109 protein-coding genes, 3 tRNA genes and 1 pseudogene (2 of these 113 running past the window's edge) are annotated in these 112,178 nt (G+C 72.1%); 39 read left to right on the plus strand and 74 right to left on the minus strand.

Annotation, left to right across the window (positions count from 1 at the left end; all coding sequences use genetic code 11):
• From IFY26_RS05900 to IFY26_RS05910, 3 genes are all read right to left on the minus strand, one after another.
• Positions 1-966, minus strand: partial view of a vitamin B12-dependent ribonucleotide reductase gene (locus IFY26_RS05900; protein WP_232548075.1) — the start only. It extends 1,893 nt beyond the left edge of the window; the window shows 966 of its 2,859 coding nt (coding positions 1-966); it begins with the start codon at positions 964-966; its stop codon lies beyond the left edge, outside the window.
• A gap of 56 nt (positions 967-1,022) precedes the next feature.
• Positions 1,023-1,523: a transcriptional regulator NrdR gene (gene nrdR / locus IFY26_RS05905; RefSeq protein ID WP_232548076.1), complete on the minus strand. Its 501-nt coding sequence runs from the start codon at positions 1,521-1,523 to the stop codon at positions 1,023-1,025.
• Between the two features lie 193 nt (positions 1,524-1,716).
• Positions 1,717-1,929, minus strand: coding sequence for a hypothetical protein (locus IFY26_RS05910; RefSeq protein ID WP_232548077.1), 213 nt, complete (start codon positions 1,927-1,929; stop codon positions 1,717-1,719).
• Between the two features lie 492 nt (positions 1,930-2,421).
• Here IFY26_RS05910 and lexA point away from each other — a divergent pair, with 492 nt between their 5' ends.
• Positions 2,422-3,234 (plus strand): transcriptional repressor LexA, encoded by an 813-nt coding sequence (gene lexA / locus IFY26_RS05915; RefSeq protein WP_232548078.1) that lies wholly within the window; start codon positions 2,422-2,424, stop codon positions 3,232-3,234.
• A gap of 42 nt (positions 3,235-3,276) precedes the next feature.
• Here lexA and IFY26_RS05920 read toward each other — a convergent pair whose 3' ends face one another.
• The 5 genes from IFY26_RS05920 to miaA form a co-directional block, all read right to left on the minus strand.
• On the minus strand, positions 3,277-5,373 hold the full coding sequence (locus IFY26_RS05920; RefSeq protein WP_232548079.1) for an ATP-dependent DNA helicase: 2,097 nt from the start codon (positions 5,371-5,373) through the stop codon (positions 3,277-3,279).
• Between the two features lie 78 nt (positions 5,374-5,451).
• Entirely contained in the window at positions 5,452-6,480 is a 1,029-nt protein-coding gene (locus IFY26_RS05925) for a lactonase family protein (RefSeq protein ID WP_232548080.1), read from the minus strand.
• 63 nt (positions 6,481-6,543) lie between these two features.
• Complete coding sequence (gene hflX, locus IFY26_RS05930; protein ID WP_232548081.1) at positions 6,544-7,959, minus strand: GTPase HflX; 1,416 nt, start codon at positions 7,957-7,959, stop codon at positions 6,544-6,546.
• Entirely contained in the window at positions 7,956-8,804 is an 849-nt protein-coding gene (gene dapF / locus IFY26_RS05935; RefSeq protein WP_232548286.1) for a diaminopimelate epimerase, read from the minus strand. The genes hflX and dapF overlap by 4 nt, the downstream gene beginning before the upstream one ends.
• Positions 8,805-8,829: 25 nt before the next feature.
• The gene (gene miaA, locus IFY26_RS05940; RefSeq protein ID WP_232548082.1) at positions 8,830-9,843 is read right to left on the minus strand and encodes a tRNA (adenosine(37)-N6)-dimethylallyltransferase MiaA; all 1,014 of its coding nucleotides are present in this window, start codon (positions 9,841-9,843) and stop codon (positions 8,830-8,832) included.
• Positions 9,844-9,971: 128 nt separating this feature from the next.
• Here miaA and IFY26_RS05945 point away from each other — a divergent pair, with 128 nt between their 5' ends.
• On the plus strand, positions 9,972-10,184 hold the full coding sequence (locus tag IFY26_RS05945) for an antitoxin (protein WP_232548083.1): 213 nt from the start codon (positions 9,972-9,974) through the stop codon (positions 10,182-10,184).
• Between the two features lie 148 nt (positions 10,185-10,332).
• Here the strand turns inward: IFY26_RS05945 and miaB are convergent, their stop codons facing one another.
• Positions 10,333-11,826 carry a tRNA (N6-isopentenyl adenosine(37)-C2)-methylthiotransferase MiaB gene (gene miaB / locus IFY26_RS05950; protein WP_232548084.1) on the minus strand — a complete coding sequence of 498 codons (1,494 nt, stop codon included), beginning with the start codon at positions 11,824-11,826 and terminating at the stop codon, positions 10,333-10,335.
• Positions 11,827-11,920: 94 nt separating this feature from the next.
• On the opposite strand from miaB, the gene IFY26_RS05955 reads away from it, so the two are divergent.
• Positions 11,921-12,166: a hypothetical protein gene (locus tag IFY26_RS05955; RefSeq protein ID WP_232548085.1), complete on the plus strand. Its 246-nt coding sequence runs from the start codon at positions 11,921-11,923 to the stop codon at positions 12,164-12,166.
• 80 nt (positions 12,167-12,246) lie between these two features.
• Here the strand turns inward: IFY26_RS05955 and IFY26_RS05960 are convergent, their stop codons facing one another.
• The 12 genes from IFY26_RS05960 to IFY26_RS06015 all read right to left on the minus strand — a co-directional run bounded on the left by IFY26_RS05960 (position 12,247) and on the right by IFY26_RS06015 (position 23,342).
• The gene (locus tag IFY26_RS05960; protein WP_232548086.1) at positions 12,247-12,708 is read right to left on the minus strand and encodes a regulatory protein RecX; all 462 of its coding nucleotides are present in this window, start codon (positions 12,706-12,708) and stop codon (positions 12,247-12,249) included.
• A gap of 104 nt (positions 12,709-12,812) precedes the next feature.
• Positions 12,813-13,886 (minus strand): recombinase RecA, encoded by a 1,074-nt coding sequence (gene recA / locus IFY26_RS05965; protein WP_232548087.1) that lies wholly within the window; start codon positions 13,884-13,886, stop codon positions 12,813-12,815.
• 195 nt (positions 13,887-14,081) lie between these two features.
• Positions 14,082-14,276, minus strand: coding sequence for a DUF3046 domain-containing protein (locus IFY26_RS05970; RefSeq protein ID WP_232548088.1), 195 nt, complete (start codon positions 14,274-14,276; stop codon positions 14,082-14,084).
• Positions 14,277-14,298: 22 nt separating this feature from the next.
• Entirely contained in the window at positions 14,299-14,568 is a 270-nt protein-coding gene (locus IFY26_RS05975) for a helix-turn-helix domain-containing protein (protein ID WP_269779202.1), read from the minus strand.
• 88 nt (positions 14,569-14,656) lie between these two features.
• The gene (locus tag IFY26_RS05980) at positions 14,657-15,148 is read right to left on the minus strand and encodes a CinA family protein (RefSeq protein WP_232548090.1); all 492 of its coding nucleotides are present in this window, start codon (positions 15,146-15,148) and stop codon (positions 14,657-14,659) included.
• Positions 15,145-15,747, minus strand: a complete 603-nt coding sequence (pgsA, locus tag IFY26_RS05985) for a CDP-diacylglycerol--glycerol-3-phosphate 3-phosphatidyltransferase (protein WP_232548091.1) — start codon at positions 15,745-15,747, stop codon at positions 15,145-15,147. Before pgsA ends, IFY26_RS05980 begins: the two co-directional genes overlap by 4 nt.
• Entirely contained in the window at positions 15,744-17,177 is a 1,434-nt protein-coding gene (gene rimO / locus IFY26_RS05990; RefSeq protein WP_232548092.1) for a 30S ribosomal protein S12 methylthiotransferase RimO, read from the minus strand. The genes pgsA and rimO overlap by 4 nt, the downstream gene beginning before the upstream one ends.
• A 113-nt stretch (positions 17,178-17,290) precedes the next feature.
• Positions 17,291-17,572: a hypothetical protein gene (locus tag IFY26_RS05995; protein ID WP_232548093.1), complete on the minus strand. Its 282-nt coding sequence runs from the start codon at positions 17,570-17,572 to the stop codon at positions 17,291-17,293.
• Between the two features lie 220 nt (positions 17,573-17,792).
• A complete protein-coding gene (locus IFY26_RS06000; RefSeq protein WP_232548094.1) occupies positions 17,793-18,686 on the minus strand; it encodes an aldo/keto reductase in 894 nt (297 codons plus the stop codon).
• Positions 18,687-18,713: 27 nt separating this feature from the next.
• On the minus strand, positions 18,714-21,161 hold the full coding sequence (locus tag IFY26_RS06005) for an FtsK/SpoIIIE family DNA translocase (RefSeq protein ID WP_232548095.1): 2,448 nt from the start codon (positions 21,159-21,161) through the stop codon (positions 18,714-18,716).
• A gap of 10 nt (positions 21,162-21,171) precedes the next feature.
• Positions 21,172-22,224, minus strand: coding sequence for a thiamine-phosphate kinase (locus IFY26_RS06010; RefSeq protein WP_232548096.1), 1,053 nt, complete (start codon positions 22,222-22,224; stop codon positions 21,172-21,174).
• Entirely contained in the window at positions 22,224-23,342 is a 1,119-nt protein-coding gene (locus IFY26_RS06015; protein WP_232548097.1) for a D-alanine--D-alanine ligase family protein, read from the minus strand. The genes IFY26_RS06010 and IFY26_RS06015 overlap by 1 nt, the downstream gene beginning before the upstream one ends.
• 68 nt (positions 23,343-23,410) lie before the next feature.
• Between IFY26_RS06015 and IFY26_RS06020 the strand changes: the two genes are divergently transcribed.
• From IFY26_RS06020 to IFY26_RS06030, 3 genes are all read left to right on the plus strand, one after another.
• Complete coding sequence (locus tag IFY26_RS06020; protein ID WP_232548098.1) at positions 23,411-23,599, plus strand: hypothetical protein; 189 nt, start codon at positions 23,411-23,413, stop codon at positions 23,597-23,599.
• A gap of 61 nt (positions 23,600-23,660) precedes the next feature.
• Positions 23,661-23,915, plus strand: coding sequence for a type II toxin-antitoxin system VapB family antitoxin (locus IFY26_RS06025; RefSeq protein WP_232548099.1), 255 nt, complete (start codon positions 23,661-23,663; stop codon positions 23,913-23,915).
• A complete protein-coding gene (locus tag IFY26_RS06030) occupies positions 23,912-24,292 on the plus strand; it encodes a type II toxin-antitoxin system VapC family toxin (RefSeq protein WP_232548100.1) in 381 nt (126 codons plus the stop codon). The genes IFY26_RS06025 and IFY26_RS06030 overlap by 4 nt, the downstream gene beginning before the upstream one ends.
• Before the next feature lie 107 nt (positions 24,293-24,399).
• Here the strand turns inward: IFY26_RS06030 and leuD are convergent, their stop codons facing one another.
• Positions 24,400-25,005 carry a 3-isopropylmalate dehydratase small subunit gene (leuD, locus tag IFY26_RS06035; RefSeq protein WP_232548101.1) on the minus strand — a complete coding sequence of 202 codons (606 nt, stop codon included), beginning with the start codon at positions 25,003-25,005 and terminating at the stop codon, positions 24,400-24,402.
• Position 25,006: 1 nt separating this feature from the next.
• Positions 25,007-26,413, minus strand: a complete 1,407-nt coding sequence (gene leuC / locus IFY26_RS06040) for a 3-isopropylmalate dehydratase large subunit (RefSeq protein ID WP_232548102.1) — start codon at positions 26,411-26,413, stop codon at positions 25,007-25,009.
• 77 nt (positions 26,414-26,490) lie between these two features.
• Here leuC and IFY26_RS06045 point away from each other — a divergent pair, with 77 nt between their 5' ends.
• Positions 26,491-27,216: an IclR family transcriptional regulator gene (locus tag IFY26_RS06045; protein WP_232548103.1), complete on the plus strand. Its 726-nt coding sequence runs from the start codon at positions 26,491-26,493 to the stop codon at positions 27,214-27,216.
• 60 nt (positions 27,217-27,276) lie between these two features.
• Here IFY26_RS06045 and IFY26_RS06050 read toward each other — a convergent pair.
• From IFY26_RS06050 to IFY26_RS06070, 5 genes are all read right to left on the minus strand, one after another.
• A tRNA-Glu gene (locus tag IFY26_RS06050) sits at positions 27,277-27,352 on the minus strand.
• Between the two features lie 66 nt (positions 27,353-27,418).
• Positions 27,419-27,490, minus strand: a tRNA-Gln gene (locus IFY26_RS06055).
• A 112-nt stretch (positions 27,491-27,602) separates the two neighbouring features.
• Positions 27,603-28,649 carry a CPBP family intramembrane glutamic endopeptidase gene (locus IFY26_RS06060; RefSeq protein WP_232548104.1) on the minus strand — a complete coding sequence of 349 codons (1,047 nt, stop codon included), beginning with the start codon at positions 28,647-28,649 and terminating at the stop codon, positions 27,603-27,605.
• Entirely contained in the window at positions 28,646-29,482 is an 837-nt protein-coding gene (locus tag IFY26_RS06065) for a fumarylacetoacetate hydrolase family protein (protein ID WP_232548105.1), read from the minus strand. Before IFY26_RS06065 ends, IFY26_RS06060 begins: the two co-directional genes overlap by 4 nt.
• A 4-nt stretch (positions 29,483-29,486) precedes the next feature.
• Complete coding sequence (locus tag IFY26_RS06070) at positions 29,487-30,098, minus strand: hypothetical protein (RefSeq protein ID WP_232548106.1); 612 nt, start codon at positions 30,096-30,098, stop codon at positions 29,487-29,489.
• Positions 30,099-30,280: 182 nt separating this feature from the next.
• Between IFY26_RS06070 and IFY26_RS06075 the strand changes: the two genes are divergently transcribed.
• From IFY26_RS06075 to IFY26_RS06085, 3 genes are read left to right on the plus strand one after another with little or no spacing between them, the layout of a single operon-like run.
• The gene (locus IFY26_RS06075) at positions 30,281-31,036 is read left to right on the plus strand and encodes a LamB/YcsF family protein (protein ID WP_232548107.1); all 756 of its coding nucleotides are present in this window, start codon (positions 30,281-30,283) and stop codon (positions 31,034-31,036) included.
• A complete protein-coding gene (locus IFY26_RS06080) occupies positions 31,033-32,583 on the plus strand; it encodes a 5-oxoprolinase subunit B/C family protein (protein WP_232548108.1) in 1,551 nt (516 codons plus the stop codon). Before IFY26_RS06075 ends, IFY26_RS06080 begins: the two co-directional genes overlap by 4 nt.
• A 28-nt stretch (positions 32,584-32,611) precedes the next feature.
• Positions 32,612-33,895 (plus strand): thymidine phosphorylase, encoded by a 1,284-nt coding sequence (locus tag IFY26_RS06085; RefSeq protein ID WP_232548109.1) that lies wholly within the window; start codon positions 32,612-32,614, stop codon positions 33,893-33,895.
• A gap of 42 nt (positions 33,896-33,937) precedes the next feature.
• Here IFY26_RS06085 and IFY26_RS06090 read toward each other — a convergent pair whose 3' ends face one another.
• Both IFY26_RS06090 and cimA read right to left on the minus strand, forming a co-directional pair.
• On the minus strand, positions 33,938-34,606 hold the full coding sequence (locus tag IFY26_RS06090) for a DUF1707 SHOCT-like domain-containing protein (RefSeq protein ID WP_232548110.1): 669 nt from the start codon (positions 34,604-34,606) through the stop codon (positions 33,938-33,940).
• A 71-nt stretch (positions 34,607-34,677) separates the two neighbouring features.
• A complete protein-coding gene (cimA, locus tag IFY26_RS06095) occupies positions 34,678-36,285 on the minus strand; it encodes a citramalate synthase (protein WP_232548111.1) in 1,608 nt (535 codons plus the stop codon).
• A gap of 153 nt (positions 36,286-36,438) precedes the next feature.
• Between cimA and tpx the strand changes: the two genes are divergently transcribed.
• Complete coding sequence (gene tpx, locus IFY26_RS06100) at positions 36,439-36,936, plus strand: thiol peroxidase (RefSeq protein WP_232548112.1); 498 nt, start codon at positions 36,439-36,441, stop codon at positions 36,934-36,936.
• Between the two features lie 101 nt (positions 36,937-37,037).
• Positions 37,038-38,168, plus strand: a complete 1,131-nt coding sequence (locus IFY26_RS06105) for a hypothetical protein (protein ID WP_232548113.1) — start codon at positions 37,038-37,040, stop codon at positions 38,166-38,168.
• Here IFY26_RS06105 and IFY26_RS06110 read toward each other — a convergent pair.
• Genes IFY26_RS06110 through IFY26_RS06120 form a run of 3 tightly spaced genes read right to left on the minus strand, consistent with a single transcriptional unit; the run spans position 38,079 to position 40,839 of the window.
• Entirely contained in the window at positions 38,079-39,149 is a 1,071-nt protein-coding gene (locus IFY26_RS06110) for an N-acetylmuramoyl-L-alanine amidase (RefSeq protein WP_232548114.1), read from the minus strand. The two genes, IFY26_RS06105 and IFY26_RS06110, sit on opposite strands and share 90 nt — an antisense overlap.
• Positions 39,150-39,152: 3 nt before the next feature.
• Entirely contained in the window at positions 39,153-39,737 is a 585-nt protein-coding gene (locus IFY26_RS06115; protein WP_232548115.1) for a hypothetical protein, read from the minus strand.
• Positions 39,738-39,750: 13 nt separating this feature from the next.
• Positions 39,751-40,839 (minus strand): branched-chain amino acid aminotransferase, encoded by a 1,089-nt coding sequence (locus tag IFY26_RS06120; protein ID WP_232548116.1) that lies wholly within the window; start codon positions 40,837-40,839, stop codon positions 39,751-39,753.
• Between the two features lie 83 nt (positions 40,840-40,922).
• Between IFY26_RS06120 and IFY26_RS06125 the strand changes: the two genes are divergently transcribed.
• The gene (locus tag IFY26_RS06125; RefSeq protein WP_232548117.1) at positions 40,923-41,996 is read left to right on the plus strand and encodes a 3-isopropylmalate dehydrogenase; all 1,074 of its coding nucleotides are present in this window, start codon (positions 40,923-40,925) and stop codon (positions 41,994-41,996) included.
• A 6-nt stretch (positions 41,997-42,002) separates the two neighbouring features.
• On the opposite strand, the gene IFY26_RS06130 is transcribed toward IFY26_RS06125, so the two are convergent.
• A complete protein-coding gene (locus tag IFY26_RS06130; protein ID WP_232548118.1) occupies positions 42,003-44,423 on the minus strand; it encodes an HAD-IC family P-type ATPase in 2,421 nt (806 codons plus the stop codon).
• 247 nt (positions 44,424-44,670) lie between these two features.
• On the opposite strand from IFY26_RS06130, the gene IFY26_RS17735 reads away from it, so the two are divergent.
• Complete coding sequence (locus tag IFY26_RS17735; RefSeq protein WP_269779161.1) at positions 44,671-45,291, plus strand: LysM peptidoglycan-binding domain-containing protein; 621 nt, start codon at positions 44,671-44,673, stop codon at positions 45,289-45,291.
• A gap of 127 nt (positions 45,292-45,418) precedes the next feature.
• Here IFY26_RS17735 and ilvC read toward each other — a convergent pair whose 3' ends face one another.
• From ilvC to IFY26_RS06205, 13 genes are all read right to left on the minus strand, one after another.
• Positions 45,419-46,447 carry a ketol-acid reductoisomerase gene (ilvC, locus tag IFY26_RS06145; RefSeq protein ID WP_232548119.1) on the minus strand — a complete coding sequence of 343 codons (1,029 nt, stop codon included), beginning with the start codon at positions 46,445-46,447 and terminating at the stop codon, positions 45,419-45,421.
• Positions 46,448-46,484: 37 nt separating this feature from the next.
• Positions 46,485-47,066, minus strand: coding sequence for an acetolactate synthase small subunit (gene ilvN / locus IFY26_RS06150; RefSeq protein ID WP_232548120.1), 582 nt, complete (start codon positions 47,064-47,066; stop codon positions 46,485-46,487).
• Positions 47,063-48,808, minus strand: coding sequence for an acetolactate synthase large subunit (locus IFY26_RS06155; RefSeq protein ID WP_232548121.1), 1,746 nt, complete (start codon positions 48,806-48,808; stop codon positions 47,063-47,065). The genes ilvN and IFY26_RS06155 overlap by 4 nt, the downstream gene beginning before the upstream one ends.
• A 237-nt stretch (positions 48,809-49,045) precedes the next feature.
• Positions 49,046-49,444 (minus strand): HIT family protein, encoded by a 399-nt coding sequence (locus tag IFY26_RS06160; RefSeq protein WP_232548122.1) that lies wholly within the window; start codon positions 49,442-49,444, stop codon positions 49,046-49,048.
• Positions 49,445-49,483: 39 nt separating this feature from the next.
• Positions 49,484-50,257 carry an imidazole glycerol phosphate synthase subunit HisF gene (gene hisF / locus IFY26_RS06165; RefSeq protein ID WP_232548123.1) on the minus strand — a complete coding sequence of 258 codons (774 nt, stop codon included), beginning with the start codon at positions 50,255-50,257 and terminating at the stop codon, positions 49,484-49,486.
• 15 nt (positions 50,258-50,272) lie between these two features.
• Positions 50,273-52,594 (minus strand): beta propeller repeat protein, encoded by a 2,322-nt coding sequence (locus tag IFY26_RS06170; RefSeq protein ID WP_232548124.1) that lies wholly within the window; start codon positions 52,592-52,594, stop codon positions 50,273-50,275.
• Between the two features lie 87 nt (positions 52,595-52,681).
• The gene (locus IFY26_RS06175) at positions 52,682-55,480 is read right to left on the minus strand and encodes a DEAD/DEAH box helicase (protein ID WP_232548125.1); all 2,799 of its coding nucleotides are present in this window, start codon (positions 55,478-55,480) and stop codon (positions 52,682-52,684) included.
• Positions 55,477-56,382: a diacylglycerol/lipid kinase family protein gene (locus IFY26_RS06180; RefSeq protein ID WP_232548126.1), complete on the minus strand. Its 906-nt coding sequence runs from the start codon at positions 56,380-56,382 to the stop codon at positions 55,477-55,479. The genes IFY26_RS06175 and IFY26_RS06180 overlap by 4 nt, the downstream gene beginning before the upstream one ends.
• Positions 56,379-57,140, minus strand: coding sequence for a twin-arginine translocase subunit TatC (gene tatC / locus IFY26_RS06185; RefSeq protein ID WP_232548127.1), 762 nt, complete (start codon positions 57,138-57,140; stop codon positions 56,379-56,381). Before tatC ends, IFY26_RS06180 begins: the two co-directional genes overlap by 4 nt.
• 64 nt (positions 57,141-57,204) lie before the next feature.
• Entirely contained in the window at positions 57,205-57,492 is a 288-nt protein-coding gene (locus IFY26_RS06190) for a twin-arginine translocase TatA/TatE family subunit (RefSeq protein ID WP_232548128.1), read from the minus strand.
• A gap of 33 nt (positions 57,493-57,525) precedes the next feature.
• Complete coding sequence (locus IFY26_RS06195; protein ID WP_232548129.1) at positions 57,526-57,681, minus strand: hypothetical protein; 156 nt, start codon at positions 57,679-57,681, stop codon at positions 57,526-57,528.
• 63 nt (positions 57,682-57,744) lie between these two features.
• Positions 57,745-58,692, minus strand: coding sequence for a helix-turn-helix transcriptional regulator (locus IFY26_RS06200; RefSeq protein ID WP_232548130.1), 948 nt, complete (start codon positions 58,690-58,692; stop codon positions 57,745-57,747).
• A complete protein-coding gene (locus tag IFY26_RS06205; RefSeq protein WP_232548131.1) occupies positions 58,683-59,618 on the minus strand; it encodes a helix-turn-helix transcriptional regulator in 936 nt (311 codons plus the stop codon). The genes IFY26_RS06200 and IFY26_RS06205 overlap by 10 nt, the downstream gene beginning before the upstream one ends.
• Positions 59,619-59,842: 224 nt before the next feature.
• On the opposite strand from IFY26_RS06205, the gene gluQRS reads away from it, so the two are divergent.
• A complete protein-coding gene (gluQRS, locus tag IFY26_RS06210; RefSeq protein ID WP_232548132.1) occupies positions 59,843-60,730 on the plus strand; it encodes a tRNA glutamyl-Q(34) synthetase GluQRS in 888 nt (295 codons plus the stop codon).
• Between the two features lie 306 nt (positions 60,731-61,036).
• Here gluQRS and IFY26_RS06215 read toward each other — a convergent pair whose 3' ends face one another.
• The 8 genes from IFY26_RS06215 to IFY26_RS06250 are packed head-to-tail and all read right to left on the minus strand — an operon-like array spanning position 61,037 to position 68,539.
• Positions 61,037-62,428: a cryptochrome/photolyase family protein gene (locus IFY26_RS06215; RefSeq protein ID WP_232548133.1), complete on the minus strand. Its 1,392-nt coding sequence runs from the start codon at positions 62,426-62,428 to the stop codon at positions 61,037-61,039.
• A 9-nt stretch (positions 62,429-62,437) separates the two neighbouring features.
• Entirely contained in the window at positions 62,438-63,466 is a 1,029-nt protein-coding gene (locus IFY26_RS06220) for an FKBP-type peptidyl-prolyl cis-trans isomerase (RefSeq protein ID WP_232548134.1), read from the minus strand.
• A 60-nt stretch (positions 63,467-63,526) separates the two neighbouring features.
• Positions 63,527-64,942 (minus strand): proteasome accessory factor PafA2 family protein, encoded by a 1,416-nt coding sequence (locus IFY26_RS06225; protein ID WP_232548135.1) that lies wholly within the window; start codon positions 64,940-64,942, stop codon positions 63,527-63,529.
• Between the two features lie 7 nt (positions 64,943-64,949).
• Positions 64,950-65,696, minus strand: a complete 747-nt coding sequence (locus IFY26_RS06230; RefSeq protein WP_232548136.1) for a pseudouridine synthase — start codon at positions 65,694-65,696, stop codon at positions 64,950-64,952.
• Positions 65,696-66,496, minus strand: coding sequence for an SMC-Scp complex subunit ScpB (scpB, locus tag IFY26_RS06235; RefSeq protein ID WP_332836153.1), 801 nt, complete (start codon positions 66,494-66,496; stop codon positions 65,696-65,698). The genes IFY26_RS06230 and scpB overlap by 1 nt, the downstream gene beginning before the upstream one ends.
• Positions 66,496-67,350: a segregation and condensation protein A gene (locus IFY26_RS06240; RefSeq protein ID WP_232548137.1), complete on the minus strand. Its 855-nt coding sequence runs from the start codon at positions 67,348-67,350 to the stop codon at positions 66,496-66,498. The genes scpB and IFY26_RS06240 overlap by 1 nt, the downstream gene beginning before the upstream one ends.
• Positions 67,347-67,664 carry a hypothetical protein gene (locus tag IFY26_RS06245; RefSeq protein WP_232548138.1) on the minus strand — a complete coding sequence of 106 codons (318 nt, stop codon included), beginning with the start codon at positions 67,662-67,664 and terminating at the stop codon, positions 67,347-67,349. The genes IFY26_RS06240 and IFY26_RS06245 overlap by 4 nt, the downstream gene beginning before the upstream one ends.
• Positions 67,649-68,539, minus strand: coding sequence for a ParA family protein (locus IFY26_RS06250; protein WP_332836154.1), 891 nt, complete (start codon positions 68,537-68,539; stop codon positions 67,649-67,651). The genes IFY26_RS06245 and IFY26_RS06250 overlap by 16 nt, the downstream gene beginning before the upstream one ends.
• A 174-nt stretch (positions 68,540-68,713) precedes the next feature.
• On the opposite strand from IFY26_RS06250, the gene IFY26_RS06255 reads away from it, so the two are divergent.
• On the plus strand, positions 68,714-69,217 hold the full coding sequence (locus tag IFY26_RS06255; RefSeq protein WP_232548139.1) for a MarR family winged helix-turn-helix transcriptional regulator: 504 nt from the start codon (positions 68,714-68,716) through the stop codon (positions 69,215-69,217).
• A gap of 4 nt (positions 69,218-69,221) precedes the next feature.
• On the opposite strand, the gene IFY26_RS06260 is transcribed toward IFY26_RS06255, so the two are convergent.
• The 3 genes from IFY26_RS06260 to IFY26_RS06270 are packed head-to-tail and all read right to left on the minus strand — an operon-like array spanning position 69,222 to position 72,584.
• Entirely contained in the window at positions 69,222-70,208 is a 987-nt protein-coding gene (locus IFY26_RS06260) for a site-specific tyrosine recombinase XerD (RefSeq protein WP_416046557.1), read from the minus strand.
• Between the two features lie 10 nt (positions 70,209-70,218).
• Positions 70,219-70,923, minus strand: coding sequence for an NUDIX domain-containing protein (locus IFY26_RS06265; protein ID WP_232548140.1), 705 nt, complete (start codon positions 70,921-70,923; stop codon positions 70,219-70,221).
• Positions 70,923-72,584 (minus strand): CTP synthase, encoded by a 1,662-nt coding sequence (locus tag IFY26_RS06270; RefSeq protein ID WP_232548141.1) that lies wholly within the window; start codon positions 72,582-72,584, stop codon positions 70,923-70,925. Before IFY26_RS06270 ends, IFY26_RS06265 begins: the two co-directional genes overlap by 1 nt.
• A 102-nt stretch (positions 72,585-72,686) precedes the next feature.
• On the opposite strand from IFY26_RS06270, the gene IFY26_RS06275 reads away from it, so the two are divergent.
• The gene (locus IFY26_RS06275; protein ID WP_232548142.1) at positions 72,687-74,018 is read left to right on the plus strand and encodes a DUF2254 domain-containing protein; all 1,332 of its coding nucleotides are present in this window, start codon (positions 72,687-72,689) and stop codon (positions 74,016-74,018) included.
• Positions 74,019-74,039: 21 nt separating this feature from the next.
• Here IFY26_RS06275 and IFY26_RS06280 read toward each other — a convergent pair whose 3' ends face one another.
• From IFY26_RS06280 to IFY26_RS06310, 7 genes are all read right to left on the minus strand, one after another.
• Complete coding sequence (locus tag IFY26_RS06280; RefSeq protein WP_232548143.1) at positions 74,040-74,420, minus strand: ankyrin repeat domain-containing protein; 381 nt, start codon at positions 74,418-74,420, stop codon at positions 74,040-74,042.
• A complete protein-coding gene (locus IFY26_RS06285; protein WP_232548144.1) occupies positions 74,417-75,118 on the minus strand; it encodes a YggS family pyridoxal phosphate-dependent enzyme in 702 nt (233 codons plus the stop codon). The genes IFY26_RS06280 and IFY26_RS06285 overlap by 4 nt, the downstream gene beginning before the upstream one ends.
• A 49-nt stretch (positions 75,119-75,167) precedes the next feature.
• Positions 75,168-75,902: a DUF5134 domain-containing protein gene (locus IFY26_RS06290; protein ID WP_232548145.1), complete on the minus strand. Its 735-nt coding sequence runs from the start codon at positions 75,900-75,902 to the stop codon at positions 75,168-75,170.
• A 140-nt stretch (positions 75,903-76,042) separates the two neighbouring features.
• On the minus strand, positions 76,043-77,011 hold the full coding sequence (locus IFY26_RS06295; RefSeq protein WP_232548146.1) for a VWA domain-containing protein: 969 nt from the start codon (positions 77,009-77,011) through the stop codon (positions 76,043-76,045).
• Positions 77,008-77,961, minus strand: a complete 954-nt coding sequence (locus IFY26_RS06300; RefSeq protein WP_232548147.1) for a VWA domain-containing protein — start codon at positions 77,959-77,961, stop codon at positions 77,008-77,010. Before IFY26_RS06300 ends, IFY26_RS06295 begins: the two co-directional genes overlap by 4 nt.
• Positions 77,961-78,953: a DUF58 domain-containing protein gene (locus IFY26_RS06305; RefSeq protein ID WP_232548290.1), complete on the minus strand. Its 993-nt coding sequence runs from the start codon at positions 78,951-78,953 to the stop codon at positions 77,961-77,963. Before IFY26_RS06305 ends, IFY26_RS06300 begins: the two co-directional genes overlap by 1 nt.
• A 65-nt stretch (positions 78,954-79,018) precedes the next feature.
• On the minus strand, positions 79,019-80,062 hold the full coding sequence (locus tag IFY26_RS06310) for an AAA family ATPase (protein WP_232548148.1): 1,044 nt from the start codon (positions 80,060-80,062) through the stop codon (positions 79,019-79,021).
• 350 nt (positions 80,063-80,412) lie between these two features.
• On the opposite strand from IFY26_RS06310, the gene IFY26_RS06315 reads away from it, so the two are divergent.
• The 5 genes from IFY26_RS06315 (at position 80,413) to IFY26_RS06335 (ending at position 87,002) form a co-directional block, all read left to right on the plus strand.
• Entirely contained in the window at positions 80,413-81,105 is a 693-nt protein-coding gene (locus IFY26_RS06315) for a hypothetical protein (RefSeq protein WP_416046558.1), read from the plus strand.
• Entirely contained in the window at positions 81,102-81,956 is an 855-nt protein-coding gene (locus tag IFY26_RS06320) for an HAD family hydrolase (protein ID WP_232548150.1), read from the plus strand. Before IFY26_RS06315 ends, IFY26_RS06320 begins: the two co-directional genes overlap by 4 nt.
• 302 nt (positions 81,957-82,258) lie before the next feature.
• Positions 82,259-84,256, plus strand: a complete 1,998-nt coding sequence (locus tag IFY26_RS06325; RefSeq protein ID WP_232548151.1) for a glycosyltransferase family 2 protein — start codon at positions 82,259-82,261, stop codon at positions 84,254-84,256.
• Complete coding sequence (locus IFY26_RS06330; protein WP_232548152.1) at positions 84,253-84,990, plus strand: HlyD family efflux transporter periplasmic adaptor subunit; 738 nt, start codon at positions 84,253-84,255, stop codon at positions 84,988-84,990. Before IFY26_RS06325 ends, IFY26_RS06330 begins: the two co-directional genes overlap by 4 nt.
• A complete protein-coding gene (locus IFY26_RS06335; RefSeq protein ID WP_232548153.1) occupies positions 84,990-87,002 on the plus strand; it encodes a glycosyl hydrolase in 2,013 nt (670 codons plus the stop codon). Before IFY26_RS06330 ends, IFY26_RS06335 begins: the two co-directional genes overlap by 1 nt.
• A 200-nt stretch (positions 87,003-87,202) precedes the next feature.
• On the opposite strand, the gene IFY26_RS06340 is transcribed toward IFY26_RS06335, so the two are convergent.
• The gene (locus IFY26_RS06340; protein WP_232548154.1) at positions 87,203-87,556 is read right to left on the minus strand and encodes a metallopeptidase family protein; all 354 of its coding nucleotides are present in this window, start codon (positions 87,554-87,556) and stop codon (positions 87,203-87,205) included.
• Between the two features lie 43 nt (positions 87,557-87,599).
• Here IFY26_RS06340 and IFY26_RS06345 point away from each other — a divergent pair, with 43 nt between their 5' ends.
• Positions 87,600-89,123, plus strand: coding sequence for an alpha-N-arabinofuranosidase (locus IFY26_RS06345; protein WP_232548155.1), 1,524 nt, complete (start codon positions 87,600-87,602; stop codon positions 89,121-89,123).
• A 106-nt stretch (positions 89,124-89,229) separates the two neighbouring features.
• Positions 89,230-89,817 (plus strand): excalibur calcium-binding domain-containing protein, encoded by a 588-nt coding sequence (locus IFY26_RS06350; RefSeq protein WP_232548156.1) that lies wholly within the window; start codon positions 89,230-89,232, stop codon positions 89,815-89,817.
• Between the two features lie 28 nt (positions 89,818-89,845).
• Here IFY26_RS06350 and IFY26_RS06355 read toward each other — a convergent pair whose 3' ends face one another.
• The 3 genes from IFY26_RS06355 to IFY26_RS06365 are packed head-to-tail and all read right to left on the minus strand — an operon-like array spanning position 89,846 to position 92,465.
• Positions 89,846-90,760, minus strand: a complete 915-nt coding sequence (locus IFY26_RS06355) for a DUF4352 domain-containing protein (RefSeq protein WP_232548157.1) — start codon at positions 90,758-90,760, stop codon at positions 89,846-89,848.
• Positions 90,761-90,812: 52 nt separating this feature from the next.
• Positions 90,813-91,607 (minus strand): NAD-dependent epimerase/dehydratase family protein, encoded by a 795-nt coding sequence (locus IFY26_RS06360; protein WP_232548158.1) that lies wholly within the window; start codon positions 91,605-91,607, stop codon positions 90,813-90,815.
• Between the two features lie 9 nt (positions 91,608-91,616).
• Positions 91,617-92,465, minus strand: a complete 849-nt coding sequence (locus IFY26_RS06365; RefSeq protein ID WP_232548159.1) for a mechanosensitive ion channel family protein — start codon at positions 92,463-92,465, stop codon at positions 91,617-91,619.
• A gap of 88 nt (positions 92,466-92,553) precedes the next feature.
• On the opposite strand from IFY26_RS06365, the gene IFY26_RS06370 reads away from it, so the two are divergent.
• Entirely contained in the window at positions 92,554-93,114 is a 561-nt protein-coding gene (locus tag IFY26_RS06370; RefSeq protein WP_232548160.1) for a TetR/AcrR family transcriptional regulator, read from the plus strand.
• A gap of 51 nt (positions 93,115-93,165) precedes the next feature.
• Here IFY26_RS06370 and IFY26_RS06375 read toward each other — a convergent pair whose 3' ends face one another.
• Complete coding sequence (locus IFY26_RS06375; RefSeq protein ID WP_232548161.1) at positions 93,166-93,717, minus strand: GNAT family N-acetyltransferase; 552 nt, start codon at positions 93,715-93,717, stop codon at positions 93,166-93,168.
• Positions 93,718-93,932: 215 nt separating this feature from the next.
• Between IFY26_RS06375 and IFY26_RS06380 the strand changes: the two genes are divergently transcribed.
• The 12 genes from IFY26_RS06380 to IFY26_RS06435 all read left to right on the plus strand — a co-directional run bounded on the left by IFY26_RS06380 (position 93,933) and on the right by IFY26_RS06435 (position 105,386).
• Positions 93,933-94,553 carry an ATP-binding cassette domain-containing protein gene (locus IFY26_RS06380; RefSeq protein WP_232548162.1) on the plus strand — a complete coding sequence of 207 codons (621 nt, stop codon included), beginning with the start codon at positions 93,933-93,935 and terminating at the stop codon, positions 94,551-94,553.
• 15 nt (positions 94,554-94,568) lie between these two features.
• Positions 94,569-95,453: a sugar ABC transporter ATP-binding protein gene (locus IFY26_RS06385; protein ID WP_232548163.1), complete on the plus strand. Its 885-nt coding sequence runs from the start codon at positions 94,569-94,571 to the stop codon at positions 95,451-95,453.
• Positions 95,450-96,487, plus strand: a complete 1,038-nt coding sequence (locus IFY26_RS06390) for an ABC transporter permease (protein ID WP_232548164.1) — start codon at positions 95,450-95,452, stop codon at positions 96,485-96,487. Before IFY26_RS06385 ends, IFY26_RS06390 begins: the two co-directional genes overlap by 4 nt.
• Positions 96,488-96,540: 53 nt before the next feature.
• The gene (locus tag IFY26_RS06395; protein ID WP_232548165.1) at positions 96,541-97,593 is read left to right on the plus strand and encodes an ABC transporter substrate-binding protein; all 1,053 of its coding nucleotides are present in this window, start codon (positions 96,541-96,543) and stop codon (positions 97,591-97,593) included.
• A complete protein-coding gene (locus IFY26_RS06400) occupies positions 97,541-99,454 on the plus strand; it encodes an L-fucose isomerase (protein WP_269779165.1) in 1,914 nt (637 codons plus the stop codon). Before IFY26_RS06395 ends, IFY26_RS06400 begins: the two co-directional genes overlap by 53 nt.
• Positions 99,455-99,471: 17 nt before the next feature.
• Positions 99,472-100,887: a rhamnulokinase gene (locus IFY26_RS06405; protein WP_232548167.1), complete on the plus strand. Its 1,416-nt coding sequence runs from the start codon at positions 99,472-99,474 to the stop codon at positions 100,885-100,887.
• A 4-nt stretch (positions 100,888-100,891) separates the two neighbouring features.
• Positions 100,892-101,875 (plus strand): LacI family DNA-binding transcriptional regulator, encoded by a 984-nt coding sequence (locus IFY26_RS06410; RefSeq protein ID WP_232548168.1) that lies wholly within the window; start codon positions 100,892-100,894, stop codon positions 101,873-101,875.
• Between the two features lie 9 nt (positions 101,876-101,884).
• Positions 101,885-102,325: an RbsD/FucU family protein gene (locus IFY26_RS06415; RefSeq protein ID WP_232548169.1), complete on the plus strand. Its 441-nt coding sequence runs from the start codon at positions 101,885-101,887 to the stop codon at positions 102,323-102,325.
• 102 nt (positions 102,326-102,427) lie between these two features.
• A complete protein-coding gene (locus IFY26_RS06420) occupies positions 102,428-102,634 on the plus strand; it encodes a hypothetical protein (RefSeq protein WP_232548170.1) in 207 nt (68 codons plus the stop codon).
• A 294-nt stretch (positions 102,635-102,928) separates the two neighbouring features.
• The gene (locus IFY26_RS06425) at positions 102,929-103,780 is read left to right on the plus strand and encodes a DUF929 family protein (protein WP_232548171.1); all 852 of its coding nucleotides are present in this window, start codon (positions 102,929-102,931) and stop codon (positions 103,778-103,780) included.
• Positions 103,780-104,199, plus strand: coding sequence for a vitamin K epoxide reductase family protein (locus tag IFY26_RS06430; protein ID WP_232548172.1), 420 nt, complete (start codon positions 103,780-103,782; stop codon positions 104,197-104,199). Before IFY26_RS06425 ends, IFY26_RS06430 begins: the two co-directional genes overlap by 1 nt.
• Before the next feature lie 176 nt (positions 104,200-104,375).
• Positions 104,376-105,386, plus strand: coding sequence for a glycosyltransferase family 4 protein (locus IFY26_RS06435; RefSeq protein ID WP_332836155.1), 1,011 nt, complete (start codon positions 104,376-104,378; stop codon positions 105,384-105,386).
• Here the strand turns inward: IFY26_RS06435 and IFY26_RS06440 are convergent.
• The 4 genes from IFY26_RS06440 to IFY26_RS06455 form a co-directional block, all read right to left on the minus strand.
• The gene (locus IFY26_RS06440) at positions 105,365-106,840 is read right to left on the minus strand and encodes a glycoside hydrolase family 130 protein (protein ID WP_232548173.1); all 1,476 of its coding nucleotides are present in this window, start codon (positions 106,838-106,840) and stop codon (positions 105,365-105,367) included. The two genes, IFY26_RS06435 and IFY26_RS06440, sit on opposite strands and share 22 nt — an antisense overlap.
• The gene (locus tag IFY26_RS06445; RefSeq protein WP_232548174.1) at positions 106,788-107,819 is read right to left on the minus strand and encodes a hypothetical protein; all 1,032 of its coding nucleotides are present in this window, start codon (positions 107,817-107,819) and stop codon (positions 106,788-106,790) included. Before IFY26_RS06445 ends, IFY26_RS06440 begins: the two co-directional genes overlap by 53 nt.
• Positions 107,816-108,949, minus strand: a complete 1,134-nt coding sequence (locus IFY26_RS06450) for a glycosyltransferase (RefSeq protein ID WP_232548175.1) — start codon at positions 108,947-108,949, stop codon at positions 107,816-107,818. The genes IFY26_RS06445 and IFY26_RS06450 overlap by 4 nt, the downstream gene beginning before the upstream one ends.
• Positions 108,950-109,184: 235 nt before the next feature.
• Positions 109,185-109,261 (minus strand) — tRNA-Ile (locus IFY26_RS06455).
• Between the two features lie 159 nt (positions 109,262-109,420).
• Here IFY26_RS06455 and IFY26_RS06460 point away from each other — a divergent pair.
• Both IFY26_RS06460 and IFY26_RS18115 read left to right on the plus strand, forming a co-directional pair.
• Positions 109,421-110,458, plus strand: a complete 1,038-nt coding sequence (locus IFY26_RS06460; RefSeq protein ID WP_232548176.1) for a hypothetical protein — start codon at positions 109,421-109,423, stop codon at positions 110,456-110,458.
• 66 nt (positions 110,459-110,524) lie between these two features.
• Positions 110,525-112,178: pseudogene (locus tag IFY26_RS18115) on the plus strand (DUF7507 domain-containing protein) (its annotated part continues 7,079 nt past the right edge of the window); the annotation flags it as partial.

The following is a 112,178-nucleotide window of genomic DNA, read 5'->3' on the forward strand; positions in this document are numbered from 1 at the left end:
CAGGACGCGGGCGTCCACCTCCTCGATCACCTCCCCCGTCATCCGACCGCGCAGCCCGAACTCGGTGCCCTCCTCGACAGCCTTCATGAACGTGTCGTTGACGCGCACCGAGTTGTTGGCGTTCTGGTATTGGACGCTGACGATGTCCTTGCCGCCGAGATCCATGTCGAAGCCGGCGTCGCGCAGCGCGCGGATCTTGTCCTCCTCACGCGCCTTCGTCTCGACGAACTCCTCGATGTCGGGGTGATCGACGTCGAGCACGACCATCTTCGCCGCGCGGCGGGTGGCGCCGCCCGACTTGATCGTGCCGGCCGAGGCGTCCGCCCCCCGCATGAAGGAGACCGGCCCGGACGCGGTGCCACCGGAGGACAGCAGCTCCTTGCTCGAGCGGATGCGGGACAGGTTCAGGCCGGCACCGGAGCCGCCCTTGAAGATGAAGCCCTCCTCCTTGTACCAGTTGAGGATCGAGTCCATCGAGTCATCGACGCTGAGGATGAAGCATGCGCTGACCTGCTGGGGGCTCTGCGTGCCGACGTTGAACCAGACCGGGCTGTTGAAGCTGAACACCTGGTGGAGGAGCATCCAGGTCAGCTCGTGGTCGAAGATCTCGGCATCCTCGGGCGTCGCGAAGTATCCGTTCTCCTCGCCCGCGGTGCGGTATTTGCCGACGACCCGGTCGATCAGCTGGCGCAGGCTGCGCTCGCGCTGGGGCGTCCCCACGGCGCCGCGGAAGTACTTGGTGGTGACGATGGTGGAGGCGTTGAGACTCCAGAAGTCCGGGAACTCCACGTCGCGCTGCTCGAAGACCGTTTCGCCGGTCTTCCAGTTCGTCTGGACGACGTCGCGCGACTCCCAGGTCACCTCGTCATAGGGGTGGGCGCCCTCGGTGGTGAACACGCGCTCGATGGTCAGGCCGGCGCCGCCCTTCGTCGCGCCCTTGCGGGGTGCCTGCTTCGTCTCGGTCATGGAATACCCTTCTCCTCCTGGGTTGTTCGGCGCCCGCGGGGCGCCGGTGGGTGGTTTCAGAACAGCTGCTGCTCAGTGGGTTCGGGCACGTCCGACGACGCACCCACGGACGACAGCTCCCCCCGGAGACGGTCGATCTCCGCCTCGAAGTCCTCCACGGACTGGTAGTGGCGGTACACGGACGCGAACCTCAGGTACGCCACCGCGTCGAGTTCTCGCAGGGGGCCCAGAATGGCCACCCCGACCTCGTCCGCCGGGATCTCCGCCTGGCCCGCGGCGCGCAGCGCCTCCTCGACCTGCTGGCCGAGGCGAGCCAGCTCGCCCTCCGACACCGGACGGCCCTTGCAGGCCTTCCGCACGCCGCTGACGACCTTCTCGCGCGAGAAGGGCTCAACCACGCCGGAGCGCTTCACGACGACGAGCTGCATCTGCTCAAGGGTGGTGAAACGCCGCTGGCACGACCGGCACTCCCGCCGCCGCCGGATTGAGGTGCCGTCCTCCGCCACGCGCGAGTCGAGGACGCGGGAATCGGTGAATCGGCAGTACGGACAGTGCACGGCTCTCCCTCCTCCCGCGACAGCCTCGCCCTGTGGACGAAGGTGTGGATCTCCCGTGGACACCCTGTGCGCCACGACCACAATCTGTGGATGAACGACACCGGTGTAACTACTACATGTAGAGGTTAGGAGCAGAGGTGGGCACGATGCAAGCTCGTCGGCGCGTCGCGCCGGTGCGGCGCGCCGACGTCGGTCAACGCCCCGGCTGAGGAGCCACGAACGCCGCCGTCAGGGCCGTTTCGGCCACCGGCTCATTGCTCACGGCGAGGAAGGCCCCGACCAACGTCGTGGCCATGACCCCCACCACGACGGCAACCAGCATCACCATCACCGCCACACCCCGGGGCGTCCAGTACAGCCGGCCGGACGCCGACGGGGCAGCGGCCGGCCGCGCAACCGACGTCACCGACCGCACCTCCGCACACGCCCTCGCGCCGGACGCCGTCCAGGCGCGCCCGCGTCGATCGGCTCCCACACCCCGCACGGCGCCACGCGCCGCGGCGACCCGCCCTGCGTCAGGCCGCGCCCGGTCCGGGCCCGTCGCGTCCGAGCGTGACGCCGGCCCCCGCGTGCCAAGCTGGCGAGGGGCGCGGGCCGGCGCGGTGCGGGCGGGTTCCGCCGCCATCGGGTCACGCGGGGTGGCAGACCGGACCGCCGGGCGATCCATCAGAACTGCACTCATGGTGGCTTCCTCTCCTGGTGCACCGGTCGAACATCTGTTCGATCAGTATGAACCGAACGGGCGAGCGATTGCAAGCACCCATCGCACATCTGTTCGAGCGTGCTGCTCACCTGGGGACGAGTCCATCAGCCGCCTCCGACAGTTTTCGAACCGAGTCGCGCGACACGTCGAACAGATGTTTGAATGCCCCCCGTGCGGAGCGCTAGCGTGACCTCCATGGCGACCACCACGACACCGAACCCGAACCCGTCGCGCCGCGGGCGGCCCCGCAAGCAGATTCCCAAGCAGTCCCACCGCGGCCGGCCCAGCGACGCCGATCTCGAGAAGCTCAGCAAGATTCGCCCCCTGCCCGACGGCCCTGCCGGGGAGGACGGGCTGACGATCCGGCAGCGCATGATCCTGCACCACATCCGCGAGATGGTCGAGGCGCGGGGCTTCCCCCCCACCATCCGTGAGATGGGCGACGCGGTCGGTCTGGCCTCGCCCAGCAGCGTGACCCACCAGCTCAAGGTGCTGGAGAAGAAGGGCTTCCTGCTTCGGGATCCCAAGCGTCCGCGCGCCCTCATGGTGCGGCTGCCCGGTGAGGCCACCGGGGCCGTCGCGCACGAGGAGGAGGCGGACGAGGTCGTGCCGGACGCCGATGTCCACGTGAGCGCCTCGGTGCAGGTTCCCCTGGTGGGCCGCATCGCGGCGGGTGGGCCGATCCTCGCCGAGGAACACGTCGAGGAGGTGCTTCCCCTCCCCCGCGACCTGGTGGGTGAGGGGCGGCTGTTCCTGCTCCAGGTCAAGGGCGACTCGATGATCGACGCGGCCATCTGCGACGGCGACTACGTCGTGGTCCGCCAACAGCCGGACGCGAACAATGGCGAGATCGTCGCGGCGCTCATCGACGGCGAGGCGACGGTCAAGACCTTCAAGCGGACGCCGGGGCAGGTGTGGCTGTTGCCCCACAACGACGCCTACTCCCCCATCGACGGCAACCAGGCCACCATCCTGGGCAAGGTCACCGCGGTGCTGCGGCGCGTCTGACTCGGCGTCACCCCCCGGGCGGACGTGGTGTCGCCCGGGGGCTCAGCCCGCCGCCTCGCTGGCCAGCCGACGCAGGCCAGCGATCGCGGTCTCCCGGTCCGTGGTCTGCCAGAAGTCGGGCATCGACGCCCGCAGGAACGAGCCATAGCGGGCCGTGCGCAGACGCGGGTCGAGCACCGCCACGACGCCCCGGTCGCTGACCCGGCGGATGAGGCGTCCGCTGCCCTGGGCCAGCAACAGGGCCGCGTGGTGGGCCGCGACCGTCATGAACCCCTTGCCCCCGGCCTGCTGGGCCGCCTGCTGGCGCGCGCGCATCAGCGGCTCGTCGGGCCGCGGGAAGGGAATCTTGTCGATGATGACGAGCTGGCACGTGTCCCCCGGCACGTCGACGCCCTGCCACAGGCTGAGCGTGCCGAACAGGCTCGTGGTGGGCTCGGCGACGAAGCGGCGCACCAGCTCCGGGAGCTGCGCGTCGCCCTGGCACAAGGTGGTGAACGATGGCAGTTCGGCGCGGCAGTGGCGCGCCGCCGCCTCGGCGTTGCGTTGCGAGGCGAACAGGCCGAGCGTGCGTCCGCCGGCCGCCCACACCAGCTCGGAGATCTCGGCCAGGGCCTCGGGGCCGATTCCGTCCCGCGAGGGTGCGGGCAGGTGTGCCGCCACGTACACGATGCCCTGTCGGGTGTAGTCGAACGGCGATCCCACATCCAGGCCGCGCCATGCCTGGGCCGACGCGGGAGCGCCGCTCCCGGCTCCCCCGGCGTCCGCTGCCCCCGACTCCTGGCCGACCTCGTCGTGCCGCTTGCGCGGCGCGCCCACCGCGGTCGCCCCGTCGGCGAGCCGCTCGCTGCGCCACAGGCCCACGGTGCGGGCCACGCCCTCGAACTCACCGCCGAGCTTGAGCGTGGCCGAGGTCAGCACGGTCGGCGTCTGCGCGAACACCTTGTCGCGCATGAGCAGCGCGACGTCCAGCGGCGCGATGACGAGCCAGCGCCCCCCACGCTCCCGGTCGCTCAACCACAACACGTCCCCGTCACCGAGCACGGCCATGCGCTCGGCCACATCGAGGATCTCCTTGGCCGCCGCGCCGGCCTGCTTGTCGGTGGCGTCGTCGGACTTGGCCAACACCCCTGCGACCTCACGCGTCACCTCCCGCAGACGCGCCAGGACGCCGAACACCGGCGCCTCGGGGTCGGTGATGCGATCCGGCTCGATCGTCGTCAGCACACCGGTGAGCTCGTCGGCCAGCTCGAGGAACTGCACACCCAGGTCGTCGTCGACCGCCCCGAGGCAGCGACGCGCGACCCGCTCCACCTGGGCGGGGCCCAGCTCGGCGGACGCCGCGCCCGTGACGCGGCTGACCAGCTCGTGCGCCTCGTCGATGATCAACCGGTCGTGATCGGGCAACGCAGTGTGGCCGTGCATGGCGTCGATGGCGAGCAGGGCGTGGTTGGTCACGACCAGCTGGCTTGCCCGCGCGGTCTCCCGCGACTTCTCCACGAAGCACACGTCCCCGAACGGGCACGCGGTGGCGCCGAGGCACTCGCGCACCGGCACGGAGACCTGCGCCCAGGCTGCGGCGGTGTGCGTCGGGGCGTCGTCACGGTCGCCGGACGCCTCGGTGTCGAGCTGCTCCTTCGCCCACTCGCGCAGCGCCACGACCTCCGCGCCCACCACGGTGGCGGCGTCCGCCCGCGCACCGCTGCGCAGACTCTCCGCGACATCGGCCCCGGCGAGAAGACTCCCCTGGTCGGCTCCCGCACCGTCGATCACCCGATGGAGGCAGGCGTAGTTGGTGCGGCCCTTGAGGATCGCGTGCGACACCGATCGTCCCGTCACCGTGGCGGCCGCCGCCACCGCGGCCGGAATGTCGGTGTGGGCCAGCTGCGCCTGCAGCGCCAGCGTGGCGGTGGCGATGACGATGCGCTCGCGGGGGTGGGAGTGCAGCCGAGCGAGCGCCGGCGCCAGGTAGCCGAGCGACTTGCCGGTGCCCGTGCCGGCCTGCACGAGCAGGTGCTCCTCGCGCTCCATGGCCTGCTCGACGGCCTGCGCCATCCGCACCTGGCCGTCGCGCGGCGTCCCACCGATGCGGTCGACGGCCGCAGCCAAGATGGTGGTGGCCGTCGGCTGCGGGGTGCTCATCCGATCACCGTAACGGACGACGGCGCGCCGCCCCAGTTCGGGGCGCCGCGCCTGTGGACAGCGCGTCGGTGGAGCGGCTCAGACGAACCGCACCCAGTTGGGGCCCTCGCCGGTGGCCACCTGGTCCAGCTCGGTGAGCCGGCCGTCCAGGCTGATGCCGACCAGGCTGACCCGGCCCGACGCCTCACCCGCGACGAGCAGCTGGGCACCGTCCGGGGTGACGTTGAACCCGCGGGGCTGCGTCTGGGTCTCGGCCAGCGCGACGACCTCACCGAGGTGACCGTCGGCGTCCAGCCTCACCGCCGCCAGCGTGCTCTCGGTGCGCTCCGAGCAGACGAGGTACGCCTCCTCACGCGCCAGGTGCAGATCGGCGCCCCAGACGAGGTGGCCCTCCTTCGGGTCCGCCCCCAGCTCGCTGTCGGACAGCCCCCGGTCAGTGGCGTGGGCGCGCACCGACTCGGCCCGGGTCAGCGTGCCGGTCTCGGTGTCGCGGTCGAACCGGATGGCCTCGCCGGTGAACTCGGTCATCAGGTAGGCCGACGTCTCGTCGAAGGACAAGATGAGGTGGCGCGGCCCGGCATCGGCGTCGAGGCCGACGGTCGGCGGCTCGAGCGGCGAGAGTGCCCCGTCGCGAGAGATCGCGCACTGGGCCACGAGATCGTCCCCGAGCGCCACGAAGTAGGCGTGCTGCCCCGCGGCGTCCGTCACGACGCAGTGGACGTTGCGGTGCTGCACCGGCTTGGAACGCTCCCCGACCACCCCGTCGGTGACCGGCCACGTCGCCCCCCAGCCCCCGCCGTAGGACGCACCGAGCAGCAGTTCACCGCCCCGCGCCAGGGTGAGGTACGCCAACGCATCCGGCACCTCGGTGCGCGACAGCTCGCTCAGCGTGCCGGTGAGCCGGTCCAGCTCCAGCGTCACGATGCCCGGCGAGGGCTCCTTGACGGCGGTGTACACGCGGTTGCGGGCGGCGTCCACGGCGAAGGTGCTGCACCCGGCACCCACCTCGCTCGTGCCGACCACCTGCAGGTGGTCATCGTCCACGGCGACCACGGAGATCGTGCCCGCCTTGGCGTTGCCGACAAGGGCCAACAGTGCGTCAGTCATGGGTCCATCGTAGGCGGACGCCGCCCGCCCACGCAGGCGCCGCGGACGCCCGAGCGGACGCGTTCAGGCTGAACGTTCGCTGAACTCCGCCAACTCGCCGGCCAGATCGGCGTTCACCCGAGCGATGACCCGGGTGCCGTCGCCGGTGTGCTCGGTGGTGAGGATCTCCCCCGCCTTGTGGATCCGATCCACCAGGTCGTGACGGGCGTACGGGATCATGGCGCGCACCTCGACCGGCGGACGCGGGAGCCGCTCCTCGACGCGGGCGCGCAGCTCCTCGACCCCCGCGCCCGTGCGCGCCGAGACGAACAGCGCGTCCGGGGCCAGGGTGCGCAGCGGCACGAGTGCGTCCGGGTCGGCCAGGTCGATCTTGTTGAACACGATCTGCTCGGCGAGGTTGCCCGCGCCGATCTCGTTCAACACCGATCGGACGGCGCTGATCTGCCCGGCCGGGTCGGGATCGGAGGCGTCGACCACGTGGACGAGCAGGTCGGCGTCCGCCGATTCCTCCAGCGTGGAGCGGAACGCCTCGACCAGATCGTGGGGCAGGTGCCGGACGAAGCCGACCGTGTCGGTCAGGGTGAAGACGCGCCCGTCGGCGGTCTCGCTGCGCCGGGTGGTCGGGTCGAGCGTCGCGAACAGGGCATTTTCCACCAGGACGCCGGCGCCCGTGAGCCGGTTCAGCAGCGACGACTTGCCGGCGTTGGTGTAGCCGACGATGGCGACGGAGGGCACCTGGTTGCGCTTGCGCTCGGCGCGCTTGGTGTCGCGCACGGCGTCCATGTCACGCAACCGCTTGCGGAGCTGGGCGATGCGGCTGCCGATGCGCCGGCGGTCGGTCTCGATCTTGGTCTCACCGGGGCCGCGGCCGCCGATGCCCGCGCCGGCCGCCGCCCGGCCGCCGGCCTGGCGGGAGAGGTTGCCGCCCCAGCCGCGCAGCCGTTGCCGCAGGTACTGCAACTGGGCCAGCTCGACCTGGGCCTTGCCCTCGATGGACTTGGCGTGTGTCGCGAAGATGTCCAGGATCAGCGCCGTCCGGTCGATGACCTTGACGCCGATCCGGTCCTCCAGGTTGCGCAGCTGGGCGGGCTCCAGCTCCCCGTCACAGATGACCGTGTCGGCGCCGGTCGCGATCACCACCTCGCGCACCTCGTCGACCTTGCCGCGGCCGATGTAGGTGGCCGGGTCCGGGCTGGTGCGCCGCTGGACCAGCCCCTCGAGCACGTCGGAACCGGCCGTCTCGGCGAGCAGCTTGAGCTCGGCCATCGCGTTGTCGCTGTCGGCCTGCGTGCCGGACGTCCACACCCCGACGAGGACGACGCGCTCCAGCTGCAGCTCGCGGTACTCGACCTCGGTGATGTCGGCCAACTGCGTCGACATGCCCGCCACGCGCCGCAGCGAGATGCGCTCGGCGAGATCGAGCTGGTCACCGTCGTAGTCGACGGATTCGGGATCGGCGCCATACGGCTCGTGCGTCATGCTTCCTCCTGGGGCCACGCGACGTCGCCGCGGGCCACGATCTCGGCGGGTCCGGTCAGCCAGGCGTCCCCGTCGCGGAGGGTGACCTCCACGGAGCCGCCCGGCACGTCCACCCGCCAGGTGCTTTCACTCTGGTTCTCGCCACGGTCAGCCAGCGCTGCGGCCACGGCGACCGTGCCCGTGCCGCACGAGGCGGTCTCACCCACGCCGCGCTCGAACACGCGCATGCGAACGTGATGGTCCCCGACCGGGGCGACGAACTCGATGTTGACGCCGTCGGGGAAGGCCTCACGCGGCGTCCAGACCGGCGGACGCGTCAGGTCGAGCCCGTCGAGGTCGTCGCCCTCCAGCCAGACGACCGCGTGCGGGTTGCCGACGTCGACCGCGCGCGCCCGCCAGCGCTGTTCGGGAACGCCCGCGGCGAGGCTCACCTCGACCTCCGCGGCGGCCAGGCGGGGGCGTCCCATCGCGACGCGGATGCGGCCGTCGGGCAGCACCTCCGCTTCGCGCAGGCCCGCCCGGGTGCCGATGCCGACGGTGGTGGTGCCGGCCGGCACCAACCCCTCGGCCACGAGGTGCCGCGCGAACACGCGGACGCCGTTGCCGCACATCTCGGCGATCGAGCCATCGGCGTTGCGGTAGTCCATGAACCACAGGTCGGGGTCGCCGCTCCACTCCGGAACATGGCGAGCGCGCACAGCCCGCAGGACGCCGTCACCGCCGATGCCGCCGCGCCGGTCACACAGGAAGCGCACGGCGGCGTCGGTGAGCAAGAGCTCGTCGTCGGGGTCGACGAGGAGGACGAAGTCGTTCTTCGTCCCGTGCCCCTTCGCAAAGCTCACCACCGCGTCATTCTCCCACACGAGCAGATCAACGCCGCTGGCCGTGGGCCTGTTCCCCGCCCCCGCAGCGCTGTTGCGGGGCGTCGGTGGTCAAGGCGTCGGGGCCCAAGGCGTCGTGGGCGATGGTGGCGGCGGCACCGGGATCCCCGGCCGCCAGCCAGGCGATGCGGTCGTCGCGCCGGAACCAGCCGAGTTGGCGGCGGGCGAACCGCTTGGTGCGGCGGACGGTGTCGGCCCGCGCCTCGTCCTGCGTGATCTCCCCGGCGAGGAAGCGCAACACCTGGGCGTAGCCGATGGCGACCGCTGCCGTCCGGCCCCGCCGCAACCCGGCCGCCTCGAGCCGGCGCACCTCGTCGACGAATCCCGCCTCCCACATCGCGTCGACACGCTCGGCGATGCGGGCATCCATGACGTCGCGCGGCAGTTCGAGCCCCCACGCGCGCACCCCGGGGATCGCGTACGTCCACGCGGGCAAGGTGGCGGCATGGCTGCCGGTGAGGTCGATCACCTCCAGCGCCCGGACGAGGCGGCGACCGTTGCCCGGCAGGATCTCCGCGCCGGCCGCCGGGCTGCGCCGGGCCAACTCGGCGTGCAGCGCCTCGGGCCCCTCGTCCGCCAGGCGCGCCTCCCAACGGGCGCGCACCGCGGCGTCGGTGCCCGGGAACTCGAACACGTCCAGGATGGCCCGCTGGTAGAGCGCCGACCCACCGACCAGCACGGGCACGACCCCGCGCCGCCGACAGTCCGCGATGGCCGTGCGGGCGCGATCCTGGAAGTCGGCCACGGTGGCGACCTCGGTGACGTCGAGAACGTCGACGAGATGGTGGCGGACGCCGCGCCGCTCGGCCTGCGTCGGCTTGGCCGTGCCGATGTCCATGCCCCGATAGACGAGCATCGAATCGGCGTTGACGATCTCGGCCGGCTGGCCGTGGGCGGCCAGGTGGAGGGCGACGTCGACGGCGAGGGTGGACTTGCCGCTCGCCGTGGGCCCGTTCAGGGCGATGACCGGCAGAGTCTCCTCGGGCGCGGGGTGGTGGGGCACCGGTCCATCTTGGCCCATCCGGGGCGTCCGGCTCACGGGCGGGGGGTTCCCTCGTCCGCATCGGCGGCGTACGGTGGGGCCTGCCGGGTGACAACAGGGCCGGCACTGGACGGGAGAGAGGAGGTCTCATGGGCATCTTCGACGACATCAAGAACACCGCCGACGCCCACGAGGCGCAGGTGGAGGCCGGGATCGACAAGGCGGGCGACGCCGTGGACCGCAAGACCGGGTCCCGCTACGCCGAGCAGGTCGACCAGGCCCAGGACTTCGCCAAGGACTGGGTCGGCGCCCCGGAGGGGACGACCGACCAGAACGCGAACGCTCCGCAGGAGCGCGCGTGACACAGCGGTGGCGGACGCCTGACGTTCGTTGATCCGTCCTGGACGCAAGCTATCTCGCTCAGGGCCGCACCCGATTCGGGTGCGGCCCTGAGTGCGTCCTGACCCGGCCGGCCGATGAGCACCGGGGTCGCGGTCCGGGTCGGGGTCGTCAGTTTCGGGAGCAGCCGCCGGTGGCCGGGGCCATCGGCTCGGGGCGGCGCAGCGGCATCCCCAACCCGATCGAGGGGGCTGCGGGTGGCGCGCCACGCCAGCGCTCCCACGCGTCGCCACCCGCGGTCCGCCGCAGGTTGGTCACCGCGCCGTCGGCGTTGAGGTGGTGGGGGGCGGCGTGGGTGATCTCGACGTCGGCCAGATCGCCCGGACGCGGGGCGGGTGCGTCTGGGTCGACCGCCACGTGGACCAACCGGTTGTCGCGGGCCCGCCCTGACACGCGGTGCGTCTCGGCGTCCTTGCGGCCCTCGCCGTCGGCGAAGAGCACCTCGACCGTGCGACCCAGGAAGGTCTTGTTCTCCTCCCACGCCAGGTTTCCCACGAGTTCGACCAGGCGCTCATACCGCTCCTGGACGACCGGCTTGGGCACCTGGTCGGCCATCGTGGCGGCCGGCGTCCCGGGGCGGATGGAGTACTGGAACGTGAACGCCGCCGAGAATCGGCTCGCGCGCACCACGTCCATCGTGGCCTCGAAGTCGGCGTCCGTCTCCCCGGGGAACCCCACGATGATGTCGGTGGTGATGGCGGCTTCGGGGATGGCGGCGCGAACGCGGTCGATGATGCCCAGGAAGCGCTCGCTGCGGTAGGAGCGGCGCATGGCGCGGAGCACGGCGTCGGAGCCGGACTGCAGGGGCATGTGCAGGCTCGGCATCACGTTGGGCGTCTCGGCCATCGCGGCGATGACGTCGTCGGTGAACGCCGCCGGGTGCGGCGAGGTGAAGCGGACGCGCTCGAGGCCTTCGATCTCGCCGCAGGCCCGCAACAGCTTGCCGAAGGCCAGCCGGTCGCCAAACTCGACGCCGTAGCTGTTCACGTTCTGGCCGAGCAGGGTGATCTCCTGGACGCCCTCGGCGACGAGGGCCCGGATCTCGGCGAGGATGTCACCGGGACGCCGATCGGCCTCCTTGCCGCGCAGCTGCGGGACGATGCAGAAGGTGCAGGTGTTGTTGCAGCCCACGGAGATGCTCACCCACGCTGCGTACGGCGAGTCGCGCCGGGTGGGCAGCGTCGAGGGGAAGCGCGTCAGCGACTCCTCGATCTCGACCTGCGCCGCCTGCTCCACGCGCGCCCGCTCCAGCAGCACCGGCAGCGAGCCGATGTTGTGCGTGCCGAACACGACGTCCACCCACGGCGCGCGGTTGACCACCGTGTCGCGGTCCTTCTGCGCCATGCAGCCACCCACCGCGATCTGCATCGCCGGGTTCTTCAGCTTCTCCGGGCGCAGGTGGCCGAGGTTGCCGTAGAGGCGGTTGTCGGCATTCTCGCGCACCGCGCAGGTGTTGAACACGACGATGTCACCGCGGGACGCCTCGGGCGCGCGGGTGTAGCCCGCTCCCTCGAGGAGACCGGAGATCCGCTCGGAGTCGTGGACGTTCATCTGGCAGCCGTAGGTGATGACCTCGTAGGTGCGCGGCAGGGCTTGGTTCGTCATGACGAGGGCAGATTCTACCCCGTGGCCGACGCGGGTCATTAGGGTGGGAGGCCCATGCCCCGCCTCCCGGTGGCGGGCCGCGAAGGAGGTTTCCATGAGCAACGACCAGATCGACCCGCGCGCCAAGCCCTCCCAAGAGCAGGCCGCCGACAATCCCTCGCTGCGTCACCCCGCACACATCGACGATCCGACCACCCGTCAGGACGTGGCCGACGAGCAGCCCGACGGCCCGGAAGCCGGTGACGTCGGCGAGCGTCGCGAGCCCGTCGGCGACGAGGACGGCCAAGACACGACGGATCAGTCCGACAGCGACATCGTCGACAAGGTCACCAAACCCTGAGTCGACCGCGCGAGTGGCTCGGGCTGGACGGTTCGGCAGGCAGCGCGGCCCGGCTCCGTCCGCTCGGCGGCCGGCCCCGCTCAGGGCTCCGGCTCGTCCAGGCCCTCGGTGACCTCGCCCACCACGCGGTGGGCCAAGCCGGGGCCGAAACCGCGCCGGGCCAATGCCCCCGCCAACCGGCGGTACCGGACGTGGGGTTCGAGGTTGGCCATGGAGCGGACCTTCTTCTCGGCCAGGGCCCGCGCCGCCGCGTAGTCCGCGTCGTCCGGGGTGTCGGACAGCGCGGTGTCGATGGTCTCGGCGTCGACCCCCTTGGTGCGCAATTCCTGGCGCAGGGCGCGCGCCGACTTCATGCGGCGCTGTTGCCCCTCCACCCACAAGCTGGCGAACTGCGCGTCGTCCACCAGCCCGACCTCCTCGAAACGGTCCAGCACGCGCGCGGCGACCTCGGCGGGCACACCTTTGCGGGCCATGGCCGTGGCCAGCTCGGCACGGGATCGGGCGCGCAGCTCGAGCAGCCGCAGCCCGATCTCCCGGGCCACGGCTTCCTGATCGGCCTCAGGCTGGTCACCGACCAGGTCGGTCGGTTCTTCGGAGGAGCGCCGACGCCCGCGACGGCCGCCCGCGCCCCCTCCCCTGCCCCCGCTCAGAACCTGACCTCGCCGGTCACCGGATCGATGTCCTCAGCAGCCTCCGCACCGGCGTCACCCGCGGCGTCCTCGCGCTTGACGCCCACGCCGAGCTTCGTCTTGATGCGGAGCTCGATCTCGTTCGCCATGTCGGGGTTGCGCTTCAGGTGGTTGCGGGCGTTCTCCTTGCCCTGCCCGAGCTGGTCGCCCTCGTAGGTGAACCAGGCACCCGCCTTGCGGATGATGCCCTCGTCGACGCCCAGATCGATGAGGCTGCCCTCGCGGCTGATGCCCTGCCCGTACAGGATGTCGAACTCGGCCTGCTTGAAGGGCGGCGCCACCTTGTTCTTGACGACCTTCACTCGCGTGCGGTTGCCGACCATGTCGGTGCCGTCCTTGAGGGTCTCGATGCGGCGGACGTCGAGCCGGACCGAGGAGTAGAACTTGAGGGCGCGACCACCGGTCGTCGTCTCGGGCGACCCGAACATGACGCCGATCTTCTCGCGCAGCTGGTTGATGAAGATCGCCGTGGTGCCGGCCCCGGAGAGCGCACCGGTCATCTTGCGGAGCGCCTGGCTCATCAGACGGGCCTGCAGGCCGACGTGGCTGTCGCCCATCTCGCCCTCGATCTCGGCGCGCGGCGTCAACGCGGCCACCGAGTCGATGACGATGAGGGTCAACGCCCCCGAGCGCACGAGCATGTCCGCGATCTCCAGCGCCTGCTCACCGTTGTCCGGCTGGCTCACCAGCAGCGCGTCGGTGTCAACCCCGAGCTTCGCCGCGTACTCCGGATCCAGCGCGTGCTCGGCGTCGATGAACGCGCAGATGCCGCCTGCCGCCTGGGCGTTGGCGATGGCGTGCAGCGCCACCGTCGTCTTGCCCGAGGACTCCGGGCCGTAGATCTCGACCACCCGGCCGCGGGGCAACCCGCCGATGCCGAGCGCCACGTCCAGTGTGATCGACCCGGTGGGGATCACCTCGATCGGCTGGCGGGTCTCCTCGCCCAGCCGCATGACCGACCCCTTGCCGTGGGCCTTCTCAATCTGTGCGAGGGCCGCCTCGAGCGCCTTCTCGCGATCTGCTACCGCCATCGTTCACCTTTCCCGCCCACCGGGTGGGCCCTCGGGTGGGAGAGGTCTCTCCCGCTTCACCCAGCACGTTAGGCCGTGCCTCCGACATTCCGTCACCCCCGTGGCGGGCTGTGGAGAACGAGCTGCCGTCGTGCCCAACATCCACAACTCTACCGAACAGGTGTTCGAAGGGGGCGCCGACACGCGCGGCGCGGTTCAGCGTTCCGAGGCCGGTAGTTCCAGGAAGGCCCACACGGCTCGCCAGACGCGCTGCGCGTTGACGCCCGAGGCCAGTGCCTCGATGACCGTGCGGCCCTCGAGATCGGCCAACACGGTCTGGTCCGCCCACACGCGGGCATACGGAGCGCCGAGGTGGTGCTCCAGGCGTCGCCAGAGTTCGGTCTCCCGCACGCGTCGGCTGGCTCTCGACGCGTCAGGCCGCCGCGCGCGGCGTCCGCAGCGTCAGCGTCGTGACGGCGCCGTGGGCCTCGACCCGGTCGCTCACCCGGCGCAACAGGTCGGCCAGCGGCACGTCCAGCGCGCCGCAGATGGCGTTGAGCAGCTCGCTGGAGGCCTCCTTCTGGCCTCGCTCCACCTCGCTGAGATAGCCCAGCGACACGCGGGCCTCCCCGGAGACCTCACGGAGGGTCTTGGTGGATTCCAGCCGCAGTTCGCGCAGCGTCTGTCCGAGCATCTCGCGCATGAGAACAGCCACGGTCCCCCTCCTCTCCTCAACGGGTGCCACATCGACCGGTACCTCAACGCACCGGCGTCCAGCCGTGTTCCCGACCCTACACGGGCGCGACGACGCGCAGCAGCATCGCGAGGGCGGCGTCCACCGTCTGCGCCCGAATCGCGGCCCGGTCGCCGGTGAACGCGTAGTGCTCCACCAATTGCTGCTGCGGCAGGGAGGCGATGCGAGGGCCGACCACGCACACGTACACCTCGCCGGGCTCGTGCCCGTCCTGACCGCTCGGCCCGGCCACCCCGGTGACGGCCACCGCCCAGTCGGCGTCCGTACGCTCCTGCAGACCGACGGCCATGGCGAGCGCCACCTCCTGGCTGACGGCTGTGTGCGCCGCGAGCGCCTCTGCCGGGACGCCGAGCAGGTCCGTCTTCAGCCGGCTCGCGTACGCCACCGCTCCGCCGAGGTAGACCGCGGACGCCCCCGGCACCTGCGTGAGCGTCGCACCGATGAGCCCGCCGGTCAGGGACTCCGCGGTGGCCAGCGTCACGGTCCGCTCGGTGAAGGTGGCGATGACATTCGCCGCCAACTCGCTCACCGGGCCTCCTCCGGGTGCTCGGCCAGGTAGCGGGCCCGCAGTTTCGCGGCCTCACGCAGGTAGTCCAGCCCCGTCACCACGGTGAGCACCAACGCCAGGATCATCGCCGCCCACGCGAGCCACCCCCACCACACCGGCATCAGCGCCAGCCCGGGCAGGAACAGGATGATCGCGACGGCCTGCAGGACGGTCTTGAGCTTGCCACCGCGGTTCGCCGCCATCACGCCGTACTTGATGATCGCCCACCGGAGCACGGTGATGCCCCACTCGCGGACGAGGATGACCACGGTGATCCACCACGGCAGCTCGGCGAGGATGCTGAGGCCCACGAACGCCATGCCGGTGATGGCCTTGTCGGCGATCGGATCCCACAGCTTCCCGAAGTCCGTCACCAGGTTGTGCTTGCGGGCGATGTGCCCGTCCACCGCGTCGGTGATGATCGCCAGGGTGAACACGGCGGTCGCCACCCAGCGCATCACGGGGTCGGCGGGGAAGGCCAGCAGCACCCAGCCGAGGAGCGGAACCATCACCAGCCGCAGGCCGGTGAGCACGTTGGGCAGGTTCCAGTTGCTGGGCGGTGTGGTGGGTGCTGCGCTCATCGCGAAGTCTCCTCCCGCACGATCAGGTCGACGCCGTCCGACGCCTCGACCCTACCCCACACCAGGTCGCCCACCGCGCGGCGCGCGGCACCCCCCGGCACGAGGCAGACCCCATCGACCTCCGGGCCCTGGTGGGCCGCGCGACCCACCGCGTCCGGGCCGTCGGTCGACTCGACCAACACCCGGACGCGCTCGCCGACCCGCTCGGCCGCCCGCTGGTCGACCAGCTCGGTGGCGAGGTCGTTGACGCGTTCGAACCGCTCCGCCACGACGTCCGCGGCCACGTGATCGCCGAGACCGACGGCCTCGGTCCCCTCCTCGTCGGAGTAGGGGAAGACGCCGAGCGCGTCCAGCCGCGCCCGCTCGACGAAATCGACGAGCAGGTCGACGTCGGCCTCGGTCTCGCCGGGGAAGCCCACGATCACGTTGCTGCGGACGCCGGCGTCCGGCCGCAGCGCCCGAATGCGGTCCAGGAGGCCCAGGAACGACGCGGGATCCCCGAAGCGGCGCATGCGACGGAGCACCGCGGGCGCCGCGTGCTGGAAGCTGAGGTCGAAATAGGGCACGACCTTCTCCAGGCTGCACATCGTCTCGATCAGGCCCGGCCGGATCTCGGCCGGCTGCAGGTAGCTCACGCGGATCCACTCCAGGCCGTCGATGCGGTCGAGCTCGCCCAGGAGTCGTTCCAGCGCGCCCAGCTCACCGAGATCCTTGCCGTAGGACGATGTGTTCTCGCTCACCAGGAACGCCTCGCGCACCCCCTGCCCGACGAGCTGGCGCACCTCGGCCACCACGTCGTCCACGCCGCGGCTCAGGAACGAGCCGCGGAAGCCCGGGATGGCGCAGAACGCGCAGCGCCGGTCGCAGCCGGAGGCGATCTTCACCGCCGCGGACGGCCCGCCGGTCAGGCGTCGCCGCACCGGCCGCGGGCCGGACGCGGGCGCGAGGCCGTCCGGCAACGCGCCCAGCCCGGGCACGACCACCCCGGACGCGGCCGGGCGGCGCGCGGCCGGTGCCACCGGGAGGAGACGCCGCCGGTCCGACGGCGTGTGGGCCTCGACGTGCGCCCCGGCCATCACGAGGCGGATCCGCTCGTCGATGTCGGCGTAGGCATCGAAGCCGAGGACGGCGTCCGCCTCGGGCAGCGCCTCGGCCAGCTCGCGTCCGTACCGTTCGGCCATGCATCCGACCGCGACGACGCGCTGCGTCGGGCCGGCACCCTTCAGGTCGGCGGCAGCCAGGAGGGTGTCGATCGAGTCCTTCTTGGCCGATTCGATGAAGCCGCACGTGTTGACGACGATGGCCTCGGCGTCGCCGGGCTCCTCGACCAGGGTGAACCCACCGGTCTCCAGCCGCCCGGCCAGCTCGTCGGAGTCGACCTCGTTGCGGGCGCAGCCGAGGGACACGATGTGGACGCGGGTGGAGGTCACGCCGCAAGGGTATCCGGGGTGAGGAGCAGGTCGTTGCGTGCCCGCTCCACCCCGAGCCGGACGCCGACGAGCGGGAAGCCCCCAGGGCCTCCCGCTCGTCCGCGGCCAGTCACTCAGTACGAGACCGACCCGTACGACACCGAGCTCGAGGGTGCGGCGCCGTAGGAGACCGAACCGTACGACACGGAACCATAGGAGACCGACCCGTAGGAGACCGACCCGTACGACACCGACCCATAGGACACCGAGCTGGAGGGGGCGGCGCCGTAGGAGACCGAGCCGTACGAGACCGAATCGGGGGCCGAGCCGCCCGGCAGGGCGTAGGACACACTGCCCAGGGCCAGGGCTCCGGCGGCGAGGGTGCCGGTGGCGGCGAGCGCGAGACGCTTGATCATTTTTTCCCCAATCACTCAGTGTTCTTTGCCCACACGATCTGCGGCGGTCACCGGTGTGGGTGATTCACACCCTAGTCAACAGCGATCCGCGGCGTGAAGTTGAACACGGCGGGGGAGGAAGAAATTCACCCATGCGCCCCCCCTGGGCCCACCCATGGGGCCATCAGGGGGCGAAACCGCCCCGGCTCGGCACGAGCCGGGGCGTCCGAGAGGGGCTCGCTCAGCGCTGCAACACTGCGGCGCTGATGCGCTCCACCTCGTCCTGCGTCAGGTCCAGTTCCATGGCCAGGGCCGAGTCGGTGATCGAGGCCGGTCGGGACGCACCCGGGATCGGGATGACGTGGTCACCCAAGGCCAGTTCCCAGGCGAGCGTGACCTGCTGCGGGCTGACGCCGTGGGCGTCCGCCACCTGGGCGATCGCGGCGAAACGCTCGCCGACCGCTGCCGCTCCCCCGCCGGTGCCACCCAGCGGCGACCAGGGCAGGAAGGCGATGCCGTGCTCACCGCAGTGCTCCAACTCCGACAACGAGGTGTGGTTGAACTTCGGGGAGAACTCGTTCTGCACCGCCGCGAGCCCACCCTCGCCAAGCACCTCGAGGGCGATGTCGATCTCCTCGACGTTCGCGTTGGAGATCCCGATCTCGGCGATGAGGCCGTCGGCCTTCAGCTGCGCCAGCGCCTCGATGGCGTCGGCGTACACGCGGGTGCGATCCGGCCGGTGGAGGTAGTAGAGGTCGATCGTGTCGACCCCCAGGCGGGTGGCGGACGCCTCGGCCGCCCGGCGGAGGTGTGCGGGGGAGGCGTCCCGGCCCCAGCCGTCGGGCTCGTGGCGGGTGATGCCGCCCTTGGTGGCCACGACGACCTCGCTGCGGTCGCCCGACCAGGCGGCCAGCGCCTCGGCGACGATCTCCTCGTTGTGGCCCACCGCGTCCCAACTCGGGGCGTAGATGTCGGCGGTGTCGATGAGGCGGACGCCGGCGTCAAGGGCGGCGTGCACCGTGGCGATCCCCTGCTCGCGGGGCGTCGTCGTGCCGTCGTTGTTCATGGAGAACGGCATGGCCCCCAGGCCGAGGGGGGACACGCGGAACTGTCCGAGAGTGCGCTGCTTGGTCATGCAGCTCACCCTAGTGCGCGTCGGAGCTCAGGCCTCCGCCAGGTTGGCCAGCACCTCGTCCAAGTCGTCGGGCTTGACGAGCACTTCGCGGGGCTTGCTGCCCTCGGACGGGCCAACGATGCCGCGGGTCTCCAGGATGTCCATGAGGCGTCCGGCCTTCGCGAACCCCACGCGCAGCTTGCGCTGCAGCATGGATGTCGAACCCAGCTGCAGGTTCACCACGAGCTGGGCGGCCTCGAGGACGAGCTCGAGGTCGTCGCCGATGTCCTCGGCCACCTTGGTCGACTCCGCCGGCGCCGCCACGTCCTCGCGGTACTGCGGTGCGAGCTGCTCGGTGACGTGCTTCACGACCTCGCGGATCTCCGCTTCGGTGACCCAGGCGCCCTGCACGCGGACGGGCTTGGACGCCCCCATCGGCAGGAACAGGCCGTCGCCCTGCCCGACGAGCTTCTCGGCGCCCGGCTGGTCGAGGATGACGCGCGAGTCGGTCATCGACGAGGTGGCGAACGCCAGGCGCGAGGGCACATTGGCCTTGATGAGGCCGGTGACGACGTCGGTCGAGGGGCGCTGCGTGGCCAGCACCAGGTGGATGCCGGCGGCGCGCGCGAGCTGGGTGATGCGGACGATGGAGTCCTCGACGTCGCGCGGGGCGACCATCATGAGGTCGGCCAGCTCGTCGACGATCACCAGCAGATACGGGTAGGGCGCGAGCACGCGCTCGGAGCCGGGCGGCACGGTGACGGCGCCGGAGCGGACCGCCTTGTTGAAGTCGTCGATGTGCCGGAACCCGAAGGCGGCGAGATCGTCGTAGCGGGCGTCCATCTCGCGGCAGACCCACTGCAGCGCCTCGGCCGCCTTCTTCGGGTTCGTGATGATCGGCGTCACCAGGTGCGGGATGCCCTCGTAGTTGGTGAGCTCCACGCGCTTGGGGTCGACCAGCAGCAGGCGCACCTCGTCCGGCGTCGCCCGCATGAGCAGCGAGGTGATCATCGAGTTCACGAAGCTCGACTTGCCGGAGCCGGTGGCGCCCGCGACGAGCAGGTGCGGCATCTTGGCCATGTTGGCCACGACGTAGCCGCCCTCGACGTCCTTGCCCAGGCCGACGGTCATGGGGTGGTGGTCGTTGCGGGCGCGGTTGCTGCGCAGCACGTCGCCCAGGCTGACGATCTCCTTGTCAGTGTTCGGGATCTCGACGCCGATGGCCGACTTGCCGGGGATGGGGCTCAGGATGCGGACGTCTGCGGACGCCACGGCGTAGGCGATGTTGCGGCCGAGCGCGGTGACCTTCTCCACCTTGACGCCCTGGCCCAGCTCCACCTCGTAGCGCGTGACCGTCGGCCCCCGCGTGTAGCCGGTGACCTGGGCGTCGATGTCGAACTGGCTGAACACCTCGGCCAGGCGCCCCACGATGGCGTCGGACGCCTCCGTGCGGGCCTTGGGCGCCGTGCCGGCCTTGAGGCTGGTGGATTCCGGCAGCACGTACTGGACGTCGCCGGTGAGCACGAGCTGCTCCGCGCGCAGCGGTTCGTTGGAGTGTTCGGGCGGCTGCAGGTCCTTCGGCGGGTCGACCGTCACGGGCGCCTTGCCGGCCGTGACCGGCGGGGCCGCCACCGAGGCGATGCGCTCCTCGGGAACGACCTCGCCGTCGACCACGTCGGCGTCCGAGGCGTAGAGCTGGAGCCGATCCTCGACCAGCGGGCTGTCGTAGGCCTCGTCCACGCCGTAGGTGAGCTCGGGGCGCTCGGGACGCTGCGGCAGCCGGGCGCGCAGCGCCGCGAGGCGCTGCGGGAATTCCCGCAGCGGGATGCCGGTGATCACCAGCAGACCGAAGAGGCTGATCAGCACCAGCACGGGCACGGCGACCCACCGGGTGAGCAGGTCGGCGAGGAACGAGCTGGAGATGAAGCCGAGGATGCCGCCGGCGGCCTGCATCTGCTCGGCCTGGGACGGTGTGGGCAGCCCGCGGGCGATGCTGATGAGGCCGAGGACGCCGAGGGCGAGGGTCAGCCACCCCACCGGCTGGCGGCCGGCGGGGCCGTTGGCCTCGGGGTCGCGCAGCGTGCGCCACGCCAAGGCCCAGCAGGCGAGCGGGACGGCGACGGCGGCCGAGCCGACGATCGTGGCGATGCCGACGCGCAGCGCGTCCCCGACCGCACCGGGGAGCATGAACCAGAACGCCGCCGCGACGAGCGCGCCGAGCACCAGCAGAGCGAGGCCGGTGCCGTCGCGCCGCTTCTCGGGGTCGAGCTGGCGATCCGGCGAGCCCAGGCTGCGCACGAGGCGTCCGGTGGCGTGGGCCAGCGCCATCCAGACCGCGGCGATGCCGCGTCCGAGCGCGGCCAGGACGGCCGTGAAGCCGCCCCCGCTGTTCGCGGGGGCGCGCTTGGAGGAGTTCGATGAGCTTCGGCCACGAGAAGACGACGAACGGGGTGCGTTCGATCGGCTCCGCGTGGGGGAAGACGCGCGGGTCGCCATGGCGACGACCCTAACAAGGCCCGGGACCCCGGTCGAGCGTCCACGCCGCCGGTCGCGGCGTCCGGCTACCAGGGTGGGCTCGGAAGTGCCGCCAGCCGCCGGAGCTGTCGTCACTGTCCCAGGGAGCGCCGTCCACGGTCACGGGGTGGGCCAGGTCGTCGGCGTCCGTGGCGTCCTCGGCGGGCAGGACGCGGCCCACGACGAACCAACCCGCGGGGACGGCGTCGGCGTCCGGGAAGGTCGCGAGCAACGCATGGTCGTCGCCGCCGGTGAGCACGTACCCGAGGGGGTCTCCCCCGCCGATCGCCGCCGCGACCGTCTGCTGGGCCTCCCCCACCTCGAAGGCGGAGCTGTCGAGGTCGATGCGGACGCCGGACGCGCGGGCCACGTGCCCGAGATCGGCCAGCGGCCCGTCGGAGCAGTCGATGAGGCTCGTGGCGCCGGCGTCCGCCGCCACGCGGCCCTGGCCGTAGGGCACCTCGGGCACGCGGTGGGCGCGGACGACCGCGCCCGGCGACCGGAACCCGCGGGCCAGCACCGCGAGGCCGGCGGCGGCCATGCCGAAGCGGCCGACGGCCGCCACCACGTCGCCCGGGCGGGCGCCGGAGCGCAGCAACGGGGGGCGTCCGCCGAGGTCGCCGAACACCGTGACGACCACCGCGATCGCGGCGCCCCGGGTCACGTCGCCGCCCATCAGGACGGCCCCGGCCAGGCCGCACTCCTCGGCGACGCCGCGGCCGAACTCCAGCACCCAGTCGGCTGGGGTGGCGGCGGGGCAGCTCAGCGCGACGACGATGCCCACCGGGCGAGCGGCCATGGCCTCCAGGTCGGCCACCGCCGAGCCGACGGCCTTGCGCCCCACGTCGTGCGGGCCCGACCACACCTTCTTGAAGTGGACGTCCTCCACCATCGCGTCGGTGGAGACGACGACGTCGCCGTCCGGGGTGAACACGGCGGCGTCGTCCCCGGGGCCGACGCGGAGGGCGTCCGAGGTGGCCAGGCCGGCGGTGAGCGCCTCGATGAGCCCGAACTCGCCGAGCTCGTCGACCGTGCGAGCCGCCATCAGCGCAGCCCCATGGGCCGGTGGAGGGCCAGCTCGATGAGTTCGGCGATGAGATCGGGGTACGCGAGGCCGGTCGCCTCCCACAGCTTCGGGTACATCGAGAGGTAGGTGAAGCCGGGCATGGTGTTGAGCTCGTTGACGAAGATCTCCTCGTCGGGGGTCACAAAGAGGTCGACGCGGGAGAGCCCTTCGGCGCCCATGGCGGTGAAGGTGCGCGCGGCGATCCGCTGCACGCGGGCGAGCAGGGCGTCGGAGAGGTCGGCGGGGACGTCGAGGTCCACCTGCCCCTCGGGGGTGTACTTGGCCTCGTAGTCGTAGAACGCGTCGGCGGTGTGCATGCGGATCTCCCCGGCCAGCGAGACCCGCGGCGGGCCGTCGAGTGAGTCGAGCACGGCGAGCTCGATCTCGCGGGCCCCCACGAAGCCCTGCTCGACGACCACCTTGGGATCCCAGGTGAGCGCGTCCTCGACGCAGGCCGCGAGCTCGTCGATGCCGGCCGCCCGCGAGATGCCCACCGACGAGCCGCCGCGCGCGGGCTTCACGTAGACGGGGAAGGCCAGGTTGTCCTCGATGCGCCGGGTCAGGCGCGCGGAATCCTCCGCCCAGGCGTGGGCCGTGACCGTGACCCACGGGCAGGTGGGCAGCCCGGCCGAGACCAACCCGGCCTTCATCAGGTCCTTGTCCATCGACATGGCGGACGCCGCCACCCCGGCCCCCACGTAGCGCAGCCCGTGCATCTCAAACAGCCCCTGCAGGGTGCCGTCCTCCCCGAAGGGCCCGTGCAGCAGGGCGAACACGACGTCGAAGTCGCGGGCGTCGACGAGCGTGTCGCCGTCCAGCGTCGCGATGCGCCCACCGCGGGCGGTGGGGACCAGGACGGCCGTCGGCCGGTCCTCGTCCAGGCGCGGCAGCCGGCCGTCCTCGACGGCGAGCGACGCCATCTCGTCGGTGGACACCTGCACCCACCGGCCCGAGGGCGTGATGCCGATGCCGACCACCTCGAACCGCTCGGCGTCGATCGCGCGCGTCACCCCGCCGGCGGTGAGGCAGGAGACGTCATGCTCGGAGCTCACGCCCCCGAAGATGATCGCGACGCGTGTGCGGGAGACCTGCCGCATGTGGAGTTCCTTTCGGATGGCTGCCACCACACCCTAGCGAGCGCCGACGCGGCGTAGGCTCACGGCTCGTGGAGGAGACACGCGCTGTGACGGTGGGCCCGCCGGTGGAGGGGGGCTGGCGCGTCGTCGACGACGCCGGGCGCCCCTTGGTGCTGGCCCGCAGTGCCCTGGACGCCCGCCTGGTCAGCCTGAGGACCGGTCAGCGCCTGCTCGCCCGCATGCGAGCCGGTGCCATCGTGGCGGCGTCCCTCCCCTGACCCTCGTGCGGCAATGCCATCTGTATAGACACTGCGTATGGACGCGGGTAGTCTCACGCGCATGGCGCTCAGCATTCGCAACCGGGAAACCGAGCAGGCCGTCCGCGCGTTGGCCTCGCGCACCGGTCTGACGCTCACCGAAGCGATCGACATGGCCGTCCGGGCACAACTTGACCTCACCGACGTTTCCGATGAGGCACGCGCAATCCGCGAGGCCCACCTGCATCGCGTGTTCGACGCGTGGCGGGAGGACCTCGACGTCACTGCGCTGCTGAGTGACGACGACCTGTATGACGAGGACGGGCTGCCGCGGTGATCGTCGACACCTCGGCGCTCGTCGCCGTGCTTCGTGGAGAAGAGGCCGCAGCCTTGGTCCTGCGCGCCATGGCAGGCGAGGCGTCACACCAGATGAGCGCGGCGACGCGCGTGGAACTGGGGTTGGTGCTGGGCGGGCAGCTCTCCGAGGACGACATCGATCGCCGTCTCGCCGAGCTTGGGATCGACGTGGTGGCCTTCACGCCGAAACAGGCACGGCTGGCGTCCGAGGGGCACCGCCGCTACGGCCGGGGTCACCACCGTGCCCGGTTGAACCTGGGCGACACCTTCTCGTACGCGCTCGCGCGCGACACCGGGTTCACCCTCCTCTGCGTGGGCGACGACTTCCGGCGCACCGACCTGCCGGTCGCCCCGTAACGTCGTGACGACTCCAGCCCGCCCCGGTGATCGGCATTTGGACCCGAGGAAATGGCGCCATGGCGCCATTTCCTCGGGTCCAAATGCCAACTACCCCCTGTGAGGGGTCAGTCGGCGACCTTGGCGGGGAGGGTGGCGACCTTCCAGCTCGGGCGCTCGGCCTCGTAGGCGTCGATCAGGTGGGCGCTCTGCAGGGTGACACCGATGTCGTCGAGCCCGTTCAGGAGGCGGTGGCGCGTGTAGTCGTCGATCTCGAACGGGTGCACGGCATCGCCCGCGGTGATCGTGGTGTCCTCCAGCGACACGGTGAGCTCGGCGCCCGGCTCGGCCTCGAGGTAGGCCCACAGCTCCTCGACGATCTCCTGGGGAACGCGCGCCACCAGGAGGCCGGCCTTGCCCGAGTTGCCCCGGAAGATGTCGCCGAAGCGGCTGCCGATGACCACCTTGAACCCGTAGTTCTGCAATGCCCACACGGCGTGCTCGCGCGAGCTGCCGGTGCCGAAGTCCGGGCCCGCCACCAGCACCGATCCGGCGCGGTAGGCGTCCGAGTTCAGCACGAAGTCGGGATCGCCGCGCCAGGCGGCGAACAGGCCGTCCTCGAACCCCGAGCGCGTCACGCGCTTGAGGTAGACCGCCGGGATGATCTGGTCGGTGTCGACGTTGCTGCGCCGCAGCGGCACGCCAATGCCGGTGTGGGTGGTGAAGGCGTCCATGTCAGTTCTCCTCGAGGTCGGCCGGCGCGCTCAGCGTGCCGCGCACCGCGGTGGCGGCGGCGACGGGCGGCGACACCAGGTGCGTGCGTCCGCCCTTGCCCTGGCGTCCCTCGAAGTTACGGTTCGAGGTGGACGCCGAGCGCTCGCCCGGCTTGAGCTGGTCGGGGTTCATGCCCAGGCACATCGAGCAACCGGCCTCGCGCCACTCGGCGCCGGCGGCGGTGAAGACCTTGTCGAGCCCCTCGTCCATCGCCTGCTTGCGAACGCGCGCCGAACCCGGCACCACCATCATGCGGACGCCGTCGGCCACGCGGCGGCCCTCGATCACGGACGCCGCGAGCCGCAGGTCCTCGATCCGGCCGTTGGTGCACGAACCGAGGAACACGGTGTCGACCTTGATGTCGCGCATCGGCGTCCCGGCCGTGAGCGCCATGTACTCCAGCGCGCGCTCGGCGGCGGACTGCTCGACGGGGTCGGCGAAGTCCGCCGGAGCGGGCACCGCGTCGCCCAGGCCCACGCCCTGGCCGGGGTTGGTGCCCCAGGTCACGAACGGAGTCAGCGCGGCGGCGTCAATGTCCACCTCGGCGTCGAACACGGCGTCGTCGTCCGACCGCAGCGTGCGCCAGTACGCCACAGCGGCGTCCCACGCCTCGCCCTGCGGGGCGTGCGGGCGTCCCTGCAGGTAGGCGAACGTGGTGTCGTCGGGCGCCACCATGCCGGCCTTGGCGCCCCACTCGATGCTCATGTTGCAGATGGTCATGCGCCCCTCCATCGACATATTCTCGATGGTGGTGCCGCGGTACTCGACGATGTAGCCCTGGCCGCCGCCGGTGCCGACCTTCGCGATCAGCGCGAGGACGACATCCTTCGGCGTCACCCCCTCGGGCAGCTCGCCGTTGATGTTGACGGCCATGCGCTTGGCCGGCGCTTGGTTGAGCGTCTGGGTGGCGAGCACGTGCTCCACCTCGGAGGTGCCGATGCCGAACGCCAGCGCCCCGAACGCGCCGTGCGTGGCCGTGTGCGAATCGCCGCAGACGATCGTCATGCCCGGCTGGGTCACGCCCAGCTGCGGACCGATGATGTGGACGATGCCCTGGTCGGCGTCCCCCAGGCTGTGGATGCGGATGCCGAACTCCGCCGCGTTCTTGCGCAGCGTGTCGACCTGCAGCCGCGACACGGGGTCGACGATCGGCAGGGTGATGTTCTCGGTGGGGGTGTTGTGGTCCTCGGTCGCGAGCGTCAGATCCGGACGCCGCACCGGACGCCCCGCCAGCCGCAGGCCGTCGAAGGCCTGGGGGCTCGTGACCTCGTGCACGAGGTGCAGGTCGATGTAGAGGAGGTCCGGCTCCCCCGGTGCGCTCCGGACGACGTGGTCGGCCCACACCTTGTCGCTGAGGGTCTTCCCCATCTGTTCGTTCCTTCCCTTGTACTGCAACAGGCAGCCTACGCCTTGCATGTCACGATCTGAGACGGCAGTATCAGAGTATGGACAGTACTTCAGGGGTGGGCGTCCTCGACAAGGCGGCCCAGGTGCTCACGGCCCTCGAGCAGGGGCCGACCACGCTGGCCGGTCTCGTCACGGCCACCGGGCTGGCCCGGCCGACCGCCCACCGGCTCGCCGTCGCGCTCGAACATCATCGGCTGGTGAGCCGCGATCTGCAAGGCCGCTTCGTCCTCGGCCCCCGCCTGACCGAGCTGGCCTCGGCCGCCGGCGAGGACCGGCTGCTCGCCACCGCCGGCCCGGTGCTGACGCGGCTGCGCGACATCACCGGGGAGTCGGCGCAGCTCTTCCGCCGTCAGGGCGAGTACCGCATCTGTGCCGCCGCCGCCGAGCGTCCGGCCGGTCTGCGGGACACCATCCCCGTGGGCACGCAGCTCACCATGAGCGCCGGCTCGGCCGCGCAGGTGCTGCTCGCCTGGGAGGATCCGGAACGCATCCAACGCGGTCTGACCCACGCGACGTTCTCCGCCGTGGCGCTCTCGACCGTGCGGCGCCGCGGCTGGGCGCAGTCCGTGGCCGAGCGGGAGCCAGGGGTGGCCTCGGTCTCCGCGCCGGTGCGCTCCCCCGCCGGCAAGGTGATCGCCGCCGTGAGCGTGTCCGGACCCATCGAACGCCTGTCGCGCCAGCCCGGACGCCTCCACGCCCCGGCCGTGATGGCGGCCGCCGAGCGTCTGTCCGAGGTGCTGCGCCGCACCGGAGGCGAGGGCTGAGCCCCGCACACCCCTGGAACCAAGAAGACCCTCTCCGCCATGCGGAGAGGGTCTTGTTCCTGGTAGCCCCGACGGGATTCGAACCCGCGCTACCGCCTTGAGAGGGCGGCGTGCTAGGCCGCTACACAACGGGGCCAGGCGCGCTTTCAACGCTTGGAAGACGTTACCAGAACCTGCTCGGTGACTCGAAATCGCCTCCCAGCAGGGGTACTAGGACTCGAACCTAGACTGACGGAATCAGAATCCGGCGGGCTGCCAATTACCCCATACCCCTTCATCCCCCCGAGCGGCTGGCTGGCCGGTTGCCCGACCCTCCGTCCCCTTGAGGAAACGCCGACCCTGCCGGGCCAGCGAGAGAACACTCTAGTCCAGATGACCGGCCACGCTCAAACCGGGCGACCCCCGGCGGGTCCCTTGCCCCCTCCGCTGCCCTGGCCCTGGCCCTTGCTCTGTCCCTCGCCCCGTCCCTTGCCCTGGCGCCGCGCCGCCCGAGCGGGGGCGGCCGCAGTCAACCGCGCCGGCCGGACGCGGCGCGCGACCAGCCAGACGACCAGGGTGAACAGCCCGAAGCGCGCCACGTCCCAGCCCGCCCCGACCCAGGTGACCTCGGTGACGGCGCGCACCTGGGCCATCGAGGACGTCAGCGCCCCCAGGGTGAACGACGTGACGTTGTTGACGACGTGCGCGGCGATCGCCGCCTCCAGGCCACCCGTCCGCCACACCAGCCAGCCGGCCAGCAGGCCGAAGGCGAACCGGTCGAGCACCAGGGCCGCGTTCGTCGAGGAGTGGAACATCGTGAACACGGCCGCCGAGGTGACGATGCCGAACCACGGCGCCGCCACCAGCGACCCCAGCGCCTGCATGAGGTAACCGCGGAAGAAGTACTCCTCCGCGGCGGCCTGCAGGGGCGTGGTGAGGAGCATCACGAGCAGGAAGAGCCACCACCGCGGCTGCGGCGCCAGCTCCCAGCTCGGCCCGCCCGGGGCGGTGAGGTTCTGCGCGACCAGCACGGCGAGCAGCGTCACGACGGCGATGCCGAAGCAGAGGGCGAACCAGCCGGGGCGCAGGCGTCCGACCACCGACGACAGGAAGCGCGGGTGGCCGCGGTGGATCAACACCACGAGCAGCACGGCGATGGGGAGGAGCACGGCGAGCCCGAGATGGCTGACCACCAACCCGAACGGAACCTCGTAGGCGACGAGGAGCCGGTAGGTGGCCTCAAAGGTGTCCGGACGCCCGAGGGCCAACCAATACGCGGCGGCCAAGAGCTGCATCACCAGCGGCGCGGCCACGACGAACGACAGCAGCCCGAGCGCGACGCCGAGGACGCCCTGCGCCAGACCGGCGGTGCCCGTCCGGAGCACGTGGGGGTAGTCGACGGACGGCGGCACCGGCTCGCGTGGCCACCGCTGCAGACCGGTGGCGCCGCTCATGCCTCGCCGGCGGCGTCCGCGTCGGACTCGGCGGTGACCGGGTTGGAGAGGGTGCCGATCTGCTCGATGGTGACGTGCACCGTGTCACCGGGCTCGATCCGGCCGACGCCCTCGGGCGTCCCGGTGAGGATCACGTCACCCGGCAACAGCGTCATCACCGAGGAGGCGAACGCGACGAGCTCGGCGATGCCGTGGACGAGGTTCGCGGTGGTGGACGCCTGCCGCTCGATGGTGCGACCGCCCCGGGTGAGGGTGGCGCCGAGCGCGAGGTCGGACGCCTCGTCGAGGCTGAGGTGCGTGACGATCCAGGGGCCGAGCGGGCAGAACGTGTCGAACCCCTTCGCGCGCCCCCACTGGCCGTCGGCGGACTGCAGGTCGCGGGCGCTGACGTCGTTGGCACAGGTGTAGCCGAAGATGACCTCGGCGGCGCGCTCGGCCGGGACGTCCTTGCAGATGCGTCCGATCACCACGGCGAGTTCGGCCTCGTGGTCGACCGCCTTCGTCTGGGTCGGGTAGACGATCGGTTCGCCCGGGCCCACGACCGACGTGTTCGGCTTGAGGAACATCTTCGGCGTGGCCGGCACGTCGTTGTCGAACTCCGCGGCGTGGGCGGCGTAGTTGCGGCCGATCGCCACCACCTTGCTGCGCGGGATCACCGGCGCCACGAGCCGCACGTCGTCCAGCAGCAGGCGCTCGCCGGTGTACTGCACGGCGGTCACGAGCGGGTCACCGTTCAGCACGGAGACGGTGTCGGGGTGTTCGCCCCCGTCCTCGGGGAGCTCGACGGTGCCGTAGTGAATGTCGTCGTCGTGGACGAAGCGGGCGATACGCATGGGCTCAGGTTATCGGGGCCGGGAGGGGGAGCTGTTCGGCCGGGGTGATCTGGTAGTCGGCCATGTAGTCGAAGACGCCGCGCAGCTCGACCCGCGCGGGGTCGCGGTAGTAGGGCCGTTGGGCGGCGGGGAACTCCTCCCACGTGCCAGCGACGTCGAAGGCCCAGGTGAAGAGGTTGGCCGGCTCGTCGGCGACGGCGAACAGGCAACCGAAGCCGTGCTGCTCGCGGACGGCGACGATGCGGCGCCAGATCGCCAGAAACTCGGCCCACGACCCCGTGATGGCATAGCGCCGCATGATGGCGAGCCGGTCGGTGACGCCCTCGGTGAGGATTTCCGCGCGCACCGGCCGCACCAGCACGTTGCGGAACACGTGGGGGCGCAGGTGCTCGGCCAGCTCGACGTGCTCGGGGTCTGCGGCCAGGGATGCCTCCCCCGCCGCCGGATCGTCGTGGGAGTACAGCCAGGTGACCTTGGGTTCGGCGTGGGTTTCGACGAACGCCCGGTGCCACACGAACCCGTGCCGCCGGCGCAGCGCGACCTCCTCGGGCCACGCGGCCCGCCAGGTGTCGAGGTGGTGGGGCTTCACCGAGAACCGGTGCAGGACGAGGGTCACGACCGCCATCCTCCCAGCAGCCAGGCCGCGCACCGACGGTTTCTCGACAGTGAGTGGGCGCTCATTCGCGTGCTGAGCGTGGTTGCGCGACTGCTCGCGGATCGAGTGTCACGTTTTCGTCGCGCGGCTCTCCCGAGACGCTGTCGGCTGATCGTCTAGCGTGGCCGCCGGGAGGAGAAGCGATGCGCGTGGATCTGAATGCCGACTCCGGGGAGTCGTTCTCGAGCTGGGCGATGGGCGACGACGCCGCGATGATGGCGCTCGTCTCCAGCGCGTCGGTGGCCTGCGGGTTCCATGCCGGCGACCCCTCGGTGATGCGGGCGACGGCCGCCCTGGCTGCCCGGCACGGGGTCACCGTGGGCGCCCACGTCGCCTACCGCGATCTGGCCAACTTCGGCCGCGTCTTCGTCGACGTCGCACCCGGCGACCTCGTGAACGCGGTCATCTACCAGTTCGGCGCCCTGGACGCGCTGGCCCGCGCCGCCGGCACGCACCTCGCCTACTGCAAGCCGCACGGCGCGCTCTACAACGCCATCGTCCACCACGAGGTCCACGCCGAGGCCGTCGCAGTCGCCCTGGCCGAGGTGCGCCCCGGGCTGCCGGTGCTGTGCCTGCCGAACTCCGCGATCGCCCGCGCCGCCGAGGCCCACGGGCTGCGCCCGGTGTTCGAGGCGTTCGCCGACCGCGCCTACACCCCCACCGGCACCCTGGTCAGCCGCCGCGAGCCGGGCAGCGTTCTGCACGACCCCGCCGCCATCGCCGGCCGCGTCGTTCAGATGGTCACGCAGGGCACGGTCGAGGCCATCGACGGCTCGCTCGTCTCCCTGGCCCCCGAGAGCGTCTGCGTCCACGGCGACACCCCCGGAGCGGTCGCCATCGCCCGCGCGGTGCGCTCCGCCCTGGATGACGCCGGCGTGCAGGTCGCCGCCTTCGCATGAGGATTCGGCCCTGCGGCGACCGCGCCTTCCTCGCCGAGCTGGACTCGTTGGACGCGGTGCTCGCCCTCCACGCCGCGCTGGCGACCCGGCGCCCGGCCGGGGTGGTCGACCTCGTCCCGGCCGCGCGCACGCTGCTGGTCCGCGCCGCCGATCCGGACGCCGCCGCGGCGGCCCGCGCCCTCATCGCCACTCTGGACCTGACGGCCGCCCCCCAGCGCGACGACGCGCTCGTCGAGATCCGCGTGCACTACGACGGGGCCGATCTCGCCGACGTGGCCCAGGCGACGGGCCTCAGCGTCGACGCCGTGGTCGCCGCGCACACCGGCCAGGTCTGGACCGCGGCGTTCGGGGGCTTCGCGCCCGGCTTCACCTACTGCGTCGGCGAGAACGACTCCCTCACGGTGCCGCGCCGCGCCACGCCCCGCACCTCGGTTCCGGCGGGCGCGGTGGGCCTGGCCGGGGAGTTTTCGGCGGTCTACCCTCGCGCCACCCCGGGGGGCTGGCAGCTGATCGGCACCTCACCGGACGTGCTGTGGGACGCCGCCCGCACCCCGCCCGCGCTGGTCGCCCCGGGCAACCGCGTGCGCTACGTCGCGGCGCGCGAGGCGGTGACGCTGCGCCCCACCCCCGCCGAGAAGGCTGCGGCCCGTCCCGTGCCCGCAGACCAGGGCCTGGAGATCCTCACCACTGGGGCGCAGGCGCTGGTGCAGGATCGCGGCCGGCCCGGGTTCGCCGATCTGGGCGTCTCCGCCTCCGGCGCGGCCGACCGGGCGTCGGCGGCCGCCGCGAACACCCTCGTGGGCAACCCACCGGACGCCGCGCTCATCGAGTGCGTGGCCGACCCGTCGAGCGACGCGCTGGCCGTCCGTGCCCGGGAGACCCTGCTCGTCGCCGTGACCGGCGCGTCCGTCCGGCTCACCCTCACCGGGCCCGCCACCTGCGCGGAGCCGCCCGCCGACACCCCGCTGGTGCTGCTCGCCGGGCACACCCTCACCCTCGGGGAGGCGGATGCCGGCCTGCGCGCCTACCTGGCGGTGCGCGGCGGCCTCGCCGCCGGGCGGGTGCTCGGCTCGGCGGCCACCGATCTCCTCTCCGGGGAGGGTCCGGCACCCCTGCGCCCCGGCGACGTGCTCGCGACCGGCCGCACGACCGGCCTCGCCGCGGTCCCGCTGGCCCGGCACGCCACCCCATCCCTGCCCCGCCATCTCGACGCCCGCGTCCACCTCGGCCCGCGTGACGACTGGTTCACCCCCGACGCGCTCACCTCGTTCCTGGCCCAGCGCTGGACGGTCACGCCTCGCTCCAACCGCATCGGGATGCGGCTGGCGGGTGAACCCCTGACCCGGGTCGTCACCGGCGAACTCCGCTCCGAGGGCGTCGTCGCGGGCGCCGTCCAGGTACCCGCCGACGGCCAGCCCGTCGTCTTCGGCCCCGACCACCCCGTCACCGGCGGCTACCCCGTCATCGCGGTGGTGGCCGACGCCGATATCGACCGCCTCGCCCAGCTCCCACCCGGTTCGACGGTGCGGTTCGTCCGCGCCGACTGAGCGGCGCGCGCCTGCCATACTCGCCTCCATGAGCACCTTCGACGTCGTCGACCTGATCCGCACCAAACGCGACGGCGGCGTGCTGTCCGACGACGAGATCCGCTGGCTCATCGACGCCTACACCGCCGGAACCGTCGGTGATGAGCAGATGGCTGCGATGGCGATGGCGATCTTCTTCCACGGCCTGGACGCCCGCGAGCTGCCCACCTGGACGACGGCGATGATCGAGACCGGCGAGCGCATGGATTTCAGCTCCCTGTCGCGCCCCACGGCCGACAAGCACTCCACCGGTGGCGTCGGCGACAAGATCACGCTCCCCCTCGCCCCGATCGTCGCCGCGTGCGGCGTCGCCGTGCCGCAGCTCTCGGGTCGGGGCCTGGGGCACACCGGCGGCACGCTCGACAAGCTCGAGGCGATCCCCGGCTGGCGCGCCGATCTCGACAACGCCGCGATGTTGCGGCAGCTCGAGGAGGTCGGCGCGGTGATCTGCGCGGCCGGCTCGGGCCTCGCGCCGGCCGACAAGAAGCTCTACGCGCTGCGCGACGTCACCGGCACCGTCGAGGCGATTCCGCTCATCGCGAGCTCCATCATGAGCAAGAAGATCGCCGAGGGCACGGGCGCGCTGGTGCTCGACGTGAAGACCGGCGCGGGTGCCTTCATGAAGACCCGCGAGCGCTCCGCCGAGCTGGCCCGCACGATGGTCGAGCTGGGCACCGCGGCGGGCGTCACGACCGTCGCCCTCGTCACGGCCATGGACGCCCCGCTCGGCCGCTCGGCCGGCAACGCCGTCGAGGTGGCGGAGTCGGTCGAGGTGCTGGCCGGCGGCGGCCCGGCCGACGTCGTCGAGCTCACGCTCGCGTTGGCCGCCGAGATGCTCGCGGCGGCGGGGGTGGACGCCGACCCGGCTGCGGCGCTGGCGTCCGGCCGCGCGATGGACACCTGGCGGGCGATGATCCGCGCCCAGGGCGGCGATCCGGACGCCCCGCTGCCCACCCCGAAGCACGTGGAGGTCGTCACCGCGCCCGCCTCGGGCGTCATCCAATCCTTGGACGCCCTTGCCGTCGGCGTCGCCGCCTGGCGCCTCGGTGCCGGACGGGCCCGCAAGGAGGATCCGGTGCAGGCCGCCGCCGGGGTCACCTGGACGGCCGGGGTTGGCGACACCGTCACGCGGGGGCAGCCGCTGTTCGAACTGCGCACCGACACCCCCGAGCGCATCGGCCGGGCCCGCGAGGCGCTGGCCGACGCGGTCGTGATCGGCGCGGACGCCGCAGAGCCAGGGCCGGTCGTGCTGGAGCGCATCGCCACGCCGTGAGGCGGCGCGCGGAGGGCGCACGCGACCGGCACTCACCGCGCGTCAGTTCTTGGCGTAGATGCCGCCGCCCTTGTCCAGGCGACGCTGGCGCTGCCAGTCGTCGAAACGGTTCGGGTGGCGCACCTTGATGGTGCCCAGGGCACCCTTGCCGCGCACGACCAGGAGGGGTTCGCGTCCGACCGGCCGGGTGTCGACGACGCTCTTGATGGTCCCGAGGCCCTTCTCGGCCCGGCTCACGTCCGCGCCCCAGCCGTCGGGGACGATGAGGATCGCGTCGCCGGCGCCACCGTGCACCACCACGTCGACGATCTCGGAGGTCAGCCGCGCGTCCACGAAGTTGAGCTTCACGTTGGACGCCACCGGGTGCAGCTCCAGGAACGGCGGCACCTCCCACGGGCCGGCGCGCACCACGTCGTCCCACCGGGCCGTCAGCACCAGCGGATCCTGCCACGCCCAGCCCGGCTCACCGGCGCGCTGCCGGGCCTGCAGCGCCGCGGTGTTCACCACCAGCTCCACGTCGGTCGGCGGCAACAGATCGGCCAGCAGCGGGCGCAGGTCGTCGCGCGTGCGCGCGGCCAGGGCGCCCTCGATGCGGCCGTCCAACTCTTCCAGCGTGAGCCGGCCGTCGGCGGCGGCCTCGCGGAGCGTCTCGACCGCCTGCTCCCGCTCGGCGTGGCCGATGCGGATCGCGCCGGAGTCCGGGGTGCTCATGACGCCAGACTACCCAGCGGGCCGGCGGCGTCCTGCCGGACCGATGTCATCAACTGCCCAATCGTTCCTGCTCAACGGACGCCGGCCGGCTCGGCCGCGTGGTGGGGCAGCAGCCCCCACAGGTAGGCGTCGTGCAGGGCCTCCCAGGACGCCTCCACGACGTTGGTGCCGACACCCACGGTCGTCCAGGTGCGGTCACCGTCGCTGGTGTCGATGAGGACGCGGACGATCGCGTCCGTGCCGTGCCCCATCTCGATGATGCGCACCTTGTAATCGATCAACTCGAACCCCTCGACGGCCTCGAACGCCGGCGTCAGCGCCTGCCGGAGCGCGATGTCGAGCGCGCTGAGCGGCCCGAACGCCTCACCCACGCGGCTCGTCACCCGGTCACCGACGGCCACCTTCACCGTTGCCTCCGAGTCGCCCTCGTCGGTGGGCTCGCTCGAGGTGAGCACCCGCCACTTCTGCACCGCGAACGGCGCCTCCAGCTCCCCCAGCTCGTCGCGCAGCAGCAGCTCGAAGCTCGCGTCGGCCGATTCGTAGCTGTACCCCGCCGCCTCACGCTGCTTGACGCGATCGGTGATGCGGGCGGCCACCTCGCGGTCGGAGAGGTCGAAGCCCAGCTCGTCGCCCTTGAGCTGGATGTTGGCGCGCCCCGCCATGTCCGACACCAGCATGCGCATGTCGTTGCCCACGAGCGTCGGGTCGGTGTGCTGGTAGAGGTTGGCGTCCACCTTGATGGCGGACGCGTGCAGCCCGGCCTTGTGCGCGAACGCGGAGTGACCGACGTAGGGCTGCCGCGCGTTGGGGGCGACGTGGGTGACGGCGGCCACCGCGTGCGAGATGGACGTCGCCTTGGCCAAGTTTTGGTGCGGCACCACGCTCCAGCCGTACTTGAGCTGCAGGTTGGCCATCACGGTGACGAGGTCCGCATTGCCGGTGCGCTCGCCGTGGCCGTTCATGGTGCCCTGCACGTGCATGGCGCCGGCGTCGACCGCGGCGAGGGTGTTCGCGACCGCGCAGCCGGTGTCGTTGTGGCAGTGGATGCCCAGGTCGACGCCCACGGCGCCGGCGGCGCTCACGATCTCACCCATCCAGGTGGGCAGCATGCCGCCGTTGGTGTCGCACAGCACGACGACCTCCGCGCCGGCGTCCGCCGAGGCCCGCACCACCTCGAGCGCGTAGGACGGGTTGGCGCGGTAGCCGTCGAAGAAGTGCTCGCAGTCCACGAACACCCGCCGGCCCTCGCCGGTGAGGAACTGCACGGTGTCGGTGATCATGGCCAGGTTCTCGGTGAGATCGGTCCGCAGCGCACGGAAGACGTGCTCGTCGTGACTCTTGGCCACCAGGCAGACGACCTCGGTCTGGGCGTCCACCAGGGCGCGGGTGAGCGGATCGCTCGACGCCTTGCCGCCGACGCGGCGGGTGGCGCCGAACGCCGCCAGCTTCGCGTGCTCCAGCTCGAGCTCACCGGACGCGGCCGCAGCGAAGAAGGCGGTGTCGTTGGGGTTGGCGCCGGGCCAGCCGCCCTCGATGAAGTCGACCCCCAGCTCGTCCAACAGTCGGGCGATCTTGAGCTTGTCGGCGACCGTCAGCCGCAGGCCCTCCTGCTGGGCGCCGTCGCGCAACGTGGTGTCGTAGAGGTGGAACGCGTCGGGGGCGACGGGGAGGGTCGTCATCGTCCGTCCTTCGTGGGTCTCGCGGTGGTCCGGGCGGCGCCCGGTCAACCTGTCGATGATCGCCCATCGCGTCTTGCCCCTCGACTTCGCGTCTCGCCGGGCGAGACGGGCGGGCCGCGCCGGGTTGTCACCCGGGCGTGCTAGAACGGAGGCATGGCTGAGACCAACCTCCGTGGAAACCCCGTGCACACCTCCGGCGAACTGCCCCCCGTGGGCAGCCCCGCCCCCGCCTTCACCCTCGCCGGCGCCGACCTGTCCGACGTGACGCTGGCCGACCACGCGGGGCGCCGCGTCGTGCTCAACATCTTCCCCAGCGTCGACACCGGCGTGTGCGCCACCAGCGTGCGCCGCTTCAACGAGCTGGCCGCCGGGCTGCCCGACACGACCGTCCTGTGCGTGTCGGCCGACCTGCCCTTCGCCCTGGCCCGGTTCTGCGGCGCCGAGGGCATCGACAACGTGGTCACCGCGTCCACGTTCCGCTCCTCGTTCCCCCACGACTACGGCACCGCGCTGGTGGACGGCCCGATGGCCGGCCTCAACGCCCGCGCCGTCGTGGTGGTGGCCGCCGACGGCACCGTCGCCCACCGCGAGCTCGTGCCCGAGATCGGCCAGGAGCCCGACTACGACGCGGCCATCTCCGCCCTGGGCTGAGCCCGTCTCCTGCCCCGGAGCCCCGCGGTCCCGCGTCGCGCCGCCGCGGCGCGGGGCCACGTGGCTATGCTCGGGGGGCAGACCTGAAGGGAGCCCGCCCGATGCCCGATCTCGCCGACCGGATCAGCCGCGGGGCCGTCGCGGCCCTCGACCTGGCCCCCTTCGACGACCGCTTCGCCCGCCTCTCGCGCCAGGTGCTCGCCGGCGGCGCCTCACGCTTCTCCCGCGTGGTCGCCGACGACGAGCCGGTGCAGTACGTGGTGCCCGTCGGCCTGCCGCACGAACGCATCGACTACGGCGCGCTCGTCATCCAGACCACCCGCGCCGGTGTCGTGTGGCGGGACGCGGGCGGCGTCGACCACCACCGCGTCGCCGACCTCGGCGGCCAGGACGCCCACTTCTCCGGGCTCACCCTCGGCGGGGAGCAGTGGGTGCGCTTCGACATCGGGGACGACTTCACCGTGCTCGTCCCCCCCGTGTCCCCCCCCGAGCTGCGCCGGACCGTCGCGCGGCTCCTCGACGCCCGCCCCGGGACGGCACGCACCGGCACCGTCCCCGAGCCGGAACGCGAGCCCGCCCCCGTGGTGGTGGCCACGCCCGAACCCCAGGAGCCCGTCGAACCTCAGGAGCCGGCCGTCGAGCCCGAACCGGAGTCCGTCTGGCAGCCCGACGAGGCCCCGGTGGACGCCGACGCCACGCAGGCGATGCCGGTTGCCGAGCCGGACGGCGACGGGGTGCCGCCGGAGCAGGCCGGCTCGGACGCCGACCAGACCGTCGCGCTCGACCCGGACGCGCCGGACCCCGACCAGACCGTCGCGCTCGACACGGGCGCACCGGACCGGGATGTGCCGGCCCCGGATGTGCCGGACCCGGATGCCACCGTCGCGCTCCAGGCGGCACCCGTCGGCGCGGGCGCGACGGCCGCGATGCCCGCCCCGGCGCCGGAAGCCCCCCGTCCGGAGGATGACGAGGTGGAGCTCTACCGTGCCGAGGACCGCCAGCCCGGGGTGTCTCCCCTGCGTGCAGCCACGCGGGCTCCCCTGGGGGACGACCACGCCCAAGCCGTGGCGGCACCCCCGGCCCACGACCGGCTCACCCCGACCCGCCCCGTCGCCGCACCGGCCTCGGCGTCGCCGGGCATGTCACTGACCCTGCGAGGCTTCTTCATCGGCCTGGCCGCCGCGCTGGTGGGGGGCGGGCTCGCGTTGGCGATCCGGCTCCTCGCCGGCTGACCCGGTCGTCGTCGCAGAGCCCCCGGAACTCCCCCGCCCCAGGCGACGCCGCTGGCTGGCCCTGACGGCCAGGGCGCCCACCGCAGTGACCCCCAGCCCGGTGCCGACCCACAGCGCGCGCTCATCATGGCCCCCGCCGGCGGCCGGCGTCGCGGCGGCGGGATCCATGGCGCCCGCCGTGGGTGAAACCGCTGAGGTGGCGGGTGTGGTGGACGCGGTGGAGCTGACAGCGCCGCCAGCCGGCGCCGAGGTCGGTGTCGGGGTCGGAGTCGGTGTTGGGGCCGGGGCGGGCGCCAGGAGCGCAGCGGCCGCGGGAGCCAGCTCGGTACGCACCAGGGGGTACAGGGCGTCGCCGGGGCAGGCGGTCAGGGACATGTCGCGATGGGCGGCGACGGCGTCCGTGGTGACGTCGACGCCGCGGGCCCAGCGGTTCGACCCGCGGGAGGTGAACGTGACCGGCGCGCCCAGGTCGATGCCGTCGCGCTGGGCGAGCCAGGCCAGCAGCGCGGCCATGGCGTCCATCGCCGCGGGCGGCGGGGGCGCGGCGGCGAAGTCGCCGAGGAAGCAGCAGAGCTGCGCAAAGCCCTGCGAGCCCCCGGACGCGTCCCCACGCACCGGGCCGGCGAGGCTGCCCTGCCGGCCCTCCCAGATCCCACCGAACCGGTCGACGATGAAGTTGTACGCCACGTCCGGCCACGCGCGCTCCGGCCCGGTGTGGAAGGCGAACACCGACTGCAGCTGCCGCGCTACCCCCTCGGCGTCATACGTGTTCGACGTCGCGGTGTGGTGCACCAGGAGGAACCGCGGGGCCTCCTCGATGGCGAGCGCCCCGCGTGGCGCCCGGCCGTTCGCCCAGGCTTCACGGGGTGCGATGTCGGGCCGCGATCCGGGCCGCAGCGGTGCCGCGGCGGCGGCGTCCGCCCCGACGACGAGCGGGGTCAGCGCCATCCCGGCGAGGACGCGGCGGCGGGAGAGCTGCACGCCTCAGTCGCCGACCCTGCGCGGGTAGCACTGGTTGCGGTCACTGATGCCGAGGTCGTCGCACACGGCGACGGCGGCCTGGGAGCTCGCGGCACCCGGAACGGCGACGACCCAGTAGTTGGGGGTGAAGCCGAACGCGTTGCTGTCCAGGACGACCGGGCGGTGCTGCTCGTTGCCCATGCCGGCCGCCTGGGCCATCGCCTCCTCAGCCGAGACCGAGGCCTGCGGCAGCGACCGCAGCACGGTCACGAACGTCCCGGCGGGCAGCTCCGTGACGACGCCCGCAGGGGGCGCGGACGCGCTCGGCGTCGCCTCCGGGGTGGGCGTCGGCGAGGCGGTGGGCGTGGGTGAGGGCGTGGTCGCGCTCGGCTCGGGGGCCGGCGAGGTGGCGTCCGGTGTGGTGGCGACCGGTGTGGTGGCGTCCGGCGTGGTCGCCACCGTCGGGGAGGTGACGGGGTCGGGCGCGGGCTCGGCGGTGCGCGGCACGAGCTGGAGCCACGCGAACACCACCACGAGGATGCCGACCACGGCACCCAACGCGACGCCGAGCGCGAGGTTGCCGCGTGGGGCGGGAGCGTTACTGGTCATCGTGCCCTCCTGTTCAGACGACGCGGCGGAGCCACCCGTGCCGGTCCTCCGACCGACCGTACTGGATGTCCAGGATCGCGTCGCGGAGGCCGAGCGTGCGGGTGAACGACTGCTCGGCCAGGCGCCACTCGCCGTGGTGGCTCTTGAAGCCCGCGATGGGGCTGATGACGGCGGCGGTGCCGCAGCAGAACGCCTCGGTGAAACGGCCGGACGCGATGCCGCCCAGCACCTCGCTGGCGCTGAGCCGCTCCTCGCGGGGCGTGAGACCGAGATCCGCGGCAACGGTGAGAATCGAGTCGCGGGTGACGCCGTCCAGAATCGTGCCGGTCAGCTCGGGGGTGATGAGGTCGCCGTCGGCGCTGATGAGGAAGATGTTCATGCCGCCGAGTTCCTCCACCCGGTCCTTGCCCGCCGGCTCGATGAACATCACCTGCGTGCAGCCGTGCTCATAGCCCTCATACTGGGCGACCAGGCTGGCGGCGTAGTTGCCCCCGCACTTGGCTGCTCCGGTGCCGCCGATGCCGGCGCGGGCCCACTCGTCGGTGACCCAGATGTCGATGCCTGCCACCCCGGCGGCGCCGAAGTACCGGCCAGCGGGCGAGGCGATGACGTAGAACGTGACGCCCTCGGCCGCGCGGATCCCGAGGAACGGTTCCGAGGCGATCATGAAGGGGCGGATGTAGAGGCTCTGTTCTCCGTTCGCCTCCGGCACCCACGCGGCGTCGACGGTCACGAGCTGGCGGACGGCCTCGATGAAGTCGTCGGCCGGCAGGTGGGGCAGCATGAGCCGGTCGGCCGAGGTCTGCAGCCGGGCGGCGTTCTTCTCGGGGCGGAAGAGCCAGATCGACCCGTCGGCGTGCCGGTAGGCCTTGAGTCCCTCGAAGATCTCCTGCGCGTAGTGGAAGACGGCGGCCGACGGGTCCAGCGTGATCGGGCCGTAGGGCAGCACCGCGGCGTCGTGCCAGCCGCGCTCCTTCGTCCAGGAGATGCGCACCATGTGGTCGGTGAAGTGCACCCCGAAGCCGGGGTCGGCCAGGACGGCGGCGCGCTCCGCGTCCGTCCGGGCGGCGGTGCTGCGCTGGATCTCGAAGGAGAGGGACATGGGCGTCAGAATACCGCTGCGCGGGCGTCACCCCTGAGACGCCCACGCCGCCACGGACGCGGCCACCGGTAGGCTGGGCCGACGTGACTGACCCCAAGCAGACCCTGGCCGCGAAGCAGACCCTGGCCGTGATCGGTGGAGACGGCATCGGCCCCGAGGTGGTGGCCGAGGGCCTCAAGGTGCTCACCGCCACCGTCGGCGACGCGGCGTTCGACCTCGTGCCCTACGACCTGGGCGCCCAGCGTTGGCAGCGCACCGGCGAGGTGCTGCCCGACTCGGTGCTCGAGGAGTTGCGGGGCGTGGACGCCATCGTCCTCGGCGCCGTCGGCGCGGCGCCCGGCTCGACGGCGATCCCGTCCGGCCTGTTGGAGCGCGGGCTGTTGCTGAAGCTGCGTTTCGCGTTCGACCAGTACGTGAACCTGCGCCCATCCAAGCTGTACCCCGGCGTCGTCACCCCGCTCTCGGACGCCGTCGTCGGCCGGGGGCCCATCGACTTCGTGGTCGTGCGCGAGGGCGTCGAGGGCCTGTACGCCGGCGTCGGTGGCTCGATGGCCACCGGGACCGCCTTCGAGGTCGCCAACGAGGTGTCGGTCAACACCGCGCGCGGCGTCGAGCGCGTGGTGCGGGACGCCTTCGAGCGCGCCCTGCGCCGCCGCAAGAAGGTGACGCTCGTCCACAAGCACAACGTGCTGGTGAATGCCGGCGGGCTGTGGAACCGGCTGTTCACCGCCGTGGCGCAGGAGTACCCCGATGTCACCACCGACTACCTGCACGTGGACGCCACGATGATCATGCTGGTGCAGGATCCGCAGCGCTTCGACGTCATCGTCACCGACAACCTGTTCGGCGACATCATCACCGACCTCGCGGGCGCCGTCACCGGCGGCATCGGGCTGTCCCCCTCGGCGTGCATCAACCCCGAGGGGACGAACCCGTCGATGTTCGAGCCCGTGCACGGCTCCGCGCCCGACATCGCCGGGCAGGGCGTCGCCGACCCGACCGCCACGATCAGCTCCATGGCCCTGCTGCTCGACCACCTCGGACGCCCCGAGGACGCCGCCCGCATCGAGACGGCCGTGGACGCCGACGTGGCCGAGCGCGAGGCGTCCCGCCGCTCGACGAGCGCGATCGGGGACGCCATCGCGGCGCGCGTCTGACGCCGTTCAGGCCGCGCGCGCGTCCTCGTCCCGGCGGGGATTCGGCGCGGGGGCGTCCGGCTCGCGCGTCCTCCAGAATGTGTGCCGCTCGCCGAACACCCAGCCGCGGACCCACCAAGTGAGCTCCACCAGCGCGGCACCCACCAGCCCGCACAGCAGCCCGACGGCCATCATCGGCCGATTGGACGTGTCGAGCAGGAAGAGGTGCTGGGTGGTCGCGTTGAGGAAGATGAGCGCGTACGCCCCGAACGAGGCCGCCACCAGCGCCACGCGCCACCACTCGTAGGGCCGCGCCACGACGGCGAGCACCCACGTGGCCGCGATGATGAGACAGGACAGCGTGGCCGCGGCCACCTGCTCGCGGACGAGTTCGTCCGCGGTGCCCGTGGGGGGCAGCACCAGCAGGTAGGTGGTGAAGGTGGCCGCCGCGACGATGGTGCCGGCGGGCAGCCCGAGCCGCATGACCCGCTGGACGAATCCCGGTCGTGCGCGCTCGTGGTTCGGCGCCAGGGAGAGCAGGAAGGCCGGGATGCCGATCGTGAACCAGCCGGTGATCGTGACGTGGATCGGCTGGAAGGGGAACGGCAGCCGCCACAGCACGACGAGCAGCGCGAGCACCGCCGAGTAGACCGTCTTGGTGAGGAAGAGGTTGGCGACCCGCTCGATGTTCCCGATGACGCGGCGCCCCTCGGCCACGACGTGCGGCAGGGTGGCGAACCGGTCGTCCAGCAGCACGATCTTGGCGACCGAGCGGGTGGCGGAGGACCCAGAACCCATGGCGACGCCCAGGTCGGCGTCCTTGAGGGCGAGCACGTCGTTGACGCCGTCCCCCGTCATCGCCACCGTGTGCCCCTCGGCCTGCAGGGCGTGCACCATGCCGCGTTTCTGCTGCGGGCTCACCCGGCCGAAGACGCTGTGGGTGGTAACCGCCTCGCCGAGCCGCTCGGGCGAGGTGAGACCCCGCGCGTCGACGGGCGGCCCGGCATCGAGACCCAGCGCACCGGTCACCGCTGCGACCGAACCCGCGTTGTCACCTGAGATGACCTTCACGTCGACGCCCTGCTCGGCGAAGTAGGCCAGGGTCTGCGCGGCGTCCGGGCGGACGCGCTGTTCCAGGACGACCAGCGCCACCGCGTCCACGGCGCCGGGGGCGTCCCCGGCGTCGACCGGAACCGCGGTGCGCCCCAGCAGCAGCACCCGCAGGCCGGTGACCGCGATCTGCTCGGCGCGCGCCGCGGCGGCGGCGTCCCCCAGCACGTCCGGCGCGCCGAGCACCCAGGAGCCCTGCTCGGCGAAGGTGACGCCCGACCACTTCTTCGCCGACGTGAAGGGGGCACGGGCCTGCGGCGTCCACAGGCTGGCCGGCTCCCCCACCTCCTCGGCGATGGCCTGCAGGGAGGCGTTGGGGTGCGGGTCGGCGGCGGCGAGCTGGGCGAGGGCGGCCCGGATGCGGGGGGCGTCCACGTCGGCCAGGGCGACGATGTCGCCGCAGCGCATGCCGTTCTCGGTCAGCGTGCCGGTCTTGTCGGCGCAGACCACGTCCACGCGGGCGAGCCCCTCCAGGGCGGGCAGCTCCTGGACGAGGCACTGTCGCTTGCCGAGGCGGACGACGCCGAGAGCGAACGCCATCGAGGTGAGGAGGATCAACCCCTCGGGCACCATCGGCACCAGGGCGCCGGCCATGCGCAGCACGGCCTGGCGCCAGTCGGAGCCGGTGTAGAGGAGCTGGACGATCACCGTGGCGATCCCGACCGGGATGAGCAGCCAGGTGATGAATCTGAGGATCCGGTTGATGCCGCCCTGCAACTCCGAGCGCACCAACGTGAAGCGGGACGCCTCGGCGACCAGCTGGGCGGCGTAGGCGTCCGCCCCCACCTTGGTCGCGCGGTAGACGCCGGCCCCCGACACCGCGAAACTGCCCGAGAGGACGGCCTCGCCGGCGCCCTTGGGCTCCGGGTCGGACTCGCCGGTGAGCAGCGACTCATCCACCTCCAGGTAGTCGGCCTCGACGATCTCCCCGTCCACCACCACCTGGTCCCCCGGGGTGAGCACGATGAGGTCGTCGAGCACGATCTCGTCGCGCGCGACGCGCGCCTCGCCCGTGCTGCGTCGCACCAGCGGCCGGGCCTCACCCAGCACCGCGAGACTGTCCAGCGTCCGCTTGGCACGCAGCTCCTGGATGATGCCGATCGCCGAATTCGCGATGATGAGCAGCCCGAAGGCGCCGTTGATCCACGAGCCGGTGGCGAGCACGATGACGAGCAGCACCGCAAGAATGGCGTTGATCCGCGTGAACACGTTGGCGCGCACGATCTCGCCGACGGTGCGGCCGCTGCGGGGCGGCAGCGTGTTCACCTCCCCGCGGGCCACGCGGGCGGCGACGTCCTCCGGGCTCAGGCCGGCGCTGGCGGCCGTGGTGCTGGTCACGCGGGCCAGCATGCCAGAGGGGCGCCGCGCGGCCCACGATCTGGGGCAGGCGACACCAGGCGCCGCTCCGATTCCGACCTGGAGTCGCGACCCAGCTCCTCCTGGGGACGGAGCCGGCACGCCGCCCCACCCGCCACGCTTCTGAGAATCTTTCAGATTTCTCTTGGGTTTCGCTCAGTATGGTCCTACTCTGGCGCCGTCAGGGCACACCGGAGGGTGGCCCGCCAACGATGAAGGACGCAACGACATGAACAAGACCTCCCGGCGCGCAGCCGCCCTCGTCGCCGCCGCCGCCGTGGGCTTCGGCACCCCCGTGCTCGCCGCCACTCCCGCGCAGGCCGCCTCCGTGTGGGACGCCGTCGCCCAGTGCGAGTCGGGTGGACGCTGGAACATCAACACCGGCAACGGGTACTACGGCGGGCTGCAGTTCAGCAGCTCCACGTGGCGCGCATACGGCGGTCGCGAGTTCGCCCCCAACGCCCACCAGGCCACCCGGGAGCAGCAGATCGTCATCGCGCAGCGCACGCTGGCGGGCCAGGGCCCGGGCGCGTGGCCGACCTGCGGCAAGCGGGCCGGCCTGACCCGCGCCAACGGCGGTGCCGCGTCCGCCAGCGCGGCGACCACCGCCGCCGCCCCGACGGCATCGACCACGACCGCGCGCACCGCCACCACCACCCGCTCGGCCGAGCGGGCGGCGACGCCGGCCGCCACGGGCAAGGTCGTCACCGTGAAGCGGGGCGACACGCTCGCCAGGATCGCCCGCGCCCACGGCGTGTCCGGCGGATGGCGGACCCTGTGGGAGCTCAACCGCTCCACCATCGCCAACCCGAACCGCATCAGCGTCGGCCAGCAGGTCGTCATCGGCTGAGGCCCTCAGGAGCCCCTCGGTGCCGGCTCCCCCATGGCCGGCGCCGACGGCCCGGAACGAACCAGGGCACCCCGCCGCAGCGGGGTGCCCTGGCCTGCTGTCCGGGTGGTCGGACGTGGGTGCGGCGTCAGCGCGCGGCGTGACCCTCGACGTAGTCGTCGTCGTGGCTCTTGACCCACGCCATGAGCTTGCGGAGTTCCTTGCCCGTCTTCTCGATCGGGTGCGACTCGGCCTTCTCGCGGAAGGCGGTGAACTCCGGTGCGCCGGCGTCCTGGTCGTCGATGAAGCGCTGCGCGAACGCGCCCGACTGGATGTCGGTGAGCACATCCTTCATCGACGCCTTGACCCGCTCGTCGATGACGCGCGGGCCGGAGACGTAGTCGCCGAACTCGGCGGTGTCGGAGATGCTCCACCGCTGCTTGGCGATGCCGCCCTCGTACATGAGGTCGACGATCAGCTTGAGCTCGTGCAGGCACTCGAAGTAGGCGACCTCGGGCTGGTAGCCCGCCTCGATCAGCGTCTCGAAGCCGGCCTGGATGAGGGCGGACGCGCCGCCGCACAGCACAGCCTGTTCGCCGAACAGGTCGGTCTCGGTCTCCTCGGTGAAGGTGGTCTTGATGCCCCCGGCCCGCAGGCCACCGATCGCCTTGGCGTAGCTGAGCGCGAGCGGCCAGGCCTCGCCGGAGGCGTCCACCTCGACGGCCACGATCACGGGGACGCCCCGGCCCTCGGCGTACTCGCGACGGACGAGGTGGCCCGGGCCCTTCGGAGCGACCATGCAGACGTCGACGCCCTCGGGGGCGCTGATGTAGCCGAACCGGATGTTGAAGCCGTGGGCGAAGAAGAGGGCGTCGCCGGGCTGCAGGTGCGGCTCGATCTCCTCGGCGTAGATCTTCCGCTGGTGCTGATCGGGGGCCAGGATCATGATGAGATCGGCCTCGGCGGCGGCGTCCGCGACGCTGACGACGCGAAGCCCCTCGGCCTCGGCCTTCGCCGCGCTGGCGCTGCCCTCGCGCAGGCCGACGCGCACGTCGACGCCCGAGTCGCGCAGGCTCAGCGCATGGGCGTGGCCCTGGCTGCCGTAGCCGATCACGGCGACGGTGCGCCCCTGGATGACCGACAGGTCGGCGTCGTCGTCGTAGAACATCTCTGCCATGGATGGGTTCCTCACTGTGTGATGTGGTGGAGAGAAATCAGTGGTGGTACAGGCGGCCACCCTTGGTGGCCCGATCGGTGAGCGACTTGCTCCCGCGCCCCACGGCCACGAGGCCGGACTGCACCAGCTCGCGGATGCCGTAGGGACGCAGCATCTCCAGCAACGCCTCCAGCTTGTCCGGCGAGCCGGTCGCCTCGACCACCAGGCTGTCGGCGTGGACGTCGACGGTCTTGCCGCGGAAGAGCTGCACGATCTCGATGATCTGGCTGCGGGTGGCCGGGTCGGCCTTCAGCTTGATCAGCACCATCTCCCGGCGCACGGCGGAGGCGTCCTCGAGCTCGATGATCTTGATCACCTCGATGAGCTTGTTGAGCTGCTTGGTGATCTGCTCGAGCACGTCGGGTGAGTCGACGCCGACCTGCAGCGTGATGCGCGACAGCTCGGGGCGCTCGGTGGGCCCGACGGCCAGGGACTCGATGTTGAACCCTCGGCGGGCGAACAGCCCGGAGATGCGGGCCAGCACGCCGGGCTTGTTCTCGACGAGGACGCTGAGGGTGTGCGTCCGCCATGTGCGCGGCCCCGGGGCCACGTTGCTCAGGGACGTCTCTTGGGCGTTCACAGGATTTCGTCCTCCCAGTCCGGCGCCAGATCCCTGGCGATCATGATGTCGTCGTTGCTCGTGCCGGCGGGCACCATCGGCCACACCATGGCGTCCTTGTGGACGACGAACTCGACGACGACGGGCCGGTCGTTGATCGCGAGCGCCTTCGTGATGACCTCGTCGACCTCCTCGGGCGTCTCGGCCCTGAGGCCGACCGCCCCCATGGCCTCGGCCAGCAACGGGAAGTCCGGCACGCGCCGGCTCTCGAGGTTGGTGTTGGAGTAGCGCCCGCCGTAGAACAGCGTCTGCCACTGCCGCACCATGCCCAGCGACTCGTTGTTGATGACCGCGATCTTGACCGGGATGCCGTTGAGGGCGCAGGTGACGAGCTCCTGGTTCGTCATCTGGAAGCAGCCGTCGCCGTCGATGCCCCACACCACCTGGTCGGGAGCACCCACCTGGGCGCCCATGGCCGCGGGGACGCAGTAGCCCATCGTGCCGGCCCCCCCGGAGTTGAGCCAGCGGCCGGGCTTCTCGAAGGGCAGCAGGTGGGCCGACCACATCTGGTGCTGCCCCACCCCGGACGCGTAGATGGCGTCGCCGGAGAGCTCCCCGAGGCGCTTGATGCAGTACTCGGGGCTGAGCAGACCGTCCTTCGTGGGCTCGGGGTCGAGCGCGTACTTGGCCTTCAGGTGGGTGAGGTAGGTCGTCCAGGCCGAATGGTTCGGCAGGTCGGCGCCGCGCAACACCTCGTTCAGCTCGCGGATGACGTTCTTGACGTCGCCCACGATCGGGACGTCCACCGGCTTGTTCTTGCCGATCTCGGCCGGGTCGATGTCGGCGTGGATGATCTTGGCGTTCGGGGCGAAGCTGTCCAGCTTGCCGGTGACGCGGTCGTCGAACCGGGTGCCGAGCGCGATGAGCAGGTCTGCGCGCTGCAGGGCGCCGACGGCCGCCACCGTGCCGTGCATGCCGGGCATGCCCAGGGCGAGCGGATGGCTGTCCGGCACCGCGCCGCGGGCCATGAGCGTGGTCACGACCGGGATCTGCGTGATCTCCACCAGCTCCGCCAGGTCCTCGAACGCCTGCGCCTTCACCACCCCGCCGCCGATGTAGAGCACCGGACGCTGGGCCTGGGCGATCTGCGCCGCTGCGGCCCGGATCTGCCGCGCGTGGGGCGTCGTGTTCGGGCGGTACCCGGGCAGGTCGACCTCACTCGGCCACGTGAAGGGCGCCGTGGACGCGAGGGCGTCCTTGCTGATGTCGACGAGCACGGGGCCGGGGCGGCCGGTGCCCGCAATGTGGAAGGCGGCCTTGACCGCGGCCGGGATGTCCTCGGCCCGCGTGACGAGGAAGCTGTGCTTGGTGATCGGGAACGTGATGCCCCGGATGTCGGCCTCCTGGAAGGCGTCGGTGCCGATGGCCGTGGAGTTGACTTGGCCGGTGATGGCAACGATCGGGACGGAGTCCATGTAGGCGTCCGCCAGGCCGGTGACGAGGTTGGTGGCGCCGGGTCCGGACGTCGCGATGCAGACGCCGACCTTGCCGGTGACCATGGCGTAGCCCTCGGCCGCGTGGGCCGCGCCCTGCTCGTGGCGCACCAGGATGTGGCGGACGAGCTTGCTCTGGCCGAGCGGGTCATAGGCCGGCAGGATGGCGCCGCCGGGGATGCCGAAGACCACGTCTACACCGATCCGCTCCAGCGACTCGACGAGCGCTTGTGCTCCGGTGAGTTCTGTGGCCTGGATGGTGTCGGTCATGGTGATCATCTCCTTCGATCGGGGGGTGCAGGTCGGTGTCCTCGCAAGAAAAAACCCCCGACGCCGGTGCTGGCGTGCGAGGGAGCGCGTCGCGGCTGACGGCCGTCAGGCGACGCGCGGTACGACTACGAGGGCGGTGAACTGCACGAGCCCCACTATAGGGGCGGGCCACGCCGACTCCGCAATGTGGACGCGCCGCGTCCCGGATGGCGGACGGATCGGGCCACCCGGGAGGGATCAGTGCGTCAACGCCGCGTGCACCGCGTCGAGGTCGGTGTCGCCCGTCTTCTCGAGCAGCGCAGCCAGGCCGGGGTCGTCGGCGTAGCGCGGAATGAGGTGGACGTGCAGGTGGAACACCGACTGCCCCGCGTCCGCGCCGACGTTGGCCATGATGTTCATGCCCGAGGCGCCGAGCCGCTCGGTGAGCAGCCTGCCCGTGGCGGTGATCGCCGGGGCGAGCGAGGCGAGGACGTCGGCGTCGGCGAGCGCGTCACCCACATGGACGCGGGGGACGACCAGGGTGTGGCCCCGCTTGAAGGGCTCCAGGTCGAGGAACGCGATCGCGTGCGCGTCGGCGTACACCTGCTTGGCCGGGATCTCACCGGCGACGATGCGACAGAAGAGGCACTCGGCCATGGGGGCGTCCTTTCCGTGGGATGGGCTCGGGGCGGCGGGTCAGGCCACCGAGGTGCGGACCTCGAAGCCCGCTTCGGCGAGGCCCGCCTTCACCTCGGCGATGCCCAGCGTGCCGTAGTGGAAGACGGACGCGGCGAGCACCGCGTCCGCGCCGGCGCGGGCGGCGGCCACGAAGTGCGCGACGGTGCCGGCGCCGCCGGAGGCGATGACGGGGACGTCCACGACGCGCCGGACGGCCTCGATCATGGTCAGGTCGAAGCCGTCGGTGGTGCCGTCGGCGTCCATCGAGTTGAGCAGGATCTCCCCCGCCCCCCGGTCGACGGCCTCGCGGCACCACTCGAGCGCGTCGAGGCCGGCCGGCTTCCGGCCGCCGTGGGTGGTGACGCCGAAGCCGGACGGCTGCCCCGCCTCGCGGCGGGCGTCGAGGCTGAGCACGCACACCTGGTTGCCGAAACGCGTGGCGATCTCGTCGATCGTCTGCGGCCGGGCGATGGCCCCGGTGTTGATGCCGACCTTGTCTGCCCCCGTGCGCAGCAGGCGGTCGACGTCCTCGACGCTGCGGACGCCACCCCCCACGCACAGCGGGATGAACACGGTCTCGGCGGTGCGGGTCACGACCTCGTACGTGGTGGCGCGGGCGTCGGAGGAGGCGGAGATGTCGAGGAACGTCAGCTCGTCGGCGCCCGCCTCGCCGTAGGCCCGGGCCAGCTCGACCGGGTCGCCGGCGTCGCGGAGGTTCAGGAAGTTCACACCCTTCACCACGCGCCCGTCGTGGACGTCGAGGCACGGGATGACCCTGATCGCGACCGCCATGGGCGTCAGCTTAGGTCAGGCGAGCGGGACGTCCACGATCACGGGGACGGAGTCCAGCCGGTTCGTGACGTACATCAGCAGGTGCAGGGTGTCGCCCTCGATGAGGGCGGTCTGCACACCGGCCTCGACCCCGTCGGCGGCGTTCGGGACGGTGACGGGCTCCGCCGTCCACGCCACGCCGTCGGCTGAACGCCACACCGTGGGGACACCCCCGTCCCAAGCGCCCACCGTCACCACGAAACCGTGGTCAGGCGATGAGGTGAGCAGCGTGGCCCCGGAGCGGCCCTGGTCACCCAAGGTTCCCTGGGAGAACGTGGCCCCACCGTCGTGGGAGGTCCAGACGATCGGAGCCCAATCCGTGCTGCCTGTGGACCGGGCGTAGCCGATCACCACCACCCGGTCGCCCTCGACCCGAACGGAGTGGGCAGTGGCCGCCGCGGCTCCCTCGCTGGGCAGCGTCGTGAGCGTCCACGTCGCCTTGTCGTCGGAGCGCCACAGCGCAGGGCGGTCTCCGTCGACGCTGGTCGTGTGGCCCACCGCGAGCAACCCGCTCGGGGTGGTGGCGACCGCGCCGATGCTGCGCCCCATGTTCTCCAACCCCTCCAGGTCGGTGGCAACGTCGTCCTCGCTGAACGAGTCTCCCCGGGCCAGGACGGAGGTGCCCGCACCAGGGGTCCACGAGGCTCCTCGCGCACTGCTGCTGATCAGGGCGTGCTGACGCACATCACCGTTCGTGGAGCGCGTCCCCACGACGATCCAGCGGTCCCCCGCCCATGTCGCGTCACTGACCTCGGAGGAGTGGTACTGGGCGACGCGGTTGAACGTGCCCGGCCCCGACTCCTCCCACGTCTCGCCGTCGGCGGAGAACAGCACCTGGGCCTCACCCGCCCGCGACCCGAGCATCAGCAACCCGGGTTCGCCGGCGTGGATGCCCCCGAACACCTCCCGCGGTTCGTCGCGCACGATGCGCGGCTCGCCGAAGGTGCCGTCCTCACCCCGGGTCCACACCCCCGTGGCCCCCTGGACGTTGCCCCAGGCCGTGAGCACGCCGTCGCGCAGCAGCAGCGCGGCCGGCTCGGTACGGGCCCCCGAGGCCTCGGGGACGGGAATGCGGAACTGCGTCCACGCCGTGGCCGCCAGGTCGTCGGTGCGCCAGAGCACCTCGTCGACGATTCGATCGGACACCCCCACGCTGAGCAGGAGCGCGCCACCCACGCCGAGCGTGTCGTTCACCCACCGTTCCCCCACCACCTCGGGCGTGACCCGCCGCTCCCACACGCCCGGCGCGCTGCGGCTGAACAACTGGATCTGGGTGGTGTTCTGCTGCACGCCGGTGGCGACCAGGAACGTTCCGCTCTCCGTCTGGGCGAGGCCCACCACCCCTTGGTCGCTCGTCAGTTCCGGCACGTCGCCCGGGGACCACGACACGGCGTCCGCACTCTCCAAGGTCCACGCCCGGTAGCTGCCACGCTCCCCCGAGAAGAGCTGTCCACCGGCAACGTAGCCGTCCGGAGTCCAGATGACGTGCGTCAACGAGGTCACGAACTCGCCGGAGTAGGCGGGCTCGGGCACGGCCTGCCGCGCCCAGGTGCCGCCGGCGTCGGTCGAGACGAACAGCAACGGCTCGCGCACGCGGCCTTCCGCAGTCATGGCGTCGAACCCGTGCGAGCCGACCGCCACCATGGTTCCGTCATGGACCGCGATGTCGGCCAGCCACCCCTCGCCCTCCAGGAGCTGGGCCTCCCACGTGATCCCGTCCGCAGAACGCCACACCGCCGGGGCGGTCGTCTGCTCCACTTCGTTCCACAGCGAGCCCACGGCCAGGAAGCCGTCGGGGGTGCCGACCACCTCGCCCACGGACGCCCGCCGGGGGTCGAGGCCGGTCATCAGCTGCCGGTCCCAGGTCTGCCCGTCCGTGCTCGTCCAGGCGATGCGGTCGTCGCCCTTCGCACCGAGGCCGAGCCACAGGCGTCCGGCCTCGCGCACCGAGACGGCGGCGAACCCCCACACCGATTCGCCGATCTGCGTCGCGTCCGCCGCTTCGTCGGAGAGCCGACCCTCCTGCCACGTGACCCCCGCGTCGGACGACCACCAGAACGAGGCGAGGTCGACCCGGCCGTTCACCTGCGCGATCGCCACCACGTCCGAGCCGTCGGCGGCGAGGGATTCCACGCTCGTGTGGACGTCGGGCTCCCGGTCGGCGAGCGCAGGGAACTGCTCGGCGGGCAGCGTGGGTGCATTGCGGGGCGGCCCCCACGGGCCGAGCAGCGAGCAGCCCGAGACGAGAGCCACCAGCACCGCAGCGAGGATGAGACGCGTCAGGCGAACACCAGGCATGCCCTCACCCTGCCGCATCACGCCGTCAGAACGCAGCACTCCAGGGGTGATCTGTGGACAACGCACCCACCGGGCACACGCCCCGCGTCAGTCGTCCTCGTTCCAGGCCGCGTCCACCACGCCGCGGCGCAGCATGCGGATGGCCTCACGGGCGCGGTCCCGCACCGGGCCGGGGCCGGCGGCGTCCGCCACCTGACCCACCAGGTCGATCACCATGCGCATCCAGCGCACGAAGTCGCCCGCGGTCAGCTCGGTGGCCTCCAGCAGGTCGCCGAGCGCCGCGCCGCCCGCCCACAGGTACGTCGCCTCGGCGAAGCCGATGTCGGGCTCCCGCCCGTTGTCCAGGCGGTGATCGCGTTCCATCAGCGACACCTCGCGCCAGATGCGGCGCACCATCGTCTGGGCGATCTCGGCCGAGCGGGTGGGCATGCGTGCCGGACGCCGCTGGTCACCGCCGCGCGCCTCGTAGGTGAGCGCGCTGATCACGGCCGCGAGCTCGGGGGCAGTGAGCTCGTCGAAGACCCCGGCGCGGATGCACTCGGCCGCCACGAGATCCAGCTCCGAGTAGATGCGGGCCAGCAGGCGGCCCGCATCGGTGACCGTCTCGGCGTCCTCGCTCAGGTACCCCAGCGCGGCGAGCACCGTGCAGATCTTGTCGAAGCGGGTGGCGATCGTGTTCGTGCGGCGCTCGGACTGCCGCCGCAGGTCGGCGATGTCGCGCTCGGTGCGCAGCGCCTTCTCCGCGGTGCGCGCGTGCGCCTCGCGGTCGGGGCAGTCGTGGCACGGGTGGTCGCGCATCGTGTCGCGCAGCCGGGCCACCTCGGCCGAGACCTGCGCATCGCGGGCGGCCGGCTGGTAGCGCTCCACGGAGGTGTCGATCGTGGCCAGGCGGGAGTGGAAGGCCGCGGCGAGGTTGCGGCGGTCCTTCGCCTGCCGGGCGTCGAAGTGCTTGGGCACCCGCATGCGGGCGGCGACCACCGGCGGGGAGGGGAAATCGGTCAGCGAGAGCTTCTTCACCTGACGCTGCTCGGTCATCACCACGGGCGCGGGCTGGTTGCGATCGCGGCCCACGCCCGGATCGATGACCACGGCCCAGCCCTCATGGCGACCGGCCGGCACGCTGATGATGTCGCCGGGCTGCACCGCGAGCAGGGCGCTGATCGCCTCCGCGCGCCGATCGGACTTCCGACTCCGCGCCGCGGCCGCTTCCAGCGCCGCGATCTCGGCCCGAATACGAGCGTATTCCTCAAAATCACCCTGCTCGCAGGCGGCATCGGCCCACAGCGCACCGACCGCCTCCGTCTTGCGCGCGATGGCCCGCGCCAACCCCACCACCCCGGCGTCGGACTGGAACTGCGCGAAGCTCTGCTCGAGCAGACCGCGCGCCTTTTGCCGGCCCACGCGGGCGACCATGTTCACGGCCATGTTGTAGGTCGGCGAGAACGACGAGCGCAGCGGGTAGGTGCGCCGTGAGGCCAGTCCCGCCACCTGCCGGGGGTCCATGTTGCGGTGCCACAGCACCACCGCGTGCCCCTCGACGTCGATACCGCGGCGTCCGGCCCGGCCGGTCAGCTGCGTGTACTCACCGGGGGTGATGTCGACGTGCGCCTCGCCGTTGAACTTGACCAGCTTCTCCAGCACCACCGAGCGGGCGGGCATGTTGATGCCCAACGCCAACGTCTCGGTGGCGAACACCACCTTCACCAGGCCGCGGACGAACCCCTCCTCGACGCACTCCTTGAACGCGGGCAGCATGCCCGCGTGGTGGGCGGCCACCCCCCGCTGCAGCGCCTCCTTGAAGGTCGAGAAGCCCAGGGCTGCGAGGTCGTCGCGGCCCAGGCCCTCGGCGGCGGCGTCCGCCAGGGCGGTCAACTGGGCCCGCTCCTGACCGGAGGTCAGGCGTATTCCAGAGCGCAGCAGCTGTTCGACGGCCTGGTCGCAGCCCGCACGGCTGAAGATGAAGTAGATCGCCGGGAGCAGACCTTCGGCCTCCAGCTTCTCCACCGCACCGTCGCGTCGCGGCACCAGCTGCGGGCCACGCTGGCCGCGACCGGCGGCGTTGCGCTCGATCCGGTCCCGCTGCCCACGCCCGCGCTGGCGGCGGGAGTCGTCGCGCACGAACCGGGACTCCTCCTTGGCGAGCCGGGTCAGCTCGGGGTTCACGTCGGCGCGCAGGGTTGCGGCGCTCCCCTCGCCGGTGAAGGCCGTGGGGGCCTCGTCGGCGAACAGGTCGTGGATGCGGCGTCCGGCCATCACGTGCTGGAACAACGGCACCGGACGCCGCTCGCTGACCACGATCGCGACGCCCCCGCGCACCTCGTCGAGCCAGGCGCCGAACTCCTCGGCGTTGCTCACGGTCGCCGAAAGAGACACCACCTGGACGCTGGGCGCGAGCCCGATGATGACCTCCTCCCACACCGCGCCGCGGAAGCGGTCGGCAAGGTAGTGCACCTCGTCCATCACCACGTAGCCGAGGTTCGCCAGCGTGGCGGAGCCCGCGTAGATCATGTTGCGCAGCACCTCGGTCGTCATCACGACGACCGGCGCCTCGGAGTTGATCGAGGTGTCGCCGGTGAGCAGTCCGACCCGGTCGGTGCCGTGGCGCTCGGCCAGGTCGTGGTACTTCTGGTTGCTCAGCGCCTTGATGGGGGTGGTGTAGAAGCACTTGCGCCCCGTGGCCAGCGCGCAGAACACCGCGAACTCCCCCACCACCGTCTTGCCTGCCCCGGTCGGCGCCGCCACCAGGACGCCTTGCCCCGCCTCGACGTGGGCGCAGGCGTCCCGCTGGTAGGGGTCGAGCCCGAACGGGTAGGCCGACGCGAAGGTGGCGAACAGCGGGCCCGGCTCCACCGGGCTCTCCTGCGGGGGACGCTCTGGGGCCGTCATGCGGCGCTCCTCTCGGGGACGATGAGCTGCAACGCTCCCGGCGCGGCCGCACAGGCGAGCGGAACCCGGCCGAGCGGCTCACCGTCGGCGGAGCCAAACAGGTCGGTGCCGTCGACGGTGACGGCGGGCGTCCGGAACCGCTCGATCGCCGGGTGATGGACGAAGCTGCCCGTGTACAGGCGCGGGAAGAGACGCAGCAGCGTCCCGGTCCGTACCGGGTGGACGATGGTCACATCGAGCAATCCGTCGGTGAGATCGAAATCGGGGGCGATGCGGATGCCGCCGCCGATCGTGCCCGCGTTGGCGACCGCGACGAGCATGGCCTCCAGCTCGCGCACCTGCCCATCCACGGTCAATCGGTAATGGAACGGACGGAACCGCCGCAGCTCGGCGAACACCGCGTAGGCGTAGGACGGCCCGGCCAGGTGCAGCGGCAGGGACGCCGCCCGCGCGGCCACCACCTCGTCGAACCCCGTCGACAGCGCGGAGCCGACCAGCGCGCTGTTGCCCTCGTTCAGATCGCCCTCCACGGTCATGAGGTCGACACGTCGCGTGTGGCCCGCGGCGATCGCGTCCACCGCCGGCCGCCAACGCCCCGGGATGCCCGCCGAGCGGGCGAAGTCGTTGCCCGTCCCGGCCGGAACGATGCCGAGCGGCACGTCGGTCCACGCGCGGGCCGACAGCCCGGCGTGAACCATGCCGTCGCCACCCAGCACGGCGAGGGCGTCGACCCCGCCCCGCACCGCGTCGCGGCACAGCCGGAAGGCGTGGTCGTAGTCGGTGGACGCCTCGACGGTGAGCCGGACGCCGGCGTCGCGCAGCCGTGCGGCGACCGGACCGACGAGCCGCCCGGCGCGCCCGTGCCCGGCGGCGGGGTTGACCACGAGGGTCACTCCCGTCATACCGGGACCACGTCTCCCCGTCTGGCCTTGCGCTTGTCGTTGACGCTGCAGATCCACTCCGCCGCGAGGAACAGCAGGGCCATGGGAATGGCCAGCGCGACCATCGAGAACGGATCGCCCCCGGGGGTCGCCGCCGCGGCGAAGACGAAGCAGCCGAAGAAGACGTAGCGCCGGGACTTCTTGAGCGCCGAGGTGGGGAGGATGCCGATCATGTTCAGCGCCACCACGAACACCGGCACCAGGAAGCCCACGCCGAACACGAGCATGAGCTGGATGAGGAGGTTCAGGAAGTTGCCGAGGTTGAGCATGTTGGTCACCTCGGTGCTGGTGGGGGTGAACCCCAGGAGCACGACGATGGCCTGGGGCACCACCCAGTACGCCAGCGCCACCCCGGCCAAGAACAAGGGAATGGCGGCCGACAGGAAGGCCAGCGCCAGCCGCTTCTCCTTGGCCAGCAGCGCGGGCACCACGTAGGCCCACACCTGGTAGATCCAGATCGGCGAGGTCAACACGAGCCCGCCGACGGCGATGATCTTGAGCGCGAGCAGGAGCGGCTCGGTGATGTCGTTCAACGTCGTGAGCACGGTCAGCTCGGGGTTGGACGCCGCCAACGCCACGCGGGCTGAATCCAACGGCGTGCTCAGCAAGTTGAACAGCGCGTTGTAGAAGAACGCACAGACCACCATGCCGATCACCACCACCACCAGCGAGAAGAGCAGCCGGTAGCGCAGCTCTCGCAGGTGGTCCGCCAGGGACATGACGCCGTCCTTGGGGACCTCCGGTGGTCTGAGCCAGGAGAGGTTCAGACGGGCCACGACGGCGTCAGATCTGATCCGGACGACGCTCGGCCTGCGGATCGACGACCTCGGCCTCGTACACCTCGGTGGTCTCGGCCTCCACGGCGGTGGCACCGGTGCTGGGGGTGCCACGCACCTCCGACTCGGCGCGGGCGCGCTCCTCGTCGGCCTTGATCTGGCGCGTCTCGTCCTTGAACTCACGCAGAGCGCGTCCGGCGTTCTTGCCAGCGCCCGCAAGACGGCTGCCGCCGAAGATGAGGAGCGCGAGCACGATGAGGATGACCCATTCCCAGCCCTGCATGTTGATCGGCATGACGATTCCCTTCCCTGGAAGTCTCGGACCAGTCTAGGCGGAGCACCGCTGCACGCTGCGGTGCGGAGTCGGTGCCGCGCCGACGCTCTCCACGATCTGGAACAGCGCTGCCGCCCGGTCACCCCGCGTCCCGAGCTCGGTGACGAGTTTGCCCACGGCAGCGCCCACCACCACCCCCACCCAGACCATGCGCCGAACCCTACTGCACGGCCACGAACGGCAGATGAACGCGCGACCCGTCAGGGTCAGGGGTCACGCGCGCAACAGCGCGAGGGCTTCGCGGGCGGCGTCCACCGCCGATGTCGCCGCCTCGGGCGGATCCACCCGCACGACGGCCGGGCCGAGCCGCAGCAGCAGCCGACGCAGCCACGCCGGATCGGCGACCAGCAGCTCCACCCGCCACACCTGACCCGGCAGCCGCTCCACCGACACCGTCGGGTGATACTCCACGATCCAGCGGCCCGCGGCCGTCAGGTCGAGGGTGACGCGCGCGGCGTCCGGCCGCTCGTCAAGCCAGCCGGACGCCAGCGCCGGGGCCTCGCCGTGCTCACCCACCGGCTGGTCGGTCACCCGGACGCCGCCGATGCGGTCGAGCCGGTAGGTGCGCCAGCCGTCCCGCTCGGGGGCCCAGGCGACGAGGTAGCCGTAGCCGTCCCGGGTGGCGAGCTGGACGGGATCGACCACCGGCTGGGTGACCGATCCACGCGAGGCGCCGTGGTACATCAGCTCGACCGCCACCCCGGCCTCAATGGCCTCGGCGAGCCGGCCGCGGACGTTCTCCTCCCCTGCCGACACGCTCACGTCGATCCGCTCGGCACCCCCGAACAGGCTCTCCAGCTTGGCGCGGGCGCTGCGAACCGAACCGGCCAGCTCGGCGTCCGCCATCTCCTCCAGGGCACGCAGGGCCACGGCGAGGCTGGTGGCCTCCTCCATCGTGAAGCGCAGCGGGCGGGCGAGGAACTCGGCGTTGGAGAGCCGGATGCGTCCGGCGTCGAGGGCGTCCATGTCGACCTCGATGAGATCCCCGGGCAGGCCGCCGGGCAGCCCGCAGAACCAGAGCACGTTCAGGTCCGCGACGAGCTGGCGCGTCGAGACGCCGAACGTGGCGGCCGTGGCGGCGAGGTCGGCGTCCGGGTGCGCCTGCAGGTACGGCACCAGCGCCAGCAGGCGGGTGACCTGGGCCGCGCTCGTCATGCCCATGCGGCCACCGCCTCGAGGTGGGCCCGGACGGCGGCCACCAGCTCGGGCGGATCCAGGGGCAGGACGTCGGCGCCGTACCAGGCGAGGTCACCGGCGGCGTCGCGACCCAGCTCGACGCGCCACGCGCGGTAGCCCTCGGGCACGCGGGCGTCCGCGGGCTCGGCGAACCGGATCAGGTCGCCGGCCGCGCCCTCCCGGACGGCCACCAGCGCGGGGGCGTCGCGGCGGGCCTCCAGGGAGGCCAGGTGGGCGGCCACCACGTCGGGATCGGGCAGGGCGATGGTGCCGGGGTCGCCGGCGAACCGGGCCTCGCTCTCCAGGCGGGAGAGTTTGAACGAACGCCCCTCGCCCCGGGTGCGGTCGAGGCCGATGAGATACCAGGCCCCGGTGCGGGAGGTGAGCCGCCAGGGCTCGACCACCCGGGGCCGGCTGCGGTAGCGGAAGGCGACCGGACGCTGTTCCAGCGTGGCCTGCCAGAGCACCTCGAAGCCGGGTTCGTGCGCGGCGACGCTGGGTGCGAAGGCGGCCACGCGGCTGGCGTCCGGGTCGAGCCCCGAGGCGCGGAGCTTGGCGACCGCCTGCGTGGCGCGCTCGGCCAAGCGGGCCGAATCCCACACCCCGGAGGCCACGCCCAGGGCCGCCAGCTCGCCGGCGTCGAATTCCAGGGGAGGCAGCTCGAAGTCGCGCCGGCGGATGCGGTAACCCACCTCGTCGGGGAAGAGCGGGTTGTTGCTGCCGGTCTCCACGGGGACGCCGAGGGCGCGCAGTTCGTCCTTGTCGCGCTCGAAGGTGCGCTCAAACGTGGCCTGGCTCAGCCCCTGGTACCCCTCGACCAGGGTGCGGATCTGCTCGCGCTCCACGAACCGGCGCGCCATGAGCAGACAGATCGTGAGATTCAGGATCCGCTCCGACTTGCGCGCTGACACGCCCCCGAGGCTACCGGGGGTGGTGCCGCGCACCCGTCCGGCCCGCCGGTGGTGCGCCTTCTGCGACGAAAAGGCCGCACTCGATCGGAAGGTCGGTGGTCCGCTGAGCGTGCCGCGGGCGATTGACGTCGATCGAGTGTCACGTTTTCGTCGCGCCGGCTTTGCTGCGCCGTCGCGAGGCACCGCGTTCGTCGCGTTCGGCCGGACGTGCTTGAGTGGAGACCGTGACCGGCCGCTTCGCTCCCAGCCCCACCTCCGATCTCCACCTCGGCAACCTGCGCACCGCGCTGCTCGCGTGGTTGATGGCGCGGCACGCCGGGGTCGACCATCTGGTGCGCATCGAAGATCTGGACGCCACCCGCGTCGCCGCAGCCCCCGAGGTCGCCGCCCGCCAGCTCGCCGACCTGGCCGCGCTCGGGCTGGACCACGACGGGGCGGTCGTGTGGCAGTCCGAGCGCGTCGCGCTGTACGCCGAGGCCGCCGCGTCGCTGCCCACCTACGAGTGCTACTGCACGCGGCGCGAAATCGCCGAGGCGGCGTCCGCGCCCCACGACGACGGGTACCGCCCCTACCCCGGCACGTGTCGCGAGCTGAGTGAGGCCGAGCGGGCCCGCCGGCGCGCGGAGCGACCGCCGGCGCTGCGGGTGGCGAGCGATCACCGCGCAGTGACCGTGCACGACCGCTGGGCCGGCGTGGTGACCGGGGTCGTGGACGACGTGGTGATCCGTCGCAACGACGGGGCCTGGGCCTACAACCTCGCGGTGGTGGTGGACGACCTCGCCCAGGGGGTGACCCAGGTGGTCCGCGGGGATGACCTGCTCTCCAGCTCGCCCCGCCAGGCCTGGCTGGCCCGGGCGCTGGGCGGGGTGGAGCCCACCTACGCGCACGTGGGTCTGGTGGTGAACGCCGAGGGCCAACGGCTGGCCAAGCGCGACGGCGCGGTCACCTTGGCCGACCTGGCCGCCGCCGGGTGGGACGCCGGCGCCGTCCTGGCCCTGCTGGGCGCCTCGCTGGGGTTGTGCGACGCGGCGGAGAGGGTCAGCGCCCGCGACCTGCTCGACCGGTTCGACCCGGACACGGTCGATCACGGCTCCTGGACCTGGCGCGGCTGAGGCCCCGTCCAGCAGGCCGCCCCCCCTGCCGTTGACGTCACCGCCCTGCCGCTGCGAGCGCCTCCCTGCCCGAAGCCCACCACCCCAGCGTTGCAACAGCAGGGCGGTGCAGGTCGGGCAGGGCGGCGGCGCCAAGGACAGGGTGGCAGCGCCAAGGACAGGGTGGCAGCGCCAAGGACAGGGTGGCAGCGTCAAGGACAGGGCGGCGGCGCCAAGGACAGGGTGGCAGCGTCAAGGGCAGGGTGGCAGCGTCAAGGGCAGGGTGGCGGCGCCAGCGGCAGGGCGGCGGCGCCGCCAGCGGCAGGATCAGCGGGCCTTCACGACGGCGTAGGCGTCCAGGGCGGCCCGGCGGGACTCGGCGAGGTCGACGATCGGATCCGGGTACTCCGGGGTGCCGAACTCCGGCACCCACCGGCGGACGTAGCCGTCGTCGGGGTCGAACTTCTGCCGCTGCGTCTCGGGGTTGAACACCCGGAAGTACGGTGCGGCGTCGGCGCCGCTACCGGCCACCCACTGCCACGACACCGGGTTGTTGGCCTCGTCGGCGTCGACCAGGGTGTCCCAGAACCACTGCTCCCCCGACTGCCAGGGCTGCAGCAGGTTCTTGGAGAGGAACGACGCCACCACCATGCGCACCCGGTTGTGCACCCAGCCCGACTCCCAGAGCTGGCGCATGCCCGCGTCCACCAGCGGGATCCCCGTGCGCCCCCGCTGCCATGCTCGGGCCGACTCCTCGTCCGGCGCCCACGGGAAGTCGGCGAACTGTGCGCGCAGCGGCTCGGTGTCCAGGCGCGGCACGTGGTGGGTCAGGTGCCAGCAGAACTCCCGCCAGTACAGCTGCCGCACCCAGGCGGAGCGGTCGACGTCCGGCACCTCGGACGCCTCGGCCGCGGCCAGCGCCTGCCGCGGCGAGACCTCACCGAACCGCAGGCGCGGTGAGAGGCGCGAGGTCGACTCGCGATCGGGGCGGTCGCGGCCCGTCCGGTACCCCACGATGCGCTCGGGGACCTCCGCCAGCGCGGCCTCCGCCGCCACGCAACCGGGCTCCCAGTGCCGCGCCACCGTGTCCGCCCACCACTGCGGCGTCGCCGCCGACAGCGCGGCGTCGGTGCCGTCCAACAACCCCAGTTCGTCCAGCCCACAGGTGGCCGCCGACGACACCGCCGGGGCGGGCGGCGGGGCCGGGGGCGGCGGCAGGGGCGTCCCAACCGGGATCTCACCGGCGGCCCGCTGGAACGGCGTGAACACCTGGTAGTGGCTGCGCCCGGCCGGAGCGATGTCGGCCGGCTCCACGAGCAGGAACCCCGGGTGGCTGTGCACCGCCAGCCCCGCCCCGCGCAGGCTCTCCTTCAACGAGGCGTCCAACGCGACGGAGGCCGGCGCGTACCGTCGCGTCCACCGCACCGCCGTGGCGCCCAGATCGCGCGCCACCTGCGGCACCACCTCGCCCGCCCGTCCGGCGGCGAACAGCAGCGGAATGCCGAGCGCCTCCAGTTCCCCGGCCAACACCTCCAGGCTCCGGTGCGCCCACCAGCGGCTCGCCCCGCCCAGCGGACGCGGGCCGGCCCCGTCGGCATCGCGTTCCTCGCGCACCCACAGGCCGATGACGGGCCCCTCGGCGCACGCCGCGCTCAGCGCCGGATGGTCGGCGACGCGCAGGTCGTCGCGGAACCACACCAGGGTCAGCGGCTCACCCATGGGCCGGGCTCAGCCGACGGCCGAGGACGCGAACAGGATGTCGATGACGTAGACCACCGAGTCGCCCGCCTCGATCGCGGGGGCGGCATTGCCGGCCGGGTACGGGTCGGGCGCGATGAGCACGACGCGCGAGCCGATCGGCTGCCCGACCAGGCCCTCACTCCAATCGGGGATCGTCTGGGAGAGCTGACCCGAATCCGGCTCGGCGAACTTGTCCTCCAGCAGCGCGCCGGTGCGCCAGCTGTAGGCGCGGTAGTGCACCAGGATCAGGTCGGACGCCTCCAGCCCGCGCTGCGTGCCCCGGATCACCGGCTCGACGATCCGCTCCGTGGGCTGGGCCGCACCGGCGGGGATGGCCACGGTGGGCAGCCCCGCCTCGTCGGTGCCGAGTTCGACCGGCAGGGCCGGGGTGAGTGTCTCGCCGGTGGGGGTCTCCACCGACACGGCCAGCAGGTCCACGACGAAGATGAGCGAGTCGCCGATCTCGATGCCGGCCTGGGCGTTGCCCCCGCTGGCGTCGTAACCCTCCGAACCCGGCATCACGATGAGGACGCGATCCCCCACCTTCTTGCCGGTCATGCCCTCGACGAAGCCCGGCACGAGCTGGGAGAGACTCATGACCGACGGCGCGCCGCGGTCATAGGAGCTGTCGAACTTGTCCCCCGTGCGCGCGTTGTAGGCCTCGTACTGCACCTCGATGATGGCGTCGGTGCCGACCGTGGCCGCCGCGTCCGAGCCGGGAATGACGACGCGGCTGCGCGTCTGGTCGATCGCGAACGGCGGCACGAACCCCAGCACGGGCACGGCCCCGAACTCACCGGTGACGCTGATGCCGTCGATGGAATCCGACACCGGCACGGGGGTCGGCGTGGGGGTCTCGGTCGGGGTGGGCTCCGCGCTGGCGGTCTCGGTCGGCTCGGCGCTGGCGGTCGCGTCCGGGGTCGACGCCGCGTCGGGCGAGCAGGCGGACAGCGTCAGGGCGAGCCCGGCGGCCACCACAGCGGCGGCCGCGCGCAGGCGGCGGGGAGAGCTAGGCACCCCGTCATGCTACCCAGTGCCCGGCCGCGCCCCTGCGCGCGTGCCGCGCGTGGCGGCGCGTCACGCGGGCGGTACGAAGCCGCCGAGGCGGCCCACCCGGGGCGCGGACGCCATCCGCGCGGCCAGCGCGTCGGCGCGGGGGTCGCTGTCGGCGAACGGGTCGTCGAGGGCCAGGGCGACGTCGTCCGCACGCGCGGCGTCCGCCCCACCCGCCAGGTCGTGCACCGCGAACCGCGCCCAGTCGACGGTCACGTCCCGCCCCGCGGCGCGGGCCGCGTCCACCAACGCCCCGCGGACGCGGGCCCGCGTGGGCGAGGGGGCCGTGCGCACCGCGGCCTCGACCTCGGCGTCCGTGGTCAACCGTGGCACCTGACCCCGTGCCTCGGCCAGCCGCGCCAGCCCGCGCGGCCGGCCCTCGGCGTCGCGGCCCAGCTCGTGCCAGCGCAGGTCGAGCGCGTCGAGGCGCGGGTCGTCGGCGGACGCCCCGCGCGCCGCCGCCCACGCGGTGAGCAGCCGGCGTTTGGTGTCCCACTCCGCGCCGCTGGGCCGGCCGGCGGCCACCGCGTCCAACACTCGCCCCCACGCGGCGTGCCCGGCCCGGGTCTCGTCGTCGTCCACCTGCGCCTCGGCCGCCTCCCAGCACGCACGCTGCACGGTCGGGGCGCTCACCGCACCCGAGCCCGAGGCCCGGACGCCGGCGTCCGGATCGGTGTTCCACGCCCGCAGCGCAGCCAGCGGCTCGGCGGGCCCCCGCGGCGGCGCGACGCCCGACTCCGCCACCCGGAGCACCAGTTCCGTGCACACGGCCGCCAGCCACGCCGGCTCCTCCAGGGTGAGCGTGTCACCGGCCAGCAGGTGCAGCCGCCGGTGCCGGGCCGGATCGGCGTGCGGTTCGTCGCGGGTGTTGATGAGCGGACGCGCCCGCGTCGTCTGGTTCGACACCACGTCGCCGAGCACGTCCCCGCGCTGGGAGAGCGTGAACCGGCCCCGCCGCCACCGCCCCGCCCCGCTGACCACCATCCGGCTCACCAGGAAGGGCACCAGCCAGGCACTCAGCGCCGCCGGATCGGCGTCCCGGGAGACGAGGTGGTTGCTGTGGAGGCCCCAGGTGTTGCCGAAGCTGTCGACGTTGTTGCGGAACAGCCGGAACGTTACCGGCTCCCCCGCCGCCGCAGCCTCCGCTGAGGCCTGTGCGGCCAGCCGCTCCAGCACCGCGTCGCCGGCCCGCTGCGCCACCACCAGCGACCGCGCGTCCCGGCACTCCGGCGTCGCGTACTCCGGGTGGCCGCCCACGTCGAGATACAGCCGTCCCCCGTTGCCGAGGAAGACGTTGGTGCTCGCCCGGCTGCGCGCCAGCGGCGCGAACAGCCGCTCGGCCGCCTCGTCCGAGGTCACCCGCCGGCCCGCGTGCGCCGCGGTGAGGCCGTACTCGGTCTCGATGCCGTGCACCCGGCCTGGCCGTCCCTGGGCGCCCATGCCGGGCTCAGAGTTGCACGGCGTCCAGCAGCGCGCCGAGCTCGTCGCGGGTGAGTTCGCGCAGCTCGCCACTGCGCAGCTGCCCCATGCGCACCGGGCCGATCTGCGTCCGCGAGAGCCGCCGCACCGGGTAACCCACCGCGGCCAGCAGCCGCCGGACGATCCGGTTGCGCCCCTCGTGCAGCACGACCGTCAGCATGCTGCGGTCGGATGTCTGGGAGTCGAGGCGGACCGCGTCCGGGTTGACCCAGCCGTCCTCCAGCCGGACGCCCTTGCGCAGGCGGGCGACGACCGCGTCGGACACCTCGCCGTCCACCTCGGCCACGTACGTCTTGGTGAGCTCGTAGCTGGGGTGCATCATCCGCTGGGCGAAGTCGCCGTCGTTGGTGAGCAACAGCATGCCCTCGGTGTCGGTGTCGAGCCGCCCGACGTGGAACAACCGGTCGGCCCGCTGCGCCGCGTCCAGATGGTCGGTGATCGTGGGTCGGCCCTGCGGGTCGTCCATGGTGCACACCACGCCGCGCGGCTTGTGGAACACCAGGTAGGTGTGGCGGCGCGGCGGCGGGATGCGCGCGCCGTCCACCCGGATGACGTCGCGCTCGGGGTCGACGCGCCGGCCCTGCGCGGTCACGATCTCACCGTTGACCTCGATCCGGCCCTCGTCCACCATGATCTCGGCGGTGCGCCGCGACGCGATGCCGGCCCGCGCCAGCACCTTCTGGATCCGGATGCCCTCGTCGTTCGGGTCCGCCATCACCGCGGGTCGCTCAGGCGGTCGAGCACCTCATCCTCCGGCACGTCGTCCGCGCGCTGGCCCGCCTCATCGGCCCGGTCGTGCTCGGCCGCCTGGGCGTCGGCCCAATCACGCGCCTGACCGGCCGTCGGGATCTCCGCGTTCTCACTCGCCTGCTCGCTCATGGCTCCATCCTCCCCTCCGGACGCCTCGGGCGCCACCTGCTCGGCCAGCCCCGCCAGCTCGGCCTCCAGTGCGGACGCCTCCGGCAGGTGGGGCGCCAGCGGCGGGAGGTCGTCCACCGAGGTGTAACCCAGCCGTTCCAGGAACAGGTTGGTGGTGCGGAACAGCATGGCCCCTGTCTCCTCGCTGGGGCCGGCCTCCTCGATCAGCTCGCGGGTGACCAGCGTGCGCATGACGCCGTCCACGTTGACGCCCCGGATGCCCGACACCCGGGAGCGCGAGATCGGCTGCAGGTACGCCACCACGGCCAGGGTCTCCAGCGCCGCCTGCGAGAGCCGGGCGTGCTGCCCCTCCAGCACCCACGCGGCGATCAGCTCGTGGTGCTCGGCCCGCGTGTAGTAGCGCCACCCGGCACCCACCTCGCGCAGCTCGAAGCCACGGCCCGTCTCGTCGTAGAAGCGCTGCAACCGCTCCAGGGCCGCCCACACCACCGGCCGAGGCACGTCGATCGCCTGCGCCAGCTCGCCGGTGCCCATCGGCTCGGTCGCCATCAACAACAGCGCCTCCAGCGGGCCGGTGATCGTGTCCAGGTCGTCATCGCTTACGTCGGCCGCGGGGGCGTCCTCGGGTGCGCTCATCACTCCTCCTGCCCGGACGCCGCGGGCTCGGCATCCTGTTCGTCGAATTCCGCCGAGATGGCCAGCTCGCGCAGCGACGCCCCCGTCCAGCGGATGGTGAGCTCGCCCAACGGGGTGAGCTGCTCGAAGGCCACCGCCTGCTCGCGCGCCAGCTCGAGCAGCGCCAGGAAGCGGGCGACCACGACGAGGCGGTCGTCGGCGTCCTGCACCAGGGCGCGAAAGGTCAGCGTCCCCGCCCCGCGCAGCCGCCCGACGATCACCTCCGCCTGCTCGCGCACGCTCACCGCCGGGGCGTGCAGGTGCGCCAGCGAGATCGCCGGCTCCCCCGACGGGGTGAGGGCGCGGGCGGCGAGCCAGGCGAGCTGGTCCCCGTCCGCGGTGATCTCGACCTCCGGCAGCAGCCGGGCGAACTGCTCCTCCAGCCCGCCGGGGCGGGCATGGCGGCGCCCCTGGTCGTCCAGGCGGCCGGCGATGATCGCGGCCAGCTCTTTGAACGCGCGGTACTGCAGCAGCCGGGCGAACAGCAGGTCGCGGGCCTCGAGCAGCGCCAGGTCCTCCGGGTCCTCCACCTCGCCGCGCGGCAGCAGGCGGGCTGCCTTGAGGTCCAGCAGCGTCGCGGCGACCACGATGAAGGAGCTGGTCTGGTCGAGATCCCAGTCCGGGCCCATCGCCCTGATGTGGGCGATGAACTCGTCGGTCACCGTGCTGAGCGCCACCTCGGTGATGTCGAGCTTGTGCCGGCTGATCAGCTGCAACAGCAGGTCGAACGGGCCGCTGAAGTTGCTGAGCCGCACCGTGAACGGTGCCGCCGCACCGGGCGCGGCCGGGGCGGCCACGCCGGGGTCGCCCGTCACGGCTCGAGCAGCCGCTCGACGACGTCGGCCCCGGCACCGCGCCGGGAGACGTCGGCGAGCGCGGACGCGATCGCCGCGCGCACGATGCGGCCGCGGTCGACGGCGATGCCGTGCTCGGCGCGCAGCTCCAGGCGCAGGTGCTCCAGGGCGAGCAGCTCCTCGGAGCTGACGTACACGGTGATCTTCTCGTCGTGGCGCACCCGGCCGGAGTGGCTCACCGGGGCGCGCGCGGCGTCCGCCTCGCGGGCCACGCCCTCGGTGTCGGTCGGGCGGAACAGCTCGGACGCCCCCGGTAGGCCTACGCGTCGGGGCATCGGGCGAGCACCTCCCGGGCGAGCATGCGGTAGGCGTCCGCGCCGGGTGAGCTGGGCGCGTAGCTGGTGATCGGCTCCCCCGCCACGGTGGTCTCGGGGAACTTCACCGTGCGCTTGATCACGGTGTGGAACACCGTGTCGCCGAACGCCTCGACGACCCGCTCGAGCACCTCGCGACTGTGCAGGGTGCGGCCGTCGTACATCGTGCCCACGATGCCGAGGATCTCCAGGTCGGGGTTCAGCCGGTCGGTCACCTTCGCGATGGTGTCGGTGAGCAGCGCCACGCCGCGCAGGGCGAAGAATTCGCACTCGAGCGGGATGACCACCTGGTCGGATGCCGTGAGCGCGTTCACGGTGAGCAGCCCCAGCGAGGGCGCGCAGTCGATCAGGATGACGTCGTACGCGCTGCGCAGCGGCTTCAGGACGCGGCGCAGCGTCTGCTCGCGCGCCACCTCGGAGACGAGCTGCACCTCGGCGGCCGACAGGTCGATGTTCGCGGGCAGCAGGTCGAGCCCCTCGACGCCGGAGTCGATGACCACATCGGCCGGGTTCAGGTCGCGGCCGAGCAGCAGATTGTAGATCGAGGCGTCCAGCGTGTGCGGGTTGACGCCCAACCCCACGGACGCCGACCCCTGCGGGTCGAAGTCGACGATGAGGACGCGGCGCCCGGTCTCGACGAGGGCCGCACCCAGGTTGATCGTGGTGGTCGTCTTGCCGACGCCGCCCTTCTGGTTGGTCATGGCGATGACGACCGCCCGGCGCGGGCCCTCCTTCGGGCCGCGCGGCTCGGGAAGGTCGGGCCACGGCCGGCCGGTGGGGCCGAGCTCCTCGACGGGCTCGGCCTCGGCCTCGAACAGGGCGGGGTTCTCGCTCACGACAGTCCTTCCGGGTGCTGGGACACCCCTACCCTAGGCGCGCCGGGTCGTGCACCGCACGCCGGGCGGGGGCGCGGCGGCGCAGGGTGCCGTGCCGCGCCGGTGGTCGTCACCACGCGTGAGCCCCTCCCGCAGGATTAGTTGAGGCATCAACCATCTGGTACCGTTGGACACATGACCGTGCCCTGGCTCTCCGACGACGAGATCGACACCTGGCTGAAGTTCCGCGCGCTCGTGGAGCTGTTCCCCAGCGTGATCGACGCACCCCTGCGGCGGGAGTCCGGGATCTCGTTCATGGAGTACCAGGTGCTCGCCATGCTGTCGGAGACCGAGGACCGCACGCTGCAGATCTCCTCGCTCGCGCAGCGGACCACGTCCAAGCTCACGCGCATGTCCCACCTGCTCACCCGCCTCTCCGAGCGCGGGCTGGTGGAGCGCCAGGCCAGCACCCGGGACGCCCGCGTGACGTACGCCCACCTCACCGACGCCGGGCTGGCCCTGCTGGAGTCGGCCGCCCCCGGCCACGTCCGGCAGGTCCGCGCGGCGTTCCTCGACGTGCTGAGCCCCGCGCAGCTCGCCCAACTCGACGACATCTGCGAGACCATCCTCGACCGCATCGACCCCGAGGGCGTCACCACCGCACGCCCCGCACCGGGCTCGCGCGGGCGTGACGACTGAGCCCTCAGCGAGCCCGCGGATGGGCCGCGGCGAACACCTCGCGGAGGTGTTCGGCGGTCACCAACGTGTAGATCTGCGTGGTGGTCACCGAGGCGTGCCCCAACAGTTCCTGCACCACGCGGACGTCGGCCCCCCCGTCGAGCAGGTGGGTGGCGAACGAGTGGCGCAGCGTGTGCGGGCTGATCTCGACGCCGAGCCGGGCCCGCTCCGCATGGGTGCGCAGCACCGCGAACGCCGACTGCCGGCTCAACCTGTCCCCCCGCGTGTTCAGCAGCAGCGCCGGGCCGGGCCGTGTCGCCTTCGCGATGAGCCCCGGCCGCCCGCGCACGAGCCAGTCGCCGACCGCCGTGCGGGCATACGTGCCGAGGGGCACCACCCGCTCCTTGCGTCCCTTGCCGAACAGCCGCAGCCCGAGATCGGGGTCGTCGAGCTGGGCGGTGACGTCGTCGACGTCCAGCCCCACCACCTCCGACACGCGGGCGCCGGTGCCGTACAGCAGCTCGAGCAGGGCGGCGTCCCGCAGGCCGATGGGCGTGGTGCGGTCGGGGGCCGCCAGGAGCGCCTCCACGGCGTCCAGCGGCAGCGCCTTCGGCAGGCGCTGGCCCTGCCGGGGCGGCGCCACGCGGGCGGCCACGTTGTCGGGCGTCTCCCCGTCGCGGGCGCAGAACGCGTGGAACGAGCGGACCGCCGCCAGCGCCCGGGCCACGCTCGAGGCGGCCAGCGGACGCCTGCCGGGCCCCTCCCCGGTGGCCGGGCTGCCCGCGCTGAGGGCCGCGGCGAACGCGCTGACGTGCTCGGGGGTGACCTGCGCGGGCTCGGTGACCCCCAGCGCGGCCAGGTGCTCGGCGTACCGGGCCAGATCCCGCCGGTAACCGGCCACGGTGTGCTCGGACGCCCCCACCTCGGCTGTCAGGTGGTCGAGGTAGGCGGCGACGGCCCGCGCGAGGCCGCCCCGGCGCTGCCCGGCCGGCCCAGCTCCCGCCCCCGCCACCGTCACCGCCTCAACGCGGTCGGGTCTGCCCGCCGTGGGCACGGATCTGGGCGTCGCGGGACGCCTTGACGTCGCGCGCGGGCCAGGGCGCGTCGGCCGGGCGCAGCGCGTCCAGGCGCCCGCTCCGCAGGGCCACGTGGGTGGCCAGGACGCCGGCGACCAGCGTCGGGTTCTGGACGGCTCCGGCGAGCACGGCGTCGACGAGGTCGTCCAGCGCGACGAGGCACACGTCCATGTCGGCCTCCTCGTCCTCCACCGTGAAACCGTCGGGCCGCTGCACCGGGGTGAGGTCACGGGCCAGGTAGATGCGCAGGGACTCCTGGCAGCACCCCGGCGAGTTGAACTGGTCGACCAGCACGCGCCAGTCCGCGGCGGCCAGCTCGACCTCCTCGGCCAGCTCGCGCTGCGCGGCCCCCACCCAGCTCGCGTCGTCGGCGTCCAGCAGCCCCGCCGGTGGCTCCACCAGGCGGAAGCCGACGGGCTGGCGGTACTGGCGGACGACGACCACACGCTCGTCGGCGTCCAGGGCGATGATGCCGACCGCACCCGGGTGGAGCAAGTAGTCGCGCCGCATGGTCGACCCGGCCGGGGTCTCCACCGTGTCGCGGACGAAGTCGCTGACCAGGCCGCCGCCCAGGAGCTCGTGGCCCACGACCGGCCAGTCCAGCGGCTCGTCGCGGACCGCGTCGCGCGGCAGGACCCGGGGGGTGTTCATCAGCTCTCCTCGGTGAACAGCCGCTGGCTGCGCATCCGGTCCACCGCCGCCTTCAGGAGGCCGGCGAACAGCGGGTGGGCCTTGGTGGGCCGCGACTTCAGCTCGGGGTGGGCCTGGGTGCCGACGTAGAACGGGTGCCGGGTGCGGTCGAACTCGACGAACTCGACGAGCGTGCCGTCCGGCGAGGTGCCGCTGACGCGCAGGCCCGTCTCGGCGAGCTGCTCGCGGTAGTCGTTGTTGACCTCGTAGCGGTGGCGGTGGCGCTCCGACACGTCGGTGGTGCCATAGGTGTCGGCCACCAGCGATCCCTTCACCAGGGTGGCCGGGTAGGCGCCCAGCCGCATCGTGCCGCCGAGGTCGCCCGCGCCCTCCACGAACGCGTGCTGCTCGGCCATCGTCGAGATCACGGGGTGCTCGGTGGCCGGGTCGAATTCGGTGGACGCGGCGTCCGCCAGCCCGCCCAACGTGCGCGCCGCCTCCATCACCATGCACTGCAAGCCCAGGCACAGCCCGAGGGTCGGGATCTGGTTCTCCCGGGCATACGTCAGCGCGCCGAGCTTGCCCTCGACGCCGCGGATGCCGAAGCCGCCCGGCACCACGATGCCGTCCACGTCGTGCAACTGCTCGGCCGCGCCCTCCGGGGTGGCGCACGAGTCCGACGCCACCCAGCGGATGTGCGCCTTCGCCCAGTTCGCGAACGCACCGGCCCGCACGGCCTCCGACACGCTGAGGTAGGCGTCGGGGAGGTCGATGTACTTGCCGACCAGGGCGATGGTGACCTCGTCGCGCGGGTGGTGGACGCGCTCGAGCAGGTCGTTCCAGCGCTTCCAGTCCACGTCGCGGAAGCTCACGCCCAGCCGGCGCACGACGTAGGCGTCCAGCCCCTCGTTGAACAGCACGCGCGGGATGTCGTAGATGCTCGGGGCGTCCGGGCAGGAGATGACCGCCTCCTCGTCCACGTCGCACATGAGGGCGATCTTGCGCTTGATGCTGGCCGGGATCTCCCGGTTGGAACGGCAGACGACGGCGTCGGGGGTGATGCCGACCTGGCGCAGCGCCGCGACCGAGTGCTGGGTGGGCTTGGTCTTCAGCTCGCCGGACGGCCCGATGTAGGGCACCAGGGACACGTGGAGGAAGAAGACGTTCTCGCGGCCCACCTCGCGGCGCACCTGCCGAGCCGCCTCCAGGAACGGCAGCGACTCGATGTCGCCCACGGTGCCGCCGATCTCGTGGATCACGACGTCGGTGTCGCGCCGGGCCATGCCGAGCATGTCGTCGCGGATCTGGTTGGTGATGTGCGGGATCACCTGGACGGTGTCGCCGAGGAAATCACCACGGCGCTCCTTCGCGATGACCGTGGAGTAGACCTTGCCGGTGGTGACGTTCGCCTCACCGTTCAGGTCGGTGTCGAGGAACCGCTCGTAGTGCCCGATGTCGAGATCGGTCTCCGCGCCGTCCTCGGTGACGAAGACCTCGCCGTGCTGGAACGGGTTCATCGTGCCCGGATCGACGTTGAGGTACGGATCCAGCTTCTGCATGGTCACGCGCATGCCGCGCGCGACGAGCAATGAGCCCAGGGACGAGGCCGTGAGGCCTTTCCCGAGCGAGGACGCGACGCCCCCGGTGACGAAAATGTGCTTGGTCGGTGATGTCTGCCCCACGGGCTTCCACCCTAGCGTGCGCGGCCCGTGCGGCGCACCGTGGCTGACCATGTGGCGCGTTGCGACGTGGCTGGCAAGGGGTTCTCTGGCAGGATGCCCGCCATGCCCGACTCCAGCCGCGCGCGCGGCAACGCGCCCCAGGTGAAGCAGTGGAATGCCTGGCAGCGGCTGTGGCGGCCGTTCTGGGCCGTGCCGGCGGCGTTCAGCGTGGCCGCCGTGGTGGTGGGGGTCGTCCTGCCGAACGCGGAGAACCAGCTGCGCCAATTCGCCTTCTTCATGTTCCCGGGTGACGACGAGGCCGCCCGCGGCATGCTGACGACGATCGCGAGCGCCATGATCTCGGTGACCGGCCTGGTGTTCTCGATCACCATGGTGGTGCTGCAACTGGCCAGCAGCCAGTTCACCCCGCGGGTGCTCGGCACCTTTCTCGACAGCCGCGTCGTGCAGGTCACGTTCGGGTTCTTCATCGCGACCTTCCTCTACGCGCTCACGGTGCTGCGGTCGGTGATGGGTGACGACGGACGCGGGGACGAGGCGTTCGTGCCCCGCGTCGCCGTGAGCTTCGGCTTCCTGCTCGTGCTCGCCTGCCTCGTCTGCTTCCTGGCGTTCATCCGGCACATCACGAGCACGATCCAGGTCAGCAAGGTGATCTCCCGGATCGGCGACGCCACGATGGACCTGGTTGACCGGGTGTATCCCGGCGCCGAGACCGGCGGCAGCGTGGACGCCGGGCCCAGCTGGTCGCCGACGGCCGGCATGACGCGCATCGACATCGAGGTCGGCGACCGTCACGGGCACGTCGACGAGATCGACTTCCCGGGCCTGGTGTCGATCGCCACCGATGCCGGCGGCGTCCTGGTGCTGCACCCCCAACTCGGTGACTTCACCACCCACGGACACCCGCTGGCCACCCTGTGGGACGCCGACGACGAGCTCGCGGACGACGAGACGCGGGAGGACCGGGAGAAGAAGCAGGCCGAGCTGAGCAAGCGGGTCAACTCCGAGGTCCGGCTCGCCACGGAACGGTCCATGCGCCAGGACCTGTCGTTCGGGTTCCGCCAGCTCGTCGACATCGGGGAGCGGGCGCTCTCACCCGGCGTGAACGACCCCACGACCGCCACCCAGGTCATCGACGAGCTGCACCACCTGCTGCGCGAGATCGTCCAGCGAAACCCCCCGAGCCCCTACATCGCCGAGGAGGGGGTCGTCCGCCTCGTGGTGCACCCGCCGACGGGCGACCTACTGCTCCGCCTGTCCTTGGAGGAGCTCATCCACTACGGTGCGGGCGGGCTGCAGGTGCCCCGCAAGCTCCGGCTGGTGCTCAACGACCTCGCCGCCGTCGCGCTCCCCCGGTACCGCTCCACCATCGCCGAGCTCAAGGACGACCTGACGGCCAAGGTCGAGGCCCAGCGGGGCGTCGACTCGCCGCAGTGACGCTGGTGGGCGCCGTGCCGGTCAGACGAACAGGTCGGGCCGGCCGAACATTGCGGCGGTGGCCCGGGCGGTCGGCGTCCCCGCATCCGGGCTCGCGCCAGCTGCCCGCAGCACGTCGATGACGGCGTCCTCCCCCTTGAACACGGCGCCGGCCAGCGGGGACTGACCGCGTCCGTTGAGGGCGTCGACGTCCGCACCGCGCTCCACCAGGGCAGCCACCGTGGCGGCCTGCCCGTGGTAGGCCGCGAGCATCAGCAGCGTGTTGCCGTCGGCGTCGGTGAGGTCGACCGGCGCGCCGGCGTCGACGTAGGCGGCCAGGCGGGCGGCGTCACCGGCGCGGGCCAGGTCGAACAGCCAGTGGGCCAGCGCGGCCGGGTCGGAGCCGTCGGGAATCTCGGTCATGGCCCCACCGGCGCGGGAGGGCGGGCGCCGAACAGCAACGTGCCGAGCCGGACGCAGGTCGAGCCGCACGCGATGGCCAGCTCGAAGTCGCCGGACATCCCCATGCTCAGCGTGTCGAAGCCGCCGCCGTGGGCGTCGCGCAGCCGGGCCTGCAGGTCGGTCATCGTCGCGAAGCACGCCCGGACGGCGGCCTCGTCGTCGCTGTGGACCGCCAGCGTCATCAGGCCGCGGACGTCCAGCGCGTCGCAGTGGGCGAGTTGGGCGACGGCGTCCGCCACCGCGTCGGGCGCGAAGCCGCCCTTGGCCGCCTCCCCGGAGCTGTTGACCTGGACGAGCACGGCCAGGCGCCGCCCGAGGGTCTGCAACCGCCGGTCGAGGGCCTCGGCGAGGGCCAACGAATCCAGCGCCTGGAACTCCTGGGCACGCTCGGCGACCAGCTTGGCCTTGTTGGTCTGCAGGTGGCCGATGGCGACCCAATCCACGTCCGCACCGGCCAGCTCAACCGCCTTGTCGCGCAGTTCCTGGGGGCGGGACTCGCCGAAGCGGCAGCACCCGGCCGCCCGTGCCTCCCGGATCGCGGCCGCCGGGTGGGTCTTGCTCACCGCGAGGAGTTCCACCTCACCCGGGTCGCGTCCGGCCTGGGCACAGGCGGCGGCGATGCGGCTCCGGGCGGCGGCGATGTTGGCGGAGATGCTCACGGCCCCATCCCACCACACACCGGGCGGGTCGGACGCCCCACGCTGCGCGTCAGAAGCTGAGCACACCCAGCCACGGCGCCACGGGGGCCAGCAGCCCCACGCTCATCCAGAACATGCCCCCCAGCATCGCGGCGGCGGCCAGTTCCGACATCCGCTGCGTGAGCCCGCCGGCACGGTGGGGCGCGGTGCAACCGACGGGGACGAGCGCGCCCACGCCCGGTTCGTCGGCCACGGCTGCGGAGTGGGGTGCCCGCCGCACGGGGGCCAGGGCACGCACCAGGGCCACGAGGGCTCCGACGGCGAGGTACGCCATGAACGGCACCCCCACCCAGGCGACCACCCCGAGGGGCTGCGATGCCATCGCGCCGCCGGCGTGGCCGGTGTGGGCGGCGTGGCCGTGGCCGGGCGCGCTGCCGCCCTGCATCGCCTGCCGCATGACCGCCATGCCTGCGAGGTGCCACGCCATGGCGGCGAACATCACGGCGTGTCCGGCGAAGTGCCAGCGGTGATCGGCTCCGCGCAGCGCGAGGGCGACGAACCAGGCGACCCCCAGGGCGAAGAAGCCGATCAGCACCGGGAAGCCCACGACATCGCGCAACGGCGCCCAGGTCAGCGGGAGCACCATACCCGCCATGACGAGGGCCATCACCAGGTGCAGTCCGGAAGACACCCGCTGGGTCGCGGTCCGGCTCCGGGCGAGGGCGACCACCTCCCACACCGCGCAGAAGGTGAACAGCACCAGCAGCCCGACCACCATGACGGGCGTGTCGGCAACGTGGAACATGGGCGGATCCTCCCGGGACGACGACGAAGGGAACGAGGGGTTCCCTCATCGGGTCGCCGGGTGTGTCCTCGGACACCGGACGCTGGGATGAGTGTCGGTGGACCTTTGCCGCGCTCGGCGAAGGTGCGGCTGAGCCTAGCTCACGGCCAGCGCGCGGCGAGCGACACTACGGCGAGCGAGGCCAGGAGCGCGAACCCGAGGGCGATGCCCGCGTACAGCTCCGTGACCTCCTGGTCGACCTGCTCATAGCCGACCGACCGGGCGATCGAGGCGTAGACGCTGCGCAGCTCGTCGCTGCTACCGGCCCGGAAGGCCTCCCCGCCCGACTCCCGGGCCACGGTCGCGAGCTCCGCGGGGTTCACCGGCACCGGTTCGCGCCGGCCGTTGGTGACGACGAATCCGTTCGGGGTGCCGTAGGCGATCGTGTAGACGGGGAACCCGGCCTCCCGGGAGTCCCGCGCGGCCGTCGTCGAGCTGCGGCCGATGTTGGTGTAGCCGTCGGAGAGCAGGACGATGGCCCCCGGCGTCGGGGCCTCGGGGTCGTCGGGGTCAGGCGGGGCCAGCGCGAGGGCGTCCAGCGAGGCGTAGATGCCGTCGCCGATGGCCGTGGACGGCGCCAGCGCCAGGTTCTGGATGGACGCCTTCACCAGCGCCCGATCCTGCGTCGGCGGCACGATGACCGCGGCGGACCCGGCGAAGGCCACGAGCGAGGTGTTGAACCCCTGCGGCAGCAGGTCCACGAACCCCTGGGCGGCCGCCTTGGCGGCGTCCAGCCGGTTGGGCTCGACGTCGGTGGCCTCCATCGAGCGCGACACGTCGATGGCGATCACCACGGTGGCGCGCTCGCGGGGCACGTTCACCGAGTCCTTCGGCTGGGCGAACGCGACGGTCAGCGACGCGAGACTCAGCACCGCCGCCACCACCGCGACGTGACGCTTCCAGGCCGCCTGCTTCGGCAGGACGCGGCTGAGGTTCTCGATGCCGAAGGTCCGCGTCCGGGACGCCCGCCGGCGCGCGAGCGCCAGGTAGGTCAGCAGCAGCAGGGGCACCAGCAGCAGCAACCACAGCCGCTCGGGGTGGAAGAACGAGATCAACGGGGTCAGCATCACGGCCACCTCGCTCCCAGGGACACCGCGGCCAGGGCGGCCACCACGGCGAAGGCGAGCCCGTACCCCGCCCACGTCGCGGTCGTCTCCGTCAGGACTTCCTCATACCCCACCGACGACCGGATGGAGTTGTACACCCGGCTGAGGTCGCCGGCGCTCTCGGCGCTCGCGTAGGTGCCGCCGGTCTCCTGCGCGATCTGCTGCATGAGCTCCCGGTCGGGGGGCACACGCTCGCGGACGCCGTCGAGGTCGACCGAGCCGTTGTCCGTGCCGTAGGCGATCGTGTGGATCGGCACGCCGTCCGCCTCCGCCTGCTGCGCCGCCTGGGCGGGGGCGCGCCCCGCGGTGTTCTGCCCGTCGCTGAGCAGCACGATGGCGCCCGGTGCCACCGAGCCGTCGTCGCTGCGCGGGGCCATCTGGATCGCGCTGAGCGCGACGTAGATGGCGTCCCCCACGGCCGTGGAGTCCTGCAGCGCGAGCGCGTCGATCGCGCGGCGTGCCAGCGTCCGGTCGGTCGTCGGGGGCAACCGGGTGGCCGGGCTGCCCGACATCGAGACGACGGCCACGTTGTACTGCTCGGGCAGCTCGTCGATGAAGTCGATCGAGAGTTGCTGCGCGGCCTCCAGCCGGTTCGGCGCTATGTCGGTCGCCGCCATCGACCGGCTGACGTCGATGACGAGGACGACGGTGGCCCGCTCCCGGGGCACCCGGTCGACGCCGTTGGGGCGCGACCAGGCCAGCACCAGTGTGATCAGGCTGAGCAGGGACATGGCGACGGCGAGGTGGCGGCGCCACTGCGACTGGCGGGGCACCACACGCCCCAGCACCGCGGTGTTGGTGAAGCGCATGCCGGTGCGGCTCTTGCGGCGCAACGCCCACACGTAGAGCAGCACGAGGAACGGGATGACGGCCAGCACCCAGAGCCGCTCGGGGTTGAGGAAGGACAGGTCCATCAGCGCTGCACCCCCTGCGGCGGCGCGTGGAGCGCCGAGGCCACCCGCCGGTAGGTGAGGACGAACCGGGCAATGTCGTGCACCCAGTCTCGGTCGGTGCGCAGCTGGATGTGCCCGGCACCCGCCCGGCGGATCGCGATGCGGATGCGCTCGCGCTGGGCGGCGGAGGCCGCGTCGAAACGGGCCCGGGCGGCGGCGTCCGACGTGTTGATGTAGCGCGCGAAGTCGGTCTCGGGGTCGCGGATCAGAATGTCACCCACGTCAGGGAACTCCACCTCCCGGCGGTCCACCACCTCCACGCAGATCACCTGGTTGCGGACGGTGAGGCGGCGCAGGGCGCGCTCCCACTCGGGCTCGACGGCGGGGTCGAGCTCCGTGTCGCCAGGGGTGAGGAAGTCCGACACCACCACGCGGACGCCGCGGCGCCGCTGGACGCGCGCCAACTGGTCGATGCCACGCGCCAGCGAGTACGGCCCCTCGGCGCGGTCGTGGACGATCGGCTCGGTCAACATGCGGCGCAGCAGCGAGTAGAGCGCCATGCGCCCCGAACGGGCGGGAATGCGCACCAACGTCTCCGGGCGCATCACGAGGCCGCCGAAGCGGTCGCCCATCCGCTGGCTGAGGAAGCCGATGGTGGCGATGGCGGCGATGCCCAGGTCACGCTTGGTGACGCCTTCCGTCCCCCAGTTCATCGACGGGGTGACGTCGAGCATGGCCCACACCTCGAGCTCGCGATCGGCGATCGTGTCCCGCACGTGGGGCGTCCCGGTGCGGGCGGTGACGGCCCAGTCCATGCGGCGGACGTCGTCCTGGCCCGCCACGTACTCGCGGGCGTCGTTGGTCTCCGAACCCGGGCCGGGCAGCAATCCACGGTGATCGCCGTGGAGGAAGCCCTCCATGCGCCGCACGATGGCCAGCTCCAGGCGGCGCAACGCCTGCTCCGGGGCGAGCTTCGACAGCGGCAGGGTCGCCTGGGTGGGCTCGCGCAGCACCGACCCGACGGCCCCGAGGGCGTCCGAGGGTGGGGTGAACGAGACCTGCGCCACGCCAGCGCCCGTCAGCCGGGCTGGGAGCCGCCGACGGCGGGCTGCGGCGTCCGAGAGCGCTGGTCGTTCCACACCGGCGTGGGCGCCGGCACCATCGCCAGGATGCGCTCGACGACCTGCACCTGCGACACGTTGTCGGCCACGGCGTCGAACCCGAGCACGACGCGGTGGCTCATCACGTCGGCCGCCACGGCCTGGACGTCGGTGGGCAGCACGTAGTCCCGACCGTGGATCAGCGCGAGCGCGCGCGCCGCGGCCGTCAGGCCCAGCGTGGCGCGCGACGAGGCGCCGATCTGGATGACACCGTCGAGATCGGGCATGCCGAACTCGCCCGGGGTGCGCGTGGCGAGCACGAGCCGCACGATGTACTCCGCGACGAGGTTGTGCACGAACACGTTGGACGCCAGGTCCTGCAGCTCGGCGACCCGCTCGGGGTGCAGCAGGTTGCGCGCGGTGGGCGGCGTCACACTCATGCGCCGCAGGATCTCGAACTCCTCGTTGCCCCGCGGGTACGGCACGTCGACCTTGAGCAGGAAACGGTCGCGCTGCGCCTCGGGCAGCGGGTACACACCCTCGGACTCGATGGGGTTCTGGGTCGCGATGACGATGAACGGCTGCGGCACCGGGTAGGTGCGTCCGCCGAGGGAGACCTGCTTCTCGGCCATCAGCTCGAGCATGGCCGACTGCACCTTGGCCGGCGCACGGTTGATCTCGTCAGCCAGCACGAAGTTGACGAACACCGGGCCGAGCGCGATGTCGAACTTCTCCTGCTGCGCCGAGTAGATGCGCGTGCCCACGATGTCGGACGGCACCAGATCGGGCGTGAACTGGATGCGCGCGAATTCACCACCGACCACCTGGGCGAACGTGCGGACCGCCAGCGTCTTCGCCGTGCCCGGCACGCCCTCGAGCAACACGTGACCCTTGGCGAGCAGGCCGACCATGAGCTGCTCGACCATGTGCTCCTGCCCGACGATGACGCGCTGGACCTCGGCGATCGCCTCGCTGAGCTGCTGCGCGGCCTCGCGGACCTCTGCGGTCTGGCTGCTGGACAACGCCACCTCCTGGAACACTGCTCCCTTGCGGGGCCGGGAACTCGATGCGGGACACACCCTACCCGCTGGCCCCGACAGCCGAACTCGGCACGGCCCGGGGTGGGCACGCGTTGCCCCACCGGGCAGAATGGGCGGCGATGAGCACTTCCGAGGCCCCCGAGCCGCAGGCCGAGCCCGACGCCGACCCCGGCGCCGGCGCCGCCTCCGGTGATCGCGCGCTGCTGCACCCCCTGCTGGCCGACGACCCGCCGAGCGTCGGGGGCCGCTGGTTGGACGCGCGCGTGGCGGCCTCGCCCTCCGGCGTCGCGTTCACGGCCCACGACGACCACAACACCCCGGCGCTGCTCGTCATGCTGTCCGAGGGCGCCTCGGCGGACGCCGCCGCCGTCGACCGGTTCGCCGGCACCGTGAACAAGATGCACATCGACACCGTGCTCGCGCGCGGCGGCCGGGGGCAGGGCGAGGGACGCCTCGGCCACACGTTCGCCCCCGGGCCGGCCACGCCCGCCGCCCCGGACGAGCGGCCGAACGCCCCCTGGGTGGCGCTCGCCTTCGACGGCAGTTCCCGCGCGGTCGACGAGGCCGAGCGCGTGCTCGCCGAGGTCGATCTGTCCTGGCTGCCGCAGCAGGGCCGCCCCGCCGGCCCCGACTACCGGCTCCCCTGGATCGACAAGGTCGCCCCCGGGCTCTCACGGCCCTGGCCGCTGCCGTGGCCCGGCCGGGGCGACCGCGCCGGGTGGGGAACGCTGCTGCTCTCCTGGCTCATCATGATGCTGCTCATGGCGCTCGCCATCCTCGTCGCCATCCTGCTGTTCCAGGCCGCGCCCCCGCAGAGCCCGCCGCCGCCCGTCCCGACGGAGTCCACCGAATCCCCGCCCCCGAGCCCCGACTCGGCCTCGCCGTCCCCCGACACCGCCTCCCCGTCGCCGGACAGCGCGTCCCCGTCCCCGGACTCGGCCTCGCCGAGCCCCCAGAGCGGCTCCCCCGAGCCCTCGCCGTCCGGCAGCCCCGGCGGCTCGCCGTCACCCAACAGCCGCCTGTGATCCGGCTGGTCGCGACCGACCTCGACGGCACCCTGCTCGGCCCCGACGGGCGCATCGCGCCCGGTGACGTCGCCGCGCTCCACGCCGCGGCCGCGGCCGGCGTCCACCTCGTGGTGGCCACCGGACGCCCCGCCCGGTGGCTGGGGTGCCTGGAGCCCATCGCGGGCGCGCGGCCCCACGTCATCGTCAGCAACGGCGCGGCGGTGGTCGACCTGGCCTCCGGTGTCATCGTGCGGCGCCATCCCCTGCCCCGCGCCACGCTCACCTCCCTGGCGGACGCGCTGCGGACCGCCTTCCCCGGCGTCCTGCTCGCCCTGGAGCACGGCGAGGTGTTCGGCTGCGAGCCCGGCTGGGTCTCCGCGTTCCCCGACACGAGCCGCACCACCGATACCGAGAACGCCGTCACCGTGCGCGCGCCCTTCGAGGAGTTGCTCGATCGCGTCACGCCCGTGGTGAAGCTGTTGGCGCTGGCGCCGGCGGCCGGGCCGGTGGGCGATGTGGACGCCTTCGCCGACGCCGCGGCCCACCACCTGGGCGAGCGTGCCGTCGTGACCCATTCGGTGTTGCCCGGCCACCGCGCCCTGCTGGAGATCAGCGCGCCCGGGGTGTCCAAGGCGTCCGCCCTCGCCGAGTTGTGCGCCGAGCGGGACGTGGCGCCGGCCCACGTCGCCGCGTTCGGCGACATGCCGAATGACCTGGCCCTGCTGGAGTTCGCCGGTCGGCCCTTCGCGATGGGCAACGCGCACCCGACGCTGCGAGCGCGCTTCGAGGTGGTGGGCACCAACGCCGACGGCGGCGTCGGCACCACGCTCACCCGGCTGCTGGCCGAGGCCGACGACCTCCCCGGCTGAACCCAGCAGCGGCCGGAGCCCGCCCAGTTGCGCTCCGTTGCTTCGCCTGCAACAAGGAAGGCACCTGCACCCTGCCCGCCCCGACGTCACGGACCGTGTCGGGCCTAGCCACGGGCTCCGGTGTCGAAAAGCCCCTGCGCGCCACGCCGTGGCAACCGCTCACGAGGGTATTCGCTTACCGCTCAACAATGATGAATTGGGCCCTCTCATTCCCCAGCCATCAGTCCTACTGTTGAAGTGAAGGAACCCGCAACGGATTCGACGTCGCATCCCGAGCTCAGACAGGAAGGACGCGACGGCAGATGGCTGCTGCAAGCATCACTCCCCAGGCACCCTTGGTGCTCGAGGAGACCAACGACCTGGCCCGGGTGGACGCCCACGTCCCCCGGTCCCGCCGCCAGGCAACCCGCAACCCCTACTCCCCCGTGATGGTGGCCGTGTCGCTGATGGCCCTCATCGGAATTCTCGCGTACGCCTGGTTCCTGCTGAATCCGGCCAACCGCGGTGACCTGCTGCCCTGGTTGTTGGTGATCTTCGCCGAGGTCACCCTCATCTTCCACGCGCTCATGAGCATGTGGACGGTGCTGTCGGGCATTCGCAACCCTCGCACCTTCGCCTTCCACCAGGCGAAGTCCGAACTCTACGACGCCGACGCGAACGCGGAGCGGGGCGTGAGCCACGACCCCACCCGCTGGCCGATGTTCCTGGGCAGCCAGGAGGTCGCGGCCGACCTGCTCATCACCGTGTACGGCGAGCCGGTCGACGTCATCCGCAAGACGGCCGAGGCCGCCCTGGCGGTGCGCGGGGCCCACGGCACCTGGATCCTCGACGACGGCCGCTCCGACGAGGTCCGCGACCTCGCCGCCGAGCTGGGGTGCAGCTACGTGCGGCGCCTCACCAGTCACGGCGCCAAGGCCGGCAACGTCAACAACGCGCTGACCGTCGCCAAGGCGCCGTTCTTCGTCATTCTCGACGCCGACTTCGTGCCCCGGCCGGAGTTCCTCGAGGAGACCCTGCCGTTCATGGTCGACAACAACGTGGCCCTGGTGCAGACTCCGCAGACCTACGGCAACATGCACAACATCATCTCCCGCGGCGCCGGTTACATGCAGACGATGTTCTACCGGTTCGTCCAGCCGGGCCGCAACGAGTTCAATGCGGCCTTCTCGGTGGGCACCAACGTGCTCTACCGGCGCGCCGCGGTGCTCGACATCGGTGGCCTGTACACCGACTCCAAGTCCGAGGACGTGTGGACATCGCTGCTGCTCCACGAGCGGGGCTGGCGCTCCATCTACATCCCCAACACCCTGGCGGTCGGGGACGCCCCGGAGACCATCGAGGCCTACACCAAGCAGCAGCAACGGTGGGCGACGGGCGGCTTCGAAATCCTGCTCACCCATTTCCCGTTCAGCCCGCGCCGCCGGCTGACGCTCGACCAGCGGTTCATGTACTTCGTGACCGCCACGCACTACCTCACGGGCATCGCCCCGGGCATCCTGCTCTTCGTCCCCGCCCTGGAGATCTTCTTCGACCTGCGGCCGGTGAACCTCACCGTCGGCCCCTTTGAGTGGTTCCTGTTCTACGCCGGTTTCTACCTCCTGCAGATCCTGCTCGCCGGCCTGACGCTCGGCACGTTCCGCTGGGAGGTGCTCCTGCTCGCGCAGTGCTCCTTCCCCATCTACCTGCGCGCCTTCAAGAACGCCTTCATCGGGGTCGACACCAAGTGGAGCGTCACCGGCGCCACCGGCGGCAAGGTCTCCCCGTTCAACTTCATCATCCCGCAGGTGCTGGTGTGGGTGTTCCTGATCTGCGCGACCTCCGTCTCGGTCTATCGGGACATGTCGCTCGGCCACCTCAACATCGCCACGATCTGGAACGGCATCAACCTCGTGGCGCTCACGGCGTTCATGGTCGTGGCATACCTCGAGGGCCGCGCCGCCGTCGGCAGCGCACGGGCCGCCGCGGCGACGCCGCTCCCGGACCCCGTCGAGTCGAGCCCGGAGCCCCTCCCCTCGGTCGTCGAGGTGCTGGACCGCTCGGCCATCGAGGGCGCCCGGCGCGACGTCGACTCGCTGCTCGCGGGCCGCGAGCCCGCCATGGCCGTCGAGCCCTCCACGCTCCTGCTCGCCCAGCGCTACACCCCGGGGGACTCCCAACTCGGCGTCATGCCCGTGCCGGTCCGCCGCGGCCGCGGACTGGACGCCTCCGTCATCCCGGCGCCGCGCCGCGCGGCGGCGTCCCTGCCCGCCACCACCGAACCCACCGTTCCCACCACTGACACCCAGGAGGTTTTCCGATGACCTGGAGCAACCGATTCCGACTCTGGGGCGGCGTGGCCGCCGTCCTCGTGATCATGGTCCTGCTGACCCTGCTCTACAACCAGCGGCAGTCCCGCGTCGCATCCGTCACCGCCACCGTCGACGCCCCCTCGGCCCTGGTCGGCTCCAACTACGCCGGCGTCCTCACCGAGACCTTCATCACCGCGGGCCAGGACGTCGCAGCCGGCGACCGGCTCTTCACCGTCGTCAGCCCGGACGTGCAGAACGCCGTCGCCAACGGCCTGAACGTCGCCGACACCGCGGCCTACACCGTGGACGAGGAGACCGGCACCGTCACCTATCTCGCCGTCATCGATGGCCAGGTGACCGACGTCGCCGCGACCGCCGGCTCCTTCGTCAACAGCGGCACCTCGCTCGCGACGATCGCCGCGAGCAGCCCCAAGACCGTGGTGGCACGGTTCGAACTCGAACCGGTGGACTACAGCCGCGTCGAGACGGGGGCTCGCGTCATCGTGAACCTGGCCGACAACACCAAGCTCGAGGGGGAGGTGACCGACGTGTCCGTCGTCACCGACAACGGCGAGGCCATCACCGTAGCGTACGTCACGGTTCCGACCATCACCGACGCGGCCTATGCCCAGCTGACCCGCGCCGGTTCGCCCGTGCAGGCCATCATGGAACTGCGCGACGACGGCCTGCTCGCCGGCCCGACGCAGGCCTTCCGCGGGTTCCTGACCCAGATCGGTCTGCGTTGATGAAGGCCCTGCGCCCCGTCGCGCTCGCCGCGGCGCTCGTGCTCACGCTGGGTGCCTGCACGGGCATCCAGCCCCAGGGCACCGCCCCGTCCGAGACCCCCGCGGTCTCGGGCGGCGACGGTGCCGTGTTCGAGGCGTCCGCCCTCGCCGAGCAGGTGGCCGCGCTGCCGCAGGAGGAGGGGCTCGACCTGCAGGCCGACCGCCTCGCCGACGGCCTGGTGCCGCCCACCAACCGGTGGTTCTCGGGGCTCGTCTTCGGCGAGGAGCCGATGCCCGTCTTCCCGATGCCCTACGCCTTCGGCCTCACCGACGCCGGGTTCGGCTTCAACCTGCCCGTGGTCACGGCGGCGGAGAAGGTCATCACGGGCCCGTACGCCCCCGAGATCACCCTGCTCCTGCCGGATGCCCCCGCGTGGCAGGTGAGCGCGTACGACACGGCGACGGTGACCCTCACCGACACCGTGTCCCACGGCTCGCTGGTGCTCGCGCAGGGCTCGCCGTTCCTGACGTTCACCGCGGACGCCGCCACCGAGCTGACCTCCTCGGGCGCCGTCTGGGCCGCCGACGGCGACCGCTGGACCACCACGGTCGGCGACCACACGTGGGTGCTCCTCGGCGAGGGCGTCCGGGTCGCCGGCGAGTCGATCTCGGTGGACGCCGGCGGTCACGCCACCTGGTTCGCCCTGCCCGAGGGCGGGGACGCCGACGCGCTGGCCGCCCTGGCCGCGCCGGTCACCGGATCGACGCTGAGCTACACCGTCGAGGGCGAGGAGGCGTCCACCACGCTGAGCTACGCCACCGCCGGGGGTGAAACGGCGGTGGCCGCGATGCCCCACCAGGCGTCCACCGACTGCTCACTCGGCACCTACGCGAGCATCTACGGCACGCTCGCGGTGTGCGCCGGGTCGGAGCTGACGTGGACCTCACCGACCCAGCCGGCCAACGCGGGGCTGGACCTGGCGGGGCTCTCGGACGCCCAGCGCGCCGAGCTCGGCGAGGCGCTGGTCGCCGACGTGGCGAGCGACCCGGACTACCCTGCCGACACCTACTTCGGCGGCAAGGCGCTGCAGCGCGACGCCATGCTGTGGCAGATCGCGACCCAGCTCGGCGACGAGGCGTCCGCCGCCACGCTGCGCGCCAAGATCGTGGAGACCATGGACCTGTGGACCGATCCGGAGCGCTGCGCGAGCGCCGACGCGTTCTGCTTCGTCTACGACACCACCAACCGCGGTGTCGTGGGCCGCGTGGCGACGTTCGACGCCGACCGGTACAACGACCACCACTTCCACTACGGCTACTTCCTGTACGCCGCGGGCGTGCTGGCCGCCGACGATCCCGAGCTCGCCGAACGCTGGGCACCGGTGATGGACCTGCTGGCCGCCGACATCGCGTCGTCCGAGCCGAACGACTTCTTTCCCGAACGCCGGACGTTCGACGTGTACGCGTCGCACTCGTGGGCGTCCGGCACCTCGCCGTTCGCCGACGGCAACAACCAGGAGTCCGTCTCGGAGGCGATCAACGCCTGGGCGGGGTTGACGCTGTGGGCCCGCGCGTCCGGCAACGACCCGCTCGAGGTCGAAGGCACGTGGCTGCAGGCGCTGGAGGCGCAGGCGGCCCGCGCGTACTGGACCGACTTTGACACCACCGAGCCGGCCTACGACGGCTTCGCCCACCAGATCACCTCGCTCGTGTGGGGCGGCAAGCGGGACTACGCCACGTGGTTCTCCGCCGAGCCGGCCGCCATGTTGGCGATCCTGGTGATTCCCGCCAGCCCGTCGTCGGAGTTCCTCGCCGGTGATTCCGAGCGCATCCGCGCCAACGTCGCCGAGGCGACCGCGACCGGCGGGTACGCCCAGACCTACGGCGACTACCTGCTCATGTACCGGGCGCTCGCGGGGCAGGAGGACGCCGCCGAGGCCCTCGACACGGCCCGGTCGTTGCCCGATGAGTTCATCGACGACGGCAACTCGCGCACCTACCTGCTGGCGTTCTGCATGGCCCAGGCCACCTGAGCCCGGCCCACCCTGAACCGGGGGTCGGCCGGCGAACCGGCCCCCTCCTGGCGACACTCACGCCCGTGAGGAGTTCCGCTCCTGTCACAGGTTCCTTCACGGGGCTCCGCGGGCGTGAGTGTCGTCCTTCATTGTGCGCCACCCGAACCCGCATTGTGGGGAATCTCTCCCGACGCCCGCCGGGGGCCGCGTGCCCCGGCTCAGGCGTAGCCCAGCGCGTGGAGCCGGTCGTCGTCGATGCCGAAGAAGTGCGCGATCTCGTGGACCACCGTGATGTGGACCTCCTCGACCACGTCCTCGGTCGTGTCGCAGAGGGCCAGCGTGGGGTTGCGGAAGATGATGATCCGGTCGGGCAGCACACCGCCGTACCAGGAGTCGCGTTCGGTGAGGGGGACGCCCTCGTAGAGCCCGAGCAGGTCGGGGTCGTCGGCCGGGGCGTCGTCCTCGATGACGATGACGCAGTTGTCGAGCAGGTCCATCAGCTCGGCGGGCACGGTGGCGATCGCGTCCCTCACGTGCGCCTCGAACGTGTCCGCGTCCATCTCGATCGCCATGGACGCCACCCTAGGGGGTGGCCCCGGCGTAGGGTGGGCGACCATGCGGACGACGACGTTGGCGATCAACCTCGACCTCCCCGGCCCCACCATCAGCCGGCACCTGTACGGGCACTTCGCCGAACACCTCGGCGCCTGCATCTACGGCGGGTTCTGGGTGGGTGAGGACGCCGACGTACCCCACACCCGGGGCATCCGCTCCGACGTGGTGGCGGCTCTGCGGGAGCTCGACGTGCCGAACCTGCGCTGGCCCGGTGGCTGTTTCGCCGACGAGTACCACTGGCGCGACGGCGTCGGGCCGCGGGCGGGGCGTCCGACCATGGTCAACACGCACTGGGGTGACGTGGTGGAGGACAACGCCTTCGGCACCCACGAGTTCCTGGACCTCTGCGCCCAGCTGGACGCCGAGCCGTACATCTGCGGCAACGTGGGCTCGGGAACGGTGCAGGAGATGGCCGACTGGGTGGAGTACCTGACCCGGGGCGGCACCTCGCCGATGGCGGAGCTGCGGCGCTCCCACGGCCGCGAGGAACCGTGGCGGGTGCGCTTCTGGGGCATCGGCAACGAGAGCTGGGGCTGCGGCGGAAACATGCGCGCCGAGTACTACGCCGATCTCGCGCGCCAGTACGCCACGTACTGCCGCAACCACGACGGCAACGTGCTGTACCGCATCGCCGGCGGCGCCAACAGCGATGACTACCACTGGACCGAAACGCTCATGAAGACGCTCGGCGACCTCGGCTGCGGCTGCAACGCCCGCGGGCACTTCGACGCGATCTCGCTGCACCACTACACGGTGGTGGGCGATTGGCAGCACAAGGGTTCGGCCACCGAGTTCTCAGCCGAGGAGTACTGGACCTGCCTGGCCCGCGCCGCCGGCATTGAGGATCTTCTCCGCCGACACGGGGCCATCATGGACGTCTACGACCCCGACCGCCGCATCGGGCTGGTGCTGGACGAGTGGGGCACCTGGCACGACGTGGAGCCGGGGACCAACCCGGGATTCCTGTACCAGCAGAACACGCTGCGCGACGCGCTGGTCGCCAGCGTCCATTTCGACAGCTTCCACCGCCACGCCGACCGGCTGGCGATGGCGAACATCGCCCAGACGGTCAACGTGCTGCAGGCCATGCTGCTCACCACGCCGGACGCGGTGGTGCGGACGCCTACGTTCCACGTATTCGCCATGAACCGGGGCCACCACGATGCCGCCGCGTTGGCGGTGCACCCGCTGGGCGGGCCGCTGGCCTCGCGCGAGGTGGACGGGCGGACGCTGCCGCTGCTGTCGGCGTCCGCCTCGGTGAAGGACGGCCGGGCTCTGGTGTCGCTGTCCAACCTCGACCCCGACGCCGAGCAGACCGTGGAGCTCGACCTGCGCGGGGGCTCCGTGCAGGCGGCCGAGGGGACGGTGCTCGCCGCGGCCTCCGCGGCGGCCCACAACACCGTGGACGATCCGGACGCCGTGCGCCCGGTGGCGGTGGATGTGGACTGGCGGGAGGATGGCGTGCGGATCACCCTGCCGCCGCACAGCTTCGCCACCGTCACCCTGACCCTGGCCGGCTCCTGAGCAATTCCCTGTTGGGACGCTCCGGTGAGCTAGACCGACGGCCCGCGGGGGGCTACGGTGCAGCGGTGGTGCCTGTGCACCCACCGCTCACCCGCAAGGAGTATCGATGGCCCCGCAATTCAACGCCCCGCCCGGCTGGCCGCAACCGCCGGCCGACTGGACGCCCGATGCGTCCTGGAAGCCGGATCCCAGTTGGCCGCCTGCTCCTCCGGGATGGGAATTCTGGGTCGAGGACGACGCGACGACCGCGACTCCCTCGCCGCTGAAGACCCGGCCTTGGAGCGCGCGGCACTGGATTCTGGCGCCCGCGCTGGCATTTCTCGCAGGCGGGTTGCTGGGCAACGTGAGTGGCCAGGGCTCGGCCGCCCAGGGGGTGGCCGCCGTTCCCTCAGCCCCTCCCGTCACGATCACTGCGCCGCCCGTCACCCGCACGGCACCGCCAGCGACCGTCACGGCGCCCCCGGTGACCCTGACCGCCCCGGCCGTCACGGTGACGACAACGGTCGAGGCGGCTCCGCCCGCACAGCCGGCGGGGTTCGCGTCCGTGCCCGCCGCCGCGGCCCAGACCGATCCCCGCTTCTCGACCTGCAAGGAGGCGCGGGCCAACGGGCACGGCCCCTACCGCAGTGGGGTCGACCCGGAGTACGACTGGTACCGGGACGGTGACGACGACGGGGTGGTCTGCGAAAGCTGAGGCCGCAGCCCGGGGGTCCGCCGCCGGGTCAGGGGCGACCGAGGTCGATGCCGACGATCGAGGCGTCCGTCGTGCCACGGAACGCGAGGGCGTAGGCGACGGCGTCCGCCGGCACCTCGTAGACGAGCTGTCCCTGCGCGGCCTCACCGGGCTGCACCTGCGCGTCGAAGATCGCGGTGCCGAGGTCGGCGGTCGCCGCCTCGTCCAGCTGGTGCCGGACGAACTCGACCTGGTCACCGGACATCTGCGGCGTGACCGCCACGAACTGGCCGGGGATGAGGGGCAGGGCCGCAGCGTCGTTGTTGGTGACCGTGACGTCGACCACGAGGCGGCGCGTGCCACCGGAGGGCTCGTCGAAGGTTGCGTTGTGCACGACGAGGTCCAACGGGCCCGAAGAGACGACGCTGCCCAGCGGGTGCAGTTCCTCACCCGCCGCGTCGCCCAGGTCGCTGCCGGGGGTGGTCGTCGCCGTCGACGTGGCCGACGGGGACGGGGTTCCCGTCCCGCTCGCCGTCGCGCTCGCCGTCGCGCTCGGGCTGGGCTCCGCGGTCGCGCTGGGCGACGTGGTCGCGGTCGCCGTGACGACGGTTGACGGCGTGGGGGTCGCCGCGGGGGTCGCGCTCTGGTTGCCGCGAAACGAGGTCAGCGCCCAGATGACGAGCCCCGCCACCAGGGCGGCCAGGAGCGCCCAGAACCACCACTGGCTGGTGATCGGCCGCGGTGTCACGGCCGTCTCAGCCATCCCGGACTCCACGCGGGTGTACTCGCTGTGCGTGGTCGGCGCGCCGAGGTGCGAGGCGTCCGGGTCGGACGCGGGGGCGTCCGCGTCGACATCGGCGTAAGCGTCCGCATAGGCGTCCCCATGCCCGGCCGGCTCAACCCGGGTGGCGTCGGGATCCGCCGGCTCCCACTCGGGATCGGACGGCGTGGTGGGATTCGTCATGGGTGGAGACTACGGCACCCGGGCGACCCCACCCCGCCCGGGGCGCGGTGCGTCACGAACCGGCGGGCCAGTTGTCGCGCACCTCGGCGCCGCCCTCGACGACCTCCTCCTGCTCCGTCGTGCGGTCGGTCCACGAGTCCTGGGGGCGGTAGCCGAGGTCGAGCATGGTGTTCGTGAGGTCCCACCGGCGGTTCGGGTTGTCCGAGATCGCGTAGTAGAGGCCGAACGTCACCTCGGCCTCGATGGCGCGGCGGATGACGTGCTCGCAGTCGTCCTCGCTGAGCCACATGGCGTGCAGGATGTCCTCGTCGGCCGCCATCGGGTCGCCCGACATCCAACCGATGCGCAGGGCGATGAAGTCCAGGCCGAACTCGTCGTGGTAGAACCGGCCGAGCACCTCGCCGAACGCCTTCGACACGCCGTAGAGCGAGTCCGGTCGCGGCAGGTGGTGGGGGTAGACCGGCCACTCCTCGTGGCGGTCGTACATGCCCATGGCGTGATTGGAGGAGGCAAAGACGACCCGGCGGACGCCGGACTCGCGCGCCGCCTCCAGCACGTGGCGCAGGCCGACGATGTTGGCCGTGAGGACGGCGTCCCACTCCGAATCGGGGGAGGCCGCGCCCGCCAGGTGGACGACCGTGTCGACGCCCTCCATCATGCCGAGAACCTCGTCGTAGTCGTCGAGGTCGACCTTGTGCATGGTCTTTTCCTGGTGTTCGTTCGCCGGGTGACGACCCTGGGTCACGAGGTCGTAGTCCTCACCCAACCGCTCCTCCAGCACGAGGCCGAGATTGCCGGTCACACCCGTGATGAGCACCTTGCGCCGTGAGTTCTGCTTCGCTGCCATGCCCCCATGCTAGTCAGCGGCCGGTGAGGACGTGGGCGGCCGCAGGGAGCCGTTGAGCAGGGAGCGCAACACCGGCCCGGGTTCGATCATCACGGTGGCCGACTGCGTGGCCACCCCCTGCGCGGCGAAGGCCTGGAGCACGCGGGAGACGACCAGATTGCGGGCCTCGAGGGTCTCGAGCTGCAGCGATCCGGTCCAAAAACGCAGCTCCAGGGTGACCGCCGCCTCGTCGACCTCGGTGAGCAGCGCCTTGGGCTCGGGGTCGTTCAACACCCCCCGGATGTCGTAGAGCGCCTTCAGCGCAACCGTGCGGGCATGCTCGAAATCGGCACCCGGGTCGAGGTTGAACGTGACCGTGCTGCGCACCTGCTCATACCCGGTCTGGACGGTGACGATGTTGTCGTGCAGCACCGTGTTCGGGACGACCACGAGGCGTCCGTCGAACGTGCGCACCACGGTGGAGGTCAGGCCGATGGCGACCACCGTGCCGGAGAGGGAGTCCATCGAGATCTGGTCGTCGACGCGGAACCGGTCACGGGCCAGGATGACGAGGCCCGCGAACATGTTGCCCAGCACGGTCTGGAACGCGATACCGGCGGCCACCGAGACGATGGTGACACCACCGAGGATGTCGACGGGGCGGACGCTCGGGAACACCACCGTCATGGCCGCGCTCAGGAACGCGAACACCACGACCCACTGGGTGACCTGAGCGAACACGGCCGCGGAGCTGGGGCCGCGGCCGCGCCACAACAGGAGCCGGCGGGCGAGCCACCGGACGGCATAGGACACGAGGAGGCCGGCGCCGAAGATCTGCAACGCCAGCAGCGCGCCCTGCCACGTGATCGACGTGGGCATCAGCGCGCCGCGCTCTCGTCCACCATGGGGGCCATTGTGCCCGACCCAGCCCGCCGGGTGCAGCGGCCCGCTCGCTAGGCTGGGATTCGTGCTCTCGCCCCGCCAGACCGAACTCGCCGATGTGGCCCTTTCGATCTTGGCGCGTGAGGGCCTGGGGGCGGTGAGTTTCCGGGCGGTGGCGTCGGCGTCCGGGTGGTCGCTCGGGGCCGTGCAGAAGGCGTTCGGCTCCAAGGACGAGCTGGTTCGGGCGATGTACATCCGGCACCGGCAGGGCGCGCCGTCGCTCGGTGTGGGTTCCGGCCCCCTGGCCGAGCGGTTGGTGGCGGTGTTCATGTCCTTGATGCCCGGCGACGCCGCGTCCCGCGCCACGACGCTCGAGGCGGCCGCGTTCACCGAACGCGCCGCCCATGACGCGCGCATCGCCGGCGCTGTCGCGGCGTCCGACGCAGGGTTGCGTGCGACCATCGCGGGCTGGGTGCGCGAGGAGCAGGCGCGTGGCCGCGTCGGCGAGGAGGTGGACGCCGATGGCGTCGCCTGGACGTTCGTGGCGCTCGCCCACGGGGCGGCAACACAGTTGCTCTACGCGCCGCGCCCGGACGCCGAGGTGCGGGCGCTGGCGTCCGCCGCGGTGTCGCGGCTGCTCGGCTGACGCGCCCCGGATCCGGGCGCCGACACTCACACTTCGGGCTCAAACTCCGGTTCAGGTCGCGGAGTTTGAGGCCCAAACCGGAGTGTGAGCGAGTCCGACCGGACGGGTGAGACAGAACTGGCGGTGGAACGTCGGACGGCCCAGGTGGTGGCCGTCGTCGCCGCGTCCGGTCTCGATCATCCCGATCTTCTCGAGGATTCGGACGGAGGCGCGGTTGGCGTCGAGGGCCTCGGCCCAGATCTCGTCCAGGCCGAGGACGTCGAACCCGTGGCGCACGCCTGCCTGCGCCGCGGCCAGGCCGAACCCCCGGCCCCACCGCTCCCGTGGCCCGATGAGGAAGCCGAGCTGGCGGCGTCCGGGGTCTGTGCCGTAGAGGTCGACGTAGCCGACCACCTGCACCTCGTGGACGACGCTGAGGCGGAGCAGTCCGGTCGGGGGGTCCGTCACCAGGCGCCGGTGGAACGCGAGAAGGCGATCCGGCGGCAACCCGACCGTCCAGTCTGCCGCGCGACAGAACGCGTCATCGGATCCCCATCCGGCGATGACGTCGGCGTCGGCGAGCGTGGACGGACGCAGCGTGACGACCGGCGGCAGGCGGTTCATGGGGTCACCGTAAACGCAGGGGTCAACGACACCGCCCCTTCCTGTCGGCTCGAACTCCACCTTGGTCGTCAAACTCCGCCACCGGAAGCGGAGTTTGAGACCGGAGTGTGCGTGTCGGGCCCCAACAGACGCAGGCGCTGGGTTGCCCGATTGGAATGACAGCGTTATCATCGCTGCAACACGAAGCATCACAACCCGGTACGAAGGAGTACCCCGTGGACACTCTTCTGCAGCTGAAGAACGTCTCCAAGACGTTCCCCGGCGTCAGAGCGCTCCAGAACGTGAACCTCGATCTGCGCGCCGGCGAGGTGCTCGGCCTGTGCGGCGAGAACGGTGCGGGCAAGTCGACCCTGATGAAGGTGTTGACCGGCATCTACACCCCCGACCCGGGGGCCGAGATCTGGCTCCAGGGCCAGCAGGTGCACGTCCGCAACACCAATCACGCCCGCGAGCTCGGGCTGAGCATCATCCACCAGGAACTGAACATGGTGCCGGACCTGACGGTCGCGCAGAACCTGTTCCTGGGCAGGCCCCAGAGCCACACCCGCGGCCTGGTGCGCGACAGCCAGCTCAATCGACGGGCCGGTGAACTCTTCGAGCGCCTCGGCATGAAGGCACTCGACCCGCGCGCGCTCATCCGCGACCTGTCGGTGGCGCGCCAGCAGATGGTCGAGATCGCCCGGGCCCTGTCCTATGACTCCAAGGTGCTAGTCATGGACGAGCCGACGGCCGCGCTGACCCTCGCCGAGAGCGACGCCCTGTTCGAGCTCATCCGCGACTTCGTGGCCCCCGACACGGGCCTCATCTACATCTCCCACCGCATGCCCGAGATCTAGGAGATCACCGACCGGGTGTCCGTGCTGCGCGACGGCCAGTACGTGGGCACGGTCGCGACGCGGGAGGTGGAGATGCGCGAGATCATCTCGATGATGGTCGGCCGCGAGGTCTCCGGGGACGCGCGTCCGGCCCCACACCGACGCTCGGACGACGTCGCCCTGGCCGTGGAGAACCTCTCCACCCGCAACTTCCTCTCCGACGTGTCCTTCGAGGTGCGCCGGGGCGAGGTGCTGGGGTTCGCCGGGCTGATGGGGGCCGGTCGCACCGAGGTCGCTCGCTGCATCTTCGGGGCCGATCCGCGCCAGTCCGGCACCATAGCGGTGAACGGTCACCCGGTGCGCATCCGGTCGGCGGCGGACGCCGTCCGCGCGGGCATCGGGTACCTGTCGGAGGACCGCAAGCGCTACGGGCTCGTGCTCGAACACGACGTCAAGGCCAACACCGCCCTGGCCGCCATGGGTGACTTCAGCACGGCCGGCTACACCCGTGACGCCAAGATCCGCGCCACGGGTGAGGAGTACGCCCGACGGCTCCGCGTGAAGACGCCGAGCGTCAACCAGCTGGTGCGCAACCTGTCCGGCGGCAACCAGCAGAAGGTCGTCATCGCCAAGTGGCTCGTGCGCGACTGCGACGTCCTGATCTTCGACGAGCCGACCCGCGGCATCGACGTGGGCGCCAAGGAGGAGATCTACGAACTCATCGAGTCACTCTCGGCCCAGGGCAAGGCCGTGATCGTCATCTCCTCGGAACTGCCCGAGGTTCTCCGCGTCTCCCACCGCATCGCGGTCATGGCCCACGGCCGCATCACCGGCTTCCTCGACAACGCCGAAGCCGACCAGGAATCCATCATGCAGCTCGCCACGGTGGGCAAGGCCCAGTTGAAAGGACACGTCTCGTGAGCACCGCCGCCACCGCCCCGACCACCCCACCCGTCCCCGTCACCCCCGAGGGCACGGACGAGCGCCGCTCCCCCGTGCGGGACGCCCTTCGTGCCTCGTTGCAGCAACTCTTCGTGTTCGCCGCCCTGATTGTCGTCTTCGCCTTCTTCATGGCGTTCGCGAACAACTTCGACCCCGTCGTCGTCATCCCCAACATCCTGCTCCAGGCGGCCGCCATCGGCACGATGGCCCTGGGTGCGACATTCATCATTGCGACCGGCGGCATCGACCTGTCCGTCGGCACCGGCATGACGTTCTGCGCCGTCATGGCGGGCGTGTTCATGTCGAGCGCGTTCATGAACCTGCCGCTGGGCGTCGGCCTGCTCCTCACCCTCGGCGTCGGCGTGGCGATCGGGCTGGTCAACGGCATCCTGATCGCCTTCCTCGACATCCCGCCGTTCATCGCCACGCTCGCGATGATGATGGTCACCCGCGGGCTGTCGCTCATCATCTCCGGCTCCTCGTCGATCCGGATCGAGAACCCCGACTACGCCTGGATCTCCAACGGCCGCCTGCTGCCGTTCCTGTCCAACGCAGCGCTCATCTTCATCCTGCTCGGCGTGGTCGCCGCCGTCCTGCTCGGCAAGACGCTGCTGGGGCGCTACGCCCTCGCGATCGGCTCCAACGAGGAGGCGACGCGGCTCTCGGGCATCAACGTGCGGCTCTGGAAGACCCTGGTGTACGTGACGGCCGGCGTCTTCACCGCCCTCGGCGCCATCCTCTACTCCGGACGCTTCGGCTTCGTCCAGCCGGCCGAGGGCTTGGGCATGGAGCTCCAGGTCATCGCCGCCGTGGTCATCGGTGGCACCTCGCTGGCCGGCGGACGCGCCAACATCGTCGGCACCATGATGGGCGCGCTGCTCATGATGACCCTCAGCGTCGGGCTGCAGATGATGGGCGTCGCCCAGCAGTGGCAGCTCGTCGTGACCGGCGTCGTCGTCCTCATGGCCGTCTACGCCGACATCCTGCGACGCAAGCGCGCCGCCTCCCTCTGATCCACCACCCCACCACCGGGAGGCCCGTCCTCCCCCCACGAAAGGAAACCGCCATGCGCACTCTGCGCTCCGCACTGGCCGTGTCGTCCGTGCTCCTGTTGGGGCTCACGGCCTGCTCGACCTCCGGCTCCGGAACCACCTCGCCGGCCACCGGCACGACGCCTGCGGCGCCGGCCACGACGTCCACCACCGCTGCGCCGTCGGGCGATCTGGCGGCCGACCCCACCCTGCCGAAGGGCGACGGCACCCAGACCGTCTACCTGGTCTCCAAGGGCTTCCAGCACCGCTTCTGGCAGGCGGTCCGCGAGGGGGCCGAGCAGGCGGGTGAGGACTACGGCTACCGCGTCGAGTTCGTCGGCCCGGAGAACGAGCAGGCCATCACCCAGCAGCTCGACCAGCTGCGGACGGCGCTGCAGCAGCAGCCGGCCGCCATCGGCTTCGCGGCGCTCGACTCGGGGGCGGCTGGCCCCGTTCTCGAGGAGATCCAGGCCGCGGACATCCCCGTCATCGCGTTCGACTCCGGGGTGGAATCCGACATCCCGCTCACGACCGTCTCCACCGACAACCGGGCCGCCGCAGCGGCTGCGGCCGAGCACATGGTGGAGTTGGTGGGCGGCACGGGCACCGTCGGCCTGGTCTGCCACGACCAGACCTCCGCCACCGGCCAGCAGCGCTGCGAGGGCTTCCAGGAGTACATGGCCGAGAACGCCCCCGAGATCACCTCGTTGGATCCGCAGTACGCCGGTGAGGTCGGGCTCGCCGCCAACACCGCCCGCGCCCTGATCCAGGCCAACCCCGGCATGGTCGGCATCTACGGCTCCAACGAGGCGTCGGCCATCGGCGCGCTGCAGGGCACGGTCGAGTCCGGCCAGGATCTCACGGTGGTCGGGTTCGACTCCGGCCAAGCCCAGCTGGACGCCATCCGCAGCGGCCAGGAGGCCGGTGCCGTCACCCAGTCCCCGGTGCGCATGGGCTACCTGACGGTGGAGGCCGCCGTCCGCGCGATCAACGACCTCCCGCTCGACGAGGTCATCGACTCCGGCTACGCCTGGTATGACGCCACCAACATCGACGACCCGCAGATCGCCGCCAACCTCTACGAGTGACCCCCGGTGCGGGTGGGCCCACGGGTCCACCCGCCCCCCACCACCGACCCAAGGAAGTGTCCCCATCGTGACCCAGCAACCCCAGTCCCCGCAGCCCCAGTTCCCACACCCCAAGATCGGCATCCGCCCCATCATCGACGGCCGGCGCCGCGGCGTCCGCGAGAGCCTCGAGGACCAGACGATGGCGATGGCCGAGCGGGTCGCGGCGCTCTACTCGGCCGAACTGCGCCACCCCGACGGCACCCCCATCGAGTGCGTGATCGCCGACTCCACGATCGGCCGCGTTCCCGAGGCCCAGGCGGCGGCCGAGAAGTTCCGCCGCGAGGGCGTCGGGCTCACCCTCTCGGTGACACCGTGTTGGTGCTACGGCACCGAGACCATCGACATGGATCGCACCATGCCGCACGCGATCTGGGGCTTCAACGGCTCCGAGCGCCCCGGTGCGGTCTACCTCGCGGCCGCGCTCGCCGGCCACGCGCAGCTGGGCATTCCCGCGTTCGGGATCTACGGCGAACACGTCCAGGACGCCGACGACGAGACCATCCCGGACGCCGTGCGCACCCAACTCCTCGACTACGCCCGCGCCGGCCTGGCCGTCGCGACCATGAAGGGGCGCAGCTACCTCGCGATGGGCGGCGTGTCCATGGGTATTGCCGGGTCGGTCGTCAAGGACGAGTTCTGGTCGAAGTACCTCGGCATGCGCAACGAGTACATCGACATGAGCGAGTTCGACCGGCGGGTGCGCGAAGGCATCTACGACCCCGACGAGTACGAGAAGGCGCGCTCGTGGATCCGGGAGAACCTGACCCAAGGCGAGGACTTCAACCCGGCCGAGGACCAGATGACCGACCAGCACGACGACTGGTGGGACTACTGCACGAAGATGACGCTCATCGGGCGGGACCTCATGGTGGGCAACCCGCGGCTCGCCGAGCTCGGCTTCGGCGAGGAGGCGCTGGGCCACGGGGCGCTGGCGTCCGGTTTCCAGGGCCAGCGGCAGTGGACCGACGGCATGCCCAACGGCGACGTGATGGAGACCGTGCTCAACACCCAGTTCGACTGGAACGGGCCGCGTCCGCCCCACATCATGGCAACGGAGAACGACGCCCTGAACGGCGCGTCCATGCTGTTCAACCACCTGCTGACGAACAAGGCGCAGCTCTTCTCCGACGTGCGCACCTACTGGAGCCCCGAGGCGGTCGAACGCGTCACCGGGCACCGGCTGGAGGGTCGGGCGTCCGGCGGCATCATCGACCTGCGCAATTCCGGCTCCACCACGCTGGACGGCACGTTCGCCGCCACGGTGGACGGCGAGCCGGGCATCAAGCACTGGTGGGATCTCACCGAGGACGACCAGGCGGCCATGCTGGGGGCCACCACGTTCCACCCGGCCAACGTGGGCTACTTCCGCGGCGGCGGCTTCTCGACGCACTTCCGCTCCGCGGGTGAGGTACCGGTCACGATGTGCCGGGTCAACCTGGTGGACGGGCTCGGCCCGGTCATGCAGATCGCCGAGGGCTGGACCGTGGAGCTGCCCGACGAGGTGGCCACCACCATCGAGGCGCGCACCGACCGGGCGTGGCCGACGACCTGGTTCGTGCCGAACCTCACCGGCGAGGGCGCCTTCACCAGCGTCTACGACGTCATGAACGCCTGGGGTGCCAACCACGGCGCGATCAGCCACGGCCACATCGGTGCGCAGCTCATCACGCTGTGCGCGATGCTGCGCATCCCGGTGAACATGCATAACGTGGCGCCCGACCAGGTGTTCCGGCCCAAGGCGTGGCTGTCGTTCGGCACGCAGGACGCCGAGGGAGCCGACTTCCGGGCCTGCGCCACCTTCGGCCCGCTGTACGGCTGATCGAGGGGAGCTGAACCATGGCACCCACCGCCCTCGCCGTCGATCTGGGATCCTCGAGCGGCCGCGTCGTGGCCGGGTCCTTCGACGGCGAGGCGGTGCGCCAGACCGAGGTGTACCGCTTCGCCCACGAGGCCCAGCGCGTCGACGGGCACCTGTGTTGGGATGTCGACGGCATCCTTGGCCACATCGCCACCGGCCTGCGGGCCGGGGTGGAGCGGTTTCCGGACGCCGCCACCGTCTCGATCGACACCTGGGGGGTGGACTTCGCGGCCCTGGACGCCGCGGGTGAGCGCGTCACGTTGGTGCGCGCCTACCGCGACGAGCGCACCGAGCGGACGCTGCCCGCCTTCCGCGAGCGGCTGGACGACGCCGCCGTCTGGGCGGCCACCGGGACGGCGCCCGCGCTGATCAACACCGCGAACCAGCTCTTCGCGTTCTGCACCGAGGAGCCGGACGCCGCCGCGCGCGTCGAGCGCGTGCTCCCGCTGCCGGACTACTTTGTCCGGGAGCTGACGGGCGAGCTGGGGTGGTCGCGGTCCATCGCCTCGACCACCGCCCTCACCCGGCCGGGCGCGGGGACGTTCTCCGACGAGGTGTTCGCCGCGTTGGGCCTCCCCCGCTCCTGGTTCGGTGGGGTGACGCCGGAGCACACCGTCGTCGGCCCCTGCCTCCTGCCCGGGTTGGAGCGGCTGACCGTCGTGCGCGGCGGGGCCCACGACAGCGCGTGCGCCGTCCAGGCGTTGCCGCGCGCGGTGAGCTCGACCACGGCCTTCCTCAGTTGTGGCTCGTGGTCGGTGCTCGGCGTGCTGCACGACGCACCCCTGCTGTCGGACGCCGCCCGCGCCCTGGGCCTGACCAACGAGGCCTGCGCGGGCGGCGGGCTGCGCCCCCTGTTCAACATCACGGGCCTGTGGATGCTGCAGGAGTGCCAGCGCGAGTGGCGCCGGGCCGGCGCCTGCCACGACATCGCGGAGCTGGTGACGCGGGCCAGCGCGACGCCGAGCGCCGGCGTCCTCATCGACCCCGACGACGCCGGCTTCGCCCGGCCCGGGGGCATGGCGGAGCGCATCGGCGCGGCCGTGGCGGCCGGCGGTGGGCCGCCGCTGGACGAGGGGGGCACCGTGCGGGTCGTCCTCGAGTCGCTGGCGGCCCGGTACGCGCGCGGCGTCCGCGACCTGGCCGACCTCACCGGCCGACCGCCCGATCAGGTGAACGTCGTCGGCGGCGGCTCCCGCAACGGTCTGCTGTGCCAGCTGACCGCCGACGCCGTGGGCGTCCCCGTGGTCGCCGGGCCGGCCGAGGCGTCTGCGCTCGGTTCGCTGCTCGCGCAGCTGGAGCTGACGGGTGCGTTCGGGCCGGACGAGCGCGCCGGGGTGATCACGGCGTCCACCGCGACGCGCACCTTCGACCCGGCCGCGCGTGGGATTGAATGAGGGCATGAACAACAGGGGGAAGCGGATCAACCTGCGCGACATCGCTGCCGACGCGGGGGTGTCGGTCGTGACGGCCTCCCGGGTCGTGCGTGGGCTGGATCTGGTGGCGGAACCCACGCGGGAGCGCGTGCTGGAGGCCGTGCGTCGGCTGAACTACCAACCGAACCTGGCCGCGCGGTCCCTGTCGGCCCACCGCACCGGGTCGGTGCACGTCATCAACGCCGTCCAGATGTTCCACGGGCAGGTGGCCGCGTTCGTGGCGATCTGCGAGGAATTGGCCGCGCTGGGGTTGCACACGTCCACGTCCGTCCTGCCGCCCGGGACTCAGGAGGCGGACATCCGTGAGCTGGTGCCGATGGGGGCGGACGGCATCATCATCCTCGGCGGCCGCACCGAGCCGAGCCCGTGGGTCGACCAGATCGCCGCGTTGATGCCGACGGTCGTCATGGGACGCGTGCACCGGCTGCCGGCGACGGCGGTCGGCGTCGCGGTGGACCATGAAGCCGGGGCGCGCGCGGGGGTGACCCACCTCCTCGACGTCGGGTGCCGGCGCGTCGCGCACGTGTCGGGGCCGCCGGACTGGATGGACGCCCACCTCCGCCTGGCGGGCTACCGGGCGGTGTGCGCGGAGGCAGGGATGCCCGAGCTGGTACTGCCCGCGGACTCCTGGGACGCCGCCGCGGCCGTGCCGCTCGTCAGCGCGCTGCCAAACGACATCGACGGCGTGTTCGCCGCCAACGACCAACTGGCGCTCGGCACGCTCCACGCGCTGTGGCGGGCCGGCCGCTCCGTCCCCGGCGACGTCCGCGTCGTGGGCTATGACGACATTCCTGGGGCCGACTCGTTCCATCCGCCGCTGACCACGCTGCGCCAGGACTTCCACGGCGTGGGACGCCAGGCTGTCGCGTCGCTGAACCTCCTGATGAATGGTCAGGCGGCCACGTCGTCCGTCATCCAACCCACCCTGATCGTCCGCGCGTCCACCTGAGAGGAAACCATGCTGTACGGACCCCTGATCCATCCCGAACTGCTCTCCGCGCTCGGCCGCTCCGGCCACGGCGGCAAGCTCCTGATCACCGATGGGAACTACCCCGTGACGAGCGGGGCGCCGGCGTCCGCCGATCGGGTGTACCTGAACCTCGCGCCCGGGCTGCTGACCGTGAGCCAGATCCTCGACGTGGTGCGGCAGGCGATTCCGATCGAGCGGGCGGGGTTGATGGTTCCGGCCGACGACGCGACCGGTGCGGAGCGTCCCGATTCCATCCCGGCCCACGACGAGTACCGGGCGGCGTTGCCGGGCGTCGCGTTCGACGAGATCACGCGCTGGGACTTCTACGAGGCCGCCCGGGCGAGCGACGTGACGGTCGTGATCGTCTCGGCCGACCAGCGCCTGTACGCCAACCTGCTGCTGACCGTGGGTGTGCGCGCAGGCTCCTGACGTCTGGCGAGCGTCGGCTGGCCCGCCCGTCCGGGCGCCGACACGCACACTTCGGGCTCAAACTCCGGTTCCGGTAGCGGAGTTTGAGGCCCAAACCGGAGTGTGAGCGAACCCAACCGGACGGGCGAGCCGAAATCGGCGGTGGAACGTCGGTCGCCCCAGGCGGTGGCCGTCGGCACCGCGTCCCGTCTCGATCATGCCGATCGTCTCGAGGATCCGGACGGAAGCGTGGTTGACGACTTGGGTCTCGACCCCGATCTCCTGGAGCCGAAAGACCTCGGATCCGTGGCGGACGCCGGCGCGCGGTGAGGCCAGTCCGTGCCCCGGCCCACCGCGGCCTGGGGCCGATCTGGAAGCCAAGCTCGCGGCGTCCGGTCTCAGCGCCGTGCAGGTCGACATGGCCGTCCACAGGGGACCCGTGCACGACGCTCAGGCGGAGCAGCGTGTCGGCCGCGCGGCAGACGTCGTCGCCGCCGCTCACACTCCGGTTTGGTCCTCAAACTCCGCCACCGGAACCGGCGTTTGAGTCTCAAACGTGAGTGTCGGCGCCTCTTGGGGGGACGGGTGGAGTGCCAGAATCGGGTGAGCAGTGGAGGAGGTCCGGTGGCGAGCAGGAGAGACAAGCAGGCGGCCGTGTCGGCGCGCCAGCGCATCGCGGAGCAGCAGCGCGCCGAGCAGGTGCGCCGGAAGCGCACCAGGATGATCATGGTGGGCGTGGCGGTCGTCGTCGCGCTCGCGATGATCATCGGAGCCATGCTCCTCGCCAACGCCGCACGTCAGCGCGAAGCGGCCGGTGAGGGGTCGGACGCCTATGTGTCCGGCCTGTCGCAGGTCTCGGCCCCCCAGTTGGACGCCGTGGGCGTGGGCGCGGCGCGCGATGCCGCCACCCCCGTCGAGGGCGGCGAACCAGTCATGGTCGACGGGAAGCCCCGTGTGCTGTACGTGGGCACGGAGTATTGCCCCTACTGCGGCATGGAACGCTGGGCGCTCACCATCGCGCTGTCGCGGTTCGGCACGTTCGATGGCTTGGAGGCGTCCCGAACCCCCGCCAATGAGTCGAGCATCCCCACCGTCAGTTACGAGCACGCCACCTATGCGAGCGATCTCATCGTCTTTGACGGATTCGAGACCGCCGACGCCGAGGGCCGACCACTCCAGACACTGTCGGCCGACGACGACGCCACGCTTCGGCAGTTCAATCCCGGCGGCAGCGTTCCCTGGACGTACTGGGGCACCTCCCACCAGCTCGGGGCGTCCTACGACGGCGGCTTCCTCGCCGACGCGAACCCTGACGAGGTGCTGGCCCGCCTCGGCGACGCCAACAGCTCCGAGGCGCAGGGCATCCTCGGGGCGGCCAACGTGCACACCGCCCGCATCTGCGCCCTCACGGGCAACCAGCCGGGCGAGGTGTGCCAGGCTCCCGGAGTCCGGGCCGCCGCCGAATTCATCGGCTGATGGGCGCCTGGCTCAGCCGGGGGCTGTGGACTGTCGGGCTGCTCGTTTCCGCGTACCTGACCGTCCAGCACTTCACGGGCAACGCCACCCTGGCGTGCTCGGACGCGGGCATCGTGAATTGCGAGTCGGTCACGACCAGCCGGTGGGCGTACGTGTTCGGCGTCCCCGTGGCCTTGCTCGGGCTGCTCTGGTTCGTGGCGGGCACCGTGTTCGCCTGGGTGCTGGAGCCCCGGCTCCCCCAGCAGCGGGCGCGCCTGCTGGGCGCGGGCTACACCGGCGTCGGCGTCCTGTTCGTGCTCTACCTCATCTACGGCGAGATCAGCCTTGGCCAGATCTGCTCCTGGTGCACGGTGGTCCACGTCGTGACGGTGGCGCTGTTCTGCGGGTACCTCGGCACCTGGTACGCGAACCACGCCTGAGGGCGGCAAGGACGCCGGCGGCCTGGGGCGTTGCGTCACGGCTTCCGGCGGACGGGCTCAAACTCCGGTTCTGTCGTCAAACGCCGCCACCGGAAGTGGAGTTTGAGACCCAAGCGTGCGTGTCGGCGCCCCCCAGTGCGCTTGACACCTCAGCCGCCACCCAGAAGGGTGGGCGCGTGAGAGTGGCGATGCTGGGGCCCATTGCGTGGCGGACGCCGCCGCGTCACTACGGCCCGTGGGAGCGCGTCACGAGCCTGCTCACCGAGGGGCTGGTGCGCCGGGGTGTGGACGTGACTCTCTTCGCCACGCTCGACTCGGTGACCTCCGCCAAGCTCGACGGCGTGGTGCCCTGCGGCTACGAGGAGGACCCGACGGTCGACGGACGGATCGCCGAGGCGCTGCACGTCGCCCACGCGTTGGAGCGCTCCGGCGAGTTCGACCTCGTCCACAACCAGCTGGACTGGCTCCCCCTGGCCTTCAGCGGTCTGTGCCGGGCCCCCATGGTGACGACGATCCACGGCTTCTCCGGGCCGGCGATCCTGCCCGCCTACCGCGCCGGTCGCTCTGCCTACATCTCGATCTCGGACGCCGACCGCAGCCCCGACCTCGACTACCTCGCCACCGTCCACCACGGGCTGGACCTGGCGGAGCTGCCCGAGGGCCCCGGCGGGGACGCCCTGGTGGCGTTCGGGCGCATCCACGCCGACAAGGGCACCGCGGACGCCATCGCGATCGCGAGGGCGGCCGGGCGGCGGCTGGTGATCTGCGGGCCCGTGCACGACGCCGAGTACCACGCCCGGGAGGTGCTGCCCCACGTCGACGGCGAGGCCGTCACCTATCTGGGTTCCGTCGGTCCAAAACGCCGCGCGGAGGTGCTGGGATCGGCGGCCGCCCTGCTCCACCCCATCGGCTTCGACGAGCCGTTCGGCCTGGCCGTCGCGGAGGCCATGGCCTGCGGCACGCCCGTGGTGGCCCACCGGCGCGGCTCCATGCCCGAGGTCGTCGACGAGGGGGTGACCGGCTTCCTGGTCGACGAGGGGGAGGGCGGTGTGGCCGCCGCCGCGGAGGCGGTGACGGCTGCTGTCGGCCTGGACCGGGCGGCGGTGAGGGCGCGCGCGGCCCACCGGTTCGGCGTCGAGACGATGGTGGACGGCTACCTCGCCGCCTACGCGCGCCTGCTGGGCTGAGGCTCCGGGCGCATCGCAGCGACCAGGTCGTCGACGGCCACGGACGCCACCGCGATGCGCTGGTCGCCGATCCCGTGGGGCACGAACAGCCGTCGTCGGTGAACGAGCCCCCCGCACGAGAAGACGACGTTGGGTACATACCCCCCGTGGTGCGGGTGCGGCGTCAGCCACGGCTCCTCGAGCCGGGCGATCACGCGCGTCGGGTCGTCGCGATCGAGCAGCAGCGCGCCGAGGCTGTAGACGCGCATCGGGCCCACGCCGTGCGTGAGGACGAGCCAGCCCTCGTCGATCTCCACAGGGGCGCCCGAGTTGCCCAGTTGCCGGATCATCCACGGAGCCCCACCGGGCTCTTCGATGACGGTGGGATCGTCCCAGGTGAGCCCGTCGGCGGAGAAGGAGACACCGTTGCGGGCACCGTCGTGCCGGGTCAGCGCGGCGAAACGCCCACCGATCAGTCGGGGGAAGATCGCCATGCCCTTGTTGGTGGCGGCCACCCCCGCCAGGGGGGTGGACTGGAAGGAGGTGAGATCGGCGCTGGTCAGCATCCGCACCTGGATGTCGCGTCCGTTGTACGCCGTGTACGTCGCGCGGTACTGGGTGCTGCCCTCCTCGTCGGTGAACAGGGTGAACCGGGCGTCCTCCAGGCCGTGGGATTCGTCGTCCACGGCCGGCATCAGCACCCGCTGGTCCAGCCGCGTCCGGGGGTCGAACGCCGTGTAGTAGGCCGAGCGGGACGCGCGCCGCAACGCCTCGGCCTGCCGGTGCGAGGCGGGGTGCAGGAGCAGGTCGGGGGGCAGATCGTCGAAGGCCTGGTCGACGTCCTGGGCACGGATCCGCTCGGGCAGCCGGCCGAGCACGGCCGTGGTCAGCTCACCACCCTCCCCCGCCGCTCCGGTCAGGGCGGCGATCAATTCCCAGGGCAGCGCCGCGGGCGTGATGGTGCCGAGCACCGGCGGCCCGGAGCGCGGCTCGAATCGCCAGCCGTCATCGCCCACGACCCCGGACGCGAACTCGATCGACGACACGTGACCCTCCCCGATCGCCCGCAGGCTGAGGGCCACCCGGAGTTCGTCGGGGCCGAGGCCGGACTGGTCGGGGTGCGGCACGGCGCTGGGGTTGCACAGCGCGGCGCCCTCAAGGGAGAACTCGGCGGTGAACACCGCGCCGAGGACGACGGCGCGGGCGTCGCTGATGTGCTCGCCCCGCGGGGTCAGGGGGTGCGCGTGCTGCAGCAGGGTTTGGCGGAGGGTGCCGTGGTGGAGGGCGAACCGGGCCACGACGTCGCCGGCGAGCCGCTCCACCTCGGCCTCGTCGAGGGCCATGACGCGGGCGACGAGATCGGGTGCGAGGTTGCCGTGCCCCGGGTCGGCGCTGGGCATGAACAGGCGCGCCACGACGCGCTCAGGGTCGGGATCCAGCGTCTGGTCGGCGTGACGGATGACGTGCGGGGGCATGCACAACTCCTTTGCGGCGGGCCTGGAGCAGCACCGACAACGCGGACAGGGTGGATTCCGCGCCCCTGTTCTGGTTGCGCCCGTGCGGCTGCAAGCCATCGTAACCAGCACCGGTGGCCTCGTCGTACAGGCACACGCCGACGTCGTTGTCGCCGGTGAACCACCGCCAGCTGCGGTCGACGGCGACCGACCAGAAGGCGTCCGAGGTGAGGTCGTGGGCGCGGGCACAGGCATCGGCCAACGCGGCCAGTTCGATCGGCTGCTGGTCGAAACCGGGGCCCTCCTCCCCCAGGGCTCGCCCACCCACGGGGGTCACCGAGAAGTGGTCCCCCAGAGTCTCGGCGTCGACCAGGAAGCGCAGCTGCTCGAGCCCGAGGGCGATGAGGTCGGGGCGCGCCAGCGCGGAGCCGGCCGCCAGCAGCGCCTCCGGTAGACGCGCGTTGTCGTAGGCGAGGCGCTCCTCGGGCCAGGGCCCCGAGCCCAGCGCTGCGAGCCAGTCGGCGGCGTCGGCCACCAGGGCGCGGGCCGCCGGGCCGCCCTCCGCCACGGCGCCCAGCACGGCGAGGGCCACCGCCCGGGGGGAGCGTGGCCGGCGGCGCGCCAGCAGCGCGAAGCCCCGCGCGGCGTCGCGTCGCGCCGAGGCGTCCAGCCGGTGGTCGGCGGCAGCCGTCCCCAGCGCCCACGTCGCCCGGCCCCACCAGTCACCCTCCCCCGGCTCGTCCTGCCAGCCCCCCGGGCCCAGTCTGTTGTGGCAGCGACCGTCGGCCGTCACGGCGTCGCAGACCATGCGCAGGTGGACGGCGAGCAGGTCATCGAGGGACGGGTCGGCCGCCCGGCAGAGCAGGACGACGGCCCGCGCGTTGTCGTCCACGCAATAGCCGTGCCCGACGCGGGGGGCGTCCATCTCGGCGTGTTCGAAGAGGGCGCGCGCGTCCGTGAGGCGCCTCAGGTGGGTGAACCTCGGCTCCGGCAGGGTCACCGGGCTTCCCCGGCCGGGTCCCCGTGGCGCGCGCCGAGGAGGGCCGCCGCGACGTCGAGATAGCGTGCCGCCACCGCCGGCCAGTAGAGGGACGCGGCCTCCCGCTGGGCGCTGGCCCGCATGCGATCCGCCTCCTCCTCGTGGGTCAGGATGGTGGTGAGGGCGTCCGCCATCGCCTCCGGCGTCCGATGGGGCACCGTCACGCCCGCCCCGCCGGCCAACAGCTCGACGGCGTGCGGGAAGGCCGTGGAGACGACCGGCACGCCGGCCGCGACCGAGTCGATGAGCACGCCCGAGGTCACCTGCTCGGTGGAGTCGTAGGGCAGCAGCACGACATCGGCGGTGGCCAGCAACGCGGGGATCGCGTCGGTGGCGCGGTAGGTCGCGTCGAAGCGCACCATGTCCCCCACACCCAACTCGTCTGCGCGGCGGCGGAGGCCGTCGCGGTAGCGCTCGCCCTCGCGCGCCACCACCTTGGGGTGCGTCTCGCCGGCGATGAGATAGTGCGGACGGGGGTCGAGGTCGCGCAGGCGGGGCATCGCCTCGATCGCCCACTCGATGCCCTTGCCGGGCCCGATGAGCCCCCATGTGAGGATGCGCGGGCTGGGGCGTTCGTCGGTGGAACGGGCCTGGGCCGGCGGGGCGGCGCCGTGGGGGATGACCACGACGCGTTCCGGGTCGACGCGGTAGCCGCCGAGCAGCCGCGTCCGGGCTGCCTGGGTCATGGTCACGACGGCGTCCGCACGGTCCATCACCCGTTCGAGAACGGCGCGCTGCGTGGTGGAGGGCTGCGTCAGCACGGTGTGCACCACGACGATCACGGGCACCCGAATCCGGTCCAGGACGTCCACCACCTCGACGCCGTCCGGGCCGCCGTAGATGCCGTACTCGTGCTGCACGACGACGACATCGCAGGCGTTCAACTCCGCTGCCGCCCGCCGCCGGCTCAGCTCGTCGCCGGCCCAGAGCTCGCTGGCCACGTCGGGCAGGGCGAGGTGCTCGGGGGCGTCCAGGGAGCGGACCACGCGGATCCCGGCGCCGTGCGAACGCAGAGCGCCGGCCAAGGCGGCGTTGAACGTGGCCAACCCACACAGGGTGGGCGGGTACGAACTGAGCAGACCGATCTCCATGGTGCCAATCCCCTCTGGCCAAGCCGAGCGTCACACGACGACTCCCCGCCACCCTAACCCACCCTGGCGAGGTGGGATGGGCGTCCGGCGCCGCCTCGCTCCCGGCTGCCAGGTGCCACCGTCCGGGCGACGCGCCGGCTCCGGCGCAACTCACACTCCGGTATGTGCCTCAAACTCCGCGACCGGAACCGGAGTGTGAGACCACAGTGTGCGTGTCGGCCCGCATCTGCGGGGCTGGTGGGGCGTGCGGGGCTCGAACCCGCGACCCAGGGATTATGAGTCCCCTGCTCTGACCGGCTGAGCTAACGCCCCCAGCGCGCCACCACCCTACTGGCAGCCCAGCTGCCGCGGCCCGTGCCCCACCCCCGCCCGCCCCGCGGCCAGGGATGCCAAATTCGCCGTTTCCCCTCACACTCCTTCTCGCGCCGGGGGGACGCCTTGAGTCGTCGTCGTCCCCGAGAGGCATCCCCCGTGTTGCACGCCGCCCCCGAGGTCCGTCGCCCAGCCGGCCACACCCGCCGTCTGGTCGCCCTCGTGGTCGCGTTCACCCTGGCTCTTCTCGGGCTGCCCGTGATCACCGTGCTCAACGCCACGCCCGCCGCGGCCGCGACGCCGGGGTGCGATTTCGCCGACCGGGGTGGCGTCGGGAGTTACCGTGACCGGATCTGCTGGGTCAACCTGGCCGACTTCAGCAACAGCACCGTCAACTCGGCGAACGGCCAGACCGTCACCCAGACCCTGCCGGGCGGCTTCACCCTCACGTTCAACCTTCGGCGCACCACCGGTACCGGCACGACCGCGTCCGCGAGCGCCACACCGACGTGGTACGACACCGCGTCGGGGGAGGGCGCGGCCATCGGCAACACGGCGTACCTGGGCATCGAGGGACAGCCGGTGTGGTACGTCACGGCCGGCTCAAGCCTCAACGAGACCTTCCGCGTCTCAGGGGTCGTCCTGCGCAACCCGGCAGGAGCCCAGATCACGAACTTCGCCCTCATCGGGGCCGACGGCGAGTCCACGGACGCCGCCGGCTCCCTGCGGGAGTACATCCGCTTCTCGGTGCAGAACACGACGGTCTCGGTGCTGGAGAACGTGCCCTCGGGCACCGGTGCCCTGGCCTGCACGGGTGGGCTCACCACCACCTCCACCTCGATCGACTGCGTGGGCAACGTCGCCAACCCGGGGGCGCTCATCGTCCAGGCCCCCGCCACGAGCAACATGTCCATGGACGTGCGCCTCAACCGCCCCTCATTCGGCGCGCAGGGGTTCATGTTCGGCGTCTACCTGCCCACCATCACGCTGCGCAAGAACGTGAACGGCCTCGTCAACGCCTCCGACGCCTTCACCATCCGCGCCACCCCCACGGGTGGGACCCCCATCACCGCGACCACCTCGGGCGCCAACTCGGCCACCACCGGCTCCGCCATGGGATTCATCGGCGGCGCCGTCACCCTCGACGAGGTGGCGGCCAACGCCGGGACCGACCTGAGCCGGTACTCCCAGTCCTAGTCCTGCACCAACGCCGCCACCGGATCCGCCACGGTGCTTCCGGCCCAGGGGACGACCGGCACGAGGGTGTCCATCTCACCCACCACGGCGAACGACAACATCACCTGCATCCTCACCAACACCGCGCCCCCACCGGCGATCTCCATCGTGAAATCGGCATCGGTGACGTCGTTCTCGGCCGCGGGCCAGCCGGTCGCCTACTCCTTCGTCGTCACCAACTCCGGCGGCCAGACGTTGACGGGCGTCCGGGTCGCCGACCCCCTGAGCGGGCTGTCCGCCGTCTCCTGCCCCACGACGACGCTGGCACCGGGGGCGTCCACGACCTGTACGGCGTCCTACACCACCACGGCGGCGGACGTGACCGCCGGCCAGGTCGCCAACACCGCCACGGCCGCCGGCACGACGCCCACCGCACAGCAGGTCACCGCCACCAGCACCCGGGTGACCGTCCCCTACGTCGCGAGCTCCGACCTGGTGGCCGACAAGTCCGTCACCGTCGGCGCGGCCACCCCGTTCGTGCCGGGCCAGCAGGTGAGCTGGACGGTCACCGCGCGCAACAACGGCCCGTCGGTCGCCACCAACCCGACCATCTCCGATGTCGTTCCGAACGCGGTCACCAACCTCGCCGTCAGCAACGTCTCCGCCGGCTGGACGTGTTCGATCGCGGGCCAGAACGTCAACTGCAACGCCGCCAGCCTCGCCGTCGGCGCCACGGCCTCCATCCGGGTCACCGGCACGCTCGACCCGGCCCACACCGGCCCGTTGACGAACACCGCCACCACGTCCTCCTCCTCGGGCGACCCCAACACGGCCAACAACACCGACTCCGAGACGACCGCCACCGCCCCGAGTGCCGACCTGTCGTTGGCGAAGGCCGCCACGACCTCCCCGCTCGTCGCCGGCTCGCAGGCCACGTGGACGCTGACCGCGACCAACGCCGGCCCCTCCACAGCCGTCACCCCCACGATCACGGACACCCTGCCGGCCACCGTCACCGGCATCACCGCGACGACCGCCACCACCGGGTGGACGTGCGCGGTGAGCGGGCAGACGGTGACCTGTTCGGCGTCCTCGCTCGCCCCCGGCGCCACCGCGGCGGTCACCGTCCGCGGCACGGTCGCGTCCACCGCCAGCGGGTCGCTCGTCAACACCGGTGCGCTCACCTCGAGCACTCCCGACCCGGCCGGCGCCAACAACAGCGCCTCGGTGACGACGCCGATCACCCAGGCGGCCGACCTGCTGGCGGTGAAGTCGACGGCCGGCGCCACGTCGTTCACCCCCGGTGGCACCGCGTCGTGGAACGTCACGGTCACCAACAACGGCCCCTCCGTGGCCACGGCGGTCAACCTGTCCGACGCCGTGCCCGCCGCGGTCACGGGCTTGGCCGTCACCGCCCCCAGCGGTGTCACGTGCTCGACGACCGGGCAGAACGTCACCTGCACCAACCCCTCCTTGGCCTTCGGCGCGTCCTTCACCGTCACCATCGCGGGCACCCTCAGCCCGAGCTTCACCGGCACGCTGGTCAACACCGCGTCCGTGACCGCGGCCACGACCGATCCGGTGACCACCAACAACTCCTCCACCACGTCGACGCCCACGGCCCCGCGCGCCGACCTCGTCGCCGCCAAGACCCACGTCGCGGGCACCACGCCGGGCCAACCGGTCAGCTGGCGCGCCACCGTGACGAACAACGGGCCCTCCACGGCGGCCTCCCCCACCC

The sequence above is a fragment of the Propioniciclava soli genome (assembly GCF_014858005.1).
Classification (GTDB): domain Bacteria; phylum Actinomycetota; class Actinomycetes; order Propionibacteriales; family Propionibacteriaceae; genus Propioniciclava; species Propioniciclava soli.

Bases quoted from the DNA above. Each gene is read 5' to 3' on its own strand.
- lexA (WP_232548078.1), top strand. From the start codon at position 2,422: ATGGCGACCACCACGACACCGAACCCGAACCCGTCGCGCCGCGGGCGG.
- IFY26_RS05920 (WP_232548079.1), bottom strand. From the start codon at position 5,373: ATGAGCACCCCGCAGCCGACGGCCACCACCATCTTGGCTGCGGCCGTC.
- IFY26_RS05925 (WP_232548080.1), bottom strand. From the start codon at position 6,480: ATGACTGACGCACTGTTGGCCCTTGTCGGCAACGCCAAGGCGGGCACG.
- hflX (WP_232548081.1), bottom strand. From the start codon at position 7,959: ATGACGCACGAGCCGTATGGCGCCGATCCCGAATCCGTCGACTACGAC.
- IFY26_RS05945 (WP_232548083.1), top strand. From the start codon at position 9,972: ATGGGCATCTTCGACGACATCAAGAACACCGCCGACGCCCACGAGGCG.
- miaB (WP_232548084.1), bottom strand. From the start codon at position 11,826: ATGACGAACCAAGCCCTGCCGCGCACCTACGAGGTCATCACCTACGGC.
- IFY26_RS05955 (WP_232548085.1), top strand. From the start codon at position 11,921: ATGAGCAACGACCAGATCGACCCGCGCGCCAAGCCCTCCCAAGAGCAG.
- recA (WP_232548087.1), bottom strand. From the start codon at position 13,886: ATGGCGGTAGCAGATCGCGAGAAGGCGCTCGAGGCGGCCCTCGCACAG.
- IFY26_RS05975 (WP_269779202.1), bottom strand. From the start codon at position 14,568: ATGCGCGAGATGCTCGGACAGACGCTGCGCGAACTGCGGCTGGAATCC.
- pgsA (WP_232548091.1), bottom strand. From the start codon at position 15,747: ATGAGCGCAGCACCCACCACACCGCCCAGCAACTGGAACCTGCCCAAC.
- IFY26_RS05995 (WP_232548093.1), bottom strand. From the start codon at position 17,572: ATGATCAAGCGTCTCGCGCTCGCCGCCACCGGCACCCTCGCCGCCGGA.
- IFY26_RS06000 (WP_232548094.1), bottom strand. From the start codon at position 18,686: ATGACCAAGCAGCGCACTCTCGGACAGTTCCGCGTGTCCCCCCTCGGC.
- IFY26_RS06005 (WP_232548095.1), bottom strand. From the start codon at position 21,161: ATGGCGACCCGCGCGTCTTCCCCCACGCGGAGCCGATCGAACGCACCC.
- IFY26_RS06010 (WP_232548096.1), bottom strand. From the start codon at position 22,224: ATGGCGGCTCGCACGGTCGACGAGCTCGGCGAGTTCGGGCTCATCGAG.
- IFY26_RS06015 (WP_232548097.1), bottom strand. From the start codon at position 23,342: ATGCGGCAGGTCTCCCGCACACGCGTCGCGATCATCTTCGGGGGCGTG.
- IFY26_RS06025 (WP_232548099.1), top strand. From the start codon at position 23,661: ATGGCGCTCAGCATTCGCAACCGGGAAACCGAGCAGGCCGTCCGCGCG.
- leuD (WP_232548101.1), bottom strand. From the start codon at position 25,005: ATGGACGCCTTCACCACCCACACCGGCATTGGCGTGCCGCTGCGGCGC.
- leuC (WP_232548102.1), bottom strand. From the start codon at position 26,413: ATGGGGAAGACCCTCAGCGACAAGGTGTGGGCCGACCACGTCGTCCGG.
- IFY26_RS06045 (WP_232548103.1), top strand. From the start codon at position 26,491: ATGGACAGTACTTCAGGGGTGGGCGTCCTCGACAAGGCGGCCCAGGTG.
- IFY26_RS06060 (WP_232548104.1), bottom strand. From the start codon at position 28,649: ATGAGCGGCGCCACCGGTCTGCAGCGGTGGCCACGCGAGCCGGTGCCG.
- IFY26_RS06065 (WP_232548105.1), bottom strand. From the start codon at position 29,482: ATGCGTATCGCCCGCTTCGTCCACGACGACGACATTCACTACGGCACC.
- IFY26_RS06075 (WP_232548107.1), top strand. From the start codon at position 30,281: ATGCGCGTGGATCTGAATGCCGACTCCGGGGAGTCGTTCTCGAGCTGG.
- IFY26_RS06080 (WP_232548108.1), top strand. From the start codon at position 31,033: ATGAGGATTCGGCCCTGCGGCGACCGCGCCTTCCTCGCCGAGCTGGAC.
- IFY26_RS06085 (WP_232548109.1), top strand. From the start codon at position 32,612: ATGAGCACCTTCGACGTCGTCGACCTGATCCGCACCAAACGCGACGGC.
- IFY26_RS06090 (WP_232548110.1), bottom strand. From the start codon at position 34,606: ATGAGCACCCCGGACTCCGGCGCGATCCGCATCGGCCACGCCGAGCGG.
- cimA (WP_232548111.1), bottom strand. From the start codon at position 36,285: ATGACGACCCTCCCCGTCGCCCCCGACGCGTTCCACCTCTACGACACC.
- tpx (WP_232548112.1), top strand. From the start codon at position 36,439: ATGGCTGAGACCAACCTCCGTGGAAACCCCGTGCACACCTCCGGCGAA.
- IFY26_RS06105 (WP_232548113.1), top strand. From the start codon at position 37,038: ATGCCCGATCTCGCCGACCGGATCAGCCGCGGGGCCGTCGCGGCCCTC.
- IFY26_RS06115 (WP_232548115.1), bottom strand. From the start codon at position 39,737: ATGACCAGTAACGCTCCCGCCCCACGCGGCAACCTCGCGCTCGGCGTC.
- IFY26_RS06120 (WP_232548116.1), bottom strand. From the start codon at position 40,839: ATGTCCCTCTCCTTCGAGATCCAGCGCAGCACCGCCGCCCGGACGGAC.
- IFY26_RS17735 (WP_269779161.1), top strand. From the start codon at position 44,671: ATGAACAAGACCTCCCGGCGCGCAGCCGCCCTCGTCGCCGCCGCCGCC.
- ilvC (WP_232548119.1), bottom strand. From the start codon at position 46,447: ATGGCAGAGATGTTCTACGACGACGACGCCGACCTGTCGGTCATCCAG.
- IFY26_RS06155 (WP_232548121.1), bottom strand. From the start codon at position 48,808: ATGACCGACACCATCCAGGCCACAGAACTCACCGGAGCACAAGCGCTC.
- IFY26_RS06160 (WP_232548122.1), bottom strand. From the start codon at position 49,444: ATGGCCGAGTGCCTCTTCTGTCGCATCGTCGCCGGTGAGATCCCGGCC.
- hisF (WP_232548123.1), bottom strand. From the start codon at position 50,257: ATGGCGGTCGCGATCAGGGTCATCCCGTGCCTCGACGTCCACGACGGG.
- IFY26_RS06170 (WP_232548124.1), bottom strand. From the start codon at position 52,594: ATGCCTGGTGTTCGCCTGACGCGTCTCATCCTCGCTGCGGTGCTGGTG.
- IFY26_RS06175 (WP_232548125.1), bottom strand. From the start codon at position 55,480: ATGACGGCCCCAGAGCGTCCCCCGCAGGAGAGCCCGGTGGAGCCGGGC.
- IFY26_RS06180 (WP_232548126.1), bottom strand. From the start codon at position 56,382: ATGACGGGAGTGACCCTCGTGGTCAACCCCGCCGCCGGGCACGGGCGC.
- tatC (WP_232548127.1), bottom strand. From the start codon at position 57,140: ATGTCCCTGGCGGACCACCTGCGAGAGCTGCGCTACCGGCTGCTCTTC.
- IFY26_RS06190 (WP_232548128.1), bottom strand. From the start codon at position 57,492: ATGCCGATCAACATGCAGGGCTGGGAATGGGTCATCCTCATCGTGCTC.
- IFY26_RS06195 (WP_232548129.1), bottom strand. From the start codon at position 57,681: ATGGTCTGGGTGGGGGTGGTGGTGGGCGCTGCCGTGGGCAAACTCGTC.
- IFY26_RS06200 (WP_232548130.1), bottom strand. From the start codon at position 58,692: ATGGGCATGACGAGCGCGGCCCAGGTCACCCGCCTGCTGGCGCTGGTG.
- IFY26_RS06215 (WP_232548133.1), bottom strand. From the start codon at position 62,428: ATGGGTGAGCCGCTGACCCTGGTGTGGTTCCGCGACGACCTGCGCGTC.
- IFY26_RS06225 (WP_232548135.1), bottom strand. From the start codon at position 64,942: ATGGGCGCCCAGGGACGGCCAGGCCGGGTGCACGGCATCGAGACCGAG.
- IFY26_RS06230 (WP_232548136.1), bottom strand. From the start codon at position 65,696: ATGGCGGACCCGAACGACGAGGGCATCCGGATCCAGAAGGTGCTGGCG.
- scpB (WP_332836153.1), bottom strand. From the start codon at position 66,496: ATGAGCGCACCCGAGGACGCCCCCGCGGCCGACGTAAGCGATGACGAC.
- IFY26_RS06245 (WP_232548138.1), bottom strand. From the start codon at position 67,664: ATGCCCCGACGCGTAGGCCTACCGGGGGCGTCCGAGCTGTTCCGCCCG.
- IFY26_RS06255 (WP_232548139.1), top strand. From the start codon at position 68,714: ATGACCGTGCCCTGGCTCTCCGACGACGAGATCGACACCTGGCTGAAG.
- IFY26_RS06265 (WP_232548140.1), bottom strand. From the start codon at position 70,923: ATGAACACCCCCCGGGTCCTGCCGCGCGACGCGGTCCGCGACGAGCCG.
- IFY26_RS06275 (WP_232548142.1), top strand. From the start codon at position 72,687: ATGCCCGACTCCAGCCGCGCGCGCGGCAACGCGCCCCAGGTGAAGCAG.
- IFY26_RS06280 (WP_232548143.1), bottom strand. From the start codon at position 74,420: ATGACCGAGATTCCCGACGGCTCCGACCCGGCCGCGCTGGCCCACTGG.
- IFY26_RS06290 (WP_232548145.1), bottom strand. From the start codon at position 75,902: ATGTTCCACGTTGCCGACACGCCCGTCATGGTGGTCGGGCTGCTGGTG.
- IFY26_RS06300 (WP_232548147.1), bottom strand. From the start codon at position 77,961: ATGGACCTGTCCTTCCTCAACCCCGAGCGGCTCTGGGTGCTGGCCGTC.
- IFY26_RS06315 (WP_416046558.1), top strand. From the start codon at position 80,413: ATGCTGTCCGAGGGCGCCTCGGCGGACGCCGCCGCCGTCGACCGGTTC.
- IFY26_RS06325 (WP_232548151.1), top strand. From the start codon at position 82,259: ATGGCTGCTGCAAGCATCACTCCCCAGGCACCCTTGGTGCTCGAGGAG.
- IFY26_RS06330 (WP_232548152.1), top strand. From the start codon at position 84,253: ATGACCTGGAGCAACCGATTCCGACTCTGGGGCGGCGTGGCCGCCGTC.
- IFY26_RS06335 (WP_232548153.1), top strand. From the start codon at position 84,990: ATGAAGGCCCTGCGCCCCGTCGCGCTCGCCGCGGCGCTCGTGCTCACG.
- IFY26_RS06340 (WP_232548154.1), bottom strand. From the start codon at position 87,556: ATGGCGATCGAGATGGACGCGGACACGTTCGAGGCGCACGTGAGGGAC.
- IFY26_RS06345 (WP_232548155.1), top strand. From the start codon at position 87,600: ATGCGGACGACGACGTTGGCGATCAACCTCGACCTCCCCGGCCCCACC.
- IFY26_RS06350 (WP_232548156.1), top strand. From the start codon at position 89,230: ATGGCCCCGCAATTCAACGCCCCGCCCGGCTGGCCGCAACCGCCGGCC.
- IFY26_RS06355 (WP_232548157.1), bottom strand. From the start codon at position 90,760: ATGACGAATCCCACCACGCCGTCCGATCCCGAGTGGGAGCCGGCGGAT.
- IFY26_RS06360 (WP_232548158.1), bottom strand. From the start codon at position 91,607: ATGGCAGCGAAGCAGAACTCACGGCGCAAGGTGCTCATCACGGGTGTG.
- IFY26_RS06365 (WP_232548159.1), bottom strand. From the start codon at position 92,465: ATGCCCACGTCGATCACGTGGCAGGGCGCGCTGCTGGCGTTGCAGATC.
- IFY26_RS06375 (WP_232548161.1), bottom strand. From the start codon at position 93,717: ATGAACCGCCTGCCGCCGGTCGTCACGCTGCGTCCGTCCACGCTCGCC.
- IFY26_RS06395 (WP_232548165.1), top strand. From the start codon at position 96,541: ATGCGCACTCTGCGCTCCGCACTGGCCGTGTCGTCCGTGCTCCTGTTG.
- IFY26_RS06400 (WP_269779165.1), top strand. From the start codon at position 97,541: ATGACGCCACCAACATCGACGACCCGCAGATCGCCGCCAACCTCTACG.
- IFY26_RS06405 (WP_232548167.1), top strand. From the start codon at position 99,472: ATGGCACCCACCGCCCTCGCCGTCGATCTGGGATCCTCGAGCGGCCGC.
- IFY26_RS06410 (WP_232548168.1), top strand. From the start codon at position 100,892: ATGAACAACAGGGGGAAGCGGATCAACCTGCGCGACATCGCTGCCGAC.
- IFY26_RS06415 (WP_232548169.1), top strand. From the start codon at position 101,885: ATGCTGTACGGACCCCTGATCCATCCCGAACTGCTCTCCGCGCTCGGC.
- IFY26_RS06430 (WP_232548172.1), top strand. From the start codon at position 103,780: ATGGGCGCCTGGCTCAGCCGGGGGCTGTGGACTGTCGGGCTGCTCGTT.
- IFY26_RS06440 (WP_232548173.1), bottom strand. From the start codon at position 106,840: ATGCCCCCGCACGTCATCCGTCACGCCGACCAGACGCTGGATCCCGAC.
- IFY26_RS06450 (WP_232548175.1), bottom strand. From the start codon at position 108,949: ATGGAGATCGGTCTGCTCAGTTCGTACCCGCCCACCCTGTGTGGGTTG.